Annotated in this window: 113 protein-coding genes and 2 pseudogenes (2 of these 115 running past the window's edge); 57 read left to right on the forward strand and 58 right to left on the reverse strand. The window is 61.8% G+C overall.

Going from position 1 to position 112019, the window contains the following annotated elements:
- Positions 1-1432: the 5' portion of a UdgX family uracil-DNA binding protein gene (locus tag D4A92_RS20120; protein WP_203016865.1), read on the reverse strand. It extends 29 nt beyond the left edge of the window; 1432 of the gene's 1461 nt are visible here — the first part of the coding sequence; its start codon is at positions 1430-1432; its stop codon lies beyond the left edge, outside the window.
- A complete protein-coding gene (locus D4A92_RS20125; RefSeq protein WP_006725557.1) occupies positions 1432-2661 on the reverse strand; it encodes a putative DNA modification/repair radical SAM protein in 1230 nt (409 codons plus the stop codon). Before D4A92_RS20125 ends, D4A92_RS20120 begins: the two co-directional genes overlap by 1 nt.
- Before the next feature lie 267 nt (positions 2662-2928).
- Here D4A92_RS20125 and greA point away from each other — a divergent pair, with 267 nt between their 5' ends.
- Genes greA through D4A92_RS20140 form a run of 3 tightly spaced genes read left to right on the forward strand, consistent with a single transcriptional unit; the run spans position 2929 to position 5485 of the window.
- Positions 2929-3405 carry a transcription elongation factor GreA gene (greA, locus tag D4A92_RS20130; RefSeq protein ID WP_203016868.1) on the forward strand — a complete coding sequence of 159 codons (477 nt, stop codon included), beginning with the start codon at positions 2929-2931 and terminating at the stop codon, positions 3403-3405.
- Positions 3406-3427: 22 nt separating this feature from the next.
- Entirely contained in the window at positions 3428-4525 is a 1098-nt protein-coding gene (locus tag D4A92_RS20135; protein WP_203016870.1) for a glycosyltransferase family 4 protein, read from the forward strand.
- Positions 4526-4528: 3 nt separating this feature from the next.
- Entirely contained in the window at positions 4529-5485 is a 957-nt protein-coding gene (locus D4A92_RS20140; protein WP_203016872.1) for a glycosyltransferase, read from the forward strand.
- Positions 5486-5494: 9 nt separating this feature from the next.
- Here D4A92_RS20140 and D4A92_RS20145 read toward each other — a convergent pair whose 3' ends face one another.
- Positions 5495-5962 carry an Lrp/AsnC family transcriptional regulator gene (locus D4A92_RS20145; RefSeq protein WP_006725561.1) on the reverse strand — a complete coding sequence of 156 codons (468 nt, stop codon included), beginning with the start codon at positions 5960-5962 and terminating at the stop codon, positions 5495-5497.
- Between the two features lie 238 nt (positions 5963-6200).
- Here D4A92_RS20145 and trxB point away from each other — a divergent pair, with 238 nt between their 5' ends.
- From trxB to D4A92_RS20165, 4 genes are all read left to right on the forward strand, one after another.
- Positions 6201-7178: a thioredoxin-disulfide reductase gene (gene trxB, locus D4A92_RS20150; protein WP_203016874.1), complete on the forward strand. Its 978-nt coding sequence runs from the start codon at positions 6201-6203 to the stop codon at positions 7176-7178.
- Between the two features lie 20 nt (positions 7179-7198).
- On the forward strand, positions 7199-8095 hold the full coding sequence (locus D4A92_RS20155) for a LysR family transcriptional regulator VtlR (protein WP_054151539.1): 897 nt from the start codon (positions 7199-7201) through the stop codon (positions 8093-8095).
- Positions 8096-8459: 364 nt separating this feature from the next.
- Complete coding sequence (locus tag D4A92_RS20160) at positions 8460-8753, forward strand: ArsR/SmtB family transcription factor (RefSeq protein WP_054151538.1); 294 nt, start codon at positions 8460-8462, stop codon at positions 8751-8753.
- Between the two features lie 59 nt (positions 8754-8812).
- Entirely contained in the window at positions 8813-9913 is a 1101-nt protein-coding gene (locus tag D4A92_RS20165) for an alkene reductase (protein WP_203016876.1), read from the forward strand.
- Positions 9914-10091: 178 nt separating this feature from the next.
- Here the strand turns inward: D4A92_RS20165 and D4A92_RS20170 are convergent, their stop codons facing one another.
- Positions 10092-10361 (reverse strand): DUF2188 domain-containing protein, encoded by a 270-nt coding sequence (locus D4A92_RS20170; RefSeq protein ID WP_203016877.1) that lies wholly within the window; start codon positions 10359-10361, stop codon positions 10092-10094.
- Positions 10362-10445: 84 nt separating this feature from the next.
- Between D4A92_RS20170 and D4A92_RS20175 the strand changes: the two are divergent.
- The 3 genes and pseudogenes from D4A92_RS20175 to D4A92_RS20185 form a co-directional block, all read left to right on the forward strand.
- Positions 10446-10610: pseudogene (locus D4A92_RS20175) on the forward strand (hypothetical protein); the annotation flags it as partial.
- Positions 10611-10779: 169 nt separating this feature from the next.
- The gene (locus tag D4A92_RS20180) at positions 10780-11985 is read left to right on the forward strand and encodes an OpgC family protein (RefSeq protein ID WP_203016882.1); all 1206 of its coding nucleotides are present in this window, start codon (positions 10780-10782) and stop codon (positions 11983-11985) included.
- 166 nt (positions 11986-12151) lie between these two features.
- Positions 12152-13381, forward strand: coding sequence for a PQQ-dependent sugar dehydrogenase (locus tag D4A92_RS20185; RefSeq protein ID WP_203016884.1), 1230 nt, complete (start codon positions 12152-12154; stop codon positions 13379-13381).
- Positions 13382-13410: 29 nt separating this feature from the next.
- Here D4A92_RS20185 and D4A92_RS20190 read toward each other — a convergent pair whose 3' ends face one another.
- The 3 genes from D4A92_RS20190 to D4A92_RS20200 all read right to left on the reverse strand — a co-directional run bounded on the left by D4A92_RS20190 (position 13411) and on the right by D4A92_RS20200 (position 15392).
- Complete coding sequence (locus tag D4A92_RS20190) at positions 13411-13842, reverse strand: type II toxin-antitoxin system VapC family toxin (protein ID WP_203016886.1); 432 nt, start codon at positions 13840-13842, stop codon at positions 13411-13413.
- On the reverse strand, positions 13814-14086 hold the full coding sequence (locus tag D4A92_RS20195; RefSeq protein WP_203016888.1) for a type II toxin-antitoxin system Phd/YefM family antitoxin: 273 nt from the start codon (positions 14084-14086) through the stop codon (positions 13814-13816). Before D4A92_RS20195 ends, D4A92_RS20190 begins: the two co-directional genes overlap by 29 nt.
- Positions 14087-14189: 103 nt before the next feature.
- Complete coding sequence (locus tag D4A92_RS20200) at positions 14190-15392, reverse strand: pyridoxal phosphate-dependent aminotransferase (RefSeq protein WP_203016890.1); 1203 nt, start codon at positions 15390-15392, stop codon at positions 14190-14192.
- Positions 15393-15655: 263 nt separating this feature from the next.
- Between D4A92_RS20200 and D4A92_RS20205 the strand changes: the two genes are divergently transcribed.
- The 4 genes from D4A92_RS20205 (at position 15656) to D4A92_RS20220 (ending at position 18715) form a co-directional block, all read left to right on the forward strand.
- Positions 15656-16051, forward strand: coding sequence for a hypothetical protein (locus D4A92_RS20205; protein ID WP_203016892.1), 396 nt, complete (start codon positions 15656-15658; stop codon positions 16049-16051).
- Positions 16052-16198: 147 nt separating this feature from the next.
- A complete protein-coding gene (locus D4A92_RS20210; protein ID WP_203016894.1) occupies positions 16199-17347 on the forward strand; it encodes a PQQ-dependent sugar dehydrogenase in 1149 nt (382 codons plus the stop codon).
- 536 nt (positions 17348-17883) lie between these two features.
- Positions 17884-18099, forward strand: a complete 216-nt coding sequence (locus D4A92_RS20215; protein ID WP_006725577.1) for a cold-shock protein — start codon at positions 17884-17886, stop codon at positions 18097-18099.
- 154 nt (positions 18100-18253) lie between these two features.
- On the forward strand, positions 18254-18715 hold the full coding sequence (locus D4A92_RS20220; protein ID WP_203016895.1) for a BA14K family protein: 462 nt from the start codon (positions 18254-18256) through the stop codon (positions 18713-18715).
- A gap of 49 nt (positions 18716-18764) precedes the next feature.
- Here the strand turns inward: D4A92_RS20220 and D4A92_RS20225 are convergent, their stop codons facing one another.
- Together D4A92_RS20225 and D4A92_RS20230 are read right to left on the reverse strand one after the other, a co-directional pair.
- Positions 18765-19409: an MBL fold metallo-hydrolase gene (locus tag D4A92_RS20225; protein ID WP_203020067.1), complete on the reverse strand. Its 645-nt coding sequence runs from the start codon at positions 19407-19409 to the stop codon at positions 18765-18767.
- A gap of 89 nt (positions 19410-19498) precedes the next feature.
- Positions 19499-19663, reverse strand: coding sequence for a hypothetical protein (locus D4A92_RS20230; RefSeq protein ID WP_203016896.1), 165 nt, complete (start codon positions 19661-19663; stop codon positions 19499-19501).
- Positions 19664-19968: 305 nt separating this feature from the next.
- Between D4A92_RS20230 and D4A92_RS20235 the strand changes: the two genes are divergently transcribed.
- The 3 genes from D4A92_RS20235 to D4A92_RS20245 are packed head-to-tail and all read left to right on the forward strand — an operon-like array spanning position 19969 to position 22622.
- Positions 19969-20493, forward strand: coding sequence for a MarR family winged helix-turn-helix transcriptional regulator (locus D4A92_RS20235; RefSeq protein ID WP_203016897.1), 525 nt, complete (start codon positions 19969-19971; stop codon positions 20491-20493).
- Positions 20480-21196, forward strand: coding sequence for a response regulator (locus D4A92_RS20240; protein ID WP_203016898.1), 717 nt, complete (start codon positions 20480-20482; stop codon positions 21194-21196). The genes D4A92_RS20235 and D4A92_RS20240 overlap by 14 nt, the downstream gene beginning before the upstream one ends.
- A 43-nt stretch (positions 21197-21239) precedes the next feature.
- Positions 21240-22622, forward strand: coding sequence for an ATP-binding protein (locus tag D4A92_RS20245; RefSeq protein WP_203016899.1), 1383 nt, complete (start codon positions 21240-21242; stop codon positions 22620-22622).
- Between the two features lie 40 nt (positions 22623-22662).
- On the opposite strand, the gene D4A92_RS20250 is transcribed toward D4A92_RS20245, so the two are convergent.
- The 4 genes from D4A92_RS20250 to D4A92_RS20265 form a co-directional block, all read right to left on the reverse strand.
- Complete coding sequence (locus D4A92_RS20250) at positions 22663-23007, reverse strand: tRNA-binding protein (RefSeq protein ID WP_203016900.1); 345 nt, start codon at positions 23005-23007, stop codon at positions 22663-22665.
- Complete coding sequence (proC, locus tag D4A92_RS20255) at positions 23004-23822, reverse strand: pyrroline-5-carboxylate reductase (protein ID WP_203016901.1); 819 nt, start codon at positions 23820-23822, stop codon at positions 23004-23006. Before proC ends, D4A92_RS20250 begins: the two co-directional genes overlap by 4 nt.
- Before the next feature lie 2 nt (positions 23823-23824).
- The gene (locus D4A92_RS20260; RefSeq protein ID WP_006725585.1) at positions 23825-24325 is read right to left on the reverse strand and encodes a YbjN domain-containing protein; all 501 of its coding nucleotides are present in this window, start codon (positions 24323-24325) and stop codon (positions 23825-23827) included.
- A 441-nt stretch (positions 24326-24766) separates the two neighbouring features.
- On the reverse strand, positions 24767-25027 hold the full coding sequence (locus tag D4A92_RS20265) for an accessory factor UbiK family protein (protein WP_006725586.1): 261 nt from the start codon (positions 25025-25027) through the stop codon (positions 24767-24769).
- 190 nt (positions 25028-25217) lie between these two features.
- Between D4A92_RS20265 and lgt the strand changes: the two genes are divergently transcribed.
- The 7 genes from lgt (at position 25218) to D4A92_RS20300 (ending at position 32273) form a co-directional block, all read left to right on the forward strand.
- Positions 25218-26066, forward strand: a complete 849-nt coding sequence (gene lgt / locus D4A92_RS20270) for a prolipoprotein diacylglyceryl transferase (protein ID WP_203016903.1) — start codon at positions 25218-25220, stop codon at positions 26064-26066.
- A gap of 9 nt (positions 26067-26075) precedes the next feature.
- The gene (locus D4A92_RS20275; RefSeq protein WP_203016904.1) at positions 26076-27176 is read left to right on the forward strand and encodes a class I SAM-dependent methyltransferase; all 1101 of its coding nucleotides are present in this window, start codon (positions 26076-26078) and stop codon (positions 27174-27176) included.
- 132 nt (positions 27177-27308) lie between these two features.
- Complete coding sequence (pgeF, locus tag D4A92_RS20280; RefSeq protein WP_203016906.1) at positions 27309-28103, forward strand: peptidoglycan editing factor PgeF; 795 nt, start codon at positions 27309-27311, stop codon at positions 28101-28103.
- A 1-nt stretch (position 28104) separates the two neighbouring features.
- Positions 28105-29256 carry a M24 family metallopeptidase gene (locus tag D4A92_RS20285; RefSeq protein ID WP_203016907.1) on the forward strand — a complete coding sequence of 384 codons (1152 nt, stop codon included), beginning with the start codon at positions 28105-28107 and terminating at the stop codon, positions 29254-29256.
- Between the two features lie 143 nt (positions 29257-29399).
- On the forward strand, positions 29400-30188 hold the full coding sequence (locus D4A92_RS20290; protein WP_203016908.1) for a hypothetical protein: 789 nt from the start codon (positions 29400-29402) through the stop codon (positions 30186-30188).
- Positions 30189-30340: 152 nt separating this feature from the next.
- Positions 30341-31273 (forward strand): ribose-phosphate pyrophosphokinase, encoded by a 933-nt coding sequence (locus D4A92_RS20295; RefSeq protein ID WP_006725592.1) that lies wholly within the window; start codon positions 30341-30343, stop codon positions 31271-31273.
- 145 nt (positions 31274-31418) lie between these two features.
- Complete coding sequence (locus D4A92_RS20300) at positions 31419-32273, forward strand: hypothetical protein (RefSeq protein ID WP_203016909.1); 855 nt, start codon at positions 31419-31421, stop codon at positions 32271-32273.
- Here D4A92_RS20300 and D4A92_RS20305 read toward each other — a convergent pair whose 3' ends face one another.
- From D4A92_RS20305 to D4A92_RS20325, 5 genes are all read right to left on the reverse strand, one after another.
- A complete protein-coding gene (locus D4A92_RS20305; protein ID WP_203016910.1) occupies positions 32274-32666 on the reverse strand; it encodes a DUF779 domain-containing protein in 393 nt (130 codons plus the stop codon).
- A gap of 108 nt (positions 32667-32774) precedes the next feature.
- Positions 32775-34289 (reverse strand): aldehyde dehydrogenase, encoded by a 1515-nt coding sequence (adh, locus tag D4A92_RS20310; RefSeq protein ID WP_203016911.1) that lies wholly within the window; start codon positions 34287-34289, stop codon positions 32775-32777.
- A 136-nt stretch (positions 34290-34425) separates the two neighbouring features.
- On the reverse strand, positions 34426-35382 hold the full coding sequence (locus D4A92_RS20315) for a helix-turn-helix domain-containing protein (protein WP_203016912.1): 957 nt from the start codon (positions 35380-35382) through the stop codon (positions 34426-34428).
- Positions 35383-35528: 146 nt separating this feature from the next.
- Positions 35529-37616, reverse strand: a complete 2088-nt coding sequence (locus D4A92_RS20320; RefSeq protein ID WP_203020069.1) for a putative bifunctional diguanylate cyclase/phosphodiesterase — start codon at positions 37614-37616, stop codon at positions 35529-35531.
- Between the two features lie 85 nt (positions 37617-37701).
- Positions 37702-37911, reverse strand: a complete 210-nt coding sequence (locus D4A92_RS20325; RefSeq protein WP_203016914.1) for a hypothetical protein — start codon at positions 37909-37911, stop codon at positions 37702-37704.
- On the opposite strand from D4A92_RS20325, the gene D4A92_RS20330 reads away from it, so the two are divergent.
- The 5 genes from D4A92_RS20330 to prmB all read left to right on the forward strand — a co-directional run bounded on the left by D4A92_RS20330 (position 37910) and on the right by prmB (position 43666).
- On the forward strand, positions 37910-38515 hold the full coding sequence (locus tag D4A92_RS20330) for a 50S ribosomal protein L25/general stress protein Ctc (protein WP_203016916.1): 606 nt from the start codon (positions 37910-37912) through the stop codon (positions 38513-38515). The two genes, D4A92_RS20325 and D4A92_RS20330, sit on opposite strands and share 2 nt — an antisense overlap.
- Positions 38516-38723: 208 nt before the next feature.
- Positions 38724-41102: an EAL domain-containing protein gene (locus D4A92_RS20335; protein WP_203016918.1), complete on the forward strand. Its 2379-nt coding sequence runs from the start codon at positions 38724-38726 to the stop codon at positions 41100-41102.
- A gap of 24 nt (positions 41103-41126) precedes the next feature.
- Positions 41127-41867, forward strand: a complete 741-nt coding sequence (locus D4A92_RS20340; protein ID WP_203016920.1) for a substrate-binding periplasmic protein — start codon at positions 41127-41129, stop codon at positions 41865-41867.
- 79 nt (positions 41868-41946) lie between these two features.
- The gene (gene pth / locus D4A92_RS20345) at positions 41947-42672 is read left to right on the forward strand and encodes an aminoacyl-tRNA hydrolase (protein ID WP_203016922.1); all 726 of its coding nucleotides are present in this window, start codon (positions 41947-41949) and stop codon (positions 42670-42672) included.
- Between the two features lie 64 nt (positions 42673-42736).
- Positions 42737-43666: a 50S ribosomal protein L3 N(5)-glutamine methyltransferase gene (prmB, locus tag D4A92_RS20350; RefSeq protein WP_203016924.1), complete on the forward strand. Its 930-nt coding sequence runs from the start codon at positions 42737-42739 to the stop codon at positions 43664-43666.
- A gap of 33 nt (positions 43667-43699) precedes the next feature.
- Here the strand turns inward: prmB and D4A92_RS20355 are convergent, their stop codons facing one another.
- Positions 43700-44263 (reverse strand): TetR/AcrR family transcriptional regulator, encoded by a 564-nt coding sequence (locus D4A92_RS20355; RefSeq protein WP_203020071.1) that lies wholly within the window; start codon positions 44261-44263, stop codon positions 43700-43702.
- Between the two features lie 190 nt (positions 44264-44453).
- On the opposite strand from D4A92_RS20355, the gene D4A92_RS20360 reads away from it, so the two are divergent.
- On the forward strand, positions 44454-44858 hold the full coding sequence (locus D4A92_RS20360; protein ID WP_203016926.1) for a RidA family protein: 405 nt from the start codon (positions 44454-44456) through the stop codon (positions 44856-44858).
- A gap of 13 nt (positions 44859-44871) precedes the next feature.
- On the opposite strand, the gene D4A92_RS20365 is transcribed toward D4A92_RS20360, so the two are convergent.
- Both D4A92_RS20365 and clpS read right to left on the reverse strand, forming a co-directional pair.
- The gene (locus tag D4A92_RS20365) at positions 44872-45291 is read right to left on the reverse strand and encodes a hypothetical protein (RefSeq protein WP_203016927.1); all 420 of its coding nucleotides are present in this window, start codon (positions 45289-45291) and stop codon (positions 44872-44874) included.
- 5 nt (positions 45292-45296) lie between these two features.
- Complete coding sequence (clpS, locus tag D4A92_RS20370) at positions 45297-45605, reverse strand: ATP-dependent Clp protease adapter ClpS (protein ID WP_203016928.1); 309 nt, start codon at positions 45603-45605, stop codon at positions 45297-45299.
- 112 nt (positions 45606-45717) lie between these two features.
- Here clpS and ychF point away from each other — a divergent pair, with 112 nt between their 5' ends.
- Positions 45718-46821, forward strand: a complete 1104-nt coding sequence (gene ychF / locus D4A92_RS20375; protein ID WP_203016929.1) for a redox-regulated ATPase YchF — start codon at positions 45718-45720, stop codon at positions 46819-46821.
- A gap of 71 nt (positions 46822-46892) precedes the next feature.
- Here ychF and D4A92_RS20380 read toward each other — a convergent pair whose 3' ends face one another.
- Both D4A92_RS20380 and D4A92_RS20385 read right to left on the reverse strand, forming a co-directional pair.
- Complete coding sequence (locus tag D4A92_RS20380) at positions 46893-47099, reverse strand: YgaP family membrane protein (protein ID WP_203016930.1); 207 nt, start codon at positions 47097-47099, stop codon at positions 46893-46895.
- Between the two features lie 89 nt (positions 47100-47188).
- Positions 47189-47851 carry a Crp/Fnr family transcriptional regulator gene (locus D4A92_RS20385; RefSeq protein WP_203016931.1) on the reverse strand — a complete coding sequence of 221 codons (663 nt, stop codon included), beginning with the start codon at positions 47849-47851 and terminating at the stop codon, positions 47189-47191.
- Positions 47852-47918: 67 nt separating this feature from the next.
- Between D4A92_RS20385 and D4A92_RS20390 the strand changes: the two genes are divergently transcribed.
- From D4A92_RS20390 to D4A92_RS20410, 5 genes are read left to right on the forward strand one after another with little or no spacing between them, the layout of a single operon-like run.
- Positions 47919-48389: a MaoC family dehydratase gene (locus D4A92_RS20390; RefSeq protein WP_203016932.1), complete on the forward strand. Its 471-nt coding sequence runs from the start codon at positions 47919-47921 to the stop codon at positions 48387-48389.
- Entirely contained in the window at positions 48386-48874 is a 489-nt protein-coding gene (locus D4A92_RS20395) for a MaoC/PaaZ C-terminal domain-containing protein (protein ID WP_203016933.1), read from the forward strand. The genes D4A92_RS20390 and D4A92_RS20395 overlap by 4 nt, the downstream gene beginning before the upstream one ends.
- Positions 48871-49347 carry a glutathione peroxidase gene (locus tag D4A92_RS20400; protein ID WP_203016934.1) on the forward strand — a complete coding sequence of 159 codons (477 nt, stop codon included), beginning with the start codon at positions 48871-48873 and terminating at the stop codon, positions 49345-49347. Before D4A92_RS20395 ends, D4A92_RS20400 begins: the two co-directional genes overlap by 4 nt.
- 4 nt (positions 49348-49351) lie before the next feature.
- On the forward strand, positions 49352-50179 hold the full coding sequence (locus D4A92_RS20405; RefSeq protein WP_203016935.1) for an AraC family transcriptional regulator: 828 nt from the start codon (positions 49352-49354) through the stop codon (positions 50177-50179).
- Positions 50180-50216: 37 nt separating this feature from the next.
- Positions 50217-50825 carry a LysE family translocator gene (locus D4A92_RS20410; RefSeq protein ID WP_203016936.1) on the forward strand — a complete coding sequence of 203 codons (609 nt, stop codon included), beginning with the start codon at positions 50217-50219 and terminating at the stop codon, positions 50823-50825.
- Between the two features lie 54 nt (positions 50826-50879).
- On the opposite strand, the gene D4A92_RS20415 is transcribed toward D4A92_RS20410, so the two are convergent.
- The 11 genes from D4A92_RS20415 to D4A92_RS20465 all read right to left on the reverse strand — a co-directional run bounded on the left by D4A92_RS20415 (position 50880) and on the right by D4A92_RS20465 (position 64962).
- On the reverse strand, positions 50880-51422 hold the full coding sequence (locus D4A92_RS20415; RefSeq protein WP_006725613.1) for an adenine phosphoribosyltransferase: 543 nt from the start codon (positions 51420-51422) through the stop codon (positions 50880-50882).
- A gap of 117 nt (positions 51423-51539) precedes the next feature.
- Positions 51540-52415 carry a cytochrome c1 gene (locus D4A92_RS20420; protein WP_203016937.1) on the reverse strand — a complete coding sequence of 292 codons (876 nt, stop codon included), beginning with the start codon at positions 52413-52415 and terminating at the stop codon, positions 51540-51542.
- Positions 52416-52436: 21 nt separating this feature from the next.
- Positions 52437-53705 carry a cytochrome b gene (locus D4A92_RS20425; RefSeq protein ID WP_203016938.1) on the reverse strand — a complete coding sequence of 423 codons (1269 nt, stop codon included), beginning with the start codon at positions 53703-53705 and terminating at the stop codon, positions 52437-52439.
- Positions 53706-53719: 14 nt separating this feature from the next.
- A complete protein-coding gene (gene petA / locus D4A92_RS20430) occupies positions 53720-54298 on the reverse strand; it encodes a ubiquinol-cytochrome c reductase iron-sulfur subunit (RefSeq protein WP_203016939.1) in 579 nt (192 codons plus the stop codon).
- A gap of 272 nt (positions 54299-54570) precedes the next feature.
- On the reverse strand, positions 54571-56442 hold the full coding sequence (locus D4A92_RS20435; RefSeq protein ID WP_203016940.1) for an ABC transporter ATP-binding protein: 1872 nt from the start codon (positions 56440-56442) through the stop codon (positions 54571-54573).
- A 104-nt stretch (positions 56443-56546) separates the two neighbouring features.
- Positions 56547-57566 carry a hypothetical protein gene (locus D4A92_RS20440; RefSeq protein ID WP_203016942.1) on the reverse strand — a complete coding sequence of 340 codons (1020 nt, stop codon included), beginning with the start codon at positions 57564-57566 and terminating at the stop codon, positions 56547-56549.
- Positions 57567-57686: 120 nt separating this feature from the next.
- Positions 57687-58109: a DMT family transporter gene (locus D4A92_RS20445; RefSeq protein ID WP_203016944.1), complete on the reverse strand. Its 423-nt coding sequence runs from the start codon at positions 58107-58109 to the stop codon at positions 57687-57689.
- Positions 58110-58574 carry a DMT family transporter gene (locus D4A92_RS20450; RefSeq protein ID WP_069043685.1) on the reverse strand — a complete coding sequence of 155 codons (465 nt, stop codon included), beginning with the start codon at positions 58572-58574 and terminating at the stop codon, positions 58110-58112.
- Between the two features lie 213 nt (positions 58575-58787).
- Complete coding sequence (locus D4A92_RS20455; protein ID WP_203016945.1) at positions 58788-60710, reverse strand: methyl-accepting chemotaxis protein; 1923 nt, start codon at positions 60708-60710, stop codon at positions 58788-58790.
- Between the two features lie 196 nt (positions 60711-60906).
- On the reverse strand, positions 60907-62829 hold the full coding sequence (locus D4A92_RS20460) for a HAMP domain-containing methyl-accepting chemotaxis protein (RefSeq protein WP_203016946.1): 1923 nt from the start codon (positions 62827-62829) through the stop codon (positions 60907-60909).
- Between the two features lie 264 nt (positions 62830-63093).
- Positions 63094-64962 carry an ABC transporter ATP-binding protein gene (locus D4A92_RS20465; RefSeq protein ID WP_203016947.1) on the reverse strand — a complete coding sequence of 623 codons (1869 nt, stop codon included), beginning with the start codon at positions 64960-64962 and terminating at the stop codon, positions 63094-63096.
- Between the two features lie 365 nt (positions 64963-65327).
- Here D4A92_RS20465 and D4A92_RS20470 point away from each other — a divergent pair, with 365 nt between their 5' ends.
- Both D4A92_RS20470 and D4A92_RS20475 read left to right on the forward strand, forming a co-directional pair.
- Positions 65328-65786 carry a tRNA (cytidine(34)-2'-O)-methyltransferase gene (locus D4A92_RS20470; RefSeq protein WP_203016949.1) on the forward strand — a complete coding sequence of 153 codons (459 nt, stop codon included), beginning with the start codon at positions 65328-65330 and terminating at the stop codon, positions 65784-65786.
- Between the two features lie 152 nt (positions 65787-65938).
- Complete coding sequence (locus D4A92_RS20475) at positions 65939-67249, forward strand: cell envelope biogenesis protein OmpA (RefSeq protein ID WP_203016951.1); 1311 nt, start codon at positions 65939-65941, stop codon at positions 67247-67249.
- A gap of 76 nt (positions 67250-67325) precedes the next feature.
- On the opposite strand, the gene D4A92_RS20480 is transcribed toward D4A92_RS20475, so the two are convergent.
- Both D4A92_RS20480 and D4A92_RS20485 read right to left on the reverse strand, forming a co-directional pair.
- Positions 67326-68279 carry a flagellar hook associated protein gene (locus tag D4A92_RS20480; RefSeq protein WP_203016953.1) on the reverse strand — a complete coding sequence of 318 codons (954 nt, stop codon included), beginning with the start codon at positions 68277-68279 and terminating at the stop codon, positions 67326-67328.
- Positions 68280-68440: 161 nt separating this feature from the next.
- A complete protein-coding gene (locus D4A92_RS20485; protein WP_054151479.1) occupies positions 68441-68701 on the reverse strand; it encodes a hypothetical protein in 261 nt (86 codons plus the stop codon).
- A gap of 139 nt (positions 68702-68840) precedes the next feature.
- Here D4A92_RS20485 and hemF point away from each other — a divergent pair, with 139 nt between their 5' ends.
- The 3 genes from hemF (at position 68841) to D4A92_RS20500 (ending at position 70515) form a co-directional block, all read left to right on the forward strand.
- A complete protein-coding gene (hemF, locus tag D4A92_RS20490) occupies positions 68841-69755 on the forward strand; it encodes an oxygen-dependent coproporphyrinogen oxidase (RefSeq protein WP_006725628.1) in 915 nt (304 codons plus the stop codon).
- Positions 69756-69927: 172 nt separating this feature from the next.
- Complete coding sequence (locus D4A92_RS20495) at positions 69928-70203, forward strand: hypothetical protein (protein ID WP_203016955.1); 276 nt, start codon at positions 69928-69930, stop codon at positions 70201-70203.
- 123 nt (positions 70204-70326) lie between these two features.
- The gene (locus D4A92_RS20500; protein ID WP_006725630.1) at positions 70327-70515 is read left to right on the forward strand and encodes a DUF1059 domain-containing protein; all 189 of its coding nucleotides are present in this window, start codon (positions 70327-70329) and stop codon (positions 70513-70515) included.
- Positions 70516-70589: 74 nt separating this feature from the next.
- On the opposite strand, the gene D4A92_RS20505 is transcribed toward D4A92_RS20500, so the two are convergent.
- The 4 genes from D4A92_RS20505 to D4A92_RS20520 all read right to left on the reverse strand — a co-directional run bounded on the left by D4A92_RS20505 (position 70590) and on the right by D4A92_RS20520 (position 73758).
- Positions 70590-71078: a fasciclin domain-containing protein gene (locus tag D4A92_RS20505; RefSeq protein ID WP_203016957.1), complete on the reverse strand. Its 489-nt coding sequence runs from the start codon at positions 71076-71078 to the stop codon at positions 70590-70592.
- A gap of 174 nt (positions 71079-71252) precedes the next feature.
- Positions 71253-72509, reverse strand: a complete 1257-nt coding sequence (locus tag D4A92_RS20510) for a CCA tRNA nucleotidyltransferase (RefSeq protein ID WP_203016959.1) — start codon at positions 72507-72509, stop codon at positions 71253-71255.
- On the reverse strand, positions 72506-73138 hold the full coding sequence (locus D4A92_RS20515; protein WP_203016961.1) for a CoA pyrophosphatase: 633 nt from the start codon (positions 73136-73138) through the stop codon (positions 72506-72508). Before D4A92_RS20515 ends, D4A92_RS20510 begins: the two co-directional genes overlap by 4 nt.
- Entirely contained in the window at positions 73135-73758 is a 624-nt protein-coding gene (locus D4A92_RS20520; protein WP_203016963.1) for a DUF1285 domain-containing protein, read from the reverse strand. Before D4A92_RS20520 ends, D4A92_RS20515 begins: the two co-directional genes overlap by 4 nt.
- A gap of 160 nt (positions 73759-73918) precedes the next feature.
- On the opposite strand from D4A92_RS20520, the gene D4A92_RS20525 reads away from it, so the two are divergent.
- From D4A92_RS20525 to D4A92_RS20540, 4 genes are read left to right on the forward strand one after another with little or no spacing between them, the layout of a single operon-like run.
- Entirely contained in the window at positions 73919-74932 is a 1014-nt protein-coding gene (locus D4A92_RS20525) for an AAA family ATPase (RefSeq protein ID WP_203016965.1), read from the forward strand.
- 16 nt (positions 74933-74948) lie between these two features.
- Positions 74949-75866: a DUF58 domain-containing protein gene (locus tag D4A92_RS20530; RefSeq protein WP_203016967.1), complete on the forward strand. Its 918-nt coding sequence runs from the start codon at positions 74949-74951 to the stop codon at positions 75864-75866.
- A complete protein-coding gene (locus D4A92_RS20535) occupies positions 75866-78688 on the forward strand; it encodes a DUF4159 domain-containing protein (RefSeq protein WP_203016968.1) in 2823 nt (940 codons plus the stop codon). Before D4A92_RS20530 ends, D4A92_RS20535 begins: the two co-directional genes overlap by 1 nt.
- Before the next feature lie 4 nt (positions 78689-78692).
- On the forward strand, positions 78693-80762 hold the full coding sequence (locus D4A92_RS20540; RefSeq protein WP_203016969.1) for a hypothetical protein: 2070 nt from the start codon (positions 78693-78695) through the stop codon (positions 80760-80762).
- Between the two features lie 27 nt (positions 80763-80789).
- Here the strand turns inward: D4A92_RS20540 and D4A92_RS20545 are convergent, their stop codons facing one another.
- The 3 genes from D4A92_RS20545 to D4A92_RS20555 all read right to left on the reverse strand — a co-directional run bounded on the left by D4A92_RS20545 (position 80790) and on the right by D4A92_RS20555 (position 83099).
- Positions 80790-81302 (reverse strand): GNAT family N-acetyltransferase, encoded by a 513-nt coding sequence (locus D4A92_RS20545; protein ID WP_203016970.1) that lies wholly within the window; start codon positions 81300-81302, stop codon positions 80790-80792.
- 76 nt (positions 81303-81378) lie between these two features.
- Positions 81379-81909 (reverse strand): hypothetical protein, encoded by a 531-nt coding sequence (locus D4A92_RS20550; protein ID WP_203016971.1) that lies wholly within the window; start codon positions 81907-81909, stop codon positions 81379-81381.
- Between the two features lie 14 nt (positions 81910-81923).
- Positions 81924-83099: a zinc-dependent alcohol dehydrogenase gene (locus D4A92_RS20555; RefSeq protein ID WP_203016972.1), complete on the reverse strand. Its 1176-nt coding sequence runs from the start codon at positions 83097-83099 to the stop codon at positions 81924-81926.
- A 120-nt stretch (positions 83100-83219) separates the two neighbouring features.
- Between D4A92_RS20555 and D4A92_RS20560 the strand changes: the two genes are divergently transcribed.
- Complete coding sequence (locus D4A92_RS20560; protein WP_203016973.1) at positions 83220-83675, forward strand: GNAT family N-acetyltransferase; 456 nt, start codon at positions 83220-83222, stop codon at positions 83673-83675.
- Here D4A92_RS20560 and D4A92_RS20565 read toward each other — a convergent pair.
- Positions 83660-84220, reverse strand: a complete 561-nt coding sequence (locus D4A92_RS20565) for a GNAT family N-acetyltransferase (protein ID WP_203016974.1) — start codon at positions 84218-84220, stop codon at positions 83660-83662. The two genes, D4A92_RS20560 and D4A92_RS20565, sit on opposite strands and share 16 nt — an antisense overlap.
- A gap of 248 nt (positions 84221-84468) precedes the next feature.
- Here D4A92_RS20565 and D4A92_RS20570 point away from each other — a divergent pair, with 248 nt between their 5' ends.
- Positions 84469-85452, forward strand: a complete 984-nt coding sequence (locus D4A92_RS20570) for a glutathione S-transferase family protein (RefSeq protein ID WP_203016975.1) — start codon at positions 84469-84471, stop codon at positions 85450-85452.
- A gap of 2 nt (positions 85453-85454) precedes the next feature.
- On the opposite strand, the gene D4A92_RS20575 is transcribed toward D4A92_RS20570, so the two are convergent.
- Positions 85455-85961, reverse strand: coding sequence for an NUDIX domain-containing protein (locus D4A92_RS20575; RefSeq protein ID WP_203016976.1), 507 nt, complete (start codon positions 85959-85961; stop codon positions 85455-85457).
- 41 nt (positions 85962-86002) lie between these two features.
- Between D4A92_RS20575 and D4A92_RS20580 the strand changes: the two genes are divergently transcribed.
- Positions 86003-86911, forward strand: a complete 909-nt coding sequence (locus tag D4A92_RS20580) for a metallophosphoesterase family protein (protein ID WP_203016978.1) — start codon at positions 86003-86005, stop codon at positions 86909-86911.
- Between the two features lie 4 nt (positions 86912-86915).
- On the opposite strand, the gene D4A92_RS20585 is transcribed toward D4A92_RS20580, so the two are convergent.
- The 6 genes and pseudogenes from D4A92_RS20585 to D4A92_RS20610 form a co-directional block, all read right to left on the reverse strand.
- On the reverse strand, positions 86916-87692 hold the full coding sequence (locus tag D4A92_RS20585) for an alpha/beta fold hydrolase (RefSeq protein ID WP_203016979.1): 777 nt from the start codon (positions 87690-87692) through the stop codon (positions 86916-86918).
- Between the two features lie 4 nt (positions 87693-87696).
- On the reverse strand, positions 87697-89412 hold the full coding sequence (gene leuA / locus D4A92_RS20590; protein WP_203016981.1) for a 2-isopropylmalate synthase: 1716 nt from the start codon (positions 89410-89412) through the stop codon (positions 87697-87699).
- A gap of 326 nt (positions 89413-89738) precedes the next feature.
- Positions 89739-89987: a type II toxin-antitoxin system BrnA family antitoxin gene (brnA, locus tag D4A92_RS20595; protein WP_246753985.1), complete on the reverse strand. Its 249-nt coding sequence runs from the start codon at positions 89985-89987 to the stop codon at positions 89739-89741.
- Between the two features lie 37 nt (positions 89988-90024).
- Positions 90025-90789 (reverse strand): pentapeptide repeat-containing protein, encoded by a 765-nt coding sequence (locus D4A92_RS20600; protein WP_203016982.1) that lies wholly within the window; start codon positions 90787-90789, stop codon positions 90025-90027.
- 575 nt (positions 90790-91364) lie between these two features.
- Positions 91365-92351, reverse strand: a pseudogene (locus D4A92_RS20605) (IS1595 family transposase); the annotation flags it as partial.
- A gap of 298 nt (positions 92352-92649) precedes the next feature.
- Complete coding sequence (locus D4A92_RS20610; RefSeq protein ID WP_203016984.1) at positions 92650-93828, reverse strand: benzoate/H(+) symporter BenE family transporter; 1179 nt, start codon at positions 93826-93828, stop codon at positions 92650-92652.
- A 292-nt stretch (positions 93829-94120) separates the two neighbouring features.
- Here D4A92_RS20610 and D4A92_RS20615 point away from each other — a divergent pair, with 292 nt between their 5' ends.
- The 4 genes from D4A92_RS20615 to D4A92_RS20630 all read left to right on the forward strand — a co-directional run bounded on the left by D4A92_RS20615 (position 94121) and on the right by D4A92_RS20630 (position 97725).
- Positions 94121-95218, forward strand: a complete 1098-nt coding sequence (locus D4A92_RS20615) for a carboxynorspermidine decarboxylase (protein ID WP_203016985.1) — start codon at positions 94121-94123, stop codon at positions 95216-95218.
- Between the two features lie 50 nt (positions 95219-95268).
- Positions 95269-96507: a saccharopine dehydrogenase family protein gene (locus D4A92_RS20620; protein WP_203016986.1), complete on the forward strand. Its 1239-nt coding sequence runs from the start codon at positions 95269-95271 to the stop codon at positions 96505-96507.
- Between the two features lie 288 nt (positions 96508-96795).
- Positions 96796-97299, forward strand: a complete 504-nt coding sequence (locus D4A92_RS20625; RefSeq protein WP_203016987.1) for a hypothetical protein — start codon at positions 96796-96798, stop codon at positions 97297-97299.
- Between the two features lie 81 nt (positions 97300-97380).
- A complete protein-coding gene (locus D4A92_RS20630; RefSeq protein WP_203016988.1) occupies positions 97381-97725 on the forward strand; it encodes a hypothetical protein in 345 nt (114 codons plus the stop codon).
- Between the two features lie 71 nt (positions 97726-97796).
- On the opposite strand, the gene D4A92_RS20635 is transcribed toward D4A92_RS20630, so the two are convergent.
- Positions 97797-98381, reverse strand: a complete 585-nt coding sequence (locus tag D4A92_RS20635) for an ATP-dependent Clp protease proteolytic subunit (protein WP_203016989.1) — start codon at positions 98379-98381, stop codon at positions 97797-97799.
- A 186-nt stretch (positions 98382-98567) separates the two neighbouring features.
- Between D4A92_RS20635 and D4A92_RS20640 the strand changes: the two genes are divergently transcribed.
- Positions 98568-99911: an HD-GYP domain-containing protein gene (locus D4A92_RS20640; protein WP_203016990.1), complete on the forward strand. Its 1344-nt coding sequence runs from the start codon at positions 98568-98570 to the stop codon at positions 99909-99911.
- A gap of 3 nt (positions 99912-99914) precedes the next feature.
- Here the strand turns inward: D4A92_RS20640 and D4A92_RS20645 are convergent, their stop codons facing one another.
- A complete protein-coding gene (locus tag D4A92_RS20645; RefSeq protein WP_203016991.1) occupies positions 99915-100346 on the reverse strand; it encodes an Lrp/AsnC family transcriptional regulator in 432 nt (143 codons plus the stop codon).
- 145 nt (positions 100347-100491) lie between these two features.
- Here D4A92_RS20645 and D4A92_RS20650 point away from each other — a divergent pair, with 145 nt between their 5' ends.
- Together D4A92_RS20650 and D4A92_RS20655 are read left to right on the forward strand one after the other, a co-directional pair.
- Complete coding sequence (locus D4A92_RS20650; protein ID WP_203016993.1) at positions 100492-101595, forward strand: saccharopine dehydrogenase family protein; 1104 nt, start codon at positions 100492-100494, stop codon at positions 101593-101595.
- A 249-nt stretch (positions 101596-101844) separates the two neighbouring features.
- The gene (locus D4A92_RS20655; RefSeq protein ID WP_203016995.1) at positions 101845-103215 is read left to right on the forward strand and encodes a putative bifunctional diguanylate cyclase/phosphodiesterase; all 1371 of its coding nucleotides are present in this window, start codon (positions 101845-101847) and stop codon (positions 103213-103215) included.
- Between the two features lie 17 nt (positions 103216-103232).
- On the opposite strand, the gene D4A92_RS20660 is transcribed toward D4A92_RS20655, so the two are convergent.
- Together D4A92_RS20660 and D4A92_RS20665 are read right to left on the reverse strand one after the other, a co-directional pair.
- Positions 103233-104672 (reverse strand): coniferyl aldehyde dehydrogenase, encoded by a 1440-nt coding sequence (locus tag D4A92_RS20660; protein ID WP_203016997.1) that lies wholly within the window; start codon positions 104670-104672, stop codon positions 103233-103235.
- Positions 104673-105300: 628 nt separating this feature from the next.
- Entirely contained in the window at positions 105301-105555 is a 255-nt protein-coding gene (locus D4A92_RS20665) for a GlsB/YeaQ/YmgE family stress response membrane protein (protein ID WP_203017000.1), read from the reverse strand.
- 535 nt (positions 105556-106090) lie between these two features.
- On the opposite strand from D4A92_RS20665, the gene D4A92_RS20670 reads away from it, so the two are divergent.
- Positions 106091-106534 carry a hypothetical protein gene (locus D4A92_RS20670; RefSeq protein WP_203017002.1) on the forward strand — a complete coding sequence of 148 codons (444 nt, stop codon included), beginning with the start codon at positions 106091-106093 and terminating at the stop codon, positions 106532-106534.
- Between the two features lie 375 nt (positions 106535-106909).
- On the opposite strand, the gene D4A92_RS20675 is transcribed toward D4A92_RS20670, so the two are convergent.
- Positions 106910-109471: a GcvT family protein gene (locus tag D4A92_RS20675; RefSeq protein WP_203017004.1), complete on the reverse strand. Its 2562-nt coding sequence runs from the start codon at positions 109469-109471 to the stop codon at positions 106910-106912.
- 229 nt (positions 109472-109700) lie between these two features.
- Positions 109701-110132, reverse strand: a complete 432-nt coding sequence (locus tag D4A92_RS20680) for a pyridoxamine 5'-phosphate oxidase family protein (RefSeq protein WP_203017006.1) — start codon at positions 110130-110132, stop codon at positions 109701-109703.
- A 237-nt stretch (positions 110133-110369) separates the two neighbouring features.
- Between D4A92_RS20680 and D4A92_RS20685 the strand changes: the two genes are divergently transcribed.
- Positions 110370-110903 carry a DUF992 domain-containing protein gene (locus D4A92_RS20685; protein WP_203017009.1) on the forward strand — a complete coding sequence of 178 codons (534 nt, stop codon included), beginning with the start codon at positions 110370-110372 and terminating at the stop codon, positions 110901-110903.
- A 93-nt stretch (positions 110904-110996) separates the two neighbouring features.
- On the opposite strand, the gene D4A92_RS20690 is transcribed toward D4A92_RS20685, so the two are convergent.
- On the reverse strand, positions 110997-112019 hold the 3' portion of the coding sequence (locus tag D4A92_RS20690) for a protein adenylyltransferase SelO (RefSeq protein ID WP_203017011.1). The gene runs 474 nt beyond the window's last position; 1023 of the gene's 1497 nt are visible here — the last part of the coding sequence; the start codon falls outside the window, past its right edge; its stop codon occupies positions 110997-110999.

Below are 112019 nucleotides of genomic sequence, written 5' to 3' on the forward strand. Positions count from 1 at the left end.
GCTTGACGTCTGCAAGGTCCGATCGGAAGGCCGCAAGGCTTCGTGCCTTCAGATCCGGATCCGGCATCCTGAGGATCGCCGACGGATGCGTCGTCACGAGCAGCATGCGGTTGTCCTGCATCGGGATCGGCATGCCTCGCACCTCGGCGATCGGCCGGCTTTCGCCCGTCAGGGACAGATAGGCGGTCGCCCCCAGCGCAACGACGATGCGCGGCCGGATGATCTCGATCTCCTTGGCCACCCACCAGCGGCAATGCGCGACTTCTCCGGCATCGGGCCGCATATGGATACGTCGCTTGCCGCGCCGCTCGTATTTGAAATGTTTAACTGCATTTGTGACGTAAACCTGCGACCGGTTGATCCCTGCCGCCGCCACGGCCTCATCGAAGACCTGGCCGGCCGGGCCGATGAATGGCTTGCCCGCCAGATCCTCGGTGTCGCCCGGCTGCTCGCCGACGAACATGATCTCCGAATCCTTCGGCCCCTCGCCGAACACCGTCTGTGTCGCATGGCAATGCAGAGGGCAACGCGTGCAACCGGCTGCCTCCTGGCGCACCCGTTCGAGCGGCGGCAGATCAACCGATGCCCCCTCGTCTTCTCGTCCCCGCCACTGCGCCTGCAGTCGCTCGTGAAAGGCCGGCGGCTGGCTTGCCTCGCGCGCTGCCATTTCCTGAACCCGCCGCTCGGCTCCCGCAATCAAGTCCGGAATGAGCGAGGCCTCCGGCATGTTCTTCCAGTATTTCTTCGGCATTTCCGACTGCATGGCCCTGATCTTCACCCGCGCCGGATTGAAGATATTGGCGAAATAGGTCCGCCACAGCTCGTCGGTCTCGTCTTCCGCTTCAGGTCGGGCGGCTGGCTCGCGCGAGGTCTTCAACTCCTGCCCGTTCCAGGCGGCAGAGCCCTTTGGCGTCGCGATCAGCCAGTCCATATCGGTGAAGCGCCGCTGGAAGAAGCCGGCGGTGCGCGCGACGATGAAATGCTCCGGCTCGAACCAGGCCACGAAGCGCCGCCGTTTCGCCTGGACAGCTTCCACCTCGCGGAACCGCACGAATGCCTTCATCTTGTGGCTGTCGCGCCGGACATTCTTGATCAGGCGAACGAGGTCGGCGACATCGGGATCCGATCGCACCTGCAGCAGCGCCCTTTCCGCCTGCAGCCGCCAAAGGATGCGATAGAGAAGTGGAAATCGATCCGGATCCGAATGGCAGATCGCCGCCTCCGCCGCCTCGATGAAGCCCTTCGGCACGACGGTCCCGGAGGGTGCCTCGACAGGAGTTTTCTCTGGAAGCAACGCGCCGAACAGATCGCCCCCCTCGCCCGAAAGCTGCCAGCGAACCTGATCGGGTGTCACCCGACCAGCCAGGAGCGAACGTGCAGCATCGCGCCACTCGTCGAACGCTCCTCGCCCTTCGAGCGTCACGGTTCGCATCAGAAGAGCGACAGCTGCTCGGCCGGCGGCGCAAACACCGCCCGCAGATCGGTCCGATCAAGGCTGCGATTGGGCGACCATCCCTCGGCGACGATGAAGGACCGTACCTTCTTCAGCGACACACCGAGACGCGTCAGGTCCTCAAGCCGCACGCGCCGGTGACGGCGGGCCGAGAGCAAGCCGTTCACAGTCTTCGTCCCGAAGCCCGGTACGCGCAGCAGCGTCTCCCGATCCGCCTTGTTGACATCAACCGGAAACCGATCGCGGTTCGCCAGCGCCCAGGCAAGCTTCGGATCCAGCTCCAGATCAAGCATGCCGCCCTGCCCGATCGACGAAATCTCCTCGACCGAGAAACCATAGAAGCGGTAAAGCCAGTCCGCCTGATAGAGTCGATGCTCGCGCATCAGGGGCGGCTTGATCAGCGGCAGGTTTTTCGAGCTGTCGGGGATCGGACTGAAGGCGGAATAGTAGACACGCTTCAACCCATAACTGCTGTAAAGCCGTGCGCTCGAGCCGAGGATCGTCGCGTCATTGGCGCCGTCGGCACCGACGATCATCTGGGTGCTTTGCCCGCCGGGCACGAACCTCTTGCGCCGTCCGGTGTGCGTCGGTTCGCGCGCCTCGTCGATCTTCAGCCTCAGATCCGCCATCGAGCGGCGGATGTTGACCGGACGCTTTTCGGGCGCATAGCGCTCCAGCCCGTGATCGGTCGGCAGCTCGATATTGATCGACAGGCGATCGGCATAAAGCCCCGCCTCCTCGACCAGATGCGCGGATGCCTCAGGGATGGTCTTCAGATGGATGTAGCCGCGAAAATCGTGCTTGGTGCGCAGGTCCCTGGCGATCTTCACCATCTCGGCCATGGTATCATCCGAGGATTTGATGATCCCGGAGGAGAGAAACAGCCCCTCGATGTAATTGCGACGGTAGAATTCGATCGTCAGCCAGACGACCTCGTCCGGCGTGAACCGCGCCCGCTCGACATTGCTCGAGGAACGATTGATGCAATAGGCACAGTCGTAGATGCAGAAATTGGTGAGCAGGATCTTCAGGAGCGAGATACAGCGTCCATCCGGCGCATAGGCATGGCAGATGCCCGAGCCCTCCGTGGAGCCGAGCCCGCCCGATGCCGACGAGTCGCGCTTCGTCGTCCCGCTCGATGCGCAGGAGGCATCATATTTGGCAGCGTCGGACAGGATGGCGAGACGTTCTTTGAGCGACTTCTTCATAAGAATGTTCTCTATATGTTCTCATGACAATGGTCAAGAATACCACCTGCGACATTGCGTCCGCCTATCGTTCTTCACTCTGATTTTACTACGCTTTTTCAGTCTCGGACAGGCTTTCGGAGCCGCTCGACGAAAACTCTGGAAATTGCGCGAAGCATTCTGCTATAGTCCCTATCAATGTGATTTGTGACTGGTTCCGCAGCTTTGCTTCGGAACCTGTTTTCTTTTGTGCCCGCGCTCGCGGCCATGAAGACGAAGGAAGAGGAAATGGTAGACAAGGTACCGATGACGCAGAACGGTTTCGAGAAGCTCAGCGAAGAGCTGCGCTGGCGTCAGCAGGAAGAGCGTCCGCGCATCATCGAGGCAATTGCCGAGGCGCGCGCTCATGGCGACCTTTCCGAAAATGCGGAATATCACGCAGCCAAGGAAGCGCAGAGCCACAACGAGGGTCGTGTTGGCGAACTCGAGGATCTGATCGCGCGCGCCGAGGTCATCGATCTCTCGAAAATGTCCGGTTCGAAGATCAAGTTCGGCGCCACCGTCAAGCTGGTCGATGAAGACACCGAGGAAGAGAAGACCTACCAGATCGTCGGCGACCAGGAAGCCGACGTGAAAGCCGGACGTATCTCGATCTCCTCGCCGATCGCACGCGCTCTGATCGGCAAGGAAGTCGGCGACAACATCGAAGTTGTCGCCCCAGGCGGCTCGAAGGCCTACGAGATCCTCGCGGTCAAGTGGGGCTGATCCAGTCCGGAAGGGCCCCTCTGTGGCGCATTCTCTCGACGACATCACGGTGATTGCGCCGCATTTCAAGCGGCGCCTCTCCGGTGTGACCTCGACCGTCATCCAGCTCGTGCCGGAACAGAAGCGCCAGGGTCTCGGCATCCTGACGCTCGGCCCAGGCCTTCCCGGTCATCTGCCCAGCATGCGCTGGGCCGAGCTGCCCGGCCTCTGGAAGAGGCCGAAAGCCGCCCCTGCACGCGTCTGGCATGCCCGCCGCAACAACGAAATGCTGGCGGGCCTGATCCTGCGCGATCTCTTCCGCATGCCGCTGAAACTGCTTTTCACGTCTGCGGCCCAAAGACATCACAGCCGCTACACCCGCTGGCTCATCTCGAAGATGGACGGCGTGGTAGCGACGAATGGGAAGTCCGGCTCCTTTCTCAAGGTCCCGCATCGTGTCATCCGCCACGGCGTGGACTTGCAGCTTTTTCATCCCTCCGACGAGATCGACACGAGCCTCCCGGAAGATTTGAAGGGTCGGCATTTCGTCGGCTGCTTCGGCCGGGTCCGCCATCAAAAGGGCACGGATCTCTTCGTCCGGGCGATGATCGAACTCCTCCCGGATAATCCCGAATGGACAGCTGTGATCTCCGGCCGGGTCACCGCCGAGCATACGGCCTTTGCAGACAAGCTGAAGGCCGACATCGCCGCCGCCGGGCTCACCGATCGCATCCGCTTCCTTGGCGAAGTCGATGACATCAAGCCCTGGTATCGCCGCCTGACGCTTTATGTCGCCCCCTCGCGCAATGAGGGCTTCGGCCTCACGCCGCTCGAGGCCATGGCCTCCGGCACCGCCGTGGTCGCAAGCGACGCCGGCGCCTATGCAGAGATGATCGTCGAGGGCGAAACGGGTTCGGTCGTGCCGGCCGACGACTATGAACGCCTGCGCGACGCGATCTCGACCTTTCTCGAGCCGCAAAAGGCCATGCAGGCCGGTCGGCGCGGACGCGCGCATGTCGAGGCGGCGTTCGGACTGGAACGGGAAGCGGACCAGTTGGCCGAAGTCTATGCGGGTCTGCTCGGCACTGCCCTGCCCAATGCGAGCGCAAGCTCCAAGCCTGCAACGTCCGGAACCGTTTGACCGATGGCCGACCGCGATCTCCTCGACATCCTCATCGTCAACAAGGACAACAGCTTCGGGCTGACGCGCGACACGTCTTTGCTGATCGAAGCGCTGGCCTCCGTCGGCCGCTCCGAGGATGTGGCGACCAAGGGTATTCGAGCACGAAACATCGTCGACCGGCTGCTTCGCCGCAAACAGGCAAAGACCATCATCCACGTCGAACGCGCCTTTCCCCGCTGGTACAGCGCCGCCCGACACAATCTGCTTTGTCCCAACCAGGAACGCTTCCCGCGGCGGCACATTGGCCGGCTGAAGGGTATCGACCTCGTTCTGGCCAAGAGCCGCCATGCCGAAGAGATCTTCCGTGATCTGGGCGTAACCACTGTTTATGTCGGCTTCACGTCCGAAGACCGGCTCGACGACAGCGTCGCGAAGAACTGGAACAGCTTCTTTCATCTGGCCGGCGGCAGCACGCTGAAAGGCACGGAAGACGTCATCGAATTATGGTCCCGCCATCCCGAATGGCCGGAACTGGTCCTGGTCCAGCGCGATCCGCATCCGAAGGCCGCCGGGGTCCCGAATATCCGAGTGGTCAGTGGCTACATCACCGACGCCGAACTGAGAAAATTGCAGAACAGCTGCGGCCTCCATCTTTGCCCCTCCCGCTCGGAAGGCTGGGGGCATCATCTCGTCGAAGCCCTCTCCGTCGGCGCGGTGACCGTCACTACCGATGGCCCGCCGATGAACGAGCACGTAACCGCCGATTGCGGCATCCTCGTGCCCTATGCGCGGACGGAACCCAGGCATCTGGGCACCAATTATTGCGTTGATCCCGAAGCGATGGAGACGGTCATCAACAATCTGCTGAGCATGGACGTCGCGCAAAAGCAGGCGCTGGGGGCTGCTGCGCGCCAACGTTTCGTCGAGATCGACACCGGCTTCCGCACCAGACTGGCGGAAGCGCTAAAATCGTTCTGAGCTCGTTGCTCAGATCTCCACCAGACCGACCTTCTTCACTTGCCGGATCGTCAGCATGGTGCGCACCGTGTCGACATGTTCGTTCGCCGTCAGCACTTCAATGACGAAGTCCTGGAAGCGTGTCAGGTTTTCCGCCACGCAATGCAGCAGGAAATCGCTGTCACCGTTGACCATCCAGGCCTGCCGGACGATCGGCCAGCTGTCGGTCGCCGCCGCAAAGGCCTTGAGGTTCGCCTCCGACTGGTGCTTCAACCCCACCATGCAGAAGGCAACGAGATCATAGCCCAGCCGGCTGGCATTCAGAACGGCGTGATAGCTTTCGATCACGCCGGCCTCCTCAAGCTTGCGCACCCGGCGCAGGCAGGGCGGTGCCGATATGCCGACACGTTCGGAGAGTTCCACATTGGTCATGCGCCCGTCCCGCTGCAATTCTTTCAGAATGCGCAGGTCGATGGCGTCGAGTTCTACCTTGAGCACGGTCGATCCTTTTGAAGATGTGTGCGATATCTACTCCTTCAGACGTAATTGGCAAGAATCCTCCGCGTTCACGCACAATTATTGCGTGGACGCGCAAAGCTCTGTTGCTAATGACGGGCCATGCCTTGAATTGCTTGTCGCTTCGATCCTAAATGGGCGACAGTTGCGCAACGGTCGGGCTTGCCTGCGCTTGATACCCCCGATCGAAGACGAAGACCGCGCATTGAAAGGAAGCGACATGACTGCCCGCCACACCAAGGTGCTGATCATCGGCTCAGGCCCTGCCGGCTACACCGCTGCGATCTATGCCGCCCGCGCCATGCTGAAGCCGGTTCTGATCGCCGGCATGGAACAGGGTGGTCAGTTGATGATCACCACGGATGTGGAGAATTACCCGGGCTTTGCCGATCCGATCCAGGGCCCCTGGCTCATGGAGCAGATGCTCAATCAGGCCATCCATGTCGGCACCGAGATCGTCAGCGATCTCGTGACCGAAGTGGACACCAGCCATCGTCCGTTCACGGTGAAGACCGACAGCGGTCAGGTCTGGACAGCAGATACGCTGATCATCTGCACCGGCGCCAAGGCCAAGTGGCTCGGCATCGAGAGCGAGCAGCATTTCCAGGGCTTTGGCGTGTCCGCCTGCGCGACCTGCGACGGCTTCTTCTATCGCAACAAGGACGTCATCGTCGTCGGTGGCGGCAACTCGGCCGTCGAGGAAGCCCTCTACCTCTCGCATATCTGCAAGTCGGTCACCGTCGTGCATCGCCGTGACAGCTTCCGCTCTGAAAAGATCCTGCAGGAACGCCTCTTTGCCAAGGAGAACATCCGCGTCCTCTGGAACACGACCGTCGAGGAAATCACCGGCGCTCCGGCGAAGCCCCCGATGCCGCCGTCTGTCTCCGGCGTCAGGCTCAAGGATGCACTGACCGGTGCCGTCACCGACATGCCGATCGACGGCGTCTTCGTCGCCATCGGCCATGCGCCGGCCGTCGAGCTATTCAAGGACAAGCTGAAGCTGAAGTCGAACGGCTATCTCTGGACCGCGCCGGATTCGACAGCGACCGACGTGCCCGGCATCTTTGCCGCCGGTGACGTTACCGACGACGTCTACCGCCAGGCGATCACCGCCGCCGGCATGGGCTGCATGGCAGCGCTCGAGGCCGAACGTTTCCTCTCGGCCCTGCCCGTCGAGACACAACAAGCCGCGGAATAGCCGCCATGAGAGGGGGCGGCATGCCGCTGGACTGGGACAAACTGCGCATTTTTCATGCGGCCGCCGAAGCTGGGTCCTTCACCCATGCGGCCGACAAGCTGCACCTGTCCCAGTCGGCGATCAGCCGCCAGGTCTCCTCCTTGGAGCAGGACATCGGCGTCAAGCTTTTCCACCGCCATGCCCGCGGCCTGATCCTGACCGAACAGGGTGAGCTGCTCTATCGCACCGCTCATGACGTTCTCCTGAAGCTGCAGACGGTCAAGATGCAGCTGACCGAGACGACCGAAAAGCCGTCCGGCAAGCTGCGGGTCACGACCACCGTCGGCCTCGGCCAGGGCTGGCTGACCGACAAGGTGCAGGAATTCCTGCAGCTCTACCCAGACATGTCGATCCAGTTGCTCCTCGACAACGAGGAACTGGACGTCAACATGCGCCATGCCGACTGCGCCATTCGGCTTCGCCAGCCACAGCAGTCGGACCTCATCCAGCGCAAGCTGTTCACGGTGCATATGCACGTCTATGCGGCACCGTCCTACATCAACCGCTACGGCGAGCCGCAGTCGATTGAGGATCTCGACAACCACCGGATTATCACCTTCGGCGAACCGGCACCGAATTACCTGTTGGACGTCAACTGGCTGGAAGTCGCCGGCCGTTCCTCCGACAATCCGCGCATGCCGCATCTGCAGATCAACAGCCTGACCTCGATCAAGCGTGCCTGCCTGCTCGGCATAGGCATCGCCATGCTTCCGGATTACATCGTCGGCCGCGATCCCGGTCTGCTGCAGCTGGTCACCAGTGCCGACGTGCCCTCCTTCGACACCTATTTCTGCTATCCCGACGAAATCAAGAACGCCGCAAAGCTCAAGGCTTTCAGGGATTTCATCGTCGCCAAGGCCCGCAACTGGAACTTCTAAGGCAGCCGTTCGGCTGGCTTTTTAGTAGGTTGTGCACACAGACTTGCGCATCATGCATGCCTGACATGCATAAAAAAGCATTGTTCACTGCACAAAAAACCACCATATCGCACACAGCTGATGCACATGGTGGCTTTTTCCTCCCAGTTCCACCGCAGCAGCTGTTCCCCTCTGGAGGTTTTTGACCTTCACAATTCAAAGGGCCCTGGTTTTTCCGGTGGCCCTCTTTTTTTGTTATTTTGTTGGAACAATAGATCCCTCGAACCGTTTCAGCGTCTGGCGGAACTGACGCCGGACACTCTCAGTGCCCGACACCAGAGATCGCTCCGCCGCAGACTGGAATTGTTGACGATTTGGAGGGGACATGTTCCTGGAGGACGTGATGAAGGCGCTGGCTCACCCGGCGCGCATGGAAATGCTGATTTGGCTGAAAGATCCCAAAGAGTATTTCGGGGTTCCGAAAGAGGACGCGACCGACGGCATAAGCGCCGGTCAGTTCGAGCGGTCAGGCCTTTCTCAATCCGCAGTTTCAGCCCATCTGGCAACACTTCAGCGAGCGGGCCTCATCAGTTCCAAGCGTGTCGGTCAGCGGGTTCTCTATCGCCGCAATGAAGATGCCATCGCGGAGTTCGTCAAGACCTTGAATGGAACACTCTGAGGCACCACATCGGGATCCCCAATGAACCTTCCCATCATTGGAAACTCCCGAGAGGTTTCATGTCCAAGCTTTTTGAACCGACATCCGTCGGCACCATCCCCGTTTCGAACCGCATCGCTATGGCGCCGCTGACCCGCAACCGGTCGCCGGGCGCAGTGCCGAACGATCTCAACGTCGAGTACTACCGCCAGCGTGCGACTGCCGGCCTGATCATCAGCGAAGGCACGGCGATCACCCACCAGGCGCAGGGCTATGCCGACGTTCCCGGTCTCTACAAGTCCGAAGCCATCGAAGGTTGGAAGAAGGTCACCGACGCCGTGCATGCAGCCGGCGGCAAGATCGTCACGCAGCTCTGGCATGTCGGCCGGATCTCGCACACCAGCCTGCAGCCCGAGGGCGGCGCCCCGGTCGCCCCCTCCGCCATCGCGGCACAGTCCAAGACCTATATCCTCAATCCCGATGGCTCCGGCGCTTTCGTCGAGACGTCCGAGCCGCGTGCTCTGGAAACGGCTGAACTGGCCGGCATCGTCGAGGACTACCGCAAGGCGGCGCGCGCTGCCATTGAAGGCGGCTTCGATGGCGTGGAAATCCACGCTGCCAACGGCTATCTGCTCGAGCAGTTCATGCGCTCGAACAGCAACCAGCGCACAGATCAATACGGCGGCTCGATCGAGAACCGCATCCGCCTGACGCTGGAAGTCGTCGAGGCCGTGACCAAGGAAATCGGCGCCGAAAAGACCGGCATCCGCATCTCCCCGACCACCCCGGCAAACGATGTCTCCGACCCCGATCCGAAGGCCGTCTACACGGCACTCGTCGAGGCGCTGGCAAAATTCAATCTCGCCTTCGTGCATGTGATTGAAGGCGCGACCGGTGGTCCGCGCGACGTCCTGCCCTTCGACTGGAAGGCACTGAAGTCCGCCTATCGCGACGCTGGCGGCAAGGGTGCCTGGATCGCCAACAACGGCTATGACCGCGCGTCTGCGATCGAAGCCGTCGAGAGCGGCTATGCCGACCTCGTCGCCTTCGGCCGCCCTTTCATCGCCAATCCCGATCTCGTCCGCCGTCTGAAGGAAGATGCAGCCCTCAACCCGCTGGATCAGGCCACGCTCTACGGCGGCGGCGCGGAAGGCTACACGACGTATCCGGCCCTTGCCTGACACGAAAAGGGGGCGTCCGGATATACCGGCCGCCCCTCACTGCCTGGAGCATCATCAGCGCCTCGACCAGTGAGCTTTGTGGCTGCGCGATGCTTTGAAAGGCGCCATCGGCGCCGGGCCCAAGACGTGAACGAACGATCTCAAGCGGCTGAAATGGCTCAGGCGATGATCCCGTGCTTCAGGCTCGCGGTTGCTGTTGCTCGACGAAGGTGTCGACGATCTCCACCTCGGGACGGTCGCCGCCATCGCTGTATTCCTCGCGCCATCGTCCCGTCTCGTCCTGATAGCTGATCGTGACCGGCTCGTCGCCGACCTGTTGCTCCAGCATGACGATGCGTGCGGCTTCGAGGGCCTGGTCATGGGTCGGGAACGCCTCCGAATAGGCGCCACCGAGCCGATAGGCCCAACCGCCATCATGAGGAACGATCTCGTAGATGATCTTCACCATGGCCTTCTCCTCCTAGGCTAAGAAGGAGTATTCCATCAAAAGAGCCTCGGCGCAAACGGACGAGCGATCGGACGGCCAAGGACGATGACGCCGGTGCAGACCACCATGGTCGCCATGACCCGGGTCGCGGCAGCGATCAATCTCAACGATGGAGACGAATGCGATCCTACGCAGACCCATTTCGTCCTCTTCGCCACCTTCAGCATGCGCCCCTGCCTAGGTCTTTTGAACACGCATGATTCGCCTTAACTGCGGCTTCCGCCCACGAATCCGTGAGCAAACCGGCTCGGAACTTTTGTTGAAAACCACCGTTCCCTCCGCACGGATCGGCCCTGTTGGGCCTCCCGCCGCATTCTCAACACGATGCGGATGATGATCGCCGCCGCGGGTGACCGGGGGGCCAACTCGGGAGTCGAACGTGAAGAGATTGGATGTGATCGACGGCATGCGGGGCTATTTCCTCGTCTTCATGCTGATCAACCACCTGGTGTTCACGGGGGGCCTTTGGCTCGTTCAAGTTAACCACCGCAACCTTGCCTTCGTCGAGGACGCGCAAGGCTTCGTCTTCCTCTCGGGCCTGCTGACCGGCATGGTCTACAGTCGCAAGATGATGAAGGACGGTTATGTCGTCGGCCGCGACAAGATCTGGTCGCGCGCCCTGGAGCTTTATCGCTATGCCATGGCGATCGTCCTGATCGTCCTCGCACTCCAACTGGTGATGCCTGGCGCGGTCTCGGCCTGGAAGAACTGGCTCGGTGACGCAAGCCTGCTTGATCCAAGCTCGCTCGCGCCGATCGCCACGTTCCTCGTTCAGCCGACCTTCATGGACATCCTCCCGCAATACATTGTCTACATGATATTCGCGCCTGTCGTGATCTGGCTTTGCATCCGCGGCCACTGGCTCGGCGTCGCAGTCGGTTCGCTGCTGATCTGGCTTGCGGCCCAGCTAGGCCTGCACCGTATTGTCACCTACCCACTCGACGCCTGGCTCGCCGGCGCGCCGGACCAGCAGGGCCTGCGTGTCTCCTTCAACCTTCTGGGCTGGCAGATCGTATTCTTCGCCGGCATCATCGCCGGCACCCTGACCTCGATGAAGAAGATCGAGTGGCAGAAGGTCTTCGACCCCAACCGCACCACGCTTGCCTGGACGGCTCTTGCGATCACCCTCTTCTTCCTGCCGCTTCGCCTGGCGACTGCGCACGGCTTCATGCCGGGCTTCGTCCTCGAGAAATTCGGCCTGATGGAAATCCGCGCCGACTTTGGCCCGGTCTACCTCATCAACTTCGCGGCTGTGGCCTATGGCATGGCCTGGATCCTGGTCGCCGGCCCACGTCACGAGAATGCAGTGATCCGCAAGATCGCCTCGACGCTGACAAGCCTTTTCACGCTGAACTTCTTGCAGCTTCTCGGCCGGCATTCACTGCAGATCTATGTCTGGCACGTGTTGATCGTCTATGCGGTCTACTACATCGACGCCCGCACACCGGAACTGTCGCAGCTGACGAAGACGGCCATCACGATCGGCGCGCTCGCCATCCTCGCCTTGCCGGCCTTGTGGCGAGACCGCGAAAAGATCTTCGCCAATGCGCCTTACGTCGGCAGCTGGATCAAAACTCCGGCATGAGGAGAAACCATCGGAGCGGGCCCTAGTGCCCGCTCTTTCTTTGAGATCAGTCCTCTCCGCACTCACCACCCGATAAAGCGAACTTGATCTGGCGTGCTCTACCGAGCTGGAGCTTTCAGACCACTTAGGCGTTGTACGGGTCCAATCATTCGACCAGGAGGAATTGATGAAGCGTCTACCCCACATTCTCGCCGGAACCATGCTGAGCGTCAGCCTTGTCTCCGCGCCCGCTCTTGCCCAGCAGGCGGGAACGCCCGTCGAGACCCAGGCACCCAACGCGCCCGACCAGCAGCCGGCCTTTTCCGGTCAGACGAGAGCGCCGCAGCCTCCGGAATCCGTCAGCATCCAGACCGAAGTCGTGGCCGAAGGCTTGCCGCATCTCTGGGCGATGGAATTCCTCCCCGATGGCCGCATGCTTGTCACCGCCAAGCAGGGCGCCATGCACATCATCGGCACCGACGGTACGGCCGGCCCCGAGATTGCAAACGTTCCGGAAGTCCTCGCCGACGGTCAGGGCGGCTTGCTCGACGTTGCCCTGGCACCCGACTTTGAAAGCTCGGGCATGATCTTCTTCTCCTTCGCCGAACCACGGGATGACGACGGCAACGGCACATCGGTTGCTTCCGCACGCCTCGTCGCGGACGACCAGGGCGGCGGCGCTCTGGAAGACGTCAATGTGATCTTCCGCCAGACCCCCGGCTATGACGGCAACAAGCACTTCGGCTCGCGCCTCGCCTTCGGTCCGGAAGGTGAACTCTACGTGACGGTCGGCGAGCGCTCCGACGCCGAACCTCGCGTTCAGGCCCAGGATCTGCAGAGCGGTCTTGGCAAGATCTTCCGCATCAGCCAGACGGGTGAAGCTGTCGAAGGCAACCCCTTCATTGGCCAAAATGGCGCCCAGCCGGAAATCTGGTCGCTCGGCCACCGCAACCTGCAGTCCGCCACGATTGACGGTCAGGGCCGCCTGTGGACCGTCGAACACGGCCCGAAGGGTGGCGACGAACTGAACCTGCCCGAGGCCGGTAAGAACTATGGCTGGCCGGAAGTGACCTATGGCGTCGAATATAGTGGCGCTGCAGTGGGCGAAGGCATCACGCAGATGGCCGACACCGAGCAGCCGGTCTATTATTGGGACCCCGTAATCGCGCCCTCGGGCATGGCGTACTACGATGCCGATGCCATCCCCGAATGGAAGGGAGCCTTCCTCGTCGGCGGCCTGGTAAGCCAGGGCGTGGTCATCCTCCACATGGAGAACGACCGGGTAAAGCATGAGGAACGCGTCGATCTTGGCGCCCGCATTCGCGATGTGAGAGTAGGCCCCGACGGCGCCGTCTACGCCGTCACCGAACAGCGCGGCGGCGGCAACTCGACCATCGTGAAGCTTACCAAGGGCTGATCAACCCATTCCGCCTCTGGCTCTCGCAGTCAGGGGCGGAATGCCAAGGGGTGATCGACAAGGGCACGGTCAACGGTCACCAGTAACAGGCCTTCGACATGACACTGGGCGAGAAGCAGCCGGTCGAAGGGGTCCCGGGTAGGCGGTTCAGGATCGAGAGAGTGAAGGACGTGGGCGACTTCGATATCGAGGATCTCCAAACCACCCGATTTGACGTTTGCCGGCACGTCCGCCAGGGCCATGCCGACATCCAATTTGCCGAGCCTGCTTTTGATCGCTATTTCCCAAAGAGTGGCAACGCTGACGAAGCCTATAGTGTCCCCGACACCGAAGTACTTGCTGATAGCCGGAAATTGCAGATCGAAATCCCGCCTCAGAAGGCCGAGGAAAATATGGGTATCCAGCAACAAGCGCTGCACTAGGGAAGCGGCCTCAGGAGAAGTCTTCTGGAAGCGGATCATCAAAGTCCTCAGCGATATAGGGAACGGCATTCTCAACGCCTATCGAACGCAGATGCGCCTGCATTGCCTCCCAATCGATTCCTCTCTTCTTCTGCTCCGACTTTCCCGCGCTCCCCTCCACATGCGGCACCAGATCCAAAACCGGCTTGCCGTCCCGCGTCACGGTCACGACTTCGCCCCGCTCGACGGCATCGGCAAGCGCTTCCAGATCGCGTGTAGCTTCCTGCAGACTGACGGTTTTCATGAGCGCCAGAATACCACAAGCGCTCACCCCCCTCAACAAAGCCAGAAAATGCGAAAAGGGCCCGCCTCCCGGCGAGCCCTTTCAAGACACATGTAGCTTACACTTACTTCAGCGAAGCGCAGAAGCGCTGGATGCGGCTGCAGGCCTCTTCCAGCTTGGCATTCGAGGTCGCGTAGGAGACGCGGAAGTTCGGGCCAAGGCCGAAGGACGAGCCGTGCACGGTCGCAACACCTTCGGTCGCCAGCAGTTCCATGACGAAGTCTTCGTCCGTCTCAATGACCTTGCCCGACGGCGAGGTCTTGCCGATGAGCGCGGCACAGGACGGGTATACGTAGAAGGCGCCTTCCGGCTTCGGGCAAACGATACCGGAGGCCTGGTTGAGCATCGAAACAACGAGGTCACGGCGCTCTTCAAAGGCCTTCTTCGATTCCGTGATGAAATCCTGCGGACCATTCAGCGCCTCGACGGCGGCCCACTGGGCAACCGAGCAGGCACCGGACGTCTGCTGGCCCTGGATCATGTCCATGGCCTTGATCAGCGGCAGCGGGCCGGCGGCATAGCCGATACGCCAGCCGGTCATGGCATAGGCCTTCGACACTCCGTTCATCGTCAGCGTACGCTCATAGAGCGCGGGTTCCACCTGGGCCGGCGTGTAGTAGACGAAGTCGCCGAAGACGAGATGCTCGTACATGTCGTCGGTCAGGACCCATACATGCGGATGCTTCATCAGCACGTCGGTCAGCGCCTTCAGCTCGTCCTTGCTATAGGCGGCACCCGACGGGTTCGACGGCGAATTGAACATGAACCACTTGGTCTTCGGCGTGATCGCCTTGTCCAGCTGTTCGGCGGTCAGCTTGAAATTGTTCTCAAGCGTCGTCTCGACGAAGACGGGCGTGCCGCCGCACAGCGCGATCATTTCCGGATAGGACACCCAGAACGGCGCCGGGATGACGACTTCATCACCCGGATTGATTGTCGCCATGAAGGCGTTGAAAAGAATCTGCTTTCCGCCGGTGCCGACGATGACCTGCTCCGGCTTGTAGTCGAGACCGTTCTCGCGCTTGAACTTGTCGGCAATTGCCTTGCGCAGCTCCGGAATGCCGGCGACCGGCGTGTACTTCGTCTCGCCGCGAGCAATCGCCGCCACGGCCGCATCCTTGATATTCTGTGGCGTGTCGAAGTCGGGCTCGCCAACGGAGAGCGAAATGACGTCTTTCCCCTGCGCTTTGAGTTCCCGGGCCATCTGCGTGACGGCGATGGTCGCGGAAGGCTTGATGCGGGAAAGGGCGTCGGCAAGGAAAGCCATTGTGCAGGTCCTGAGCTGATTGAACATCGACCCCGCTCCCCGGGGCCTCAGGTCCAAGCTCTATGGCGAAAGAGCCCCGGCCTTTCAAGCCAAAAGCACGGATGACGCAAGAGATTTGCGTCACCATTCCAATGCGTCTGTGGGCACGATTTCCCAAGCACCGCCGAAATCACAATTCGAGTTGGGAAACGCCACAATTTCGTCGCCATGGCGACGCGATCGCACGGTTTCATGCGGTCAGGACAAGAAAGAAGGTGCCTGTCATGGATTATGAACTGGAAACATGTACGCCACCCTCAAGGCGAAGCCGTTCACTGGCCTGGCTCGCCGCTGCCAGCGGCTTGGCTTTGGCTCTCTTCATGTTCGGAAGCCCGGGTGCCGCCTCGCCACCCAGCGGGGACAAGCTCATCGTGGCACCGCAGACCTCCACCATCTCGGCAGATCGCCTGACCACCGGCAGCATCGTCCCGGCCTCCCCCGTCCGACTGGTCGATGTCCCGGCCTCCGCGATGAAGCACCTGCCCCTTCCGCAAAAGGAGCGTCATGTGCTGATCGTCCTCCTCTTCGCCTGCTTCACGGTCATGGCAGCCGGAGGCTTCGCCCTTTGGCGGCGGGGATGGCGGGAGATCGTTCAAGGCGAAAGCAGCGATCAGCGTTAAGCGCAGGTCGAATCCGGGACACTGACGACGGCAGCCGCGCGCTTCGCCTTCAAAACTCCGTCATGAAGCCCGCGCCGGCTGTGAAACGCCTTGCCAGCTGCATTTCAGTCCCCATCTTCTCGACGAGCAATCGATGGCTGTGAGGAGATGACGATGCTGAACCCCTTCGACAAGATCGGACGACTGTGCGTATCCGTTCTAGCCTTGTCGGTTGCGACATCCGCGTCGGCCGAAGAGCCCCGGGAGATCCGGGCCGGCGACGTCACCATCGAGGTCACCAGCATCGCCGAGGGCCTAGAAAACCCCTGGTCGGTTGAAGTGCTGCCGGATGGGGCCTTCATCGTCACCGAGCGGCCAGGCCGCATGCGCATCATCCGTGATGGTGAAGTCGGGCGGCCCTTGGGCGGCCTGCCGAGGATCGCGGCCGTCGGCCAGGGTGGCCTGCTCGACCTCGCCCTCTCTCCCGACTTTGCCGAAAGCCGACGTCTCTTCTTTACCGCCGCCGCCCCCGGTCCGGGTGGCCAGGGTACGGCCGTCTTCTCCGCCCGCCTGAGCGCGAACGAACGACGCCTTGAGGATGTCCGTCGGATCTTTCTCATGAACAAGCTGACTGGCGCCGGCCAGCATTTCGGATCCCGGATCGCTGTCGCCGCTGATGGCAGCCTGTTTTTCGGCATCGGCGACCGCGGCGATCCCGATCGCGCTCAGGACCCTGCGGATCACGCCGGCAAGATCCTCCGCATCAATGCAGACGGCACGCCATCCTCCGCCAATCCGGCGGGCCAGGCTCTTCCCGAAGTCTGGTCCAGCGGCCACCGCAATCCCCAAGGCATCGTCATCGATCCCGCCGATAACAAGCTTTACACCGTCGAACATGGGGCGCGAGGTGGTGACGAGATCAACGCACCCGAAGCGGGCAACAACTATGGCTGGCCCGTGATCTCCTATGGCAAGCACTATTCCGGCGCCGAAATCGGCATCGGTCAGTCCGCCGATGGCTACGAACAGCCGCTGCACTACTGGGACCCTTCGATCGCGCCAGGAGCGCTTGCGATCTACCGGGGCGCCATGTTCCCGGAATGGGAGGGCGACTTCCTGGTCGCCGCCTTGAAATATCAGCTGATCGCCCGCATCGAGCGCAACGATGACGGCTCGATTGGCAAAGAAGAACGCATTCTGCAAGGCGACTACGGCCGCATCCGTGACGTGAAGGTCGCGCCAGACGGCTCCATCCTGCTGGTGACCGACGAAGAGGATGGGCAGCTTCTGCGCCTCACGCGCGCTGGCCAGACTTGACAGACGCTGCGCACCTGTCATCAGCCAAAATTTGCCCCATATTCGGGGCCAATTTGCCTGACAAGCTTGGCCCCGCGGAATGCGAGACCATTGAACACGAAAAATTTTCACCCGCAAATTTCCGTGTTCGAGAGGGGTTTTGCCTCAATCTCCATCGCAAGCGATGCAAATTTTCTTCGAAATGGCGTGACGACGCCTTTCGACGGTAACGAATCACTCCATTCACACTGAAAACAAAGGAATCTCGCCCCATACAGGGTTAAAACTTTCGCTTGCCAATTTCCGACAAACCAAGCAATCTTCGCGCGTTCGGGCAATTTTGCGAGCATGGGAAGACCTATAAATGAGTGCGCGCCGGGGACGCTATAACAACCCCGGGCAGCCTAACTTGAGAGGATGGAAACATCGTCGGGCGTTAGACTGCGGTAACAGGGCCCCTTTCCTCTAATTTCGACAAATGCCTGTCGCTCACCCGCTTGCGGGTACATTGCAATGCTGCCCCGCCGAATATGGGCAGAGAGAAAAGGACCTGACGCATGGCCGAGACTGGCACTGTAAAGTTTTTTAACACCGACAAGGGCTTTGGCTTCATCAAGCCCGACAATGGCGGCGCGGACATCTTCGTCCACATCTCCGCCGTTCAGGCATCGGGCCTGTCGGGCCTGACCGAAAACCAAAAGGTCAGCTTCGACACCGAACCCGATCGCCGTGGCAAGGGCCCTAAGGCCGTAAACCTGCAGATCTCCGGCTGATTTCACCCGGTTTTCTACGAATTGCGGCCCGGCATTTATGCCGGGTTTTTTCGTTCAGCCTCCGTTCAGGCAAGGCCTCATAGATTGCGATCATCGCCGATGGCCCGAACAGCCACATCGGCCAGATAGTTTCCGAAGGTCGAGGAACGACGTCATGATGAAATTCGCGCAAAATGCACTTCTCGCGGCTGCAGTCACACTGACGCCGATCGCTGCGGCAAGCCAGGCCGAAGCCGGCGACCGGCATTATCGTCACCGCAGCGACGATGCCCTTGCACTGGGCGTCATCGGTCTCGCAACCGGCATGATCGTCGGCTCGGCGATCGCAAGCCCGCCGCCGCAACGCCGTATCTACATCGATCGCCCAGTCTCAGTCTATGACGAGCCAGGCTACTATGTCGATGATTATCCGCCTCCGCCGCCGCGCCACACCTATCGCCCCCGCCCGGTCTATCAGCAGTTGCGCCCGGTGGTTCAGTCCTATGGCATCGAGCCCTGGACCGGCGCCTGGTATGACTATTGTGCGCAGCGCTATCGCAGCTTCAACCCGCGCACAGGCACCTTCGTCGGCTATGACGGCAGAACTCATTTCTGCACGGCCCGCAAAGGACCGTAACCGCACCGCAGAATGACAAAAGCGCCGGTCACACGGCGCTTTTTCTCGTTCAGAGGCCCTGGATGAAGGGATTGGCTCGGCGCTCGTCGCCGATGCGGCTGCCAGGCCCATGGCCGCAGATGAAGCCGACGTCGTCCCCGAGAGGCAGGACCTTGTCACGAATCGAGTTCATTAGCGTCTGGTGGTCACCACCCGGCAGATCGGTTCGCCCGACAGAGCCGCTGAACAGGACATCGCCGAGATGAGCAAACTTCTGGTCGCGGTTGAAGTAGATGACATGCCCTGGGGCGTGACCTGGGCAGTGGTAGACCTCGAAGGTATGATCGCCGAAGCTGACCGTATCGCCGTCTTCGAGCCACTGGTCGGGAAGCACGCTGCGCAACCCCGAAATGCCGTAGCTCGCCGCCTGGGTCTCGATGCGCTGCAAAAGCGGCAGATCGTCCTTGTGCGGCCCGATGATGGTAAGCCCGGTTTTTTCCTTAAGCTCGGCTGCACCGCCGGCGTGATCCAGGTGCCCGTGCGTGAGCCAGATCGCCTTGAGCGTCAGGCCATTCTCAGCGATCACCTGCATGATGACATCGACATCGCCGCCCGGATCGACGATCACGCCCTCGCGTGTTTCGTCGTCAAATAGGATCGTGCAGTTCTGCTGAAAGGGGGTTACCGGGATGATTCCCGCCTGTATCTGTCCCATAGGCTCGCTGTCCTTCTGATCGTGATCGACATGGGCCTTACCATGCCAGACCATCGAGAGAAACCACGGCGACTTTCGAAGAAATAGACTTAGCGGGACAGGCCGTAGACCTGCGAGACGGGAGATGCCGGAAGCAGGGAAGCCTGGGCGACGAGGAAGCTGGCTACCATCAGCTTGGCCGTGAACACGAGGATCGCAACGGGGCGCAGGCTGGAGCTTGCGGAAATCTGGGCAGTGCGGTCACGGTTCATCATGGCGCGAATCCTCTCTCCTTCGGCAAAGCCTCGCCGAAGCGGCTTGTCCGGAACTTGTGATTGATCAGTGCAGTGGTAACGAGCATGCCGGCCATAGGTTTCCAGGTGAAAGTCTAACCTGTGCGATCAGCGTAAATTTGTTGGAAATTTGCTACACTTGCGCATAGTTTTGCCGGCAATCCCCGTCAAGGAGACGAGGATGAACGGTCGATCACATTGTGATGTCCGACGTTCGGAAAAGCGTCGCCCTGGGCGATGAGGGCAATAACCGGCGGTGGCGCTCGCGTCTGCGCCGGAGGAAAGGAATGACGAGCGTGGCCCGACAGTCTGCGACGAAGACTGCCAAAAAGATCCTGCCGGAGATGCCGGTGGTCGATGACAAGTCGATCGACTTCGAAACCATCGAAAGCCTGTTTTTCGCCTATCGCGATTTCGTGTCCGATCCGGATGCCATCCTTGCCAAGCTCGGTTACGGACGCGCCCATCACCGCGTCGTGCATTTCGTCAGCCGCCGTCCAGGCATGACCGTTGCCGACTTGCTCGGCATCCTGCAAATCACGAAGCAAAGTCTTGCCCGGGTTCTGAAGGAACTGATCGACAGCGGTTATATCAGGCAGATGGCGGGTCCCGCCGACCGCCGCCAGCGCCGACTTTATCCGACGCTTGCCGGGCGCGAACTCTCGCTGGCGCTCTCCGAACCGCAGTCGCGCCGCATCGCCCACGCCATGCACGGCATGAGCGCAGACGAGCGCGCGACCGTGCGCCGTTTCCTCGACGGCATGCAAAGACAGACCGTGACCCAGCCTCTCGAAACGGATGGAGCAGACTGACGTGTCGAAGAAGATCGAGCTGACCGACGACGCCCCGCATCTCCTGGTGGTTGACGACGACACGCGTATTCGCGACCTCTTGCATCGGTTCCTCACGGAAAAAGGCTTCCGCGTCTCCGTCGCAGCCGATGCCGCAGAGGCACGCCGCAAGCTTGAAGGCCTGAGCTTCGATCTTCTCGTCCTCGACGTGATGATGCCGGGCGAATCCGGTCTTTCTCTCACCCAGAGCCTGTCCGACGAGAAGCGCGTGCCGGTCATTCTGCTGACCGCCCGCTCCGAGGCCGATAGCCGCATTGCCGGTCTGGAGGCCGGTGCGGACGACTATCTTGCCAAACCTTTCGATCCGCGCGAACTGGTGCTCAGGATCAACAATATTCTCAAGCGCAACATGAACCCCGATGCGCCGAAGATCGAGCAGGTGATGTTCGGTCCCTACACCTTCTCGGTGCTGCGCAAGGAACTACGCAAAGGCGCGGAAGTCATCCGTCTGACCGACCGCGAACAGGAAATCATGTATCTCTTCGCCACGCGAGCCGGCGACACGATCCCGCGCCACGAACTCGTCGGCAACGACGCGGAGGTCGGCGAGCGCACGATCGACGTCCAGATCAATCGGCTGCGGCGCAAGATCGAGGATGATCCCGCCAACCCCGTCTGGCTGCAGACGGTGCGCGGCATCGGTTATCGCCTCAGCATGGACTGAGGCTGCGGCAAGGGCGCGTGATGCGCCGAGGAAGTGTAAGCACATGACGCTGTTCGATCAGATCCGGCGGGATCAGGACCGTAGCCCGGCGACCGGCCTGAAGGGCTTCTTCCGCTGGCTGCGTCATCGGCTGCCGACTGGCATCTACGCCCGATCCCTGCTGATCATCATCCTGCCGATGCTGATCCTGCAGACGGTCGTCGCCTTCGTTTTCATGGAACGTCACTGGCAGCTCGTCACCGAGCGGCTTTCGGAAGCCGTGACACGAGACATCGCAGCTGTCATCGAACTTCTGCAGCGCTATCCTGACGACGAGGACTTCGCCACGATCGCCGATGTCGCCGCCAGCAAGTTGAGCCTGATGATCTCGCTCGAACCGGGAACCGAACTGCCCTCCCCGCGACCAAGCCCCTTCTTCTCAATTCTCGATCAGATCCTGTCCGACGAGATCGCCGAGCAGATCCGTCGCCCCTTCTGGATCGACACGGTCGGAACCTCGCGCCTCGTCGAGATCCGCATCGTCATCGACGGCAGGACCTTGCGGATCTTCGCCCCGCGCAATTCCGCCTATGCTTCCAACACCCATATCTTCCTGGTCTGGATGGTTTCGACCGCGCTCGTGCTGATCGCCATTTCCATCCTCTTCCTGCGCGGCCAGATCCGCCCGATCATGGCCTTGGCCAATGCCGCCGAAAGCTTTGGCAAGGGGCAACGTCCGCCGGAAGACTTCTCGCCGCGTGGAGCCGACGAAGTGCGACGCGCCGGCCTCGCTTTCATCCTGATGCGTGAGCGTATCGAACGGCAAATGGAACAGCGTACCGCCATGCTGGCGGGCGTCAGCCATGACCTTCGCACCATCCTCACGCGTTTCCGCTTGCAGCTGGCGCTCGCCGGTGACGGGCCGGAGATCGACAACCTCAACCAGGATATCGATGACATGCAGAGCATGCTCGAAGGCTATCTCGATTTCGCCAAGGGAGAGGTCGAGGAAGATGTCGGCACACTCGATCTTGGCGACCTCTTCGAACGCGTCGCCGCCGACTTCAGCCTGCACAACCGCGCTTTCTCCTGGACGCTGGAGGGCGAGCCTCTGGTCCATGTGCGCCCCAATGCCTTCTCGCGCCTGGTGACCAACCTCGCCTCCAATGCGCGACGCTACGCACACAGGCTCGACATCGACGCCCGCCACACGGCGAAATGGCTGATCATCGTTTTCGACGACGACGGCCCGGGCATTCCCAAGGAATCGCGCGACGATGTCTTCAAACCCTTCTATCGGCTCGATGAAGCACGAAACCTGGATGCTTCCGGGACCGGGCTCGGTCTTGCAATCGCCCGCGACATCGCCCGCAGCCACGGCGGCAACGTGACGCTCGAAGACAGCCCGCTCGGTGGCCTGCGCGCCATCATCCGCGTTCCCGTCTGAGGTCATTTCGGCCAGTAAAACGGGGCCCGAGGGCCCCTGGTCACATCATCTTCTTGCCGTTCGGTACAGGCTGCTCGACGGCCGCCAGCACGATGGCGCCATTCTCGTCCTCGAATCCGAGCGTCAGAACCTCCGAGCGAAACGGCCCGATCTGGCGGGGCGGAAAATTGACGACCCCAAGCACCTGGCGCCCCATCAGCATCTCCGGCGTGTAATGCACGGTGATCTGCGCCGAAGACTTCTTGATACCGATCTCGGGACCGAAATCGATCTTCAGCTTGAAGGCCGGCTTGCGCGCTTCCGGGAAGTTCTCGACCTCAACGATCGTGCCGACGCGAATGTCGACCTTCTCGAAATCGGCAAAGGTGATCTCGGAACCGCTCACTGGGCGAGCTCCTCGGCCCTCTTGCGCGCCGCCTCGATCGCCTGATCGAACAGCGGCTGCATCGCATCATCAGCCATCAGCACAGAGAGGGCAGCAGCCGTCGTCCCACCAGGCGATGTCACGTTCTTGCGCAATTGCGAGGCAGGGTCGGGGGACTGGTGCAACAATTCACCAGCCCCCGCGACCGTTTCTCGTGCGAGGCGCATGGCGAGGTCCGCCGGCAGGCCCGCTTTCCGGCCTGCCTCTGCCATGCATTCGACGAGGTAAAAGACATAGGCCGGTCCGCTACCAGAAACGGCGGTCACGGCATTGATGTCGGCTTCGCTCGAGACCCATTCGACCGGGCCGGACACCTGAAGAAGACGATGAACGACGTCGCGCTGCTCTTCGGAGACGGCAGCATTGGCAAAGGCACCAGTGACGCCACGGCCGACCATGGCCGGCGTATTTGGCATGGCGCGCACCATGGCCGCCTTACCGAGATGGCCTTCCATCGAGGCGATGGTCTTGCCGGCTGCAACGGAAACCACCGTCGTCTTCGGCCCGACAACAGACGTGAGGCCCGGCAGGACCGCGTCCATGACCTGCGGCTTCAGGGCGAGAAAGAGAATATCAGCCTGCAGACCCACGGGCGGCGTGACAAAGTGCTGGGCACCGGCATCGTTGATCGCCGCCATCATCTTGTCGGAGGGACCCGGATCGAGCACCGTCACGGCACTGCCCTGCACACCGCTCTTCAGCCAACCGGCCAGCATCGCGCCGCCCATATTGCCGGCTCCGACGAGGACGATCTGTCCGAATGCGGCATCCGTCATTCTCAGGCTTCTCCGACCGTCTCGAACAGGACGGCATCCATGGCGCTCTTGGCGTCCATGCCGGACCAGACCACGAACTGGAAGGCCTGATAGTAGGCTTCACAGGCATCGACAGCGGAGGAGAGAAGCACCTCGACCTGGCGATTGGTCGGCTCGGCACCACCGGCAAGCAGAAGAGACTGGCGGAAGATCACAACGTCTTCGTTCCGCCACAGGTCGAAATGGCCCATCAGCACCTGCCCGTTGACGTAGGACAGAAGCTTGATGACTTCGTTCAGGCGGTTTTCAGGGATCTTCAGATCGAAGGCGGAAGCCAGATGCAGCGCCTCGAACTCCTCCATCCAGGAGAAGGAGACATGGTAATCGGCCCAGCGCCCCTCGACAGTCATTGCGATTTCGTCTTCGCCCGAACGCTCGAACGACCAGTCATTGGTCGCCGCGACAAACTCGATCATGTCGACCGGGTTGGATTGGCGTTCGACTTCGATTTCCATGAGGCTCATGCATCACCTTCTTGACCGGAATGAATACGGGCACCCGGCGAACCGCCGGGCCACTCGGACACCTGAACCGGAAACTACTGAAAACGATTCCGAAGGACCCCAGGGTAGAACACGCACCCTGTCCGAAACTTACGCGGCCCCCGCTCAGAATCATCGTTGAAAATCAGTGTATAATCGTCAGGGGCCAGCACCAGCCCCCTTCGCCATATTTGACTGTGTGACCTGTGGATGGCGCTTTCAGAATCGCCTTTGCATCACCCCATAAGCGACTCTGCCGATTGGCTTTTTCGCAGCTGTCCACAAGCTGCAATTTTTTCGTGGGTTCCGGTCCACGCAACACCCGTCAAGGTGCTGAAAATGCAAAAAGACCCATAGCCACAGGCAATGGGTCTTCCTAAGCCTTGCGGCGTCTCGCGAAGCTAGATCGAAACGGGAGAGCCGTTACTTCGGCTGGGTCGAGAGCTGAGCCTCGAGAGCCTCGATGCGCTTCTGCAGCGCGTCGTTCTCTTCGCGCGCCTTCAGCGCCATCTCGCGCACCACGTCGAACTCTTCGCGTTTGACGAGATCCATGTTGTTCAGCCAGCGCTCGGCCTGGGCGTGGAACGCCGTTTCGAGTTCCTTGCGCACGCCCTGGGCGGCGCCGGCGGCGTCCGTCATCAACTTGGCGAAATCATCGAGAATACGGTTGGGGCCGGTCGACATGGAAAACTCCTCTCAAGCAGACTGCGGACTGGAAAATCGGTACCTGCAGATGAGGTAGGACCAGACAGGCCGGCACGCAAGACGCGAAGGACAGATAAAGGTGGTTGACGGTGTCGCAGCCGCCTCGATTCCATCTTGACCGTGCCTATTCGCAACGCCATTTTCCAGCAGCATTAACGAAAGTACTCCATTGTTGTCAGTTCTGGACCTTTTCGCCGCCGTATCCTTTCCCGCGATCGATCCGGTCGCCTTTTCGATCGGCCCGCTGGCGGTCCATTGGTATGGCCTCGCCTATGTTGCCGGCATACTCCTCGGCTGGTTGATCGCCCGCGATCTCCTGAAGCGCCCGCATCTGTGGCCGAACGGCCAGGCACCCGCCAGCTTACAACAGATCGACGACTTCATCCTGTGGGTCGCGATCGGCGTCGTTGCCGGCGGTCGTCTGGGCTACATCTTCTTCTATGACTTCGCCTCGGTTGCCGCCAATCCGATGCGCGCTATCGAAGTCTGGAACGGCGGCATGTCCTTCCATGGCGGCTTCATCGGCGCGACGCTCGCCATGGTCTACTTCGCCCGGAAACATCAGATCCGCCTGTGGAGCCTCTTCGACCTGGTCGCCAGCGTCGTGCCGCTCGGCCTGCTGTTCGGGCGCATCGCAAACTTCATCAACGGCGAACTTTGGGGCCGGCCCGCCGATGTGCCGTGGGCGATGGCCTTTCCAACCGGAGGCCCCTTCCCCCGCCATCCGAGCCAGCTTTATGAAGCAGCGCTCGAAGGTCTGGTCCTGCTCATCCTGCTGCAGATCCTCGCCCGCGCATTCGGCGCCCTGCGCGCCCCCGGTCGCATCACCGGCATATTCGTTGCCGGCTACGCGTCGGCCCGTATCTTCGTCGAATTCTTCCGCGAGCCCGACGTGCAGCTCGGCTATCTCTATGGCGGCTGGCTGACCATGGGCATGGTGCTGTCGCTACCGATGGTCGTGATCGGGATCTGGATTTTCGTGCGGTCGGGGCGTCAGACCACCGCGACCCAAGGCTGAGGAGCCAAGATGGCCACACCGCTCGCCGAAAAGATCAAGTCGCTGATCTCTGCCAATGGTCCGATCAGCATCACGGACTATTTCGCCCTCTGCCTCGCCGACCCCGAACACGGCTACTATCGCACCCGCCATCCGTTCGGCCGTGCCGGCGATTTCGTCACGGCACCCGAGATTAGCCAGCTCTTCGGCGAAATGCTCGGCATCTTCATGATCAACACCTGGCAGCGCCACGGCGAACCGCGCGACGTGCGCCTCGTCGAAATCGGCCCTGGCCGCGGCACGATGATGGCCGACATGCTGAGGGTGATATCCCGTGCGGCACCCGAGCTCTACGAAACGGCGACCGTCCACCTCGTCGAAACAAGCGCACTCCTGAAACTCACCCAGATGGAAACGCTCTCCAGCCACGGCGACAAGGTCTCCTGGCACGAAAGCTTCGACGGCGTGCCTGAAGGGTTTACCCTGCTCGCAGCCAACGAACTCTTCGATGCCATCCCGATCCGCCAGTTCGTCAAGACCGCAGAGGGTTTTCGCGAACGCATGGTCGGTATCGACGACAATGACGAGCTGTGCTTCACGCTCGGCGTCGCAACGCTCGACCCGTCTATGCTGCCGCAGGGCGCCGATACGGCTGCCGATGGCGAAATCTTCGAAGTGGCCCCTGTCCGCCAGTCGGTGATGCTGACGATCTGCGAGCGCCTGAAGAGCAGCCACGGCACCGCGCTGATCATCGACTACGGCCACATGGTCACCAATTTCGGCGACACACTCCAGGCCGTGCGCGCCCATGAATATGATCCGCCGCTCGCCCATCCGGGGCTCGCTGATCTCACCAGCCATGTCGACTTCGAAAACCTCGCCCGCACCGCCCTTGCCGCCGGCGTGCATCTGAACGGCTGCATGCATCAGGGCGACTTCCTCGTCGGGCTCGGCATCGAGCAGCGCGCCGCCTCGCTTGGCCGCGACAAGGACGAGAAGATGCAAGCCGAAATCGTCGAGGCCGTGCACCGTCTCGCCGGCGCCGGCAATGGCTACATGGGCGAGTTGTTCAAGGTCATGGCGGTCTCCATGCCCGTCGTCCACTTGTTGCCATTCAAGTCCAAGCATTGACAGGACGGGGTGCGATCTGCACGATCGCGCCCGTTCCAAACGGCTCGAATTTGAAGAAAGCCGATTGAATCCAATCGTTTCGCAGTATCCGCATTGCATACGCGTGATTTGCCAAGGCTCAGGAGACAAATCATGAGCACAGCCGACCAGCCACGCCCCATCACCGCAGAAAGCCTCGACGCCACGACTGCAGCCGGCATCCGCCACGGCTTCTTCACGCGTGACGGCGGCGTGTCGGAAGGCATCTACCGCGGCCTCAATGTCGGTCTCGGCTCGAATGACGACCCCGACAGGGTGCGCGAAAATCGCCGCCGGGTCAGCGCCTGGTTCGGCCTGCCGCCCGAACGGCTGGCCACCGCCCATCAGGTCCACTCCCCCGACGTCGTTGTGGTGGGTGCCAATTATGATGGCAGCCGGCCAGAGGCTGATGCCCAGGTCACGGCGAGCTCGGGCGTGGTGCTCGGCGTCTTGACCGCCGATTGCGGCCCGATCCTCTTCGCCGACCCTGAAAATCGAGTGATCGGTGCGGCCCATGCAGGCTGGAAGGGCGCACTGGGCGGCGTTCTCGAAAACACCGTGGACGCCATGATCGCGCTCGGCGCTCGCCGCGAGGCGATCCGAGCGACCCTCGGCCCTTCGATTTCCCAAAAGAATTACGAGGTCGGTCCGGAATTCGTCGACCGATTCCTTGCCACCAATCCGGCATTCGAGGCCTTCTTCACCCCTTCTTCCAAGCCCGGCCACGCGATGTTCGACCTGCCCGGCCTGACCATCATGCGCCTAAGCCAAGCTGGCGTCATCGCTGACAGCACCGGCCACTGCACCTATGCGGCGCCTGAGACGTTCTATTCCTATCGCCGGACGACCCATGCGGGCGAACCCGACTATGGGCGGCAGATATCCGCGATCGCGATCATGGAGAAATAAGATGGCCCTGCACTTCACCGAAAGCGAATTCTCCGCTCGTCGCACCCGCCTGATGGCCCGCATGGCCGAAGAAAAGCTCGACGCCCTGCTGCTCTTCGCCCAGGAGAGCATGTATTGGCTGACCGGTTACGACACCTTCGGCTACTGCTTCTTCCAGACCTTGGTCGTCAAGGCAGACGGCAGCCTGACGCTGCTCACCCGGACCCCCGACCTGCGTCAGGCCAAGCAGACCTCGGCGATCGAAAACATCGTCGTCTGGGTCGACCGGATGAATGCCGACCCAGCCGTCGATCTGCGCAATCTCCTGAGCGATCTCGATCTTCTCGGCATGCGCGTCGGCGTCGAATACGACACCCATGGCATGACCGGTCGCGTCGCACGGCTCGTCGACAACCAGCTCACCAATTTCTGCGAAGCCGTGGATGCCTCCTACCTCGTCAGCAATCTCCGCCTGGTCAAGTCACCGGCCGAGATCGCCAAGGTGACCGAGGCTGCAGAACTGGCCGACCTCGCCTTCGACGCCGCCCTGCCCCTGATCGGACCCGGTGCCGACGAAGCGGAGATCCTCGCCGCCATGCAGTCGGCAGTGCTGGCCGGCGGCGGCGACTATCCGGCCAATCCCTTCGTCATCGGATCGGCCGCCGACGCGCTTCTCTGCCGCTACAAGTCGGGCCGCCGAAAGCTCTCTGCCAACGACCAGGTGACGCTCGAATGGGCCGGTGTCGCCTCCCATTATCACGCTCCCATGCTGCGCACCGTCCTGATCGGCGACGTTACCTCCCGTCACCGCGAACTCTTTACGGCGGCGATCGAGGGTATGCGGGCGATCGAGCAGGTGCTGCGCCCCGGCCACACCTTCGGCGAGGTCTTCGACGCCCATGCCAAGGTCATGGACGACCGCGGCCTGACCCGGCATCGCTTCAATGCCTGCGGCTATTCGGTCGGCGCACGTTTCGCGCCGTCCTGGATGGAGCACCAGATGTTCCATGCGGGCAACCCGCTGGAGATCGCAGCCGACATGACCGTCTTCGTGCACATGATCATCATGGACAGTGACAAGGAAGCGGCGATGACCATCGGACACACCTACCTGACGACGGAAGCCGGCCCGCGCGCTCTCTCGCGCCATCCGCTCGACCTGATCAGCGTCTGACGAAAGCTCGTCGGACGCCTTTGTCGAGGGGTGGCACGGTTTTGCCTGTCTGTTCAGGGAATTGACAGCCTGATCATGCTAGTCACATTAATTGTGACAGGATCGAAGCGGAAGGACCCGCCGTGGTGAGATGTTCTCGCAGGATGACCACGAAGCTGGCCGGCATCCTCGGCTTGCTGGCGCTGATCTCGGGCTGCAACAGCACGGATGTGCTGACGCCCCCGGAGAATGTCGGCAATGGCAGTCTGCCGCAGACCTATTCCCAGGAGCTTGCAGCCCCGGCAGGCGGCACTCAGCCGGTTCAAAGTGCACCGCTCGGCCAGCCCGGCGTCTATACAGAGCCAGTACGCGGCCCGCAGAATTCGCTGGAGGCCCAGGCCGCGGCCCTGGCACAGGGCGGCCGCAATCCGGCAGCCTCCGCACCGCTTGATGGCGCAGGCAATCAGACTTTCCCCAGCGCCCCGCAACAACAGCAGGCCACCACCCTCCAGGCGTCGCAACCCGCGCAGCCCGCCCCGCAAGCCACGCAGTCTCAGCAGGCCGCCCTGCCGCCTGCGGCCCAATCGACCGGCAGCATCCGCTTCCTGCCGATCATCGGCGCCCCGGTCCAGGCCGTCACGCCGCTCTCTCGCCAGCTCGGCGCAGAGGCGCGCGCCCGTGGCCTGACGATCAAGAGTGCCAGCGACGCTTCGAGCGAGCACATCCTCAAAGGCTACTTCTCCGCCTTCTCCGATGGCGGGAATGTCACGATCACCTATGTCTGGGATGTCCTCGATGGCAGCGGCGGACGGCTGCATCGGATCCAGGGCCAGGAGGTGGTGCCCTCGGGCGCACAGGACCCCTGGGCCGGCGTGCCGGCCTCGGTCATGCAGCAGATCGCGACCAAAAGCATGGCCGAATATGTATCATGGCGGAACACTCGCGCGGGTTGACGCCCAAGCGACATCCGCTCTGTAAAACCGCAAATCATGCGCCCCTTTTGGCGCATCAACCGAAAATATGGGCCTTGCCGTCCAAACCTCTTGCATTCAGGGGGAACGGCGCTAAAAAGCCCGCATCTCAGCATGGTAACAGGCGGGCCAAGATGAAGGTTTTCGCAGGTAATTCGAACCGGCAACTGGCCGAAACGATCTGCTCCTATCTCAACGTACCACTCGGCAAGGCCAGCGTCCGCCGTTTCGCAGACCAGGAAATCTTCGTAGAGATCCAGGAAAACGTGCGCGGCGAAGACGTCTTTGTCGTTCAATCGACGTCCTTCCCGACGAACGACCACTTGATGGAACTGCTGATCATGATCGACGCCTTCCGTCGATCCTCGGCACGCCGCATCACGGCCGTTCTTCCCTATTTCGGCTATGCACGTCAGGACCGCAAACCTGGTCCGCGCACGCCGATCTCGGCAAAGCTGGTCGCAAACCTGATCACCGAGGCTGGTGCAGACCGCGTTCTGACGCTCGACCTGCATGCCGGTCAGATCCAGGGCTTCTTCGACATTCCGACGGACAACCTTTATGCCGTGCCGCTCCTGGCGCGCGACATCAAGGAAAAGTACGACACCAACAACGTCATGGTCGTTTCGCCTGACGTCGGCGGCGTTGTGCGCGCCCGTTCACTCGCCAAGCGCCTCGACTGTCTGCTGGCTATCGTCGACAAGCGCCGTGATCGTCCAGGTGAATCCGAAGTGATGAACGTCATCGGTGAGGTTGCCGGCAAGGACTGCATCCTGATAGACGACATCGTCGATTCCGGCGGCACGCTTTGCAACGCAGCCGAAGCGCTGCTGAAGAACGGCGCGACCAGCGTCACCGCCTATATCACCCATGGCGTGCTCTCCGGTGGTGCCGTGACCCGCGTTGCCTCCTCCAAGCTGCGCGAACTCGTGATCACCGACTCGATCCAACCGACAACGGCCGTCCAGTCGGCGCACAACATTCGCGTGCTCTCGACGGCAACGCTGCTCGGCGAAGCAATCAACCGCACGAGCCAGGAAGAGTCGGTCTCCAGTCTGTTCGACTGAGACCGATCCTTAACAGTTAAGATTAAGACCGACAAAGCGATGTGAGCGGTGTCACAGCCACTTGCACGCGGTCTTTGCTTTGCATACAGCTTCGCCCGCAATACTTCCTTTCGGACCCGGCACCCCGGCTTTTGCGCGTGAGTTGATGTCACTCTCGGTTGAACAACTTCTGGCCAATCCAGATCTGCACGAAACGGTCCAGGACCAGTCCAGGGCCTTGCTGCGCGTCAATGAGGAAAGCCCGAGGCTTGCCGCCGTGTTCGGCACCCAACAACGTTGGCTACTGGGTCATCTGGCGATGAGCCACTATTTCCAGGAGGTCGCCCGCGGCAATCCGGAACCCGTCATTCTCATGGCCCGCTACCTGGAGCAGGTGAAGACGCTGGACATATCATCGGTCAACACCGCAGACGCCTTCATCAAGGAGATGCTGGTCTACGGCATTGCCCAGCACGGCCAGGCGCCCGACCGCCGCAACCGTCCCTTCGTGCCGGCACCGATCACGATCGCGGCCACACGACGCTGGGTCTTCATTCACCTGACCAGTCTTGATCGGCTGGACGGCGGCAACAGGCTGGATGCCTTCGAGGCGGACGAGGCGATCCTCGCCCGGCTGCATCCGGAGATCACAAGCCGCGCCATGGTCTCGCAGGAAATCCGCACACCGCCTCAGACCTGGTCGCTGTTCACCTGGCTGAACAATGGCGGCATCGTCATGGATTGGCTGATGCTGGGCGTTCCCCCGGTCGATCCGGCAGTCGAACGCGTGCCCACACAGGTGCGCTCCGTGCCGGAACTTGCGGAAAACTTCCGGCTCTCCCGCACGCATCTGACGCGCAAGCTGCGCGAAGCAGAAGCCATCGGCAGTGTCGGCTGGGAAGGCAATCGCGGTCGCTCGATCATGTGGATTTCCCGCGACTTCCTCCAGGAATATCTCGCCACGCAGGCCGTCAAGCTTGCGGTCATCGATGCCGCCTGCGAGGCCGTCGGCCTGCGCTGATCAAGTGGTGCCGGAAGAACGGGCCATCTCCGGCAGCGGGCACACCTCGCCACCGTCAAACAGCCGAGAGCGCGTCAGAAAACGCCGCTCACGGCCATTGTCGAGCGAGAACATGCCCCCTCGCCCCGGCACCACGTCGATGATCAACTGCGTATGCGCCCAGACCGCATACTGACTGCCGCTGATATAGAACGGCACTCCGCCGATCTCGCCGAGCTTCACATCCGTTTCGCCGACCCGGTAGTCGCTCACCGGATAACACATCGGCGAAGACCCGTCGCAACATCCACCGGACTGGTGGAAGAGGATCTCGGGATGATCCTGTTTGATTTCGGCGAGAAACGCGAGTGCGGCGTCGGTTGCGGCGACGCGCGGCTGGTCTCCATTGGTCATGATCTGCCCTCCTCCTGTTGTCAGAACGAAAGAACCCCTCCTCCTGGTCGAGAGCAGGAAGAGGGGGTATCGGGGCGGCATTGGCGGACACCGCCCCTGGGGAGGGCCTCAGAAAAACCCGAGTGCCTTCGGGCTGTAGGACACCAGCATGTTCTTGGTCTGCTGGTAATGGTCGAGCATCATCTTGTGTGTCTCGCGACCGATGCCCGACTGCTTGTAGCCGCCGAAGGCCGCATGGGCCGGATAGGCATGATAGCAATTGGTCCACACGCGACCGGCCTGGATGTTACGGCCGAAGTTGTAGCAGGTATTCGCATCGCGGCTCCACACGCCAGCACCGAGGCCGTACAGCGTGTCATTGGCGATTTCGAGCGCTTCCGCCTCGTCCTTGAAGGTCGTGACCGACACGACAGGCCCGAAGATCTCCTCCTGGAAGACGCGCATCTTGTTATGGCCCTTGAACACCGTCGGCTTGACGTAGTAGCCGCCGGCCAGTTCGCCCGAGAGATTGTTGCGCTCGCCGCCGATCAGCACTTCGGCGCCCTCCTGGCGACCGATATCCATATAGGACAGGATCTTTTCCAGCTGCTCGGAGGATGCCTGCGCGCCGATCATCGTTGACATGTCGAGCGGATCGCCTTGGCGGATCGCGGCCACGCGCTTCAGCGCCTTCTCCATGAAGCGGTCATAGATCTTTTCATGCACCAGCGCGCGGCTCGGGCAGGTGCAGACCTCGCCCTGGTTGAGCGCAAACATCGCAAAGCCTTCGAGCGCCTTGTCGAGATAGTCATCGTCCTCCCGCATGACATCCTCGAAGAAGAGGTTTGGCGACTTGCCGCCCAGTTCCAGCGTCACCGGGATCAGATTCTGCGATGCGTATTGCATGATGAGGCGACCGGTCGAGGTCTCGCCGGTGAAGGCGATCTTGGCGATGCGCGGGCTGGTGGCGAGCGGCTTGCCGGCTTCGAGGCCAAAACCATTGACGATGTTGAGCACGCCCGGCGGCAGGAGATCGCCGACCAGTTCAATCCAGACGAGGATCGAAGCCGGGGTCTGTTCGGCCGGCTTCAGCACGACGCAGTTTCCGGCCGCCAGTGCCGGCGCCATCTTCCAGGCCGCCATCAGGATCGGGAAGTTCCACGGAATGATCTGACCGACGACGCCGAGCGGTTCATGGAAGTGATAGGCGATCGTGTCGTGGTCGACCTCGCCGATCGTGCCTTCCTGGGCGCGGATGCAGGAGGCGAAATAGCGGAAGTGGTCGATGGCGAGCGGAATGTCGGCCGCCATGGTCTCGCGCAGCGGCTTGCCATTGTCCCAGGTCTCGGCGCGGGCGAGCAGTTCGAGATTGTCCTCCATCCGCTGGGCGATCTTCATCAGGATGTTGGAGCGTTCGGTCGAGGACGTCCGACCCCATTTGTCCTTGGCGGCATGGGCCGCATCAAGCGCGAGGTTGATATCGTGCTCATCGGACCGGGCGATGTCGCAGAGCTTGCCGCCGGTGACCGGCGTGGTGTTTTCGAAGTAGCGACCATTGACCGGCTCACGGAATTCGCCGCCGATGAAGTTACCGTATTTCAGCTTGAACGGCGAAGCCGCAATCGTCTGGACCTGAATGTTCATCTGTCATCCTCCCTGTGAAAGGACCCCTCCTCGGGTCCCGATGGCAGGATGATTGCTGCGTTCCGGTGCAGGAGATAGTGGCGCGAAACAGTGCTGCAGCGCACTGTGTTTCAGGAATGCGACACATATCGGCCCGTCAGTGAAGCTGGAAGCGCTTCATCTTCCGATGCAGGGTCGCGCGGCTGATGCCGAGCATCTGGGCAGCCTGGGAGACATTGCCATTGGTGCGTGACAGAACCCGGCGCAGTGCCGCGCGCTCGGCATCCTCGAGGTCGCTGGTCGCTTCGCCGCGCGTCTCGCGCAGCGCATCGGCAGCCGGAAGCCCCTGCGCGATCAGCCCGTCATCGAGCTTCAGGGCAAGACGCGCCGCCTTGGTCGCGCCGAGGATCAGGTCGTCCCCATCGACCGCAATCAATGCGGACAAGGAGTTCGCCTGGGGCACAATGACGATGCGCGCGCCGGCAAATGCCTGGCGGAAGAGATTGCTTTCGACCCGGGCTGCGGCATCGCGCACAGCCTGGGAAAGCACGGCGAGCGTCATGTCGGAGACATCGTTGCGGCAGGTGGAAACATCGAGTGCTGCCGTCAGCCGGCCGAGATGGTCGCGGATCGGTGCCGTCGCACAGGAGAGCTCGATATTTGCGCTCATGAAATGCTGGTCACGGTGGATAACGACGGCGCGCTCGTCGGCCAGCGCCGTGCCGATCCCGTTTGTCCCGACACTCGCCTCGCTCCATAGCGTCTGCTGCCACAGCCCCAGCGCCTGGAACTCGACGTCGTCACCGGGCGCACCACGCCGGTCGACCACGATGCCGTTCTGATCGGCGAGAATGATGCAACAGCCGGATTTTCCGACCAGCTGATAGAGCCGGTCCACCTCGTCGGCGGAGCTACCGATCAGCCGTTCCATGCGCTCGCGCGCTTCGCGATACATCGCCTCGTCGACCAGCACCGGCTTGCGCGCCTCTTCGGGTTGCAGGTGGTAAAGGTTGAGGCAACGGCTCCACGAGGCAGCAACCGGCGAGGTCACAGCGGCGGATGCCTTCTGCGCCGTCGAATACACGAGTTCGGAATGTCTGAGATCCTGACGCATCTGCTCCTCCCAAAGCACGGGCTGCAGTATGCGCCTTCCGGCTCCAGAGGCAATCGCTCATATAACCGGCAAATGATCAGCCAACTTTTCGTCGCCCGGAATGGCGCAAATCTGCGACACTTTCAAAACACGTTTATTTCGAACGCTCAGGCCGCCATATCGGCAGCGCTGCCGGGCTTGAGAGCTTCTTCCCCGCTCGGCACCGATGACATCTCGGGATTGACGATATCCTGCAGTTCCGAGAGCGGCTGCGGTTTGCCATAGAGGAAGCCCTGAACCTGCTGACATCCCTCCTCCTGGAGGAAGCGCAGATGCTCCGCATTCTCGACGCCTTCTGCCAGCACGGGAATGTCGAGGCTCTGGGCCAGAATGAGCGTCGAGCGGACGATAGCGGCCGACTGGCGGTTCTCCACCACGCTGTCGATGAAGCCTCGGTCGATCTTGATCTTGTCGAAGGGGAAGAGCTGCAGCGTCGAAAGCGAAGAATACCCCGTGCCGTAGTCATCCATGGCGATGTTGACACCAATCGCCTTCAGCTGGCGGATGATATGCAGTGCATGCTGCTGGTCATCAATGATCCCGGACTCGGTGATCTCCAGTTCGAGGCGCGCCGGATCGAGACCCGACTCATTGAGGATTTCGCGCACGCGCTCGGGCAGTGCTGAATTGGCCAGCTGCTTGGGCGCGACATTCACGGCGATCTTGAGCGGATTGCGCCACTGCACGGCTTCCAGGCAGGCCTGACGCAGCACCCAGTCACCGAGCTCACCGATGAAACCGGTCCGCTCCGCGATCGGAATGAATTCGGACGGCGGAACCATGCCGCGTGTAGGATGAGACCAGCGCAACAGAACCTCGAAACCGACCACCTCGCCGGTCTGCGTGTCGTTCTGCTTCTGGAAATAGAGGTGAAACTCGTTGCGCAGGAAGCCGGCCCGCATGTCCATGGCGAGCGCGCTCCGCTCGCGTGCGGCCTGGTCCATCGATTGGTCGTAGAAGCAGACATTGTTCGAGCCGGTCGACTTTGCGCGGTACATGGCAATATCCGCCTGGGCCATAAGATCGTCGATGTCATCGGCGCCGTCTGGAAAGGTTGTCACCCCGATGCTTGTCCCGACGGAGAGTGTCAGTCCCTTCCATTGGATCGGCGACACCAGTTCGGAGATGATGCTCCGTGCAAAGGACTCGGCAGCACCTGCGGTGAACAACCGGGGACTGACCGCAATGAATTCATCTCCGCCGATGCGGGCCACGAATTCACCCGGTTTCAGGCTGGCCGACATGCGCTCGGCAACCACACGCAACACGTGGTCACCTGCCGCGTGGCCGTGCACGTCATTGATCTCCTTGAAACGGTCGAGATCGAAGGAGAAGATGTAGATGCGATCATTGCGCGCAGCCGGCCGATCCATGAGGTCCCCGAGACGCTCCAGGAACGCCATGCGGTTCGGCAGGCCAGTGAGCGCGTCATGCAGCGACAGCTGGCGATAGCGCTCGACCGCCGAGCGGTTCGATTGGCGGTCGATGACATAGGTCATCGCACCGATCGCCAAGATCAGCAGCGTGACGAAGATCAGCACGACCGTCATCACGCTTTCGGGCAGCATGTTCGCCGGCAAAGAGGCGCCAAGGTTAGGCTCGACTGTCAATGCTGTCATGCCGATGAAGTGCGTCGACGCAATTGCCAGCACGAGTGCGACGCCACCGCCATAACGGCAGAATCGCGTGACCGGCCGGGCCACGCGATTGGTGGCAAGGGCTCCGAACAGTCCGGCTGCCACCAGAGAGGCCCAGACGTAGTTCATGTTCCAATGCAGATCCGCCTGAACCTGATAGCCAGACATGCCGACATAATGCATCGATGCAATGCCAGCACCGACGATCGCTCCACCGGCTTCAATGAGGAGGCTGCGCGTGGTCACTGCGGCAATGAAGAGACCCATGCCCGTGATCACGATGGCGAGCACCAGCGAAAGCAGCGTCGCGGTCGGCTCATAGCCTGCGAGAGCGTCTGCTTCGTAGCCCATCATGGCAACGAAATGCGTCGTCCAGATGGATGAACCGCCGATGATGGACGTAAGGGCAATCCAGCTCGCACGCGCCGGACCCCGTGTGCTGCGAACGCGGCTGAAAAGGCGCATTGTGAGAAGTGATCCCAACACACAGATAAGGACTGCTGCGACCAGTGAAACCGGGTCGTGATCGACGGCGATGCAGGATAGAACGGCGAGCATGGGCGAAAACCAGTTCGAATTGACGGTCAAATCTATCAATGGTCAATTTCCAAATGCTCACCGCGCATGGTTATCAAGTTGTGTTTCAGACCGTGTTGGCGAGCAGTCGGATCACAAGCGCGTCATACGGCTGTTTCTCCCGCAAAACCTTGCTATTGCGCCACATCTGGTCTATAGGCGCCCGATCCGCACAGACACCCTTGGAGGCAATGTGGATGGGACCGGCAACGGTCTCCGGTTCTGGCATTGCATAACAGCCGCCAGGGCTCTCCAGTAACTTGAAAGGTAAAGCCATGAGCCACGCTTCTTACGAGCTCAAGGCCGTAGCACGCGAACGGGTAGGTAAGGGGTCCTCCCGCGAACTTCGCCGCAACGGTCTCATCCCGGCTGTCATCTATGGTGACAAGCAGGCCCCGATTGCGATCTCGATCAATACGAACGAGATCACCAAGCGCATCCATGCCGGCGGTTTCATGACCACGATCGCCACCATCGATCTCGATGGCAAGAAGATCAGCGTTCTGCCGAAGGACTACCAGCTCGACCGCGTTCGTGACTTCACGATGCATGTCGACTTCCTGCGCGTCTCGGCAAACAGCCAGGTCTCGGTTCAGGTTCCGGTTCACTTCGTCAACGAAGAGAAGTCGGCCATCAAGACCGGCGCCGTTCTCAACATCGTTCGTCACGAAGTTGAACTGCACTGCCCGGCTTCCGACATTCCGGAAGCGATCACGGTTGACCTCGCCGGCCTGAAGGTTGGCGACGCGATCCACATCTCGGCCGTCAAGCTGCCGAAGGGCGTGACCCCGGTCATCGCTGACCGCGACTTCACGATCGCAACGATCGTCGCTCCGGCGGCTGGCGTTGCAGAAGAAGAAGAAGGTTCGGCTGAAGCCTGATCGATCTGATCCATTTGATGGATGGAGCCCACCCTTTGCGGGGTGGGCTTTTTTGTTGCTTTCGCGCTGCAGTAGCAGAGACTCGAATCCTACTATTTCTCTTTAGGCAAGTTTAAAGTATTTCGTGAAACGCTCCCTCTCAATTACTGCGTGAGGGAGCATTGAGCAGCATGCCGCATCATCCCGCGCCGCTTGAGGCGGACCGCTGATGACCCGTTCGGTGGAGAGCCGCTTCCTGGCGATCGTGGGAACGACGATTTTTATCCTCGTCGTACCGCTCTTCGCGTTGTTTCTGTCTTTGGCGACAGAACGCGCCTCCAACGAATTGCAGCAGAACCTCGATATCCTGCTCGCCGCCAATGCCCAGGCGCTGGCCAAGCCGCTCTGGGACTTCGACCAGGAAAGCGTCGAACAGATTACCGCGACCATCGTCTCGAACGGCCCCGTCAGCCGCGTCAACGTCAAGGACGTCTCGGGCGGCATTGCCGTCTCCATGCCGGCTCTGCCGAAATGGCCGAAAAACGGCCTGGAATCGATCACCCGCGAGATCTTCTACCGCGCGGTCGAAGGTCCCAAGCTGGTCGGCACCATCACCATCTATTACAGCCGGATCGACATCTTCTCCTCGCTGCGCCAGGCAGAGGTGATGCTGATCGGCATCTTCATGCTGGCAGTCATCGGCGTCGTCGGCGCAGCCATCATCGGCAATCGTCTGATGGTGATGAAACCGCTCCTGAAGCTCACCGCCGCCATCGAGGCGACCCGCCGTCTGGGCTCCCGCCACCATGTAGACTGGCAGTCCAACGACGAGATCGGCCGTCTGGCGCGCAGCTTCAACGCCATGCAGATCAAGCTCGAGCAGGAAGAAGGCGAGTTGCGTCTCGCCCACCGCCGCGCGACCGATATCTACAACACCACGCCGGCCATGCTGTTTTCGCTCGATGAAGAAGATCGCATCACCGGCGTCAGCGACTACTGGCTGCTCGCCACCGGCTACCAACGCCAGCAGATCGTCGGCCGCCGCTTCATCGAACTGGTGCCGCCGGAAGCGCGCGCCGCCTATCTGGAGCGCAAGAAGACACGCTCGATCGCCGACGTGCTGGAAGCGACGACCCAATTCGTCTGCGCCGACGGCATCGTGATGGACGTTCTCATTGCCGAAGCGAACCGCAAGATCGAGGGCGCCGAGGAAGACCTCTCCCTTTCGGTCATGACCGACGTCACCGCGCTCAAGCAGTCCGAAGAGCGCAACCACCGCCAGGCCATCACGGACCATCTGACCGGCCTTCGCAATCGTCAGGGCTTTGAAACGGCCCTCGACAGCGAGATCGCCGCCACCGACGCTGCGGGCGAAGAGCTCGCCTGCATTTTCGTCGATCTCGATCGCTTCAAGTGGATCAACGACAATCTCGGCCACCAGGCCGGCGACCTCGTGCTGTGCCTCTTTGTCGAGCGCATGCAGGAACAGCTTCCGAAGGGCGCAATCGCAGCAAGGCTTGGTGGCGACGAGTTTGCCATCCTGTTGCGCGGTGTCGCGATCGAAGACGTGGCGACCGGGATCAGCCGTGCGCTCTGTGACATCTTTGTCGACCCCATGTCGATCGAGGGCTCCACCGTGCGCTTGAGCGCCAGCATCGGCATCGCCCTTTATCCGCGCCATGCGGCCAATGCCGCCGAGCTGCTGCAGAAGTCCGACATGGCCATGTACAGCAAGAAGCGCGACGGCAAGAACGGCGCACAGCTCTACGATCCGCAGATCCAGGATCACACCCGCCGTCGGGCGGAGATCGAGCGCGATATCGAGGAAGGTCTGAAGGAAGACTGGTTCGATGCCTTCTTCCAGCCGATCGTCGAGGTCGAGAGTGGCCGGACAGTCGGCTACGAGGCGCTCATGCGCCTCGTTCACCCCCAGCGCGGGATCGTGCCTCCGGCCGAAATGATCTGCGTCGCAGAAGAAACCGGCGCGATCAGCCGCCTAGGCGGCCATGTGCTTGAGAAGGCGCTTTCCAATCTCGCCCGCCTGAGCGCGGCCACCGGCAACCACGACGCCTATCTCGCCGTCAACTTCTCGCCGCTGCAGTTCGACGCCTCGCTGCCGGTACGGCTGGCAGCCCTTACTGCCCATTTCGGCATTGAACCGCGCCGGATTGTCATCGAGATCACCGAAGCGACGCTGCTGCACGACAATCCGCAGATCCGCACCATCCTCGATGAATTCAGCCGCTACGGCTATCGTCTGGCGCTCGACGATTTCGGCACGGGCTATTCCTCGCTCAGCTATCTCAACCGCTTCCCCGTCGACATCGTGAAGATCGACCAGTCCTTCATCCGATCGCTGACCGAAGACGAACCCGAACTCCGCCACAAGAGCCGCATGCTCGTCGAAGGCATCACAGCCATCTCTCACAAGATGGAATGCACGGTCGTTGCCGAGGGCATCGAGACGGACGAACAGCGCCGCATCCTGGAAGAATTCGGCGTCGACTACGGCCAGGGCTATCACTTCGCCCGCCCGCAGCCGCTGCCGAAGCTGATCGAACTCGCCCTGTCCGCCCCGACCAACCTGCCAAAGGTGTCCGCAGGCTGACATCATCAGAAAGAGGGAACCGCAATGAAAGTCTATACAATCATGCTTTCACTTGCGGCGGCCCCGGTCGCCGCCGCAGACATCGTCCATTTTACCACGGAAGATTACCCGCCCTACAATTTCAGGGTGGGAAGCGAAATCCGCGGAGCCGGTTACGACCAGGTTCTTCTGATGATGAAGGACATCAACGTTCGTTACACCATCGAAATGATGCCCTGGGCCCGCGCGATCGCGCTTGCCGAGAGCGAACCGATGCACTGCGTCTTCACCACCGCCCATATCCCGGAGCGGGACACGCGCTTCAAATGGGTGGAGCCGATTGCGGTTGGCCGCAACTTCATGGTCTCCCACCAGAACTCCGGCATAAAGGTCGCCAACATCGAAGAGGCCAAGCTCCACATCGTCGGCACCCAGCGCAACGACTACACCCAGACCTTGCTGGAGAATGAGGGCTTTCCGAAGATCGACCTCGCCACCGACCTGAAGCTCACGCTGAAGAAGCTCGAGAGCAAACGGATCGACCTGATGCCGATCTCCGAGCAGCATTACATCGAGCTGCAGGAAAAGGGCGTCGACCTAGAAGCCCAGTTCGTGTTCTCCGAGCAGAAGTTCGCCATCGCCTGTAACGTCAATTTCCCTGAGGATCTGCTGGCCCGGATGCAGGGCGCGCTCGACAAGCTGATCGCCGATGGTACCCAGACCGAGATCTTCGACACCTACGATCTGCGCTATTCGAATTTCGGCCAGGTCGCCGCCAAACCCTGACCGGGGCCGACATCAGCCTTGACTTTCGCGCCGTTTCGCTGTCGGGAAAGGCAAAGGAATTCAAGACGGAGCCTCGGCGATGATCATCCTGGCCGGCCTCGGCAATCCCGGTGCGCAGTATCAGAAGAACCGGCACAATATTGGCTTCATGGCGGTCGACGCGATCCAGCGTCGGCATGCCTTCTCGCCATGGGCTAAGAAATTCAAGGCCGAGATTTCGGAAGGCACGCTCGCCGGCGAGAAGGTCATGCTGATCAAGCCGCAGACCTTCATGAACCTGTCTGGCGAAAGCGTCGGCGAAGCCATGCGCTTCTACAAGCTCGGCCCCGAAGACGTTGTCGCGATCTATGACGAACTCGACCTCCTGCCCGGCAAGGCGCGCATCAAGACCGGCGGCGGCCATGGCGGCCACAACGGCATCAAGTCGATCGACGCCCATTGCGGCCTGAACTACCGGCGCCTGCGCCTCGGCATCGGCCATCCCGGCGACAAGTCCAAGGTCCACAACCACGTTCTCGGCGATTTCGCCAAGGTGGACGCCGAATGGCTCGATCCGCTGCTCGAGGCGCTCGCCGACAACGCCGAGATGCTGGTGCGCGGTGAAGATTCGCAACTGATGAACAAGCTGGCACTGGCCACCGGGGCTAAGGCCGAGGACGAGAAGCCCGCGAAAGCACCGAAGGCTCCAAAACCGGCTCAGTCCCACATCCATCAGGCCCGCAATTTCAACCAGCCGAAGAAGCTTCCCGAAACTGGCCCGATGGCCGACATGCTGAAGAAGCTGTTCGGCCCCAAGGGTGACTGACCACATAACAAGCGCCCTGCCCCGCCCCTTTAGCCGATAGCTGCGCAAACGACCGGATAACGCCATGAGCCACGACATCATCACCGACCTCGTCACCCTGCGCGACTACTGGCGTTATGCCATTTCCCGCTTCAATGCCGCTGAACTGAGCTACGGCCACGGTACCCACAATGCCGTCGATGATGCAGCCTTCCTCGTGCTCGACAGCCTCGACCTGCCGATCGACACGCTCGACCCCTTCCTTGACGCCAAGCTTTTAGCCCCAGAACGTCGCCTGCTCGCCGAGCGCATCGAGACGCGTGTTACGACTCGCAAGCCCTCTGCCTATCTCACCGGCCGCTCCTACATCCAGGGCCTGCGCTTCTTCGTCGACGAACGCGTGATCGTGCCGCGCTCGCATATCGGCGAGATCCTGTTCAACGAATATGGCGGCGAGTTCGGCTCGACCTTCCTGCCCGATCCTTTCGCGGTGGAAAGCGTCGTCGACATCTGCACCGGCTCCGGCTGCCTGGCGATCCTCGCCACGCGTTTCTTCCCGCTGGCATCAGTCGATGCTGTCGATCTCTCCGCCGATGCGCTTGAGGTCGCCGAAAAGAACCGCCAGGCCTATGGCCTCGAAGACCAGCTGACGCTGCACCAGGGCGATCTCTTTACCCCGCTCGCCGGCCGCAAGTTCGACCTGATCATCACCAACCCGCCCTATGTCGACCACGAGGCCATGGACGCCTTCCCGGCCGAATACCGCGCCGAACCCGCCATGGCCCATGACGGCGGCGAAGACGGCCTCGACCTCGTGCGCACTCTGCTTACTGAAGCGCCACAGCATCTGAACCCGGGCGGCGGCATGCTCTGCGAAATCGGCCGTGGCCGGGATATCCTCGAAGCCGAGTTTCCGGATCTGGACTTCCTCTGGGTCGAGACGACGGAAGAGGAAGACGCGGTGTTCTGGATCTCAGCGGAAGCACTGGGCGTGAAGGCGAAGAAGGGCAAGTGAGGTAACCGCCTCACCTGTGTTTCACGATGCCCCTCACCGAGCCAGAAGCCCTTCGACCAATGCCCGAAACGCCTCCTGCGCTTTTGGCAAGACCTTTTCTGGCTCTGCGCTTGCGGCAATCCACATGGCGGCATTGAGTGCTGCGCCGCTGATCAGCCGGGCGGCCGCTTCGGCGTCGACCGGCTTCAAGACGCCCTGCCCCATCAATGCTTCGATCGCCTCGCGCGTCACCTGCAGACAGGAATTCTGGCTCGGCCATTGCGAGGGGTCTCCGAGCACCGCCGGCCCGTCGAGCAACACGATCCGCTGCACCTCCGGATCAAGCGCCATCTCGATATAGGCTGCCCCCTCAGCGAACAGCGCATCCCACCCCTCGCCGGCCGCCGCGGCATGCCGCTTCGCCCTCCCTGCCATTTCGGTGTCGATCTGGTCGACTACGGCGGCGAACAGCCCGCGCTTGTCGCCGAAGTTATGATAGAGAGCGCCCCGCGTTAGCCCAACCTCTGCGGTGAGCGCATCCATGGAGGCATCCGCAAAGCCCTTGTCCGCAAAGGCCTTACGCGCAGCCGCGATCAGCTTGACGCGATTCTCCGCCATGCTTTCCGATCGTGCGCGCTTCACGCCATTCTCCTGATTTCACATACATTACGTATATGGATTTGACATACGACCCGTATGCGAATAAACCTACATACGCAACGTATATGAAATCTCTAGCCTGCAGCCAAGCGGCATTTCACCGACCCACCCGTGGGCGGAACGATGTCGCATGCCCGAAAGGATAGCCATGACCAAGCCTGAACCCGTCTTCCCCGCAAACCGCCACGCCTTGTACGAAGAGCACGGCTACTCCGCCGCGATCCGCACCGGCGACCTGCTCTTCGTCTCCGGCCAGGTCGGCAGCCGCGATGATGGCACACCCGAACCGGACTTCGAGGCCCAGGTCCGCCGCGCCTTTGCCAATCTCGAAGCGACACTCTCCGCCGCCGGCTGCTCACTTGCCGACCTTGTCGACGTCACCAGCTTCCACACCGATCCGGAAAACCAGTTCGAGACGATCATGAAGGTCAAGGCAGAAGTCTTTCCCGCCCCGCCCTATCCGAACTGGACGGCGGTCGGCGTGACCTGGCTCGCCGGCTTCGATTTCGAGATTAAGGTGATCGCGCGGATTCCCGAAGAAACGGCATTCTGACGAGCGCCGTTGCTCAGCGCTCGGCGCGCCGTTTGGCAATAGCGGACTCCAGGGTATCCCCCGCATGGGTCTGGAACCATGCGAGCATGCCAGCGACACCCGCCGCCTCGGCCGCGCCGGCCTTCGCTCCACAGAGTTCAGCGCAAGCCTCCGCCATCGCCTTGAGTATCCGGGCGGTCTCGGGCACATAGGCGAGATCGTCATCAGCTTCGTGTCGCTGACGAATGATCGCGTAGCGCATGGTCTCCGGATAGGTCCATGCGCTCGCCAGCACATCCTGCACGCTGACGGCCTGACCATTGACGACAGTCGTCGCGGAACGATCACTCTCGCGGCAACCGGAAGCCTCGACCTTCTCGCAGAAGTCGATGGCTGCATTCATCATCTGCCGGACCATCATCCAGTCGGTTGCCTTCAGATGCTGATCTGCCATACACCTCACTCCTCCGGCTCTGCCGTGAACAAAAGCGGCATGCCCGCCTCCTTGGCGAGATCCATGGCTTCCGTCACCTTCGTCTCGGCGATCTCCCGCGTGCAGACGACAACCACCGCCGAGCCAAACTTGTGCGCCGTCATCATCACCCGGTAGCCGCTCTCCTCGCTCATCCGGAACACGACCTTCAAGACGATCGTCACGAATTCGCGTGGCGTATAGTCGTCATTGTGCAGAAGCACCTTGTAGAGCCGCGGCTTCTCCACCTTGGGCTTCGTCACCGTCTTCGGCGTCAGTACCGTATCCTTCGCCATAGGTTCCTTCCGGATCTAGAGGCCGCATCAGGCCCGCAACACTTGACCATGCCCTTCCTATACCCCATAGGCGTGGGCAACGAAAATCCATCCCGAGCAGGTATATAGAGCCATGGGCTTCAAATGCGGTATCGTCGGGCTGCCGAATGTCGGCAAGTCCACTCTTTTCAACGCGCTGACCAAGACGGCGGCAGCCCAGGCAGCCAACTACCCCTTCTGCACGATCGAGCCGAACACCGGTGAAGTGGCCGTTCCCGATCCGCGCATGAAGAAGCTGGCAGACATTGCCGGCTCCAAGGAAATCATCCCGACCCGCATCTCCTTTGTCGACATCGCCGGCCTCGTGCGCGGCGCGTCGAAGGGCGAAGGCCTCGGCAACAAGTTCCTCGCCAACATCCGCGAAGTCGATGCCGTCGTCCACGTGCTGCGCTGCTTCGAAGATGATGACATCACCCATGTCGAAGGCAAGATCGACCCGGTTGGCGATGCCGACACGATCGAGACCGAGCTGATGCTCGCTGACCTCGAAAGCCTGGAACGCCGCGTCGAGCAGACCCGCAAGCGCGCCGCCTCCAAGGACAAGGAATCGACGGCTCAGCTGCCGATCATGGAGCAGGTGGTGAAGCTGCTCAACGAAGGCAAGCCTGCCCGTCTTCTCCTGAAGACGCTCGCCCCCGACGAGATCGAGATCCTCAAGGGTCTGAACCTTCTGACCTCGCATCCGGTCCTCTATGTCTGCAACGTCGCCGAGGGTGACGCTGCAACCGGCAACAAGCACACCGAAACCGTCGCCAAGATGGCAACGGAACAGGGTGCGGAATGCGTCATCATCTCGGCTGCGATCGAAGCCGAAGTGGCCCAGCTGCCGGAAGAGGAATCGGTCGAATTCCTCTCCGCACTCGGTCTCGACGAAGCAGGCCTCGACCGCCTGATCCGCGCCGGTTACCATCTGCTGGACCTGATCACCTACTTCACCGTCGGCCCGAAGGAATGCCGTGCCTGGACCATCGTCCGTGGCACCAAGGCCCCTGCCGCTGCCGGCGTCATCCACACCGATTTCGAACGCGGCTTCATCCGCGCCTTCACCATCGCCTATGACGACTACATCGCCTTCAAGGGCGAAGTGGGCGCCAAGGAAGCCGGCAAGGGCCGCGATGAAGGCAAGGAATATGTCGTCCAGGATGGCGACGTCATCCACTTCCGCTTCAACACTTGAAGCGGAACAATCAGAACGACGAAAGGCCGCGATCGCTCGCGGCCTTTTTTGTTGGATCAGGGAGGTGGGCGTCAGACCCGCTTCACCGGGCAGGTAGAGAGCCCCATGATCGAATAGAGCGGGCAGCTGGACATCAGACCAGTCGCAAGCGGCACGATCCCGATCAGGGTGAAATAACGCCACGACGCATCCGGATAGAGGAAGAAGAGCGACAGCAGCACGAGGCCTGCTACGATCCTGAGGATGCGGTCGAGACCACCGACATTCTTGGCAAACATGATTTTCCCTCCGTTTGTTTTGACGATGGGATCAGACTAGCGCGGCCTTGCCACCGCGTCGGTGACTTAGTCACGGGCTTTGCAAAGTCTTAACCGTCCGCAGCCCGCGCCATGCGGGCAAGCTCGGCGCGATTGATGATACGGATCTGCCCGCGCTCATTGGCGACCACGCCCTTGGAGACGAGCGCCTCCAGCCGCCGAGACACCACTTCGCGTGCTGTGCCGATGATGACGGCGAGTTCCTGATGCGTGAGGGCAACATGCCCCTCCTCGTCGGCCCGTTCGATCAGCGCAAGGGCCAGCCGCTGCTTCACCTTCACAAAGGCCACCTGTTCCAGCACGAACATCAGATCGCCCAGCCGGTCGGCAAAGGCGCGGAACACGAAATGGCGAAACGCCACCGAATCCGCCATCAGGGTCTCGAAAATGGCAGGCGGCACCATGACCGCCACGAGGTCGCTCTCGGCCACCGCCTCTCCCGAATAGGGCGCACCGCCCAGCACACCGAGCGTGGTTTGCACACAGGTCTCGCCCGGCGTTACGGAATAGAGCAGCAACTCCCGCCCGTTGCGGCCCGTGAGATAGACACCGATGCGGCCGGACAGGAGGATGACAAAGCTCTGCGCGGCATCCCCCGGCCGGAACAGCGTTGTGCGCGCAGGCACATGCATCGGCTTCAGTGTCTCAAGCGCCCGCCGCGCATCCGGATCGAGCTCCGCCAGAAAGCTCGCCTGTTCCGCCCAGCCCGCCATGGACCACCTCCCAATTCCCGCTTATGAACCATAGATAGCACCGAACAGGGAAGGGAGAAGACGACGCATGCAGGATGACAGGCTTCACTACGAGGACTTCACGGAGGGCCGAAGCTTTGCGCTCGGGCCCCGACTTGTGACCGCCGAAGAGATCATCGAATTCGCCCGCGAATTCGATCCGCAGCCGATGCATCTCTCCGAGGAAGCTGGCAAGGCAAGCATCCTTGGCGGCCTCTCCGCCTCCGGCTGGCACACCTCGAGCCTCTTCATGCGCCTGATGATTGACGCGTATGTGTTGAAAGCCGCCTCCGAAGGCGCACCCGGCATCGAATTCATGCAGTGGCGCAAGCCCGTGCTGGCTGGCGACACGCTCTCCGGCCACTCCGTCGTGGAAGAGGCCCGCCTCATGCGCTCGCGGCCACATCTCGGCATCGTCACCTTCGGCCACGAGTTGAAAAACCAGCGCGGCGAAACCGTACTGAAGGCCCGCAACGCCGTCATGGTCCGCCGCCGCGCAGTGACAGAGGTGACGGCATGAGAATGCTCGACCTCTACAGTGCCGGCACCCGTCTCGAACTCGGTTCCGTAACCTTCACCGCCGACGACATTGTCCGCTTCGCCGAGAAATTCGATCCGCAGCCCTTTCATGTCGATGCGGAAGCAGCGAAGTCTTACGTCTTCGGCGCGCTCTGCGCGTCGGGCTGGCATACCTGCGCCAACTGGATGAAGAGCTTCATGGCTTTCTGGGGAGGCGAGACCAGGCGTCTGAAGGCCGAGGGCATCGCACCGCCGAAGCTCGGCCCCTCGCCGGGCTTTACCGAACTGCAATGGCTAAAGCCCGTCTATGCCGGCGACACGATCACCTTCTTCATGACCCCGCTTGAAAGCCGCACCGTCCAGGGGCGCCATCGCTATATTCTCAACTCCGCGCTGTCCGAAGGCATCAACCAGAACGGCGAGACGGTCTTGCGCTTCAAGAGCAATCTGATTGAATTCTTCCCCGATGAGGAGCAAGCGCCATGAGCGTGCACGACTTCACCATGACCGCCATCGACGGCACGGCGCGCAGCCTGAAGGACTACGCCGGCAAGGTCCTGCTGATCGTCAACACCGCAAGCGCCTGCGGGCTGACGCCCCAGTACGAAGGCCTCGAAGCGCTCTACAAGGCCCATCCCGATCTCATCGTGCTCGGGTTCCCTTGCAACCAGTTCGCCGGTCAGGAACCCGGAACGGAGAAGGAGATCGCCCTCTTCTGCGAAACCCAGTTCGCCGTCACCTTCCCGCTGTTCACCAAAATCGAGGTCAATGGACAAGGCGCGCACCCGCTTTATGCCTTTCTCAAATCGCAGACGCTTGGGACCGAACAGGGCCAGGACATCGGCTGGAACTTCGCCAAGTTTCTCATCGGTCGCGATGGCAAGCCGGTCGCCCGCTACTCCCCCCGCACGGCACCCGCCGATCTCGAGGCGGACATCGCCGCTGCCCTCGCCGGCTGACGCCATGGCCGGCTTCCGCTTCCAACGGACACCCCTTGCCGGCCTGGAAGCGGTCTCGGCCACCAGCGCCCACGTCTTCCCCAAACACACCCATGACACCTATGGCATCGGCTTCCTCTCCGCGGGAGGCCAGATCTCGGCCTCCGGTCGCGGCCAGGTGGAAGCCGAAGCCGGGCACCTGATCACCGTCAATCCCGGCGAAGTGCATGACGGCGCCCCCATCGGCCGAACCGCTCGCAGCTGGCACATGCTCTATCTGACGCCGGACCTCATCTCCGACAGCCTGTCCGATCTCGTCTCCACCTCGACCGATCTCGAATTCGAACGTCCGGTCTTCGCCGACCCAGTCATCCGCAGCCTGCTCTTGGCCGTCCATCACCGGCTTGAAGATGATGATCTGTCGACGGATAGGGGCGCACTGCAGGAGGCACTCGTCCACCTCTGCGGCAGGACACTAACCCGCAGCGCCACCGCACCCTTGCCCCTCCCCTTATCGCTCAGGCGTGTCCGCCAGCGTCTCGACAATGATCCGGCACAAGCAGCCGACCTCCAGCTTCTGGCTCGCGAGGCCGGCCTCAGCCGCTTCCAGCTGATCCGCGCCTTCCAGCGCCACACCGGCCTGACACCCCATGCCTATCACATGCAGCGGCGGGCGCTTCTCAGCCGCCGCCTGCTTGCCGACGGCCTCTCACCGGCAGATGTTGCCGCCGCTTGCGGCTATGTCGACCAGAGCCACATGCACCGCGAATTCCGCCGCCGCTTCGGCCTGACACCCGGCGCCTACCGCAGCGCCTGGCTGAACTGCAATCCTGTACAAGACCGGTTGGCCTGACACCCGCATGCTCTCCTCGCCAATGCAGGAGAGATTGATGAGCCTTGATTTCCTACTGACCACTCTGATCATCGTCGCCACGCCGGGTACCGGCGCGCTCTACACGCTCGCAGCCGCCCTCGGCGGCGGACGCCGCAGTGCCCTGATTGCTGCCTTCGGCTGCACGCTCGGCATCATCCCGCACATGCTCGCGGCAGCCCTTGGCCTCGCCGCCCTCGTCGCGGCAGAACCGCGCCTCTTCGAACTGATCCGCTTTGCCGGCATCGCCTATCTTGTCTGGATGGCCATTGGCCTCTGGAGAAGCGGTCTTGCAACGGATACCGCAGCGGAACCGCGCCGGGAAGCCTGGCGCATCATCCGCAAGGCGGTGCTGATCAACCTCCTGAACCCAAAGCTGTCTGTTTTCTTCCTGGCCTTCCTGCCGCAGTTCGTGCAAGCGACAGATCCCTCTCCGCTGAAGACAATGGCAGGTTTGAGCCTCGTCTTCATGGCGGCAACCTTCGCCGTCTTCGCGCTCTACGGCATGGCCGCCGCAACGATGCGCCAGGGGCTTGTCACGCGACCGCACAGGATGCGCCTCGTCAACCGAATTCTATCGGGCGGATTTCTGTTGATGGCGGGAAAACTGGCGCTGGCGCAACGCTGATACACTGGCATATTGGCCACCCGGGACGATTGGTCCCCGGTCGCGACGAGCGGCTCAGTGCCCCTCGAATTCCACCAGTGTGCGAACCTCGACGCCGAGCGCCTCAAGCTTCTTGCGGCCACCAAGCTCCGGCAGGTCGATGACGAAGCAGGCCGACACGACATCGGCACCGATCTGCCGTAGCAACTGAACAGCGCCGACGGCAGTCCCGCCGGTCGCAATCAGGTCATCCACCAGGATGACCTTCTCGCCCGGCTTCACCGCATCCATATGGATTTCCATCTCGTCGACGCCGTATTCCAGGCTGTAGGCGATCCGGACGGTCTCGTGCGGCAGCTTGCCCTTCTTGCGGATCGGCACGAAGCCGGCCGAGAGCTGGTGCGCGACCGCGCCCCCGAGAATGAAGCCACGTGCCTCCATGCCGGCAATCTTGTCGACCTTCAGCCCCACATAGGGCTGCACCAGCTCATCAACGGCGCGACGAAACGCCCGCGCGTCGCCGAGCAGCGTGGTGATGTCGCGAAAGATGATCCCGGGCTTGGGATAGTCGGGAATGGAGCGGATGGCTGCGGCGAGTTCGTGGGCGATCTTGGTCATATGGCATCCGGAGATTGACGGGAGGGGTTTTCGAGGGACCTTACCAAGATTGGCATGGCCCCCCAATAAAAAAGGCGGCCCGAAGACCGCCTTTCCGTGAACGTGATCCAGGAAGGATCAGTGTTCCTTGGTCGAATAGACCGACTTCTTCGTCAGGTAGATCAGCGCGGTGAAGATCGCGAGGAACACCATGACCATGAAGCCCATGCGCTTGCGGTCTTCGAGATGCGGCTCGGCGGCCCACATCAGGAAGGCCGAGACGTCGAGCGAATACTGCTCCATCGTTTCCGGCGCACCGTCGTCATAGCTCACCTGGCCGTCAGAGATCGGCTGCGCCATCGCAAGCGACTGGCCGGCGATGAAGTAAGGGTTGAAGTAGGTGCCTTCGGCAACTTCAACACCCTCTGGCGGATCCTGATAGCCGGTCAGCAGCGCGTGGATGTAATCCGGGCCACCCTGCTGATACTGCGTGAAGATGTCGAATACGAAGGTCGGGAAGCCACGGGTCACGGCGCGGGCTTTGGCGATCAGCGAGAAGTCCGGCGGAGCCGCACCACCCATGGCCGCCGCAGCCGCTTCCTTGTTCGGGAAGGGCGACGGGAAGTGATCGGAGGCAACGGCCGGCCGCATAAACATTTCACCGTCGGCGTTCGGACCGTCCTCGACTTCGTAGTTTGCCGCAAACGCCCTTACCTGCGCTTCCGAGTAGCCGAGGTCTTCCAGCGTGCGGAAGGCAACCAGGTTCATCGAGTGACAGGCGGCGCAGACTTCGGTGTAGACCTTGAGGCCGCGCTGAAGCTGGCCCTTGTCATACTTGCCGAAGGGGCCGGCAAAGGACCAGTCCATCTGCTCGGGCTTCAGGATCGGATAGTGACCGGTCTGCGCTGCATGATGCGTCATCTCGGCCAGATCGCCGCCTTCTGCCGCGATGGCCTGGCCGGAAAAACCGGCCATGGCTGCGATCAGAGCGATGCTCGTGACAAGCTTTTTCATTGTTATCGTCCTCTCACGTGCTCAGGCTTGTGCGGCGGCGGACTTGCCGCTCTTTTCGAGAACCGCTTCTGTGATCGAGTTCGGGATGCGCCGTGGCGTCTCGAACAGTCCGAGCAGCGGCATGATCACGAGGAAGAAGCCGAAGTAATAGGCGGTACCGGCCTGCGACAGGATGACGTAGATGCCTTCCGCCGGCATGGCACCGAGCCAGCCGAGGAGCAGCGAGTTTGCCACGAAGAGCCAGAAGAACAGCTTGTACCACGGGCGGTAGACGGCCGAACGGACCTTCGACGTGTCGAGCCAGGGCAGGAAGAACAGCACGATGATCGCACCGAACATCACGAGGACGCCACCGAGCTTCGAGTCGATGAAGAGAACGTCGAACGTGATCGCGCGCAGCATCGCGTAGAACGGCAGGAAGTACCATTCCGGAACGATGTGCGCCGGGGTCTTCAGCGAGTCGGCCGGGATGTAGTTGTCGGCGTGGCCAAGATAGTTCGGCAGGTAGAAGATGAAGTAAGCGAAGACCAGAAGGAAGACCGACAGGCCGAGCGCATCCTTCAGCGTCGCATAGGGCGTGAAGGGAACGGTATCGGTCTTCGACTTCACTTCTACGCCGGTCGGGTTGGTCTGACCGGTAACGTGCAGCGCCCAGACGTGCAGGATGACCACACCGGCGATCATGAACGGCAGCAGGTAATGCAGCGCGAAGAAGCGGTTCAGCGTCGGATTGTCGACCGCAAAGCCGCCAAGCAGGAACTGCTGGATGGTTTCGCCGATAAACGGGAAGGCGGTGAAGAAGCCGGTGATGACGGTCGCACCCCAGAAGGACATCTGGCCCCAGGGCAGAACGTAACCCATGAAGGCGGTTGCCATCATCAGGAGGAAGATCACCACGCCGAGGATCCAGAGGATTTCGCGCGGCGCCTTGTAGGAACCGTAGTAGAGACCACGGGCGATATGCAGGTAGACGGCGATGAAGAAGAACGACGCGCCGTTGGCATGCATGTAGCGCAAGAGCCAGCCGTTGTTGACGTCGCGCATGATCTTCTCGACCGAGTTGAAGGCGACGGTCGTCTCAGCAGCATAGTGCATGGCAAGCACGACGCCGGTCAGGATCTGCACGAGCAGCATGACGGTCAGCATGCCACCGAAAGTGTAGGCATAGTTCAGGTTGCGGGGAACCGGATAGGCGACAAAGCTGTCATACATCAGACGCGGCAGCGGCAGGCGCGCGTCAATCCACTTCTCGACGCCGGTGGACGGCTGGTAACTCGAATGGCCACTCATTGTGTCTTATCCCCTCAGCCGATCTTGATGACAGTGTCGGATGTGAATGCGAAGGTCGGCACCGGCAGGTTCGTCGGCGCAGGACCCTTGCGGATACGGCCCGCCGTATCGTAGTGCGAGCCGTGGCAGGGACAGAACCACCCGCCGAAATCACCGGCCTGGCCGAGCGGCACGCAGCCCAGATGGGTGCACGAGCCGATCATGACGATCCAGTTTTCCTTGCCTTCGCCGGCCGAGCGCGCGAGGTCGGTCGCTTCGGCTGTCGCATCGACGTTTTCGTTGCGGGCAACCGGGTCCTTCAGGTCAGCAAGCGCAACGGCGTTGGCTTCCTCGACTTCCTGTTCCGTACGGTTGCGGATGAAGACCGGCTTGCCGCGCCACTTGACAGTCAGCGACATGCCCGGCTCAAGCGCAGACACGTCCACTTCGATCGAAGCGAGCGCGAGCGTCGATGCATCCGGACGCATCTGGTCAATGAACGGCCAGGCGAACGAAGCCGCACCAACCGCGCCGGCAATGCCGGTCACCATGTAGAGAAAGTCGCGGCGCGTAGGCTCGCCCGCATGTTCTGTCGTTGTCTCGTGTTCGCTCACGGTCACTTTTTCCTCTCGCAATCCTGCGACACACCGCATTTGCCCCCGCAGCGGGAATCACAATCCGGCCACTGTGCAGCCACAGATTCCCCGCCAGATTGGCGCGTTCTAAGCCCGATAATCTATTCTGTCCAGTCTTCGTCGGACAAGGAGCCACGTTGTCGCGGATTTCCAGGATACCATCCCCAAAAGCTTGATTTAACGCAAGTGTGAGCGACAGTTTATCAAGCAATGCAGCGCGTAAAACGTCCAGGAAAACACGACAGCAGGCATCAAGCCGTGACCAGCTGGTCCCGCGTATCGAGGAAACCACCGGATTGCCGCGCCCAGAGCTCGGAATAGAGCCCACCATGCGCCACCAGTTCTTGGTGGGTGCCCTGCTCGATGATCCGGCCCTTGTCCATCACAACAAGACGGTCGAGTGCGGCAATGGTGGACAAACGGTGGGCGATCGCCAGCACCGTTTTGCCTTGCATCAGCCGGTCGAGATTGGATTGGATCGCCGCCTCCACTTCCGAATCCAGCGCAGACGTTGCCTCATCGAGCACGAGGATCGGCGCGTCCTTCAGCATCACGCGGGCGATCGCGATGCGCTGCCGCTGGCCACCCGAAAGCTTCACCCCCCGCTCGCCGACATGGGCGTCGAAGCCCTTGCGACCCCGCTGGTCTTCCAGCCGTTGGATAAAGTCGAGTGCTTCGGCGCGCTCGGCGGCCTTCAACAGCATCTCGTCGCTTGCATCCTCGCGACCGAAGAGAATGTTGTCGCGGATCGAGCGGTGCAGAAGCGCCGTGTCCTGCGTGACCATCCCGATCTGGGACCGCAGGCTTTCCTGCGTGACGGTCGAGATATCCTGTCCGTCGATCAGGATACGGCCATCTTCCAGGTCGTAGAAACGCAACAGAAGATTGACCAGCGTCGACTTGCCCGCGCCTGAGCGCCCGACGATGCCAACCTTCTCGCCGGGCTCAATGGTCAGCGTCAGATTGTCGATCGCACCGGTCTTGCGGCCATAATGAAACGTCACGTCTTCGAATCGGATCTCCGGCGACTTCACCTGAAGCTTCGCCGCATCCGGCTTGTCGGTGAGCCCGATGGGTTTTGCCACCAGTTCGGCCGAATTCTGGATCGTGCCTATATTGCGCATGATGCCGTTGAGCTGCGTCATCATCCGACCGAGCAGCATATTGAGGCGCAGAACGAGGCCGAGCGTGAACGCGACGCCACCTGCGGTCACCGCCCCGGCAAACCAGAGATCAACGGACAGAAGCGCCACCATCAGGATCATGAAGCCGGACAGGATGGAAAGCGAAGCCCGCACGCCGGTGAGCAGCCGCGCGAAGGGGCGCAGCGTATCCTGGAACCGGTCGAAACCGGCGCGGATATAATGGTCGTTCTGCCGCTCGCGGGCAAAAAGCTTCAGCGTCTGGATGTTCGAATAGCTGTCGACCAGACGGCCATTCAGCATCGATGACGCCTCCGCCGTCTCTCTTGCATGATGGCGGATCTTCGGCACGAAATACCGGGCCAGCACCAGGAAGATCGCGACCCAGGCGCCGATGATCGCCGCTAGCCGCCAGTCAAGTTGCGCAACCAGCGCCATGGTCGAAATGGTATAGATCACCATGAACCAGACAACCTGCAGCAGCGACGTCAGCAAATCCCCCGTCGATTGCCCCGCCGACCAGACCTTGGTGACGATGCGCCCGGCAAAATCGTTCTGGAAGAAGGAGAGCGACTGACGCGCGACATGCGCATGTGCCTGCCAGCGCACCAGGTTGAAGAAGTTGAGGACGATCACCTGTTCTTCGACCAGCGCACCGATGGTCACGACGATAAAGCGCCCGATGAGCACGATCAGGGCCATCACCAGAAGCTCGCCGCCATGCGCTGCGATCAACCCGTCCCAGCCGGCATCCTTCGGCACAGTGTCGAGCAGATCGACAAGCCGTCCGACGAACCAGAACAGGCCGGCTTCGAGCATGGCCACGGCACCGCCGAAGATCGCCATCAGGAAGAAGGCCATCTTCGCCTGGCTGACATAGAACCAGACGAAGCCCCAGATCTTTTCCGGTGGACGCAGATTGTCCGATCGGGCGAAGGGATCGAGCCAGTTTTCGAAGAGGCGGGCGACAGCTTGAAACATGAAAAGCGATATAGGCCGATTGCCCAGGAGGGCAAAGCCTCAAACATGATCGCGACCATTACATTTTGGTCAGAGACCAACGACACGTACGATGTGCCGTAACGTCAGCCGCGGTGACGGCGGCCGTAAAGCGCCTCGTAGCGGCGCAAGGTCGAGGCATCCAATGAGACCCCCGTGAACACGGGCACCAGGCTCTCGGTAAGTTCGGCACGCTGAAGCGATTGCCGCGCAGCACCATAGAGCTGGGCCACCGGCACCGGTCGATCCGTTCGTGCGCAACCGAACCGACAGGCGAGCTTCGGCATCGACTTGATCGACTTGCGCGCGATAGCCTCGGCATCTGCAACAACCCGGGAGACTTTTTCGCCGAGTTGAGCGAGATAGGTTTCGCTGCTTGCCCCGATCAGCAAGCCCAGCTCGTCGGGTGCGGTCCAGTAGGCCGCATCGTTTTTGGCAATCAGTCGATGGGTGAAGCGCGCCAGCGTGTTCTTCATGTAGTCACTGACCTTGACAAGACCGCTGCGGCTTAAGGGCTCCAGTCCCTCGATCCGGCACAGCATCAGGCTCAGCCCCTCCTCGGGCATACCCTCCTTGAATACATCGTCCAGACGCTGCACGAGGGCAGAATAACCCGGCAATCCGAAGCTGAGTTGTGCGGTCAAATGGTCCTGCCCCGCCACTTCGACCGGTTCGGCAGTGACGAGCTTGCAGACGGCCTGCAGCGCATCGAGACAAGTCTCGAGCTGGACATCCAATGCCGCCATCGGGTCCTCGCCATCGTCAGAAGATCCTGCGACCGTCACCGTGCCCCCCTCCAGCAACTTCCGCAGATCCTCCAGCGCTCCCACCGCCTGCTCGCTCGTCGTTTTGAGCGCTGACACCATCGGGCGCCGGGGAAGGAAACGCTGCGCGAGGATCGAGAGAGCCGCCTGGCCGACTGGCTTCGGCAGCGCGAGAAAATCGGCGCGAAGCGCCTTGTCCCGCCCCGTCATCACCGCGTGGACGAGCTCGAAGTTGTCAGGACTGAGGTCGAGATGGTTCTTGCTGAGGAACTCGAAAGCCTTGCGGCCAAGAATGTCGGCTTCCCTGACATGGGGCAAGAGGCGATGGGGCGGCGGGCGCATGCGAGGCACCTCCGATGGGTGTTCCTATCCGGTCAGGCTACGCGCCAAACAAAAACCGATCCTTTCGGAAAACACTAAAATGCCTTGAGCCTCGCCACGCGCCTATGGAGTGGTAATCCTCTAGCGCGTGTAGCGGGTGAGATAGATGCCCAGGAGGATCAATGCCACACCGGCCGGCTGGCCGATGTGGAACTCGGCGGTACCGCGTGCGAGATCGATGAGAAGGCCTGTGATCATCTGCCCGCCGATGATCAAGAGGCCCGAGCGGGCGGCCCCGATGCGCGGAAAGACATAGGAGCTGATGACCACGAAGCAGGCACCGATCACGCCGCCCGTGAGATAGAAGACCGGGACATCGGCGAGCAGCGGCAGCCCGATGCGGTGGAAGAGAAGCACATAGACGGTCAACAGCAGGAAGCCGATCCAGTGGTTCCAGGCCGACGCCGTAAACGCTCCACGGTCCATGGTGAGCCGGCCGTTGATCGACCGGCTCATGCCGACGGCAGCACCGCCTGCGAGTGCGATGAGAACAGCGCCCAGCATTCACGCCCCCTTCGAGAAGATGAGCAGTGCGCTGCCGCCGATAACGCATGCCGTGGCCAGGAAATCGAACCGGTTGAGCCTGCGCTTCGGCGTGCCGAACAGCCCGAACTGATCGGAAAGGAGCCCGAACAGGATCTGACCGACGAGCAACAAGGATAGGCCGCCGGCCAGTGCCAGCTCCGAATTGACCGCGATCGAACTCAAGGCCACCGCAAAGGCACCCGGCGCACCGCCAAGATAGGACCAGAGGGGCGCCTTGCCATTGGCCGGAATGCGCCCCGCCCGGCGCGCGACGGCACCGTTGGCGACCAGCAGGAGAAAGGCGACGACGCCACCAACGCCGTGGACCACCCAGGATGCGGTAAACGGCGTCGTCAAAGCCGCAAGGCCGCTGTTGATGGTCACCATGACGGCGAGCAGGGCCCCGGCAAGGACCGCCCAGATCCAGTCGATATGTTTCAGCATGTTGCTCCTGAGTGGAACGCGAGGGCGCGCGTGAAGGTGTCGGCCCCGTCTGTTTGAAGTCACCGCATAGCGGCCCCGCCATCCCGCCGACAAGCCAATTCGGCAAATGAACCGATCAGCCGCATGAATGTCCGGCACAACACCGCCCCGACAAACGCGAAACGGGGCATCCCTGCCCCGTTCCTTGGTCTCCGGATCTGATATTCAGGGATCTCAGAACTCCGACCACTCCGCAGCAACAGCGGCATTGCCCTTGAAGGCGCTGGCAAGCTTGCGACCAAGAGCGCGCGCCGGCGACGCCTGCGGCTGGCTGCCGCCTTGTGCGGGGGCAATCCGCGGCGCGACAATGTGCGACGTTTCTTCGCCAAGGCGGAACTGGCCGAGCAACTGCGTCAGCGACGTCGCCTGCTGTGCCAGGCCATGGCAGGCAGCGGTCGACTGCTCGACCATGGACGCGTTCTTCTGCGTCCCCTGATCCATCTGGTTCACCGCCGCGTTGATCTCGGCGAGACCAGTCGACTGCTCGCGTGCAGACGTAACGATCGCGGCGACATTCTGGTTGATCTCCTGCACCTGTCGGACAATGGCTTCGAGCGCCTGACCGGTCTCACCGACCAGCGTGACCCCGCTCCGGACCTGCTCGCCAGACGCCGTGATCAGACCCTTGATTTCCTTCGCCGCATGGGCCGAACGCTGGGCGAGCTCACGGACTTCCTGGGCAACGACGGCAAAGCCCTTGCCGGCGTCTCCGGCACGCGCAGCTTCGACACCCGCGTTCAGCGCCAGAAGATTGGTCTGGAACGCGATCTCGTCGATCACACCGATGATGTTGGAGATTTCGCTCGACGACTTTTCGATCGCATGCATTGCATCGACCGCGCGACGAACCACGTCACCCGACTGTTCGGCTCCGACCCGTGTCCGCGATACCAGTGCCCCAGCCTCCTCCGCGCGCACGGCGCTGTCCTTGACCGCAGTCGTCACCTGCTCCAGCGCTGCTGCGGTTTCCTCGACAGAGGCTGCCTGCTGCTCGGTGCGCTTGGACAGGTCGTCGGCTGCTGCCAGCATTTCGCTCGCTCCGGCGTCGATTGCCTGGGCATTCTCGCCGACGGCGCGCATGGCATCGCGGAGCCGTTCGACGGAGTGGTTGAAGTTGACACGCAGCGGATCAAGGTGATCGGCAAAGCGTTCGCCGATTTCAACCGCGAGGTCACCATCGGAAAGCTTCTGCAGTCCACCGGCCAGACGATCGACGGCAAACTGCACCTCGGCCGCTTCGCGCGCCTTCTGTGCTTCGCGCGTCTGACGCTCCGTCTCGCTCATCGAACGGTTTTCCTCGGCCTGGCGCTCCAGGGCCGCACGCTCGATCGCATTGTCACGGAAGACGGAAACGGCCGCCGCCATCTCGCCGATCTCGTCCCGACGGTTCGCAAACGGAACCTCCGTTTCGGTGTCGCCACCGGCAAGCGTCCGCATCGAACCTGTGATCGCTGAGATGGGACGCGCAACCCGCAGGATCGACACGACAGCAGCGCCGAGCGCCATCAGCGCGGCCAGCACGAAAGCCGCCAGCGACAGGCGCATGGCAAGCGTCGCAGACGCATCGGCATCATGACGAACCTGCACGCCGGCAGCCCGGTTGATGTCCTTGATGTCCCCCAGGCTCTGTTCCGCGGCGCTGCCGAGCGGCACCATCTGGGCCAGCGTGTCCTTCGCCTGGTAGAGCTTCGAGGCCATCGCCTGTTCGACGAAGCTCTGGCCGAGGCCGTTAAACTCGACGACGGTCGCCTTGAAACCTTCGAAACGCTGCCGGACATCTGGGAGAACGATCGCAGCGTCGAACTCGGCGATCGCGGCATCCAGCCGCTCACGCGCGGCGGCGAGGTCTTCGACCAACGTCTTCTTCTCGGCCGAGGTGGCGGCCGTCAGGATCATCAGGTTGAGACGGCGAACATCGCCGAGAACGGAATCGATCTCGGCAATCATCATGGAACGATCGAGACGGCCGCCCAGCGCTTCCATCTGACCACTCATGTCGGTCACGGAGCGGACGGCAATAGCACCCTGCCCGAGCGATACGATCACCATCAGCCCGAAGAGAAGCGGCAGCAGCAGTTTGATCTTGAGATTTTTCACGACTGAAATCCTGGATTGAAACGGAATGAGACGACCGGGGAAAAATGCCGGCAGACTTCCATGCCAATCCGAATTCTAACAAAGCCTTACGCGCCGAAGGGCAGTTCTCGCCTCATCCACAATCCGGTGCGCAGGCGTCGACAAAAAAAGAGGGGCATTTCTGCCCCTCTACTTCGCATCGTCTAATATGCAGTGCTCAGAACTCGGACCACTCGGCCGCCACGGCCGTGTTGCCCTTGAAGGCATTGGCGATCTTGCGACCCAGCGCCCGAGCAGGCGAAGGCTGCGGCTGGGCGGCCGGCGTTGCCGGGGCGACCCGCGGCGAAGCGCGATAGCCGTTCTCGTCCGTCTTGAACTGCGCCATCAGCTGCATCAGCTGACCGGCCTGCTGAGCCAGACCATGGCTTGCCGCCGTAGACTGCTCCACCATGGCCGCGTTCTTCTGCGTGCCCTGGTCCATCTGGTTGACGGCCATGTTGATTTCCTGGAGGCCAGTCGACTGCTCGCGGGTGGAGGTGACGATCGCCAGAACATTCTGGTTGATCTCCTGCACCTCGCGCACGATGGTCTCCAGCGCCTTGCCGGTTTCATCCACGAGGCTGACACCGTTGCGGACCTGTTCGCCCGAGGTGGTGATCAGGGCCTTGATCTCCTTCGCCGCATTGGCCGAACGCTGCGCAAGCTCGCGCACTTCCTGGGCAACGACTGCAAAGCCCTTGCCGGCTTCCCCGGCGCGAGCCGCTTCGACGCCGGCATTCAGCGCCAGAAGGTTGGTCTGGAACGCGATGTCGTCGATCACGCCGATGATGTTCGAGATTTCCGAAGAGGATTTCTCGATTGCCTGCATGGCAGCGACCGCACGGCGAACGACTTCGCCCGAATGCTCGGCCCCTTCCCGCGTGCGGCTGACCAGCTGGCCGGCCTCGTCGGCGCGCACAGCGCTGTCCTTGACTGCGGTCGTCACCTGCTCGAGTGCTGCTGCCGTCTCTTCGACGGACGCTGCCTGCTGCTCGGTCCGCTTCGAAAGATCGTCGGCGGCAGCCAGCATCTCGTTGGCGCCGGCATCGATCGTCCGGGCGTTTTCGCTAACGGCGCGCATGGCCTCCTTCAGGCGGGAGACGGACTGGTTGAAATTCAAACGCAGCGGATCGAGATGATCGGCGAAACGTTCGTTGATCTGCGCGACGAGATCGCCATCCGACAGACGCTGCAGACCCGAAGCGAGCTGGTCGACGGCAAACTGCACTTCGGCCGCTTCCCGTGCCTTCTGGGCCTCGCGCGCCTGACGCTCGGTTTCGCTGAGCGAACGGTTTTCTTCGGCCTGACGCTCGAGCGCTGCACGCTCGATGGCATTGTCGCGGAACACGCTAACGGCAGCCGCCATCTCGCCGATTTCATCCTGACGACCGGCAAACGGGATCTCGGTCTGCGTGTCGCCGGAAGCAAGGGTACGCATCGACCCGGTGATCGCCGAAATCGGGCGAACGATCCGGGCAAAGCTGAAGAAGGCGGCACCGACGGCAATCAGCGCGCTGATCAGAACGGCGATGATCGTGGTGTTGACCGCAGTGTTGGAGACGTCGTCCGCTTTGACAATTGCGGCGTCGCTGAGCTGCACATTGGACTTGATCATCTCGTCCATGAGCTGGACGAGCGTGCGAGCATTCGCCGCCATGGTGCCATTGAAGACGGCCTTAGCCGCTGCCTGATTGCCGGTACGCTTCAATTCGACCATCTGCAAGGCGAGTCGATCATACTCCGCGAGCGCAGCCTTCATGCTGTCGAAGCGAGCGCGAGTAGCAGGCATGGTGATCATCGGCTCATAGGCGGCGAATGCCGCATCACGTTCCGCCACAGCGGTCTGAGTGGCAGACACGATCGAATCCAGCTCTGCCGGTTCCGCATTCAACAGCATGGCATAGTCGCGGCGGACCTCGGCGAATGTCGCATTCATCCGTGCGACAGCAAGCGTTCTGGGCAGGCGTTCGCGCCCGATGACGTTCACCTGCTCCTTGACGTCGCCAATGAAGTTAATCGCCAGAATGCCCTGGCCGATACCGAAGGTGAGCACAACTGCGAAAAGCAGCGGCAGCACCACTTTGATCTTGAGATTGGACATGAATGGTCTCCAGGGGAGGAAAAATACATTCCCAACCGGGCGTGGGAGGTCGCCAGGTGTGAGGACAAGACATCGTCCGTATAGGTCGGGATGAAACCGTTCTAAGATGTAAACAATGAATAATTTACTTAGATTGCACGCAACCTTTGATGACCACAATTGGCTGGAAATTCGCGAAATAGCTGCAGCCCAAAAAAGGTCGGCGGCAGATTGCTCCGCCGCCGCCAGTTTTCCAATAATCGTTTTAGCCGTGACGGCAGCGCGTCACTCAGCCGCCGTTTCCCGGACCTCGTTCGGCCCGTCGGCCTGATCGGCTAGGAAACCACCGGACTGGCGGGTCCACAGATCGGCATAGATGCCGCCATTCGCCACCAACTGCTGATGCGTTCCCTCTTCGACGATCCGGCCCTTGTCGAGCACAATCAGCCGGTCCATCTGCGTCAGCGTCGAAAGCCGATGGGCGATCGCAATCACCGTCTTGTCCTCGATCAGCTTGAACAGGCTTTCCTGGATCGCTGCTTCGACTTCCGAATCGAGTGCCGAGGTCGCCTCATCGAGCACCAGGATCGGCGCGTCCTTCAGGAAGACGCGGGCGATCGCGATACGTTGCCGCTGGCCCCCCGAGAGTTTGACACCGCGCTCACCGACATGCGCGTCGAGCCCGCTGCGGCCCTGCATGTCGGAAAGCCCCTGGATGAACTCCCAGGCATTGGCCCGTTTCGCCGCTTCGATCACTTCGGCATCGGTCGCTTCCGGCCGGCCATAGGCGATGTTATCCCGGATCGAGCGGTGCAGAAGCGACGTATCCTGGGTCACAACGCCGACGAGTGCCCGTAGACTGTCCTGGCTCACCGCCGAGATATCCTGGCCATCGACAAGGATCCTGCCCTTCTCCAAATCGTAGAAGCGCAGAAGCAGGTTCATCAGCGTCGTCTTGCCGGCACCCGAGCGCCCAACCAGGCCGACCTTCTCGCCCGCCTTGATGGTCAGCGAGAAGTCCTCGATCACGCCCTTCTGCTTGCCATAGTGGAAGCGCACGCCATCATAGACGATCTCGCCCCTCGGTGCGGCGAGCGCCTTGGCGGCCGGCTTGTCGACGATATCGTGGGCCTTGGTCATCATGCCCATCCCGTCATAGACGGTGCCGATGTTCTCGAAGAGCGCTGCCACCTCCCACATGATCCACTGCGACATGCCGTTGATGCGCATGGAAAGACCGATGGCGACCGCAATCGCACCGACGGTCACCGTGCCGTTCAGCCAGAACCAGATGCCCAAGGCCGCCACGAAGAACTGGACGATGGCATTGTTGATGTCGACACAGATATTGAGCAACGAGATCTGCCGCATCTGCCGGTGCACCGTGCCGAGAAAGGCGTCCATGCCCTCCTTGGCATAGGTCTCTTCCCGGCCGGCATGCGAGAACAGCTTCACCGTCGCGATATTGGTATAGCTGTCGACGATCCGCCCCGTCATCATCGAGCGGGCATCCGCCTGCTCGCTGGAGGACTTGCGAAGCTTCGGAATGAAGTGCCTGAGGATCAGCGCATAGATCACCAGCCAGAGGACGAGCGGCACACCGAGCCGCCAGTCGACCGAGGCCACCAGCGCCAGCATCGAGACGAAGAAGGTCGTCGCATAGATGAAGACGTCGATGATCTTCATCACGCTTTCGCGGACGGACAGCGCCGTCTGCATCACCTTGGTCGAGACACGACCGGCGAACTCGTTGGCGAAGAAGGTCATCGAGTGCCGGAGCAGGAAGCGGTGCATCTGCCAGCGCGCGATCATCGGGAAGTTGCCGGCCAGCACCTGGTGCATGGTGATCGTGTGCATGACGCCGAGCACCGGCAGGCCAATCAGCAGCAGGCCCGCCATCCAGGCAAGCGTGCCGCCTTCCGTCTGCAGGAAGGTCGAACGTTCGGCAGTCGACAGCCAGTCCACGATATTGCCGAGGAACTGGTACAGGAACACTTCGGCAACCGCGATCAGGCCGGAACACAGGCCGAGCAACGCCAGCCACCAGCCGGCGGGCTTGGTGTAGTGCCAGCAGAAGGCGACAAGGCCCTTGGGCGGCAGGACCGGATCACCGGCCGGGTACGGATTCAGGCGGTTTTCGAACCACGAGAACATGAAACGTCTCCAGAAATGGCGCGCGCGCGACACCGGACAAAGGTGCAAAACACGCGAATATTCAATGATTGGGGCCACTTATGGCCGCAGGATGAATCAGTTTGGGAAAAGAGGCGGAGGTGACGCCCTCAGGCGGCAACAGCCATAAATCGGGGCTGGCGCGAAATACCGAATAGATCCATCGATGGCCCTCCCGCTTTAGTGTTGAGTAGGGCTTTCTTCTATCGGCGGACAGGGGAATTTTCCAGCCGGCTTTCGCGGCGATCGAGACATTCTGCCGCAACTGTTGCACACCGATCACAGACGGCAACAAGCAAGGCTGCGTCCGCCTTGAGCGACGTGCCCCGATCGCATAAGACCGGCCCATGACCGACTTGCGCATCGCCCTCTACCAGCCAGACATTCCCGGCAACACCGGAACCATCCTCCGGCTCGCCGCCTGTCTCGGCATGAAGGTCGACATCATCGAGCCTGCCGGTTTCGTGCTCTCAGACAAGAACCTGAAGCGCGCCGGCATGGATTATCTCGCAAGCGTCGCCATGACCCGCCACGTCAACTGGGAGCGCTTCGACACCTGGCGTCTGTCGGAAGGCCGCCGCCTCGTGCTTGCCTCGACCAAAGCCGCCCTGCCCTATACGCGCTTCGACTATGCCGGAAATGACATCCTGCTCTTCGGGCGAGAAAGCGCCGGTGTCCCCGATCAGGTGCATGACCGGGCCGATCACCGCGTTATCATCCCCATGATCGAGGGCCAGCGTTCGATCAATGTCGCGATGTCGGCAGCCATGATCGCCGGGGAAGCGCTGCGCCAGACCGGTTTCTGACTCCGGATCGGCAGGAACCAGACATAGATCAAGGCGCCCACAGTCGCCCTCGCCTAGGATAGCGAGACGGTCGCGATGCGCCGCTTCAACGGCAATTGCTAATTCAACCGTATCGCGCTATGCTGCATTGCAGCAAAAAGGGAGATGGAGTCATGTTCGAGACAGCATTCGCCCTGGGTCTGACCCAGTTCGCCCGATCCTTGAGCTTCCCCGAGCGCTTGAGCCAGCGCCCGGTCCGCAACGCCGCCCTGGAGCCCTGGCGGCTCCGCAACACGGGCATGGACGCGCTCTACTATGACGTCAAGGCCCTCACGGCCGACGAGACCTTCTACATCAGTGACAGTCTCGCCTCTGAAGGCCTGATCATGATCGTTCCGCCCACAGGCGCCGGAATGCTGACACTCTGCGACAGCGTCGAGGAATTCCGCCTGCGCGGTGGGCGCGAGGTGCGCGCCATGGCAGTCGCCGGCATCGGCGGTTCGGCGATCGGTGCCGCCGCCTTCGCGCGCAACGTGGCCGACGCGATCGACGCCCCCGTGGCCGCCGTGGTGTCGGGCTACGGCCTTGGCGACATCGTCAATGAGGCCATCGGCGGTGCCTTCCTCTTCGGCTGGCTCGGCCACATCAGAAGCAACCTCGAGGTGATCGACGACGTCGTCGGTCGGCCGAAGCTCGGTGCCTATGGCAAGCGCAGCGAGGATACCGATACCAGTCGCCGCACCGGCCTTGATGCCGATACGGTATCGACCCTGCTTGCAGATCCCACGCTGTCATTCACCCTGATCGCCGGCCATTCTCGCGGCAACCGCGTGATTGCCGACGCACTATACGCCTTGAAGACCAGTGATCCGGGCCGGATCGAAACGCTCGCCAATACGGCGCGCATCGTCACCTTCGGCGGCCGGATCAAGATGCCGGAAGCTTTCACCGAGGTCATCGACGTCGTCGGCGAACTCGACTGGTTCGGCGAACTGAATTCGCGCCCGAAGATTGCGACCGACATCAGGGTCCCCTTCTGCGGCCATTCGACCAATACCGACGTACCGACAGCCTTGAAGGTCACCAAAATCATCAGCGATATCCTGCGCGGTGAAGCGCCCGCTCCAGAAGCACCTGCCGAGGCTTCGATCGCAGCGACTGAGACGGTCGCAGCCCCCGTCGAAGACACCGTCGCACAACCGGTTACCGTGGAAACAGAACCGGTCGAGCCGGAAGCCCTTCCGGTGCTTGCCGTGGAGGCGCCGCTTCCAGCCGTGATCGACGTTGAAACACCAGAACCGGACGAGCCCTTGCCGGAGCCTTCGGCATCACCGGAGGCGGCAGATCCGACGGTGGAGCCTGTTGCGACAGCGGCGCCCCCGGAAAAGGACACGGACTTGCCGAAGAAAGCCGGAAAAGCCGCGACCCCGATCATGGTCCCGCTGCCGCGCGGCAAGGCAAAGCGTCCCCGCGCAAAACGCTGAGCAGCGGCCAGCAGCAGAGAACAGCGAAAGGCCCGCGCGAAGCGGGCCTTTTCGATTCACAAACAAAAGCTTGAGCTCAGAGCTTCAACCACGACGTCATCGATACATTCGCGATGTTCAGCACCGAGGACTGCAACTGATCCTGCACCTTCTCCGCCGTCAGCCGCACCCGCTGCTCATTGAGTTCCGTGTCGACCAACCGGCTGACGCCGAGTTCGGATGACCCCTGCAAGCCCTGCAGAAGCACACCGCCGCCCGTCACCTGGCTGCGCGTCGTGCTCACCTCGGCACTGGCGCTCACCATATCGATTAGGACCCGATTGAGGGTCGAGATCATCCCGTCGATCTCGTCGCCGGTCGTCCGGCTATCGATCCTGATCTCGCGGGCCCCGGCCTCCACCGGTTCGCGCGATTGGGCATCCATCAGATAGTAATTGTAAGGCACGCCGCCGAGGCTGGTGCCCGCATAGGCTCGAGTCAGAACGCCGTCGCCCGCATCCTCGCGCGAGACAAGTGTCGATTTGGCGGTGTCGAAATCGACCATATTGATGGAGAGGCCGCCATCATTGCCCGTGGTCACGGAGGCGAGCAGCGAGGTGACCTTCGGCCGCCCTCCGGCCTCGACCATCAGCCAGTTGTCTCCGTTGAACGTGCTGTCAGCAACGACCGCACCGAGCTCGGCCTTCATCTGCGAGATGTCGGCATTGATCCCATTGCGATCGGCCCCGACGGCCTTGGCGAGCACGAGCTTCTGCTGGATGCGCGCGACGATATCCGTCGCCTGTTCCAGACCGAGCGCTGCCGTATCCGATACGGCTGCCGCAATCTCGTTGGCTTCCTGCACGCTGCCGGCCGAAAGGCTTCCGGGCCGCATGGTGGTCGAAATCGACCAATAGCTGGACGCATCCGTCTCAGTCTCGGCGACAGGTGCTGTCACCGCGCGCGGCGTCACGCGATCGAGCGCGGACGCGGCAGCGCTCGCCATCGAAGCCGCACCGGCAACGGATGGGTTGAGCCAGACTGTACTCATGGGAAAACCTTATGTCGCATATCATGTCGATCCGAAGCCGGCATCATTCCGGCTATGTACAGACGAACCTAGCGACGAGGTTTTGTGATTGGCTTTCAAAGAAAGTTAGAATTCTAGCGAATTGAGAATTTGCCGTTGGATCGCACCTGGGCGGGGCGCCGTCAGTCGGCAGAAGGCAGCCGGCGCATTGTGAACTCGATCTGGTCTTCGTCGAGCTGCCGCCAGCTTTCAACTTCGGTCCAGTAAGCCGCCTTCGGAAAGGCGTCGAACCACTCGCGCGCCTTGGCTCGAGCCTCTTCGCGTGTCAGGCAATAGGTTTCGCGCACGAACTGCCCACCGAGACGCCCGGCCGTTCCGGCGCGGTGATCGGCAATACGTTTCCTGAGACCTGTAAATGGCGGCGGGCCAGGTATCTTCGTCATGAAATCCCTCGCATGGACAAGAGATTAATCCACGCAAAACCGGAAGGCGAGTCGATTTTACGGGGACACCCCCGCCCCCATATGGCCGCCTGCGATTTCACCTGATATTCGTTTGCCTGAAGAAGTTGAGGGGGACGACATGGAGCGACCGGTTCTGCCGAAAGGCCTGCCCGAGGATATCGAGGAGAAGAAGGACGCGGCACGCGCCTGGTTCGAAAGTCTGCGCGATGCGATCTGCGCCTCGTTCGAAACCCTGGAGAACGAACTCACCGGGCCGATGTCCGATCGCGAGCCTGGCCGATTCCAGGCCAAGGACTGGCTGCGTGAAGAGGGCAAGGGCGGCGGCGGCCGCATGTCGATGATGTATGGCCGCGTCTTCGAGAAGGTCGGCGTGCACACCTCGACGGTGCATGGCGAGTTCTCGCCCGAATTCCGCAAGCAGATGCCGGGCGCCGAGGAAGACCCGCGCTTCTGGGCGTCTGGCATTTCGCTGATCGCGCATCCCGTGAACCCGCATGTCCCAACGGTGCACATGAACACCCGCATGGTGGTCACATCGAGCCAGTGGTTCGGTGGCGGCGCCGACCTGACGCCGGTGCTCGACCGCCGGCGCAGCCAGGATGATCCCGACACCCGCCTCTTCCACCGTGCCATGGAGGTCACCTGCGAACGCCATCCCGCCGTGGCCGACTACCCCGCCTACAAGAAGTGGTGCGACGAATACTTCTTCCTGCCCCACCGCAACGAGGCGCGCGGCATCGGCGGCATTTTCTTCGACTGGCTGACGGCAGACGAGGACAAGGGGGGCTGGAACGCCAACTTCGCCTTTGTCCAGGATGTCGGCCGTGCCTTCAATCTCGTCTATCCGAAGATCGTCCGGGGCAATTTCAACAATCCCTGGACGGATGAGGACCGCGAGGAACAGCTTGTCCGTCGCGGCCGCTATGTGGAGTTCAACCTGCTCTACGACCGCGGCACGATCTTCGGCCTGAAGACCGGCGGCAATGTCGAATCAATCCTCTCCTCGCTCCCGCCGCTCGTGCGATATCCCTGATCGCTTGGGGTTACCGCTGACACGGTTATCCACAAGTCAATTCACGAAAAAGAATGAGCGGTGATTCCCGTCGCTTACGACAAAGTGTGTCGAGAACTTGACGGTTTTCATTGCGCTCACGCCGGACGGGAGGCATTCTGCGGCCTCACGCAGTATCGAGGAGGAGATTGCGATGCCCCCATCCAGCTCAGTATCCGTATCCCGCGTCAGTGACCCCGCCGATCGTGCGCTCAAGGCACCAGAATTGATCGATCGGCTGGCGGAGCAAATGCGTCAGTCGAGTGATGTCGACTTGCCCCATTCTTATTTCGTTGAGCAGGTGCGCCTCGGTCTGGCCGGCAAAGATCTCGCCGACCGGCTCGCCGCAAACGACATCGAAACCGGCAGCCATCGGGGCAAACGCCAGCCCGCGCGCTCCGTTTTCCATGCCTGGGCCATGCCCGATTGATCAGACAGAATCCACCGCGTCGATACTTTGGCCCGCCCTGTGCGGGCCATTTTTTTGGCATCCGCCGAACAATCGTGGCATTCTGCGGTTTCGAGAGTTGAGGAGACGAAGGAGGAGACGATCATGAAACGCTTCGAATGCGGAACTCTGGTCCCCGGCTGCGACTGGCACACGCGGGCCGAGGAAGAGGCTGAAGTCGTGAGAAGGGCCGTGGAACACTTGAAGGTCACCCATGGCGAGGAGATCATCCGTCCGTCCATGGTGGATCACATCAAGGAACGGATTCGCAACGATCAGTCCCAGACGGCCTGAAGCCGCGCGCGACTGCCCAAACGGCAACGGAGCCCGGCATGCGGGCTCCGTGTCCAGAAAGAAGCTTGCGTGTCTCAGCTGCTCGGCAGCATGACCTTGTCGATCACATGAATGACGCCGTTATCCGTGCGGATATCGGCAGACACCACGTTTGCGCCGTCAACGGTTACACCCGAACCCGACTTGGACACCGCGAGCGTGCGATCACCGCCGCTCTTGATCGTGCGGACATGGATCGTGCGGCCCGGCAGCATGGTCGAGGTCAGTTCGCGACCGACGACATGATAGCTCAGGATCGCGGCGAGCTGGTCCTTGTTCTCGGGCTTGAGCAGGTTCTCGACCGTGCCGGCCGGCAGTGCAGCAAAGGCTTCGTCGGTCGGCGCGAAGACGGTCAGCGGACCGCCGCCCGAAAGCGCATCAACGAGACCGGCCGCCTCTGCCGCGGCAAGCAGCGTCTTGAAGCTGCCGGCCTGCTGGGCGGTCTCGACGATATTGGCGGAATTCGCCGAAGGAGCGGCGAAGGTCATGCCTGCGGCAAGAAATGCGGCTGCGATGCGTGTCATGGAAATCCCTCCTCTGAAGGCCAGATCGGCGTCATGCCGATCGTGTAAAGCCGGAAGGGATACGCTGCCGAACTCCCGCTCGGATCGCAGCAGGTGGGACACTCTTTGTTGAGTGGTTCCTCATGAACCGAAGCCAACAGCATGCGTATTGGCTTCTCTTGATATCTTGAAACGTCAGACCTTCGCCAGGGTGTCCAGCCGGACGAGAAGATCCTCGCGGCTGAGATTGAACTGCGATGCGATCCAGCCCTCCTCAAGCTTGCCGAGAATTTCCCCGACCTTCGGTCCTGCAGGAATACCGGCGGCAAGCACGTCGGAGCCCTTGATCGGCAGCACTGGCCGCACGAAGCCCTCGGCACGCTTTAACAGGGCAAACAGCCGCGCACTCCGCGCCATCGCCTTCTGGTCGCCCTCGGCCCGCGCACGGGCCGAGGCAAGCTCGAGCTTCAGCACGAAAATCATGCCGTCCTTGCCGAAGCGATAGAGATCGCGGTCGAAGGCGACGTCGGTCACCGTTTCCTGTGGCTTCGGCGACCGCGCGAACCGGTCGAGCGCCATTGCCTCGGCATTCGACATCCGCAACCGCTCGGACAGCGTCACGAGCCGCGCTGCATCCTTCGGTACGATCGCGCAAAGACGCAACAGTGCATCCGGCTCCCAGCCGAGCGCCTGTTCGGCCGCTATGAGGCCGGGAATCGCATCGATTCCCCATTTCTCCGTTTCGGGCAGGATTTCGGTCAGCACGCCCGATTGGCGCATCCAGAGCAGCGCCCGCCCCGGATCGCGCGCCGATAAGAGCTTCTTGATCTCGCTCCAGACGCGCTCGGCAGACAGGGATTTCAGCTGGCTGCGCGCCCTCGCACAAGCCTTCAGACCATCCGTATCCGGACGCCCGCTGCCGTAATGGGCAAAGAAGCGGAAGAAGCGCAAGACGCGCAGGTAGTCTTCGGCAATCCGCTGCTCGGCATCGCCGATGAAGCGCACGGTTTTCGTTTCGATGTCCTTCAGGCCACCGACGAGATCGATCACCTCGCCATCGATACCGACATAAAGGGCGTTGATGGTGAGGTCGCGCCGGTCGGCATCCTCCTGCCAGCTCGCGCCGAAGGCGACCTGGGCATGGCGACCATTGGTCTCGACGTCACGCCGGAGCGTCGTCACCTCATAGCCCTTGCCGTCGACAACAAGCGTCACGGTCCCATGCTCGATCCCGGTCGGTACCGCCTTGATGCCTTTCGCCGCCGCCCGTCCGCTCACCTCTTCCGGCATCAGCGTCGTGGCAAGGTCGATATCCCCGACCGGCAGTCCCATCAGACTGTTGCGCACAGCGCCACCGACCACCCGTGTCTCCGCGCCGCCGCTATTCAGCAGCGTCATCAGCTTTTGTAGGGCGGGCTCCTGGAACCAGTCGCGATCGGCCAGATTGGTCATGCGTAGAGCCTTTCGTAGAGCGTCCGGATGATGCCGGCCGTAATGCCCCAGATATGCCGTTCCCGATAGGGCATCACATAGAAATGCCTGACGGAGCCCTGCCACATCCGGCTGTCCTGCCGATGATTGGACGGGTTCATCAGGAAGGAAAGCGGCACCTCGAAGACGCTGTCCACCTCGTCGGGATTGAGCGTCAACGCAAAACCGGGTTGCACGACGGAAAGCACCGGCTGAATGCGGAAACCGGTGCCTGAGAGATATTGCGGCAGCCGGCCGACCGTCTCGACAAAACGACGATCGAGGCCGATCTCTTCCTCCGCCTCGCGCAGCGCCGCTTCTTCCGGCGAGGTATCCGTCGCATCGATGCCACCGCCCGGAAAGGCGATCTGGCCTGCATGTTGCCGGAGCTTGCTGGTGCGCTGGGTGAGGATGATCCGCGCCTCGTCCGGATCGTCGATCACGCCGATCAGCACCGCCGCATCCTTCAGCTTCAACTGCTCGTATTGCAGGATGGTGTCGGGGTTCAGCGCATGGTCGCCATGGTCGCGCCAGGCATGTTCGAGCGGCGCACCCATCTGCTCCAGCGCCCGACGACGAAAATCCTCTGCAGTAAACGTCATCAGGCTCATCGCGACAGTCGATCGAGTTCTTCGGCGGGCATCACAGGAAACACGGCGCCGCGCGAGCGCACGGCAAACATCGCCTTGCCCCCGATCTCCACCACCTCTCCGCGCTCGACGAGATCATACATGACCGCTCGCGAGACAAGCGCCTCCAGACGGCCACGGACGGACAGGTAAGGCTTGAGTTCATGGTTCTTGCCGACGATCTCGAACCGCAGCTTATGCTCGGGCCCCGCCTCAACCACATCGCCGACATTCGTGCGGAATGTCAGCACCGACTCACCCGCCTCTTCCGTCACGCTCATCTCGACCGCGACGAAATGGGCGTCCTCGACGCGGATGCCGACCTTTTCCACAGGCGTGACGAGATAGGTCTTGCCATCCTCGTCCTTGCGCAGAACCGTCGAAAACAGACGAACCAGAGGCTCCCGACCGATCGGCGTGCCCATGTAAAACCAGGTCCCGTCGGCCCTGATTTCCATGTCGAGATCCCCGCAGAACGGCGGTTCCCAGCGCTCCACCGGCGGCAGCGACGCCTTTCCGCCCGATGTTTGCGCTGACGCGCGCGAAATCAGTGCGGCGAGCCCCGCCGCATCTGTCGTCGCCTTTAGCGTATCGCCTGCCATCTTTGCGTCCCGGTTTTGTCTTTAGCCTATAACAGTCACGAGATAGTCATTCGAAACGTCCTTGTCAGCCGTCCTCTCGCCAATAAGTTAGTTTCAGTAACATGCACCTTACGCGTCCGTTCGATTCGCCGGACACGTCCAAAACCAATTGGAGCAGACCATGGGCATGATGCCAAATCCCGATGTTGCACTGGACGAGAAGGCGATCGTTGCCGAGGCCGAGAAGGCTCTCGCGGATATCGCAGCGATCCGCCAGGAAGTCGCCAAGGTCATCTTCGGTCAGGAAAAGGTCGTCGAAAACACCCTTCTCGCCATTCTCTCCGGTGGCCATGCTCTTCTGGTCGGTGTCCCCGGTCTTGCCAAGACCAAGCTGGTGACGACGATCGGCTCGGCCCTTGGCCTCGATGCCAACCGTATCCAGTTTACGCCGGACCTGATGCCGTCGGACATTATCGGCACTGAGGTCATGGACCAGGACGAAACGGGGCGTCGCTCCTTCCGCTTCGTCAAGGGTCCGGTCTTTGCCCAGCTGCTGATGGCCGACGAGATCAACCGTGCGAGCCCGCGCACCCAGTCTGCCCTTCTGCAGTCCATGCAGGAATATCATGTCACCGTCGCCGGCCAGCCCTATCAGCTGCCCGCCCCCTTCCACGTGCTCGCGACCCAGAACCCGCTGGAGCAGGAAGGCACTTACCCGCTGCCGGAAGCCCAGCTCGACCGCTTCCTTCTGCAGGTCGACGTTCTTTATCCGGAGCTTGCCGCAGAACGGCAGATCCTGCTGGAAACGACTGGCGTCGGTGACCGCCGCGCCAGCGCAGTCATCAACAGCACCCGCCTGCTGGAGATCCAGAAACTGATCCGCCAGATGCCGGTCTCTGACACCGTGGTCGACGCCATTCTGACGCTCGTCCGCTCAGCGCGTCCGGGCCACGGCAACGAGACGACAGACAAGAACATCGCCTGGGGCCCAGGGCCCCGCGCCGGCCAGGCCCTGATGCTCTGCGCCCGCGCCCGCGCCCTTTACGAAGGTCGCCTCGCGCCCTCCATCGACGACGTCTACGCACTCGCCGAACCCGTGCTTGAACACCGCATGGCACTGACCTTTGCGGCGCGTGCTGAAGGCATGACCGTCCGCGACGTCATCGCGGGCCTCGTTTCCGACCTGCGCAAGTAAGGGAGGCCTTAACCGCGTGGCATCCATCGGCCAGATCGTCGAGCAGACAGCCGGCAGCGAGGTGTTGAAGCGCGCGCGCCAGCGGGCCGTGCTCGTGCCCGACTGCATGGTCGAGGCCCGCCGCATCGCCAATACGGTGATCGCCGGCTGGCATGGCCGCCGCAAGCGCGGCATTGGCGAAAACTTCTGGCAGTTCCGTCCCTATGCCGATGGCGAGAGCTTCTCGCGCATCGACTGGCGCCGCTCGGCACGCGACGACCACATGTATATCCGTGACCGCGAGTGGGAAGCGGCCCACACGGTCTGGCTCTGGGCCGACATGTCGCCGTCGATGATGTACAAGTCGACGCTGGCCTCCGTCTCCAAGGAAAGCCGCGCCCTCGTCCTGATGCTGGCCCTCGCCGAAATCCTGGCACGTTCCGGCGAACGCATTGGTTGCCCTGGCATCATGGAGCCGATTTCCGCCCGCAACGCCGCCGAGCGACTGGCGACCGCCATCATGCACGCGCCGCTGACCGAAGGCCTGCCCGACACCCGCATGATCCGCGGCGCAAGCGACATCGTGCTGATCGGCGATTTTCTCGACGATGCCGACCGGGTGATGGAGCGCATCACGCCGCTCGCCCGCCGCGGCCTGCGCGGCCATGTGCTCGAGGTGGCCGATCCGGCGGAAGAGACCTTCCCCTATACCGGCCGCACCGAATTCACCGATCCCGAAACCGGCGAAAAGCTGACCTCCGGCCGCGCCGAGACGCTGCGTGACGATTATCAGCAGGCTTATCTCGCTCGCCGAGGATCGATGTCGGATCAGCTCCGCCGCATGGGCTGGAGCTTCACCCACAACCGCACCGATCGCCTCGCCTCGGAGGCCCTCGTCGCCGTCCACATGCACCTGTCGGGCATGCCGCCCGCAGCGGTCAGGAGTGCGGGCTGATGTTCGGTATGCCACTCGCCTTCGGCGCTCCCGCCATGCTCGGCGCCCTGCTCGCGCTGCCCCTGATCTGGTGGCTCCTAAAGCTCACCCCGCCGCGCCCGAAGGCGGAAGTCTTTCCGCCGCTGAAGATCCTGGCCGGCGTGTTGAAGCGCGAGGAAACGCCCTCGAAAAGCCCCTGGTGGCTGACGCTTCTGCGCATGCTGATGGCCGCGATCGTCATCTTCGCACTCGCCGATCCCGTGCTCAACCCGCGCAACGCCACACTTTCCGGCGACGGCCCGCTGCTGCTCGTCGTCGACAATGGCTGGGCAACCGTTGGCGACTGGGATCGCCGTGTCGAAACCGCGACCACCCTGATCGGCGATGCCGCTGACCGCAGCCTGCCCGTCTCGATCGTCTTCACCGCCGACGCGACCCATGACGCGATCCCCGGGACACCCGCCGTCGCCCTTGAAAAACTCGCCGCCGCCACCGCACGTCCGCTCCGCCCCGATCGGACAAGGACCATCGAGGCCCTGCGCACCACCTTCTCCTCGGAACGCCCCGGCACGCTGACCTATGTCTCCGATGGCATTGCGCGTGACGCCGAAGACCCGTTCCTCTCGGATCTCGCCAGCTTGTCTCCAGCGGAGTTCCGCATCGTTGAAGGCGATGGCGCAACAAGCGTCGCCATCACCGGCGCCAACAACGGCTCGGATGCGCTCACCGTCACGCTCTCGCGCCTGAATGCCGCCGAACCTCGCAGCCTGATCGTCGATGCGCAGGACCGCCAGGGTCGTGTCATCGCCTCCGGCCAGGTGGATTTCGCCCCCGGCACATCAGAAGCTTCCGGCGAGATCGCCGCCCCCTTCGAGCTGCGCAATGATTTCGCCCGCCTCTCGATTGCAGGCATCGCTTCCGCTGGCGCCACCTACCTGCTCGACGACGGCTTCCGCCGCCGCAAGGTCGCACTTGTTTCCGGTGACAGTGGAGACGGCTTCCAGCCGCTGCTTTCGCCGCTCTATTACATCGAGCGCGCGCTCGGCCCCTATGCCGATGTGGTCAAGCCCGGCCAAACCGACCTCGCCGTCGCCATCCCCGAGATCCTCAACCAGAATCCGTCTGCCCTGGTGCTCGCGGATGTCGGCCGCCTGCCTGCCGACGTCTATGATCCGCTGCAAGCGTGGATCAACCGCGGCGGCACGCTCATCCGTTTTGCCGGCCCGCGTTTGGCCGCAGCCCCCGCCGACGACCCGCTGGTACCCGTGATCCTGCGCCAGGGCGAACGCGCGCTGGGCGGCGCCCTCTCCTGGGCCGAGCCTCAGCCGCTCGCCGATTTCCCGACCTTCGGCCCGTTTGCCGGCATGCCGCGCCCCGAAGGCATTCTCGTAAAGCGCCAGGTGCTCGCCGAACCGACCCCGGATCTCGCCGCCCGCACCTGGGCAAGCCTCGCCGACGGCACGCCACTCGTCACCGTCGAGGACAACGGCGCCGGCCGCATCGTGCTCTTCCATGTCAGTGCCGAGGCCACCTGGTCCGACCTGCCGATCTCGGGCACCTTCGTCGAAATGCTCCGCCGTATCGTCCAGCTCACCCGGGTTGGCGCGGCCGAAGCGCAAGCCGACCAGTCCACTGCCGCCTCGCTGCCGCCCTTCCGCCTGCTCAACGAGCGTGGTGCGCTGACAACCGAAGCCGGGACCGCCAAGCCGCTCTCGCTCGGCCCGGAACGTCCCGAAGCCGCCACCTTCGACAACCCGCCCGGCCTCTACGGCACGGAAGACGGCTTCACCGCCCTAAACCTCTTGCCATCCGACGCCACACTCCGCCCGCTCCCCTCGCCAGCAGGCCTCACCCTCGCCCGCGACCCGATGGCCGGCACGGCTGCCACGCCGCTGAAGCCGAGCCTGTTGACTCTCGCCTTCCTGCTTCTCGTTATCGACAGCCTGATCGTGCTCTTCATGGGCGGCGCCTTCTCGCGTATGCCGAAGCGCGCTCCGGCCGCTGCCGCCTCGATCCTGGCCCTCGCTTTCGCCTTCGGTATCGCCACCACCCCCGGTCAGGCGCTGGCTCAGTCGGCCGATGCCAAGCCTGGAGACGAACAGATCCTGGAGCACCTCGACAACACCCATCTCGCCTATGTCATCACGGGCGACGCGGAGGTCGACCGCTTGTCCGAACAAGGGCTCGCGGGCCTCACGGACTTCCTCACCTATCGCACGACGCTCGAACCCGCGCCGCCTGTTGGCGTCGACATCTCGAAGGATGAACTCTCCTTCTACCCGATCATTTTCTGGCCGATTTCCGCCTCCGCGCCCATGCCCTCGGCCGCCGCGATCAGTCGCATCGACGCCTATATGAGATCAGGCGGCACCGTGCTCTTCGATACGCGTGACCAGGGCTCGACACTGGGCAACGAAGTTGGCTCCTCTCCGAACGGCGAACGCCTGCAGGCGATCCTCGCCAATATCGATATCCCGCCGCTCGAGCCGGTGCCTTCCGATCACGTGCTGACGCGTGCCTTCTACCTGCTGCAGGGCTTTCCCGGCCGCTACAGCGGCAGCCCGCTCTGGGTCGAGGCCCGTCAGGAGGCGCTCTCCAGCAACAGCGGCGTTGCCTCCTCCGGCGATGGCGTGAGCCCGATCATGATCACCGGCAACGATCTCATGGGCGCCTGGGCGGTCGATGCGAATGGCGCAAGCGTGCTTCCCGTCGTCCCCGCCGACGAGATGCAGCGCGAAATGTCCTTCCGCTCGGGCGTCAACATCATGATGTATATGCTGACCGGCAACTACAAGGCAGACCAGGTCCACGTGCCTGCTTTGCTCGAACGACTGGGGCAGTGAGGCCATGACGCTCGAATTCGCCCCCTTCATCCCCTGGATCGCCATTGCCACACTTGCCGTGCTCGCCGTGGTGCTCTCCGCCCTCGGCTTCCTGCGCGGCGTCCGCGGCACGGCCATCCGGCTTGCCGCCTCGATCGCCGTATTGGCAGCACTCGCAAACCCGCTCCTGCTCCAGGAAGAGCGCGATCCGCTGACCACGGTCGTGCCTGTTATCGTCGACCGCAGCCAGAGCCAGCAGATCGCCGGCCGCGCCGAGGAAACCGATCAGGCGCTTCAGGGCATCCGCGACCGCCTCGGCCGTTTCCCCAATATCGAACCGCGCATCGTCGAGGTGACCGATCCCGGCGACAGCGACGCCCCCTCCACCAAGCTCTTCGAAGCGCTGGCTGCGGCAACGACGGATGTTCCCCCCGCCCGTGTCGGTGGCGCAATCTTCGTCACCGACGGCCAGGTGCATGATATCCCGGCCGAAAACCAGGCGCTCCCCTTCGACGCACCGGTGCATTCCCTGATCACGGGCAAGGCCGACGAATTCGACCGCCGCATCGAGGTCCTGCGCGCACCGCGATTCGGCATCGTCGACGAGGAACAGGAACTCACCTTCCGCGTCTTCGACGATGGTGAGGCCTCCAACCAGCCGGCCGACGTTTCGGTCAGAATGAACGGCGAAGACCTCGGCACCGTGCCAGCTGTCCCCGGCGCCGAGACCTCCTTTGCCTTCCGCGTCCCCCGCGGCGGCAACAATGTCCTGGAATTCTCGGTCGCAGCGACACCGGGCGAAGTCACCGACGTCAACAATCGCGCTATCCACCTGATCGAGGGCATCCGCCAGAACCTGCGCGTGTTACTCGTCTCGGGCGAACCCCATGCCGGCGAGCGTGCCTGGCGCAACCTCTTGAAGTCAGACGCCTCGGTCGACCTCGTCCACTTCACCATCCTGCGTCCGCCGGAAAAGCAGGACGGCACGCCGATCAATGAGCTCTCGCTGATCGCCTTCCCGACCCGCGAGCTCTTCGTCGAAAAAATCAACGATTTCGACCTGATCATCTTCGACCGCTACCAGCATCGCGGCGTATTGCCGATTCTCTATTACGACTACATCGCCGAATATGTGAGGAATGGCGGCGCGCTGCTGATCGCAGCTGGCCCCGAACATGCCGGCCAGGATTCGATCGCCCTCACGCCGCTCGAGTCAGTGCTTCCGGCCACGCCAACCGGCGATGTCCATCAGGCCGGCTTCTATCCGCGCCTGTCGGAACAGGGCAAGCGGCACCCCGTCACCCGTGGCCTTGATGGCTCGGCCGTCGAGCCGCCGCAATGGGGGCGCTGGTTCCGCAGCGTCGATGTCGGACGTACCGACGGCGAAACCGTCATGACCGGCGACGGCGACCGTCCTCTGCTGGTGCTGAACCGCGCCAATGAGGGCCGCGTTGCCATGCTGCTTTCCGACCAGGGCTGGCTCTGGGCCCGCGGCTTTGAAGGCGGCGGCCCGCATGTCTCGCTCTATCGCCGCATCGCCCACTGGCTGATGAAGGAGCCGGAACTCGAGGAAGAAGCGCTCAAAGCCCGCGCCACCGGCCGCACGTTGGAGGTGACCCGCCAGACCATAGGCGACGCCCCCGGCCCCGCGACGATCACCACGCCCTCGGGTGAGACGATCGCGCTGAACTTGAACGAAATACAGCCCGGCCTCTATCGCGGCGAGAGCCGCATGACAGAGACCGGCCTCTTCACCATCACCAATGGTGACTTCTCGACCCTCGTGCATGTCGGCGCCGTCGATGCGCCCGAATTCCGCGCGATGATCTCGACGACCGACACGCTCGCCCCGATCAGCCAGGAAACCCGTGGCCTCACCGCCCGCCTCGACGATGGCGATGAGACCGTGCGCATCCCCGACATCCTGCCCGTGCGCGGCGAAGTCCGCGTCGCCGACGATCGCCGCATGCTGATCAAGCTGACCGACGAAACCGTGCTCAAGGGCGTCAACACGCTGCCCCTGTTTGCAGGATTTGCCGGTCTCGGCATCCTGCTGTTGGCGGTATCCGCCATGTGGTGGCGCGAGGGCCGGTAAGGCGCTTCAGATGAAGAAAGTGCCGCGTCAGTCGGAAACCCGGGGATAGTGTCGATAGACGAGGTCCTCTGGCGCTGGCCGTTCTGCGCTGGGGTCAAGGACCGCACCGAGCCGAAGGGCAAGCCCAGCCGACCGCGTATTTTCGGGATAGACATAACTCACCAGGCTCGGCAGTTTGCGAATGTCCCGCGCCCAGGAAAGCATCGCCTCCGCAGCTTCCCGCGCATAGCCGCGCCCTTCGAACTCCGGATAGACGAACCAGCCGAGCTCGAACTCCGGGAACAGCGGCCCCGCATTGATCCCCACCTGACCGACGCATGCGCCACTGGCCAGATCCTCGATCATCAGCGCCCCGCAGCCAAACAGATCCCACTGCGCATGATCGCTGCAGAACATGCCCCAGGCTGCAGCCTCAGAAAACGGCCCGCCCATGAACTGCGCCCGCTCCGACGCCATCAGCTGCCGGTACGCCGGCCAGTCATCGAAGCGCATCGGACGCAAGGTGAGACGTGAGGTTGTGAGCGTGGGTATGGGCTGCATTCTCTGGTATGGGCTCGTACTGTTCGACTAAACAGTGAGCCTATAAGGTTCTTCCCGCCGACGCTACGCGCTCCCCTCACCCCATCAACGCCTTGGCCTTCTCCTTGGCCAGCCCGCGCGATGCCGCGACACCCTTCGGAAACCCGCTTCGGTCACCGAAATCCCGCACCTCGCCACGACGCATGTGCCGCCCTGTCGAAGCCCCTGCAGCAATGAAATCGAGCAGGGTCACGCCCGCGACCATCACAAGCGCGATCGCCACATTGTCCTGCTTGGGATTATCGGGGTGCATCGCGGATCCCAGTGCAACGATGTCGAGCCCGTCGCCGGCAATGCGGCTGGCAAGCCCCACCTCCTTGTCGACAGAGAGCGTCATCATGCCCGAGCCGATCTCGCGCAGGCCATAGGCCCTGACCGCCACCTCCTGACCCTCCATGCCGAGTGCCCGTGTGATCCGGTGCGCGCCGAACAGCTGGACGACACCGAGCCCGATGCTGAACCAGCCGAGATTGCGAGCCAGCCGGTCGGACGATGAAAACGAGCTCGGTCCTGTTTCGAGAACCTTTGGATCGCTCTTCGAACGCTTGAGTGTGCTGAGAAAATTCATGACGATACCTCCGGTTAGGGCTTGAGCACGACCTTGATGCAGCTGTCCTGCTTGTCGCGAAACACCTTGTACATCTCCGGCCCGTCCTCGAGCCCGACGGTGTGGGTGATGACGAAGGATGGATCGAGTTCGCCCTCTTCGATGCGGCGCAGGAGATCGTCCGTCCAGCGTTTGACATGCGTCTGCCCCATGCGGAAGGTCAGTCCCTTGTTCATCGCCATGCCCATCGGGACCTTGTCGACGAGCCCGCTATAGACGCCGGGAATCGAGATGATCCCGCCCGGCCGGCAGACATAGATCATCTCGCGCAGCACATGCGGCCGATCGTTTTCCATCAGCATCATCTGCTTGGCCCGGTCCATCAGACTGTCAGGGTGGCTCACCGAGACATGGCTCTCCATGCCGACGGCGTCGATGCATTTCTCCGGCCCCTTGCCCCTGGTGAGTTCGTCAATCCGGTCGATGACGCTCTCCTCCTTGAAGTTGACAGGAATTGCGCCGCCAGCTTCCGCCATGGAAAGCCGCTCCGGCAGATAATCGATCGCCACGACCTGGGCTGCGCCCAGGAGAACGGCGCTGCGGATTGCCATCTGTCCGACAGGCCCGCAGCCCCAGACGACCACGGTGTCGGTAGGCTCGATCTCGCATTGCACGGCGGCCTGCCAGCCGGTTGGTAGAATGTCGCTGAGGAAGAGCGCCTGCTCGTCGCTCATGCCGTCGGGCACCTTGATATGCGTGCTGTCGGCAAAGGGGACGCGCAGATATTCGGCCTGGCCACCCGGATAACCACCGGTCAGGTGCGAATAGCCGAACAGCCCCGCGGTGGTCCGCCCGAAGGCTTTTTCCGCGAGTTCCTTCTTCCGGTTCGAGCGCTCACAGACCGAGAAATTACCGCGCTGACACTGCTCGCACTCGCCGCAGGTGATGGTGAAGGGAATGACCACACGGTCCCCCTTCTTCAGCTTGCCGTTCATGCCCGAGCCGACCTCGACCACCTCGCCCATGGTTTCATGGCCCATGATGTCGCCCGGCATCATCACGGGCACGAAATTGTGGAAGAGATGCAGGTCCGAGCCGCAGATCGCACAGCTTGTCACCTTGATGATCGCATCGCGCGGATCCTCGATTTCCGGGTCCGACACCCGATCACATCGGATATCTTCCTTGCCGTGCCATACCAGTGCGCGCATCCGGGCCTCCTCATTGCCATCTGTTGATGCCTGCCCAACACGCGCTGCACCGAAGGGTTCCGCAGGAATTTCGAGGACTCGCTCTCGACAATTCCGGGGCAAAGCGGAACACTGCAAGACATGACGATACCCCTCACCCTCTCGGACACCGTTCCCGAAGCCGCCCGCGATTCCATCCTCGCCAGTATCAAGGCGCACAACGAAACGCTGCTTGGCGCAACGGATCGAAAAGACATCTACATCCCGATCACCGCCGATGACGGCACGGTCGACGGTGGCCTCGTCGGCTACACCGGCCGGGGCTGGCTGTTTGTGGAATTGCTCGCAGTTCCCGAGCGCCTGCGCGGTCAGGGCATGGCCGGGGCGCTACTGGCACGAGCTGAGGAGGAAGCGAGGGCCCGCGGCTGCATCGGCGCTTACATCGACACGATCAACCCGGTCGCCTGCCGCGCCTATGAGCGTGCCGGCTACCATGTTTTCGGCCGCATCGAGGATTTCGCCAAGGGCTACGATATCTGCTGGCTGATCAAGCGCTTCGGCGAAGCGCTTGAGGACACGTCTCACGCCGAAGCATAGGCGCGATCCGGGGCCTCGTCGGCCGCCGCAGGCATCTTCGCCCCGCAGTCCCGCCAGGCGATCACACCCTTCAACCGGTCATGCACGTCGTCGGCCAAAGGCACGACCAACACCCGGTTTGGATCGACGGGACCGGGAAAGTCGAGCGCTTGGTAGGCAACCTTCTCGAAGCCGAGCGGCATGTAATAGGGCGGATCACCGATCAGGATGACACCTTCCGAGCCCTTCCGCCGCGCCGCCTCGATCGCGATCCGCACGAGTTCGCGGCCAATGCCCCGGTTCTTATGCGACGGGCGCACGGCAAGCGGTCCGAGCAGATGCCCTTGAACGCCGCCGGCGAGAACCGGCGTCATCCGGACGGATGCGATCGTCTCGCCATTGTCGGTGCAGATGAAGGAAAGTGACCGGTCATGTGGCCCCTGCTCGCGGATGCGCGCTGCCGCACGGGTGTGCCGGCCAGGACCAAAAGCTTCTTCGTTGATGAGTTCAATGACAGCGTCGTGCGACGCATCCTCGGTGAGGTAGACAAGGCCGGAGTGAAACATGGATGACCGAAACCAATAGACAGACAGCAATAGGGTTCACGCGCACGAAATTCGTGCGTTCGAGAGCTTCAGCGTCGTCGTGGGTTCCGTGCGATGGTCATCGGGGCCTTCAAATTTTCAGTTTTGTTCCGATAGCAGCAAATTTTCTCGCCGTCCAACGGAAAACGCACTGTTCAACCCATCGCCCCTCGCAATTGCAGCCAGCAGCCGTATTTTGCCTGACAAGTGAAAAACAGAAGGAAATGATCATGGGCAGACTAGTGGATGGCGTCTGGCAGGACGTCTGGTACGACACGAAATCGACCTCAGGGCATTTCAAGCGAGCCGATTCGAGCTTTCGCAACTGGGTAACCGCAGACGGCTCGGCCGGCCCGTCGGGCAAGGGCGGCTTCAAGGCGGAGGCCGGTCGATACCACCTCTATGTCTCCTATGCCTGCCCCTGGGCGCATCGCACCCTGATCTTCCGCAAGCTGAAAGGTCTCGAAGACCTAATTTCAGTCTCGGTCGTCGATCCCTTGATGCTGAAGAATGGCTGGGAATTTCATGACCGTGATGGCGCGACGCCTGACCATATCTTCGGCTCGGACTATCTCTGGCAGGTATATGTCAAGGCTGACCCGGAATTCTCAGGTCGCGTTACGGTCCCGGTGCTCTGGGACAAGCATCAGGGCACGATCGTCTCGAACGAGTCCTCCGAGATCATCCGCATGCTCAATTCGGCCTTCGACGTCCTGACCGGCTCGACCCTCGACATGCACCCCGAAGATCTGCATGCGGAGATCGACGAGGTGAACGCCCGCATTTACGACACCGTCAACAACGGCGTCTACAAGGCCGGTTTTGCCACCACTCAGGATGCCTATGAAAGCGCCGTCTATCCGCTGTTCGAGACGCTCGACTGGCTGGAAAAGCGGCTGACGGATCAGCGCTACCTCTTCGGCAGGCGCATGACGGAAGCCGACTGGCGGCTCTTCACCACGCTGGTGCGCTTCGACCCCGTCTATGTCGGCCACTTCAAGTGCAACATCCGCCGCATCGCGGACTATCCGGCGCTCTCGGCCTATCTACGCGACCTCTACCAGACGCCGGGCATCGCCGAGACGGTCGAGATGCGCCACATCAAGCATCACTATTATCGCAGCCACACGATGATCAATCCGACGGGCGTCGTCCCGGTCGGCCCGGACGAGAATCTGATGGCGCCCCACGGCCGCGAAAGGCTTGGCGCCTGAGCCTACCAGTGATGCGCGGGGGCGATTTCCCCGCGCAGTTCCGCGATCCGCAGCTGTGTAGCCTGGGTCACGCCCTCCGGCAGTGCGTCGAGGGCGAAAAAGCCCGCCTCGGCGATCTCCCGATCCGCCGGACGGGCCGAGGTCTGGCGCACGTTGACGCGGTAGAGCAGGACGTGATCGCGCCGGCTGACGCGCGCGTTGAAGTACACATGAAAGAGCGCGGGTTCGTTGACCGCTTCAAGATTGCCCTCTTCCCGCATTTCCTTCAAAAGCGCCTCCATCGCGGTTTCGCCGCGCTCCACCCCGCCACCCGGCATATGCCAGCCTGGCACATAGGTGTGCCGGACGAGGAAGATCCGTCCTGCCTCGTCGAAACAGGCCGCGCGAACGCCGAGCGTCATCCCGCGATTGACGGCGAAATAGACATGCAGAAGGCGAATGAGGAACCTCTTGGGCCATCCGAGCCTTTCGCTATCGGCGCCCCGCCCGGTGCCTCCTGCTGGCTTCATTTTCCTTGCCCCTCGGTTTCAGCGCCGCTAAGAGAAGCGCCATGTTCAAGCTCGCCCACATCTCCGACGTGCATCTCGGCCCGCTGCCGAACCTGACGATCCGGGAATTGGCCTCGAAGCGGATTACGGGCTATGTGAACTGGCATCGCAACCGCCGCAAGCATCTTTTCCCCAATGCGCTGCAAATGGTTCTGGACGGGCTGCGTGCCGAAAATCCCGATCATCTGGCGATCACGGGCGATCTGGTGAACCTCGCCTCGAAGCTCGAGGTGAAGCTTGTTGCGGAATGGCTGAGTGAAGCGGGCGCGCCGCTCGACACGTCCGTTGTTCCGGGCAATCACGACGCCTATGTGCCCGGCGCGCACGAGCGCTCGGTCCAGGCCTGGTACGACTACATGCGCGGTGACGACGACCCGCTGATCTTCCAGGACGACCACAAACTCTTTCCCTATATCCGCCGCCGCGGCCCCGTCGCGCTGATCGGCTGCTCGACCTCGATTGCCACGCCGCCGTTTTCCGCCCAAGGCTATTTCAGCGGCCGCCAGGCCCGCGAGACGGCCGCCCTCCTGAAGGCCGCCGGCGAGGAAGGCCTGTTCCGCGTGGTGATGATCCATCACCCGCCGATCCGCGGAGCCGCCGCCCAGCACAAGCGCATGATCGGCATCCGCCGCTTTGCCGCCGCGATCCGCACCGGCGGCGCCGAACTCGTGCTGCACGGCCACACCCATTTGAATACGCTCTACTGGCTGACAGGCCGCGAGAAGAAGGTCCCCGTCGTCGGCATCGCCTCGGCAAGCCAGGGGCCTGGCGCCAAGAAACCGGCCGCCGGCTACAATCTCTTCTCCATCGATGGCGAAGCCGGAAACTGGCAGCTCGACTGGCAGCGTTACAAGATCGAGCGCGAGGATGCGCCGCTGAAGCTCGACCACAGCGAAAGACTGCTCGGCTAACCCCCTAGCCTTCAGCCATCGCCGCCCGGATGGCCGCGGCCACCCGTTCAGGCGCCTCGTCGATCAGCATGTGGCCGGCACCTTCGATCAGAGCAACCTCGGCCCCCTGCCAGATGTTCTTGGCCTGCGCGACCGGCAAAATCGGGTCGGCCGTTCCCCAGAGCAACCGCGTTGGAATGCCGAGATCGGCGAACGAGGAAAGCGGCAACGTCCCCTGCCCGGTCCGTTCGTCGGCTTCCACGAGGAAGGATTGGAGGATCTGCATCAGTCGATCCGCTGCCCCGGCAATCCGTCGAGCCGCCGCGAGCCGTTCGAGACCCGCTGCCTCAAACGCAACGCCTTGGGCAGCCATCGCGGCCAACCCGCCAGCCAACTCGTCGGGTTCGACGGCCAGGCCATAACGCCGCAAGGCCTGATGATCGATCTCGGGACCAAAGCCGCCAGGTGCCACAAGTGTCAGGGATGCCACCCGATCCCGCGCCCTGAGCGCGATCAAACTGGCAATCGCTCCGCCCATGGAATGGCCACAGAGATGGAAAAACGACAATCCGCGTTTGTCGAGATCATCGAGAATGGCCTTGGCCATGACGCCGGCATGCCCGACACCCACTGCATCGAGCGAGTGTCCATGCCCTGGCAGGTCATAGACGAGAAGTGGCAGATCCGGATCAAGCCGCGCGATGACCGGCGCCCACGCAGACCCAATGCCGCCAAACCCATGCAGCAGCACGAGCGGAGCCTTCGCCGAGGACAAATGTCGAACCTCGGCGAAGAGCGTCATGGCATCAGGCCTTCTTCTGCTCGTCCAACACACGGTTGGCGGCAGAGACGATCGCTTCCAGCGAGGCCGTCACGATATTCGTGTTGATGCCGGCACCGAAGAGCTTGCCGCCTGCGTGGGCCATCTCGACATAGGCGATGGCCGCCGCATTCGAGCCATGCTGCAGCGAATGCTCCGAATAATCCTGCACCGAGAGATCGATGCCGAGATAGGTCGACAGCGCATTGACGAAGCCGTCGATCGGTCCCGTTCCCTTGCCCTCGATCCGCTTTGTCTCGCCATTGTCGGTAATCTCGGCGGCAACCACCCGAATACCCTTCTGGTCAGTCCCGGCTGGATAGGTGTGGTGATCGACGAACTTGATGCGCGCGCCGGTCTGATCGACATAACGTTCGATGAAGCGGTCGTAGATCTTCTTCGAAGGCAGTTCCTTGCCCTCCTCGTCGGTGATCCGCTGGATATCCTCACGGAACTCGATCTGCAGGTTGCGCGGCAGGTTGATGCCGTAGTCTTCCTGCAGGATATAGGCGATGCCGCCCTTGCCCGACTGCGAGTTGATGCGGATGATGGCCTCATAGGTGCGGCCGACATCCTGCGGATCGATCGGCAGATAAGGCACTTCCCAAACCGGCGAGTTTGCCTGGCGGATCGCCTTCATGCCCTTGTTGATCGCGTCCTGATGCGAGCCGGAGAAGGCCGTATAGACCAGTTCGCCGACATAAGGGTGGCGCTCAGGGATCACCATCTCGTTGGAATATTCGTAGACGGCCTTGATCCGCTCGATATCGGAGCAGTCCAGCTCCGGATCGACGCCCTGCGTATACATGTTCAGCGCCAGGGTGACGATGTCGACATTGCCGGTGCGCTCGCCATTGCCGAACAGCGTGCCCTCGACACGGTCGGCGCCCGCCATCAGACCGAGCTCGGTGGCAGCAATCCCAGTTCCGCGGTCGTTGTGCGGATGCAGCGAGATCAGCACATTCTCGCGGTTGTCGATGTTGCGGCACATCCACTCGATCTGGTCGGCATAGATGTTGGGCGTCGACATCTCGACGGTCGATGGCAGGTTGAGGATCAGCTTGTTCTCCGCCGTCGGCTTTACCTCGGCGATGACGGCGTTGCAGATCTCCAGCGCCACTTCCAGCTCGGTGCCGGTAAAGCTCTCAGGCGAATATTCGAAGCGATAGCCGCCACCGGCCTTGGCCGCCATGTCCATGATCATCTTCGCCGCATCGACGGCAATCTGCTTGATGCCGGCGACATCCTTGCCGAACACGACGCGGCGCTGCAGCTCGGACGTGGAATTGTAGAAATGGATGATCGGGTTCTTGGCACCTTCCAGCGCTTCGAAGGTCCGCGTGATCAGCTCCGGCCGGCACTGCACCAGCACCTGCAAAGACACATCGGCGGGAACGCCGCCCTCTTCGACGCACCAGCGGGCGAAGTCGAAATCGGTCTGCGAGGCCGACGGGAAACCGATCTCGATTTCCTTGAAGCCCATGTCGAGCAACAGCTGGAACATGCGGGCCTTGCGGTCATGCCCCATCGGGTTGACCAGCGACTGGTTGCCGTCGCGCAGGTCGACCGAGCACCAGATCGGCGCCTTGTCGATCACTTTCGACGGCCATGTGCGGTCGGCAATATCGATCTGCGGATAGGGGCGGTACTTCTGCGAAGCGTCCGGCATGCCCTGCTTCACGGTATGGGTCTTCAAAATCATTGTCTTGGTCTCTTCTCGTCCCTGGCGGCTGCCGTGGCTGATAACAAATCAGCGGAGCTTTGGCACGTCCGAACAGGCCCTATTCAAAGGATGGATTGCATTACAAAGGGGATTTCGAGGAGCAATCGCCAAACGGCTGACCCGGCCGCCGGGCGCTCCTCAATGGACCCGGCAACCGCGGATAAGGCCGAGAAGAAGAAGCGAGTTTGGCGCCGGCGCGACGAAGCCGGCCGCAGCGCGGGCCGTCATCTCAGTCGCAGCAATGGTCGTGCCGTTGGTCTTCATGGGATCAGGAATAACGCGATGAATTGAATCGCGCAAGGGTGTTATTCGGCGGCGGATGGTCTTGCCGCGTCCAGCTTTTCGCGAAGCCATTCTTCAAGCAGGGAATCGACGGATACACCCAGCTCACGAGCCTGTCGCTCGAGCCTGAGCTTCGTGCCCTGCTTGACGGTGACGGTCAGTGTGACGGGCTCAAGATTGGGACGCGTGGCCGTACTCCAGTCGACGTATTCACTGATATCCTCGCCGTCATCGAACTTCCGATCGAATCGTTCAACAGTTTTGATGGTCACAACAGATAGCCTCGAAAGTAATTGAACGTTTAGATCACTACCACTTCGGCCCCCTTCCCATCAGCTTGGTCAAGAAATTTGCCAAAATGGCAAGATAAAGCACTACAAATACCCTGAAGCCGAGTTCAACCATCTCTCTATATTCAATAGCTGGGTCGTACTCTGCTTTTAACGCAGTGCCAATAGCAAGATTAATTGACGTGTAAAGATAAGAAAAATAGTATTTTATATATACATAAAGACCAGACTCGCCGTTTACAGAGGAATTCTCATCAAGAAACACAATTACGGAGGGGCATATAATGAATATCAGGAAAAAACCAACAACAAAAAGGCGAAAAATAGACGTTACGTCTCCAAATACAACGGATCCAGCTGAAGAGACAATCAACCTAAAAAAAGCGCGCGCACGAGATAGAAAACTATACTTTTTATAGTACGGATCTTCTGCAATTATCATCTTCCTCCAGAATTTTCGTTTTTCTATGTTATGACCAATCAGAAATTGGGGCGCCTCCCTCCATCGCGCAATTCTGTGCGCCTCCGCCGCGCAATTCAGCAACATAACGTCATTGGCAGAATGCTTGTCTGTCATCGCTGCAGACAATTGGTCATACGGAATAACGCACCGCAAAAACTCAGCATGCTCAATTGTAGAGTCTTTAAGAACAATCCCAGTAGTAGTACATATTTCAAAGTGACACCCGACAAACTCACAATGAACAAACTCTGAGTCCTTCATGTAACAGCCAGAAAATATGCAGTCTACAAAACGACAATGATAAAACTTTGCATTTTTCATAAGGCTTATCCCGTTCGCACAGGTTCACACCACCAATTGAGAATTAGGCCCCACTGAAATTCAGGGGAGGCCTCTACCACTGGTAGCGAAACAAGATCGAAGGTCTGCTATTCGAGATGCCGCTTTCTTTGCAGAAAGTGCAAAGAAGTCCTTCGGCCCCCAGCCTCACCAGGGACATGGACAGATTCGCTGCGGTGCGTCGATTAGAGAGGTGGTTAGGCCGAGGCTTTGGCTCTTCCGTCCACAGGCGACTTCAATCGCGGTGACGTGAGTTTGGAGCCGACCGGGATGTGGCGCAGATATCCGGCGGCGATGTCGCTCGGTGCCAGGCTCGGCGGATGGATATAGCGGCGGGTGTTTCGCTCCTCGCCTAGTCTCCGTGGCGGCAATGCTGGGCGCTTCGGCTTGCGCCGAAAATACTTGTGCCGTTCCTCGTCACGTCGGATGTCATCCAGAGCGTCGAAGATGTCCATCCCGTTCTCGAAGGCGTAGTCCTGAGCGCGTCTCAGCCGTTTGGGATCGACCATCTTCAGCACTTGCGTGCGGTGCTCTTGTTTCCACTTGCGTGTGTCCCCGACGATCCCCCGCCAGGTGATGGGACCCATCTTCTGGCCAAGACCAAGCAGGGTGTCGATGGATGTCTGGAAGCTTCGGCGTCGGTTCCATCGGAAGACGAATTCGTTGCAGTAGATGTCGACGTGCTTCTCACGAAGGCCGTGGTACGTCCCCATGGCCCAGCGCTTGAAGTTGGAGAAGATGCGATGAACCCACTTCAGCACGATGTGGGCTGGCAGCGCGTTCTTGGCGCTGAGGTTATGCGCCTTGTGTTTCCGCTCGGGCGGCCGTTCGTATGCGCTGTAGCCGTCGGTGATGATCTGCGTGCCTGGCGCGGTGTTGTTTTTGATAAAGCGTTGCAGCGTCTCACGATCAGCGACCTCGACACGCTGCAATCGCATGCGGCCTGGATAGTGTTTATCGACGATCTCGACCGCGCCGACGAGGACCATCTTCCCTATGCGGCTACGGCCTTGTCCTCCCGTGACGGGGTCCGTCTTCTTGCGGTACGGCACGTTGGTCTCGTCCATCTCGACGACGCCGCTCAACGGCCGCCGTTCTGGATTCACCATGGCGCGACGGAGCTTGTGGAGAAGGAGCCACGAGGCCTTGTAGCTGACGATGCCGAGCTTGGCCTGAAGTTGGAGGGCTGACATACCGTTTGAATGTGTCGCCATGAGATAGGCCGCCAGGAACCATTTGCGCAACGGCAGATGTGTTCCGTGCATGACCGTTCCCGCGATCAGCGAAGTCTGATGACGGCAGCCGGTCCTCGTCCGTTCACCCTTGGCATCCTCCCAAACGCCCTGACATTCCCAGACCCACGGCCGTGCCTCAAGCCGCCAGGCACGGTTGCCGCCACACTTCGGGCATTTGAAGCCGCTTCGCCACCGTTTCTTGGCCAGGTATTCCGCACACGCGTAGTCGTCGGCGAAGTCCGAGGTGAACTTCTCCAGCGAGGGAGGCCGATCCTCGGCCCAACGGGTTGGAAACAGGCTTTCGCTCATCCTGCCCATATAGCCGAGCAGGGGAGACACGTCATGCGTGAGCGCTAGATGTGGTTAACACCTGTACGAACGGGATAAGCCTTTTTTTCATACCACAGTCTGCGAAAAGAAAATGCTCAAATACGGAGTTATCTATGCATATCTTATCTAATATTTTTCCTACAACTTTCTGGGTACGGTAGGATGAGTTGCTCCCCAAATTTCCCGACAGTTCCGTTGCATGAGTAATCCGGAGCGCAGACTTGAGCATAACTTCCCCTCTATTTTATAAATAGTTTAATCGTAATCAAATCAGTTTTCAACCCCGCCGTGCAATCCGCACCAGCCCCAGCATCGCCACCCCGGCAATCAGCCCCCAAAACGCCCCCGAGATCCCGAGGATCGAAATCCCCGACGCCGTCACCAGGAAGGTCACGGCCGCCGCCTCCCGTGTCTCGGGCACCTGGAACGCCGCAACCGAAGACCCCGAAAACGCCCCGATCAGCGCCAGGCCCGCGACCGATTGAATGAGGATCGGCGGCGCAAGCGACACGAAGCCGGTCACGGCACCGGCCGCCAAGCCCAGCAGCACATAGCCAATGCCGGCGATGATTGCCGCCCAATAGCGCCTGGCAGGATCCGCATGCGCATCCTCGCCCGCGCACATTGCCGCCGTGATCGCCGCGAGATTGACCGCGTGCCCGCCAAACGGCGCCGACAGCGCGGAGAAGAGACCCGTCACGGCAAACATCGGTCCCGGGTTCGGCTCGTATTTGTTGACCTTGAGGATCGCGATGCCCGGAATGTTCTGCGAGGCCATGGTGACGATGAAGAGCGGCAGCGCGATCGAGATCAGCGCCGGCAGCGTGAATTGCGGCACGACGAACTCCACTGGCGGCGCGAGGGACGCCGCCCAACTCGCCATGGCACCCTCCGGCAGGTCAACGCCGAAGACGATGACAACCACGAAGGTCAGCAACGCAGCCGGCACGGCATAAAGCCGCTTGAAGGCCGCGACGACAGCCCAGACGACGAGGATCGGCAGACCGAGAGCCGCATCGAAGGCCACCGCCTTGAACGGCGCAAAGCAGAGATTGAGGATCACGCCAGCCAGCATGGCATTGGCAATCGGTGCCGGGATCGCAGCCACAGCCCGGCCGAAGGGCCGGATGAGCCCCGCGAGCACGATCAGCGCCGCACAGACGAGGAACGCCCCAACCGCCGCTGGAAACCCGCCCAGCGGAATGCCCGCCGTCGCCATGAGTGCAGCACCCGGCGTCGACCAGGCAACCGAGACCGGCAGCTTCGTCCAGACACTCAAGACGATCCCGCAGATCCCCATGGCAACCGACAGCGCCATCAGCCCGGAGGCCGCCTCATAATCCGTCGCACCCACCCCCTTTAGCCCCTGCAGCACGACGGCAAAGGAACTGGCAAAGCCGACAAAGGCGACGAGCACGCCCATGAAGGCGGCCTGGGGGGAGAAGTCTTTCAGCATGGCAGGATCCGAACGGGACAAGGAAGGGCGAAAGCTGCAAGCATTCGACGTCCGTCGCTTGAAATGCAAGCCGCATGACGCCACCTGCGGTACGCCCGCAGGCAAGCTGTCAACTCCGCCGAACCGTGTCATGCAGGTTTCACCTTGTTCGGGCATCCCGGTGGCACGACTCGTGAAAAGCCGAGCTTCCGCTTGCCTTTTTACCCCCATTTGCCTAAGGGACCCCTCCGACGCATTCGGGGCGTCCCGTTCACTTCCGCCAGATATGGCTGGGTTCACGAAGGATAGAGCCTTGATCCAGACTCCCTATTACCTGATCGACAAGTCGAAGCTGCTTCAGAACATGGAGAAGATCGCGACCTTACGCGAACTCTCCGGCGCAAAGGCGCTTCTGGCGCTCAAATGTTTCGCCACCTGGTCCGTCTTCGATTTCATGCGCGATTATATGGACGGCACGACCTCGTCGTCGCTCAATGAAGTCCGGCTCGGCCATGAGCGCTTCGGCAAGGAAACCCACGCCTATTCCGTGGCCTATGCCGATTACGAGATCGACGAGGTCGTGTCGCACGCCGACAAGATCATCTTCAACTCGATCGGCCAGCTGACCCGCTTCGAGCAGCAGTCTTCGGGGATCATCCGCGGCCTGCGCCTCAATCCCGGCGTCTCCTCTTCGAGCTTCGACCTCGCCGACCCCGCCCGCCCCTTCTCGCGGCTGGGCGAATGGGATCTGAAAAAGGTCGAGCCGGTCATGGACCTGATCTCCGGCTTCATGATCCACAACAACTGCGAAAACGGCGATTTCGACCTTTTCGACAAAATGCTCGGCGACATCGAACAGAAGTTCGGCCCGCTGCTCAAGAAGGCCGACTGGGTCTCGCTTGGCGGCGGCATTCATTTCACCGGCGAGAACTATCCGCTGGAGAAGTTCGCGGAGCGCCTGAAGCGCTTCTCCGGCGAGTTCGGCGTCCAGGTCTATCTGGAGCCCGGCGAAGCCTCGATCACCAAGTCGACCACACTCGAAGTCACCGTGCTCGACAAGCTTTACAACGGCAAGGATCTTGTCGTGGTGGATTCATCCATCGAAGCGCATCTCCTCGATCTCCTGATCTACCGGGAAAGCGCGAAGGTCCACCCCAACCAGGGACCGCACCGGTACCAGGTCTGCGGCAAGTCCTGCCTCGCGGGCGATATCTTCGGCGAGTTCAATTTCGAAAAGGAACTGAACATCGGCGACCGCATCTCGCTGCAGGACACCGCCGGCTACACGATGGTCAAGAAAAACTGGTTTAACGGCGTGCAAATGCCGGCAATCGCCATCCGCGAACTGGATGGCAGCCTCAGGACGGTCCGTGAGTTCGACTACACGGACTACGAAACAAGCCTGTCTTGAAATCCTTCAAGCCCAGGTTCTGACGATTGGACATAGGAGTTGGTCCCATTATGAAGAAGAACGTGCTCATCATCGGCGCCGGCGGCGTCGCGCAGGTGGTTGCCCACAAGTGTGCGCAGAACAATGACGTGCTCGGCGACATCCATATCGCTTCGCGCACCAAGGCGAAGTGTGACGCCATCATCGCTTCGGTTCACGAGAAGAAGGCGATGAAGCAGCCGGGCGTTCTCGAAGCCCATGCGCTCGATGCGCTGGACATCGAAGCCACCAAGGCGCTCATCCAGAAGCTCGGCACCGGGATCGTCATCAATGTCGGCACCGCCTTCCTCAACATGTCGGTGCTGCGCGCCTGCATGGATACCGGCGTCGCCTATATCGACACCGCGATCCATGAAGAGCCGAACAAGATCTGCGAGACCCCGCCGTGGTACGGAAACTACGAGTGGAAGCGTGCGGAAGAATGCGCTGAAAAGGGCATCACCGCCATCCTCGGCGCCGGCTTCGATCCGGGCGTCGTCAACGCCTATGCGCGTCTCGCCAAGGACGAATATCTCGACAAGGTGACCGACGTCGACATCGTCGACATCAATGCCGGCAGCCACGGCAAGTATTTCGCCACCAATTTCGACCCGGAAATCAACTTCCGCGAGTTCACCGGCGTTGTCTATTCGTGGCAGGGCGGCGAATGGAAGGTCAACAAGATGTTCGAAATCGGCAAGGACTACGACCTGCCGGTCGTCGGCACCCGCCGCGCCTATCTCTGCGGCCATGACGAAGTGCACTCATTGGCCAAGAACATGGACGGCGCCGACGTGCGCTTCTGGATGGGCTTTGGCGATCACTACATCAACGTCTTCACCGTGTTGAAGTCGATCGGCCTCCTCTCCGAACAGCCAGTCAAGCTGGCCGACGGTTCCGAAGTCGTGCCGCTCAAGGTCGTCAAGGCCTGCCTGCCCGACCCGGCTTCGCTTGCCCCCAATTACGAAGGCAAGACCTGCATCGGCGACTACGTCAAGGGCTTCAAGGACGGCAAGGAAAAGACCGTCTTCCTCTACAACGTCGCCGACCATAAAGAGGCCTATAACGAAGTGGGCAGCCAGGGCATCTCCTACACCGCCGGCGTCCCCCCGGTCGCAGCCGCCATGCTCGTCGCCACGGGCGAATGGGACGTGAAGAAGATGGCCAACGTCGAAGAACTGCCGCCCAAGCCCTTCATCAACCTCCTGAACAAGATCGGCCTGCCGACCCGCATTCAGGATGAGAACGGCGATCGGGCCGTGGAGTTCTAAGAGCGCCGGTAGCGCTTGATGATTGAGGGAATGCGGACCCCGCCGGAGAAATTCGGCGGGGTTTTCTTATGCCCACAAGCCCACCGTCGTCATCCTCGGGCGCAGTCCCGAGGATCTACAGCCGTCCGCGGCAGACGGTATGGTCAAGAATGCGGATGCCATGGCAGATGCTCGGCACAAGCCGAGCATGACGAAACAAGTCTTCTGCCTAGTCTCCCATATCCACCCCTCCCCCGCCATGCTACGAGGCCGCAACACACCACCCCACACCTGCCGAGACACCCGCCCATGCCCCCTGCCCTCTACGCCGACCTCACCGCCGCCCTCCGCCCCCTGCTTGCCGAACTCCACCAAACCCCCGATCTCTTCCAGACCTGGGACGCCCATCTGGAGCTTGTCGCGGCCGGCGGGCTCGTGGTGGTGAAATCGAAGCGGGCGAAGGGGCTGGTCGATAGCCTGTTCTGGGGCCGAGCGCCGGGCTCAAGCGAGAACAGGCAACTGCCGGAAGCGACCGCCTTTGCCGCCATCGACCGCTTCCTCGGTCTCGGCGCCCATCTGGCGCTTTCGGATGCGCTGCCGGAAGGTGCGGTGCTCGACGAAGCCTTTCCCCATTGCGCGGTGAAAATCTCCTATCGCAAGAAGGGCGCGCCGAAAGCTCTGTCACTGTCGATGATCTTCATCGGCTTCAACGACGAGGCGGATGCGATCGCCTATGCGGAGCGCGCAGAGGGCAACTTGCCGCTGGTCATGACCCGGCCGCTGATGGCTGACCGGCTGCACGAGTGGCGCTGAAAGCAGGCTCATCTGCCTGAGACGACGGAACTTTCAGGCTTCCTGCGACTTTCTCCGCCACGACATCAAAGGAGCCTCATCATGTCCGCCAAGTTCCTGCGCGCAGCGCTTGTGACCACGCTCGCCCTCGCCGGCCTTCCGCTCGCCGCCCCCTTTGCCGCCCCGGCTTCGGCGCAAGGGATCGAGTTGCGCATCGGCCCGGATGGTGTGCGCCCGATTATTCGCGAGCGCGAAGCCGAGCGTGACCGCCGCGACCGTAATCGTGGCTGCAGCCCGCGTGAAGCTCAGCGTGCGGCCGCCCAAGAGGGTCTGCGCCGCGCCGAAGTGGTCCGCGTCACGGATCGCAGCATCACGGTACGCGGCTTTACCCGTCGCGGGCCTGAACAGCTGCGCTTCGCCAATCGTCGCGGTTGCCCGCTGATCTGATCGAAAAGCCTCAAAGGAAAAAGCCGCCGGATCGCTCCGGCGGCTTTTTTGGTATTCGCGGCGAAAACCGATCAGCCGATGTCGGCGTGGCTCTCGATGATCTTGCCGACCAGGCCATAGGTGACGGCGTCTTCGGCCGACAGCCAGTAGTCGCGGTCGATGTCCTTGGCGATCTTCTCTTCCGACTGGCCGGTGGCCTTGGCGTAAATCTTGATCAGGCGCTCGTTCATCTTGATGATTTCGCGGGCCTGGATCTCGATATCCGAGGCCATGCCGCGGGTGCCGCCAGACGGCTGGTGCATCAGGAAGCGGGTGTTCGGAAGGGCCAGACGGCGTTCCTTCGGAACCGCGACGAAAATCAGCGAGCCGGCAGAGGCGGCCCAACCGGTCGCGATGATCCAGACCTTCGGCTTGATGAAGCGGATCATGTCGTGGATCGCATCACCGGCTTCCACATGACCGCCCGGCGAGCAGACGAACACGCGGATGTCTTCATCGGAAGCGGCAGCGAGCGCGACGAGCTGCGTGCAGACCTTCTGCGCCAGCTCCATGGTGATACCGCCATAGATGAAGATCGAACGCGACTTGAAGAGGTTCGCTTCCGTTTCCTTGCCGATCGGCAGTTCCTTGCTCTTGTCGTCTTCGTCTTCGTTCATCACAGGGGACAGTCCTCGTTGGTTTGGCTTATCCGCACATAGTGCGTCTCATGGCTTAAGACAATGCGGGAAAAAGACAAGCACGGAAGCGATGAACAGGAGGTTGACACACATGCTTGGCCGACCCGTGTTCAACACCCGTTCTTAATATTAGCGGGATAATCTGCCCCTGACGAAGGAGCCCCCATGACCGAGACCATCCGCCTGGCAGAACTGATCGAGGCCCTCAGCCATGCGCTCGACATGACGGAGGGCCAGCCCGCCGGCCATTGCGTCCGCTGCTGCTTCATCGGCACGCGCATTGGCAAGGCGCTCGGGCTTGGCGAGGAGGCGCTGCGCGATCTCTATTACACGCTGCTCTTGAAGGATCTCGGCTGCTCGTCCAATGCCGCCCGCATCTGCGAGCTCTATCTGGCCGATGACCTGAAATTCAAACACGACTTCAAGTTGGTCGACGGCTCCTTCCCGCAGATCCTGAAATTCGTGCTCTCCCACACCGGCATGGAAGCGGGCCTTGCCGAGCGCTTCCGCGGCATCCTCAATGTGTTCAAGAATGGTGGCCAGTTCACAACCAGCCTGATCCAGACACGATGCCAGCGCGGGGCCGAAATCGCCCGGCAGATGCGCTTTTCCGAAGAAGTGGCCCGCGGCATTCTCGATCTCGACGAACATGTCGATGGCGGCGGCCAGCCACAGGGGCTGAAAGGATCGGAAATCCACCTCTTTGCCCGTATCGCACTGATGGCGCAGGTGATCGACGTCTTCTTCGTCCACCAAGGCCCGGAAGCCGCCCTCGTCGAGGTGAAGAAGCGCGCCGGCGGCTGGTTCGATCCGGAACTCGTCAGGGTCTTCGAGGCATTGGCCTCGCCGGTCTTCTTCGCCGAGCTCGGCTCGGAGAATCTGGAAGCCTATGTGCTGGCGCTCGAACCGGGCCGCCAGGCGGTGATGGCCGACGAGTGCTATCTCGATGATATCGCTGCCGGCTTTGCCCGCGTCATCGACGCCAAAAGCCCCTACACCTCAGGCCACAGCGACCGCGTCGCCCTGTTTACCGACATGATCGCCGAGGAAATGGGCATGGCATTGCCGGAACGACGCCGCTTGAAGCGCGCCGCCCTGCTGCACGACATCGGCAAGCTCGGCGTCTCCAACAGCGTACTCGACAAGCCGGGCCGGCTGGAAGGCGAAGAGTGGCAGCAGATGCAGCGCCACGCGGAATTTTCCGAGACCATCCTGTCGCGCATCGCAGCCTTTGCCGATCTCGCCTTGATCGGCGGCGCCCATCACGAAAAGCTCGACGGCTCAGGCTATCCGCGCGGCCTGAAGGGCGACGAGATTTCCTTCGAGACCCGCATCGTCGCCACCGCCGATGTCTTCGATGCGCTCACCGCCGACCGCCCCTACCGGGCCGCGATGCCTGTCGAAAAGGCACTCGCCATCCTCTGGGAAGGCGCCGGCCGCCACCACGATGAAACCTGCATCGCAGCACTCGAACGGGCACTGGCAAGGGCGGAACTCAAGGCGGCGTAATCTTTACCGCGATATCCGCGTCGACAGGATGATCGACGACAGCGTCCGCTCTACGCCGGACAATTCGCCGATCCGGTCGATCAACCGGTCGAGCTCGGAAATCGACGGGGCGGCGACAATGGCGATCAGGTCGTAGGGGCCGTTGACCGAATAGAGTGCGGTCACTTCGCGGATCGCATTTAGCTCTCCGGTCACCGCGGTCAGCGCCTTCGGCGCGATGGTGATCATCACATGCGCCCGGATCAGCCCGCTCTCATAGGCATCGGAGAGCCGCACCTGATAGCTGGCAATCACCCCTTGCGCTTCCAGCCGCTCAAGCCGGGCCTGAACCGTGGTGCGGGAAAGATTGAGCCGCCGCGCGAGTTCCGCCACCGGCATTCGCGCATTCTCCGAAAGCAGGGAGAGCAACTCCCGATCCTTGTCCGTGATCTGCATTTCGCCCACTTTATCCGTCGATACGTGAAGACTGATACTGCAATCTGATCAGATCGTCACTTGGAATCGACAGCCTCCGCCCGCACACTGCTTTGACAAATGACATCTCGTCCGAATTGCGGACATCAGGCATGCGAGGGGCAACATGAAGAACATCACCATCATCGGCGCGGGCAAGATCGGCGGCGCAATTGCCCGGATGCTCGCCGAAACCGGCGACTACACGGTCACAGTCGCGGACCGCAGCGCCGAACAGCTGACAAAGCTCGACGCGCATCCCGCCGTAAAGACACTCGAACTCGACATATCAGACGCAAACGCTCTCGACGCGGCCCTTTCCGGCCAGTTCGCCGTGCTCTCCGCCGCTCCTTTCCACCTGACCGGCGCGATCGCCGAAAGTGCCGCCCGCACCGCGACCCACTATCTCGACCTCACCGAAGATGTGGCAACGACCCGCAAGGTCGAAGAGCTCGCCCGCGGCGCACGCTCCGCCTTCATTCCCCAGTGTGGCCTCGCCCCCGGCTTCATCTCGATTGTCGCGAACGACCTGACAAAACATTTCGACACGCTGGACACGGTGCGCATGCGCGTCGGCGCCCTGCCGCAATATCCGTCCAACGCGCTGAACTACAATCTCACCTGGTCGACCGACGGCCTGATCAACGAATATATCGAGCCCTGCGAGGCGATCGTCGAGGGCAAGCTAATCACCGTGCCGGCCATGGAAGAGCGCGAGGAATTCTCCCTCGACGGCGTCACCTACGAGGCCTTCAACACCTCGGGCGGCCTCGGCACGCTGGCCAAGACGCTGGAAGGCCGGGTGCGCACCATGAACTACCGCACGATCCGCTATCCCGGCCACCAGGCGATCATCAAGGCACTTCTGAACGACTTCAACCTGAAGAACCGCCGCGACGTTTTGAAGGACCTCTTCGAAAACGCCCTGCCCGCCACCATGCAGGATGTGGTCGTCGTTTTCGTCACCGTCTGCGGCTGGAAGGATGGTCGCTACCTGCAGGAAACCTATGCCAACAAGGTCTATGCCGGTGTGGTCGCGGGCAAGAAGATGAGCGCCATCCAGATCACCACGGCCGCCGGCATCTGCACCGTGCTCGATCTGCTGGCCGACGGCACCCTGCCCCAGGCCGGTTTTGTCCGCCAGGAAGAGATCGATCTTCCCGCCTTCCTCGCCAATCGCTTCGGCCGCGTCTACGATCCCGAGGTCATGAAGGTCGCCAAGGCCGGCTGAAAGTCGAACTGTTAATTCTCCGGGGGGAGGATGGACCGTCAAGGTCCAAAGGGGCGGTTCATCGCGAGATGAGCCGCCCCGAATATTGTTCGGCCCGAAAAGCTTCGCGACGAACAGAAAAACTTGATCATCGAGATACATGGTTTCTTTAGCGGGCTAAGTTAGGGTATCCTGAATTTCAGCCTCCGAAAGCACTTGGATCACCGTGCCAGAGAGGCCTAACCGGGCCCTGAAGGGACGATTTTGCGGATGATGTTCGGCAAGGGCAATCAGGAGGACAAGGCGGATCGTGTCATCCGGGTCTATCAGGCCGTGACACTTGCCGTGGCGGGCGTCGCGCTGTTCTGGACGGTGATCTTCCTGGTCCGGGGCTATCCGTTGCTGGCCTTCGCCGAATTCTTTCCGGTGATCGCCGCCCTTGTCTGCTTCGCGCTCGTCACCCGCCGACGGCTCGATCTCTTTCTTCTCGTTGCGCAGATCAGCTTTCTCTTTTTCGTCATCGGCTTCTGCCTGATGTTCGACGTGCCGCAGAATGGCGCACCGCGCGTCACCCATCTCTTCCTGCCGGTGCTCGGCATGCTCGCCTACATCAATTATCTGCGCCGCCCGTCCCGCCTGCAGCTGTCGGTGATCGCTGCAAGTCTGATCGCATTTGTCGTCCTGCATGCCGCCGATCTGCGGCTCCCCTTTGCCCAGCCGGTTCCCCCGGACCTGCACCGCATCGGCGTCTGGCTCAATCCCACCATGGCCGCCCTCATCTTCTGCACTGCCATCTACGCCCTGCAGCAACGGCTCTCGGCGCCGCGCGGCATCGCCCGCGATCTGGTGGCAGCCCTCCGGCATGGCGAGCTCAGCCTCGCCTACCAGCCACAGGTCGATGGGAAGGGGGAGATCACCGGCGCCGAAGCCCTGCTGCGCTGGCATCATCCAGCGAAGGGCCCGATACCACCCTCCACCTTCATCCCGGCTGCCGAGGAAGTTGGGCTAATGCCGCTCGTCGGCAGTTTCGTGCTCGAAGAGGCGCTGGCGACTCTTTCCCGCTGGCAGGCCGATCCGAAGCTCGGGGACCTCACCCTTTCGGTCAATGTCAGTGCCAGCCAGTTCAACGAGGGCGATTTCGAAACAACGCTGCGGAACTTGCTCACCCGCCACCGCATCGATGCCACACGGCTGAGGCTCGAACTTACCGAAAGCGTCTTGATCGCCGGGCTCGAACCCGTGGCGGAAAAGATGGCATCCCTGAAGAAGCTCGGCCTCACCTTCTCGCTCGACGATTTCGGCACCGGATTTTCCTCGCTTGCCTATCTGCGTCGCCTGCCGGTGAGCGAGCTCAAGATCGACCGAAGCTTTGTCACGGCAGCCGCCGAAAACGACCGCGACGCCGCCCTCGTCCGCTCGATCAGGGCGATTGCCACCGATCTCGGCCTCGAAACCGTCGCCGAAGGGGTGGAAACCCCGGCGCAGCTCGCCTTTCTCAAGACGACCGGCTGCCGGGTCTTCCAGGGCTATCTCTTCGGCCGCCCCATGCCGCTTGCCGATTTCGAGCTCTCGGTGCTCGCCCCGACGCCGAAGCCGGTGCTGGCCCCGGAACGGCCGTCGCCCCGCCTTGCTGCCGGCTGACCCGCAAACCTGACCACTCAGCCGAAGCGGCCGAGCAGTTTCAGCATCCACTCCGCCATGCGACCATAAGGCGGATAGAGGAATTTCACGCCCGAGATCGTCGATTGCTTCAGTACCGGCTTTTCCTTGCTGAGCGCGAGGAACCCCGCTTCGCCATGATAGGCGCCGTAGCCGGAGGCACCGACGCCGCCAAAGGGCAGATCGTCCTGGGCGAGATGCAGGATCGTGTCGTTGATCGTCACGCCACCGGCAATCGTACCCGTGAGGACACGCTCCTGCGCCGCCTTGTCGTCGCCGAACCAGTAGAGCGCCAGTGGCCGGTCGCGCCGGTTGATATAGGCAATCGCCTCGTCCAGCGTGTCATAGGGCACGATCGGCAGGATCGGCCCGAAGATCTCTTCCGACATCACCGCGGTCTCATCAGGCGCACCGATCACGGCCACCGGCGAGAATACCCGTCGCTCGCCGTCATGCGGACCACCTAGCTCGACCACCTCCGCACCTCGGTCGCGCGCCTCCTCGACCAGCCGGGTGAGCCGCGAAAAATGCCTTGGGCTGATGATCGAGGTGTAATCGGCATTGGCAGGAAGCCCGGGATATTGCCTGTTAACCTCTGCCTTAACGGCAGCGAGGAAGTCCTGGACCCGCTCGCGCGGCACCAGCGCATAATCGGGCGCCACACAGGTCTGGCCGGAATTCAAAAGCTTGCCCCAGACGAGGCGCGGCACGGCCTTGTCGAACTGCACGGAAGCGTCGAGAATAGCGGGCGACTTGCCGCCGAGCTCGAGGGTGACAGGCGTCAGGTTGTTGGCGGCTGCTTCCGCAACCTTGCGGCCGACGGCGGTTGATCCGGTGAAGATCAGGTGGTCGAAGGGTGCAGCGGTAAAGGCGGTCGCCACCTCAGGCCCGCCGGTGACGACGGCCACCTCGTCCTCGGCGAATGTCTCGGCAACGGCCTTGGCCAGCACTTCGGAAAAGGCCGGCGTCAGCTCGGACGGTTTCAGCATCGCCCGATTGCCGGCAGCAAGCGCGCCGGTCAGCGGCGAGAGCATCAGGTTGAGTGGATAGTTCCAGGGGGCAACGATGCCGACCACGCCGAGCGGCTGTCGCAGAATGACCGCCGAGGCAGGCTTGCCCGTCCAGGCGAGCGACACGCGGCGCGACCGCATCCAGCGCTTCAGATGCTTACGCGCGTGGCGGATCGCGGCGCGCACCGGCACGATGTCGGTGAGCGTGGTAACGACGGCCGGCCGATTGCCGAAGTCCTCAGAGATTGCCACGGCGAAACGCTCCTGCCAGGCTTCAACCATCCGATCGAGCCGCGCCAGGCGATCGTCGCGGATGGCATGGCTTGGGGTCACGTCAGCGGCCCAGGCGGCTTTTTGGGCGGCAAGCAGGGATGCGATGCGCGCGGCCGGATCTGCGATCTCTGCTTTCGGCGATACCTGTCCGTCCATGGCCGTTTCCTTCTCATTGTTCTTCTTGTTCAATGTGGGCAGTTTACGGTGGTTTGTTCAAGGGAGAACGAATTGTTTTTGGGCCCCTCTCCGCTTGTGGGAGAGGGGCCCAAAATCGAGGTTTAGCCCGATCAGGGCTAAACCTCAGATTTTGTTGGTGAGGGGATTGGTGATGGTGGCACGACGAACGGACCCCCTCACTTGCGAAATCTGAAGTTTAGGCGGCTTGCGCTCGCCTAAGCCTTCGATTTCGCTTTCTCCCCCACCAAGGGGGAGATGGGTTCCGCCCATGCGTCTCGACAGCCTCATGCTGAGGTGCCCACGTGAAGCGCGGGCCTCGAAGCATCCCTCTTTCTCACTATATAGGTGGCCTCGCCCTTCGAGGCCCGATGAGGTCGGGCACCTCAGGATGAGGGTTCCAGCGAGCCCGGAAATTGTGCCTGCAACAGCACGCCACCCTGGCGCGTCTGAGATCGCATCGTCAGGTGTATCCGAGGGCGGGACAGCTCCAAGTCTACGAGAGAAAAAAGGGCGGGGATGAAACATCATCTCCGCCCTTGTTTTCATTGGGGAATGCCTTGAGCTCATCCCCCTTGCACTGCGAAGATCGAGGGGGTTTAGACGCTATTTATCGTCGAACCATTCTGCCGACGGCGATCAGCATGCACGCGCCGATAAAACCGATGATCAGATAGGCGATTGCCCCGGCAAAGGCCACGTTGAACACGGCGGCCAGGATGAAGTTGAGCGCGATGGCGCCCACGATTCCCAGCAGAATGTTCATCACGAGCCCCATATTGCTACGCATGAACCGCTCCGCCAGCCAACCAGCGAGACCGCCGATCACGATTGCGCCGAGAATACCCACGCCGTTCAGATCCATCGTCTTATCTCCATCATCGTTTGAATGATGGAACAATGAATTCTGCCGGCAAATGTTCCTTTCTGGTCACCGCCTGTCTATTATTCGCTTGCGAGACGAGGTGCCGCCGCCCATGGCGCCAGACCGCCCGCACCACGACATCTCCCCTGCACAGGCCGGAAGGATCATGGCCCGCCGAATGGTGTAGCTGGGTGATAGCGAAGCCGGTCGCGAGCGCACCCGCCAACCTGTTGTAGCAAGCGGGCGGCGCCTAAGGCGTCTCTCCTCTCGCGGGCAGACGGCGAATAGGTAAACGACAGGGTGGGACTCACTTCTGTGGCAAGACACGGGACAGTTTCTGAGGTCTTACCGGGACCAGTTCCTCGGCTTCAACCGACAGGCTGAAGTTGTCTTTTTTACCCCCTGGATTAGCCTCTCGGACAAAAATGACCTCACGGACTGGATTAACTACGAGCGTGCGGCATGGCCTGTCTGGCAGTGCGCCATCGCCGAGGTCAACCAGGGCCTTGAAGGGGAAAGCAGCCGACCGATTAGGATGATTCCGGCATCCCTGGCGCTTGCTGCATTGCTGGAAGACTTTCACCGAAATCCGGATCAACCAGGATTCGAACAGCTCAATAAGCGCGAACTTACTGATGCGCTCTTCTCCGACACAGTGCATCTGACACCACTGGGAAGCTATTTCATGGCTGCAGTGACTGCGAGTGCCCTATACGGCCGGTTGCCGGCTGAGGCACACCCGAATGGCCTTCCGATTAAACAGGCGACAACATTACAGCACTTTGCGGCGAACTTCATTGCCGACTACCGCCGTTCCGAACCGGCATCTACCGGCGCCTGTGGTAATCGCATCGGCTGGGCCTTCGCCGCCCATTACACTGGCTACATCGAAAAAACATTCTATCGCGAAGAAATGGGCTATATTCGCGCAAAGCTTCAGCGCCTGGTGGATCTGCTTCGCTTCGTGCGAGCAATCTGACAACCGATTGCGACCAGGATCGCGCCAGTGACGGCAGGTGCCTCATACTTCCCGAGCCATCTCGACTGGACACGAGGTGGCATTCCTCAAAAATGTAGAGAAGTCGGAAGCTGATTGCTTTATCTCGCCGCGATAGAGCGTGCTGCGCCCCACCGCCCGCCTGGCCGAACAGGCGAAGCAGTCCGCCAAGGCGATTGAGAGAGCAGAGTTCCTTGACGTTGGCACAGTGCTGTCGGCGTTTTGCGAAGAGCGGAAAACCTATGTCTCAGCTCAGCATCTCGATGTCCAGAGCCGGTTTGAGAAGGAAAACTCGTCAAAACCCCGCCGGCCTTTCGACCGACGGGTCCATAACCCCCAGCGCTAACCGCCCTGCCCTTAGCTGCGCGGCTTCAAGTTCTCCGGATCGTACAGCGGCTTATATCCCACTGCGGCCACCTCGACCGGGAAGCTCTCGGCGAAGTATTCCACGTTCAGCTTCCGCCCCACTTCGCAATACTCCGCCGGCAGATAGGCGAGTGCGATGTTCTTGCCGATCGTCGGACCATAGGCCACCGACGTCGTGTAGGAGCGCCGTCCGAGGCTGTCGACGAGCACCTCGCCGGTGGCGGGGTCGACGACCGGCATGGAGCCGACGGGGTAGCGGGCGACGCCCTTTGAGTCGACATTGTCGGTCATCACGAGCGTGCAGAGCATGGCCGGCTGCTGGGCTCGGGCCTTGTATTCGAGATGCTTGGCCTTGCCGCGGAAATCGGCTTCCTTGACCTTCGGACGCGCCAGATCCGCCTCGATCAGGTTGTACTGCGTCAGCAGATCGGCGTTCTGCAGGCGCAGGCTCTTTTCCATGCGGCGCGAGTTTGCATAGGTCTCGACGCCGAAGGCCATGACGCCGGTGGCGCGCAGCGCATCCCAGACGACAAGGCCGTCTTCGTATTTCATGTGCAGTTCCCAGCCCTGCTCGCCGACATAGGAGATGCGGAAGGCAGTGACGGATTTGCCGGCGATTTCGATCTGCTTGATCGCGGCGAAGGGGAAGTTTTCGGGGTCCAGACCAGCCGGATCGGTGACTGCCTTTTTCAGCGTATCGCGGGCGTTCGGGCCCCAGATGCCGATGGTGATGTATTTTTCCGACGTATCGGTGATGGTGACGTCGAGGCCCCGATCTTGGGCGACACGCTTCATGTAGTGGAAGTCGCGCGGGCCGGCATCGGCGCCGTTCACCAGGCGGCAGCGGTCGGCGAGGCGGAAGACGGTGAAGTCGGCGCGCACCATGCCCTCGTCGTCGAGGAAGTGGGTATAGATGCCCTTGCCGATATTCGCGTCACCGCCGATCTTCGCGGCGCAGAGCCATTCGAGCAGCTCGACATGATCAGGGCCTTCGATGTCGACCATGTGGAAATGAGAAAGATTGACGATGCCGCAATCCTCGCTCATCGCCAGATGTTCGGCATTCGAAACACGCCAGAAGTGTCTGTTATCCCATTCGTTTTCACGAACCGGAACGCGGTCGCCATACTTTTCAAGAAGGTGCTCGTTGGCAGCATAGCCATGCGCACGCTCCCAGCCGCCGAGTTCCATAAAATAGCCGCCGAGCTCGACTTCGCGTTCATACATCGGCGAGCGCTTCGCGCCGCGACCGGATGCATAGGGTTCGCGGGTGTGGACCGCCGGGAAGTAAATCTTCTGGGCGGCCTCGTAGCAGCGGCCGGCGATGAAGTCTTCGGTCAGCTGGTGCGGATAGAAGCGGGCGTAATCGATCGAGTTGTGGTCGATCTCAGTGCGGCCATCGGTCATCCAGTCGGCAATCAGCTTGCCGTAGCCGGGGCCGTCCTTGACCCAGATGGCGACGCAGTACCAGAGGCCGCGCACCTTCTGGCTTTCGCCGCAGGACGGGCCGCCAGCAGCGGAGACCTGCAGGAGGCCGTTGAACGAATGGCTCTCGTTATAGCCGAGCTCGCCAAGAATCGGGGTGAGTTCCATGGCGCGCTCGAGCGGCTCGATGATCTGCTCCATGTCGAGGTCGCGCTGCGAGGGCGAGAGGCGTGCCTCGTGCTTTTCGAGGAGCTCGCGCGGATGGCACATGCGCGGATTGTGCTGCTCGTAATAGCCCCATTCGATCTGGCCGCCCTCTGATGTCTTCGGGTCGCCGGTATCGCGCATATAGGCGGAATTGCCTTGGTCGCGCAGCAGCGGATAGCCGATATCCTTGCCGGTGCCTTCGAACTCGTTATACGGACCGAAGAAGGTCAGCGGATGGTCGACCGGCATGACGGGCAGGTCTTCGCCGACCATTTCGGCAATCAGGCGGCCCCAGAGGCCGGCGCAGACGACGACGTGATCGGCCATGATCGTACCGCGATGGGTGACGACGCCCTTGATGCGACCATTCTCGACGATCAGCGACTGGGCCGGCGTATTGCCGAACATCTGAAGTTTGCCGGACTTTTCAGCCGCATCGACGAGCTTGCCGGCAACGGTCTGCGAGCGCGGAATGACGAGGCCGGCGTCGGGATCGAACATGCCGCCCATGACCTGATCTTCCTCGATCAGCGGAAAGAGCGACTTGATCTCGGCAGGCGAGACATAATGCGCGCGTGTGCCGAAGGCGCGGGCCGATGAGAGCTTGCGCTTGATCTCTTCCATCCAGGTGTCGTCACCGGTACGGGCGACTTCGAGACCGCCGATGCGGGCGTAGTGGCCCATCTTCTCGAAGAAATCGATGGAATACTGCGTCGTCCAGACCGAGAGATAGTCGTGGCTCGTGGTGTAACAGAAGTCCGAGGCATGGGCAGTTGAGCCGATATCGGTCGGAATGCCCGACTTGTCGATGCCGACGATATCGTCCCAACCGCGCTCGATGAGATGATGGGCGATCGACGCGCCGACGATGCCGCCTAGACCGATGATGACGACTTTCGCCTTGGTCGGAAACTCTGCCATAGCCTTGTGAACCCTGATGTCTGGGAGTGGATGATGTGGCACCGATCTTAAGAGGCGGGCAAAGACAATTGCAGCCTGTCTGCGACATTCTGCAAGAGACCCACGACCCGTTTGCACCGCAAAATCCGTCTGATCGCGGCGCGATGGGCGGAAGGGATGTCGCATCGGGAACGAGAATGGGCGCCGACAACAGTCGACGCCCATTTAATGTGTTTGCCGCAGGTGAAAATCAGACGCGGATCACGCCATTGTCCTCGCCATCCCAATACTGGATGGTCTCGGCATGCACCTTGATCATGATGATGCCGGGTGTGTCCATGCCCTCGGGGAACCAGCGATCGAGATCCTTGGTCCAATGGGCTTCGAAGACGGCCTTATCGGCAATAAGGCTGGCGCGACCTTCGACGGCGACGAAGATGCCAGGCTTTCCGAGCAGGCTGGGCGGGGCGGTGAATGTGAGCGACACGGTCGGATCGGCCGTCAGTTCGCGGATCTTGCGGGTGTCGGTATAGGAGAAGAAGTAGCTGTCGCCGTCATAGTCGACATCGCCGTTATTGCTCATCGGTCGGCTGGCGATGGCGCCGAATTCGGACTTGGTGATCATCATGCAGAAGTCGATCTTCTGCATCTTCTTGGCGAGTTCGGGAAGGGTGAGCGTCATGGGGGCCTCCGGCTTGAGTGTCCGGGACAAGCGCCGAACGGCGCAAATGTTCCGGCAAGGAAAGCCCGGCGCGGCGCCGGTTCTCCTTAGGCCGATAAGCCGGTGGATCGCCACCTTGCCGCCTATCTTCAGCCTCAGTTGGATCAATCTTTGCCGATAGGCGTTGTTCCACGCTGTCCGAGAAGCCGAAAACGGCCACCCTCCCCGCGGGCAGCAGAACATGGAAGGAGAAATCCCATGAAGAAATTCGTTACGCTCACCCTCGCCGCCCTCCCCGTCCTCACCTCGGCCGGCATCACCACCGCCGCAGACATGACCGGCGCGGCCCCTGCCCCCGTCGTCATCGAAAGCGACCGTGTCGGCGGTGTTCGCATCGGCTACCTGGATTGCCAGATCGGCGGCGGCTTCGGCTATGTCCTCGGCTCGGCCAAGACCGCCGATTGCGCCTTCACCTCCGTGATCGACGGCGAGCCGCTCGACACCTATTCCGGCTCAATCAAGAAGTTCGGCGTCGACCTCGGCTTCACCACCCAGAGCCGCGTGGTCTGGGCCGTCTTCGCCCCGACCGCCGGTTACCACAAGGGCTCGCTCGGCGGCCTTTATGGCGGTGCGACTGCGGAAGCGACCGTCGGGGCCGGCATCGGTGCCAATGTGCTGTTCGGCGGCACTTCCGGCTCGATCCACCTGCAGCCCGTCAGCATCTCCGGCCAGATCGGCCTGAACATCGCGGCCACCGGCACCTCGATGACCTTGCAGCCGTCGGCAATCTGATCGGTCGCATTCGTCGGTCAATAGAAAAGGCGCCTCGGAAGGGGCGCCTTTTTTTTTCCGTGCTGCGTCTCACTCACCGACGCGAAGGGTAACTTAGGTTCCGCAGAAGGTTCGCGTGACCCGCTCGTCTGGCGTCGGGGGCACGCGCAGGTCAGCGATGTCGGGATCCTCCACGTAAGGATTGGCAAGCGCCTCGACCAGCCGGTGGAAGAAGGAGAAATCGCCGTAGACGGCAGCGGCAATGGCCTCCTCGATCCGGTGATTGCGGGCGATCAGCGCCGGATTGACCGCTTCCATCGCTGTCTGGCGCTCGGCGGCTGTGCGATCATCATCGATGCGGGCCCGCCAACGGGTGAGCCAGTCGGACAGGCCGGGTGGCGGCACGGCGAAGAGGTCGGTGAACGTTTCGACGGCCGCCCCGCCGGCGACCTTCGACAGGATGCGAAAGGTCAGCGTGAAATCGGCCTCGCCCTGGTGCATCAGTTCAAGGAGCTCGGTGATCAGCAGTCGATCGTCCGGGTCCTCGCCCGTGAGACCGAGCTTGGCCTTGAAGAGTTCAAGCCACGCCTCCTGGAAGACGTCGCCGAAGGCTTTCAAGACACCGTTCGCCGCCTCGATCGCCTTCTCCTCATCCGCATCGAGGAGCGGCAGCAGGCACTCGGCAAGCCTTGCGATATTCCACTGGCCGATGCCGGGCTGGTTGGCATAGGCATAACGGCCGCGCTGATCGATCGAAGAAAAGACCTTGCGCGGATCATACTCATCGAGAAAGGCGCAAGGGCCGAAATCGATGGTCTCGCCCGAGATCGCCATGTTGTCGGTGTTCATCACCCCGTGAATGAAGCCGATCGAGAGCCAGCGCGCGATCAGCCTCGCCTGACGTTCGGCAACCTGGGTGAGCATCGCGAGATAAGGGCTCTCCGTCTCGCGCGCCTCGGGATAATGGCGATCAATCACGTGGTCTGCGAGCGTCTGAACCGCCTGTTCGTCGCCTTGGGCGGCAAAGAACTGGAAGGTTCCCACGCGGACATGGCTTGCGGCAACACGGGTGAAAACCGCACCTGGCAGCATGGTCTCGCGGACGACCCGTTCACCCGTCGAAACGGCGGCGAGCGC

Source organism: Rhizobium rosettiformans (assembly GCF_016806065.1).
GTDB lineage: Bacteria > Pseudomonadota > Alphaproteobacteria > Rhizobiales > Rhizobiaceae > Allorhizobium.

Bases quoted from the DNA above. Each gene is read 5' to 3' on its own strand.
- D4A92_RS20210 (WP_203016894.1), top strand. From the start codon at position 16,199: ATGACGATGCTGAACCCCTTCGACAAGATCGGACGACTGTGCGTATCC.
- D4A92_RS20285 (WP_203016907.1), top strand. From the start codon at position 28,105: ATGGCCCTGCACTTCACCGAAAGCGAATTCTCCGCTCGTCGCACCCGC.
- D4A92_RS20425 (WP_203016938.1), bottom strand. From the start codon at position 53,705: ATGAGTGGCCATTCGAGTTACCAGCCGTCCACCGGCGTCGAGAAGTGG.
- hemF (WP_006725628.1), top strand. From the start codon at position 68,841: ATGGAGCGACCGGTTCTGCCGAAAGGCCTGCCCGAGGATATCGAGGAG.
- D4A92_RS20340 (WP_203016920.1), top strand. From the start codon at position 41,127: ATGAAAGTCTATACAATCATGCTTTCACTTGCGGCGGCCCCGGTCGCC.
- leuA (WP_203016981.1), bottom strand. From the start codon at position 89,412: ATGATTTTGAAGACCCATACCGTGAAGCAGGGCATGCCGGACGCTTCG.
- D4A92_RS20360 (WP_203016926.1), top strand. From the start codon at position 44,454: ATGACCAAGCCTGAACCCGTCTTCCCCGCAAACCGCCACGCCTTGTAC.
- D4A92_RS20450 (WP_069043685.1), bottom strand. From the start codon at position 58,574: ATGCTGAAACATATCGACTGGATCTGGGCGGTCCTTGCCGGGGCCCTG.
- D4A92_RS20570 (WP_203016975.1), top strand. From the start codon at position 84,469: ATGGGCAGACTAGTGGATGGCGTCTGGCAGGACGTCTGGTACGACACG.
- pth (WP_203016922.1), top strand. From the start codon at position 41,947: ATGATCATCCTGGCCGGCCTCGGCAATCCCGGTGCGCAGTATCAGAAG.
- adh (WP_203016911.1), bottom strand. From the start codon at position 34,289: ATGAACATTCAGGTCCAGACGATTGCGGCTTCGCCGTTCAAGCTGAAA.
- D4A92_RS20565 (WP_203016974.1), bottom strand. From the start codon at position 84,220: ATGTTTCACTCCGGCCTTGTCTACCTCACCGAGGATGCGTCGCACGAC.
- D4A92_RS20540 (WP_203016969.1), top strand. From the start codon at position 78,693: ATGACGCTCGAATTCGCCCCCTTCATCCCCTGGATCGCCATTGCCACA.
- D4A92_RS20665 (WP_203017000.1), bottom strand. From the start codon at position 105,555: ATGGATCTGAACGGCGTGGGTATTCTCGGCGCAATCGTGATCGGCGGT.
- D4A92_RS20195 (WP_203016888.1), bottom strand. From the start codon at position 14,086: ATGAAAACCGTCAGTCTGCAGGAAGCTACACGCGATCTGGAAGCGCTT.
- D4A92_RS20305 (WP_203016910.1), bottom strand. From the start codon at position 32,666: ATGACCAATGGAGACCAGCCGCGCGTCGCCGCAACCGACGCCGCACTC.
- D4A92_RS20675 (WP_203017004.1), bottom strand. From the start codon at position 109,471: ATGGCAGAGTTTCCGACCAAGGCGAAAGTCGTCATCATCGGTCTAGGC.
- D4A92_RS20170 (WP_203016877.1), bottom strand. From the start codon at position 10,361: ATGGTGAAGATCATCTACGAGATCGTTCCTCATGATGGCGGTTGGGCC.
- greA (WP_203016868.1), top strand. From the start codon at position 2,929: ATGGTAGACAAGGTACCGATGACGCAGAACGGTTTCGAGAAGCTCAGC.
- D4A92_RS20415 (WP_006725613.1), bottom strand. From the start codon at position 51,422: ATGACCAAGATCGCCCACGAACTCGCCGCAGCCATCCGCTCCATTCCC.
- prmB (WP_203016924.1), top strand. From the start codon at position 42,737: ATGAGCCACGACATCATCACCGACCTCGTCACCCTGCGCGACTACTGG.
- D4A92_RS20230 (WP_203016896.1), bottom strand. From the start codon at position 19,663: ATGATGAACCGTGACCGCACTGCCCAGATTTCCGCAAGCTCCAGCCTG.
- D4A92_RS20645 (WP_203016991.1), bottom strand. From the start codon at position 100,346: ATGCAGATCACGGACAAGGATCGGGAGTTGCTCTCCCTGCTTTCGGAG.
- D4A92_RS20670 (WP_203017002.1), top strand. From the start codon at position 106,091: ATGATTCCGGCATCCCTGGCGCTTGCTGCATTGCTGGAAGACTTTCAC.
- D4A92_RS20515 (WP_203016961.1), bottom strand. From the start codon at position 73,138: ATGAGCCTGATGACGTTTACTGCAGAGGATTTTCGTCGTCGGGCGCTG.
- D4A92_RS20625 (WP_203016987.1), top strand. From the start codon at position 96,796: ATGCCCCCTGCCCTCTACGCCGACCTCACCGCCGCCCTCCGCCCCCTG.
- ychF (WP_203016929.1), top strand. From the start codon at position 45,718: ATGGGCTTCAAATGCGGTATCGTCGGGCTGCCGAATGTCGGCAAGTCC.
- D4A92_RS20505 (WP_203016957.1), bottom strand. From the start codon at position 71,078: ATGACACGCATCGCAGCCGCATTTCTTGCCGCAGGCATGACCTTCGCC.
- D4A92_RS20355 (WP_203020071.1), bottom strand. From the start codon at position 44,263: ATGGCGGAGAATCGCGTCAAGCTGATCGCGGCTGCGCGTAAGGCCTTT.
- D4A92_RS20125 (WP_006725557.1), bottom strand. From the start codon at position 2,661: ATGAAGAAGTCGCTCAAAGAACGTCTCGCCATCCTGTCCGACGCTGCC.
- D4A92_RS20140 (WP_203016872.1), top strand. From the start codon at position 4,529: ATGGCCGACCGCGATCTCCTCGACATCCTCATCGTCAACAAGGACAAC.
- D4A92_RS20205 (WP_203016892.1), top strand. From the start codon at position 15,656: ATGGATTATGAACTGGAAACATGTACGCCACCCTCAAGGCGAAGCCGT.
- D4A92_RS20660 (WP_203016997.1), bottom strand. From the start codon at position 104,672: ATGGACGGACAGGTATCGCCGAAAGCAGAGATCGCAGATCCGGCCGCG.
- D4A92_RS20300 (WP_203016909.1), top strand. From the start codon at position 31,419: ATGTCACTCTCGGTTGAACAACTTCTGGCCAATCCAGATCTGCACGAA.
- D4A92_RS20185 (WP_203016884.1), top strand. From the start codon at position 12,152: ATGAAGCGTCTACCCCACATTCTCGCCGGAACCATGCTGAGCGTCAGC.
- D4A92_RS20260 (WP_006725585.1), bottom strand. From the start codon at position 24,325: ATGAGCCTCATGGAAATCGAAGTCGAACGCCAATCCAACCCGGTCGAC.
- D4A92_RS20295 (WP_006725592.1), top strand. From the start codon at position 30,341: ATGAAGGTTTTCGCAGGTAATTCGAACCGGCAACTGGCCGAAACGATC.
- pgeF (WP_203016906.1), top strand. From the start codon at position 27,309: ATGAGCACAGCCGACCAGCCACGCCCCATCACCGCAGAAAGCCTCGAC.
- D4A92_RS20620 (WP_203016986.1), top strand. From the start codon at position 95,269: ATGAAGAAGAACGTGCTCATCATCGGCGCCGGCGGCGTCGCGCAGGTG.
- D4A92_RS20365 (WP_203016927.1), bottom strand. From the start codon at position 45,291: ATGGCAGATCAGCATCTGAAGGCAACCGACTGGATGATGGTCCGGCAG.
- D4A92_RS20155 (WP_054151539.1), top strand. From the start codon at position 7,199: ATGCCGCTGGACTGGGACAAACTGCGCATTTTTCATGCGGCCGCCGAA.
- D4A92_RS20335 (WP_203016918.1), top strand. From the start codon at position 38,724: ATGACCCGTTCGGTGGAGAGCCGCTTCCTGGCGATCGTGGGAACGACG.
- D4A92_RS20575 (WP_203016976.1), bottom strand. From the start codon at position 85,961: ATGAAGCCAGCAGGAGGCACCGGGCGGGGCGCCGATAGCGAAAGGCTC.
- D4A92_RS20225 (WP_203020067.1), bottom strand. From the start codon at position 19,409: ATGGGACAGATACAGGCGGGAATCATCCCGGTAACCCCCTTTCAGCAG.
- D4A92_RS20560 (WP_203016973.1), top strand. From the start codon at position 83,220: ATGACGATACCCCTCACCCTCTCGGACACCGTTCCCGAAGCCGCCCGC.
- D4A92_RS20325 (WP_203016914.1), bottom strand. From the start codon at position 37,911: ATGGCTTTACCTTTCAAGTTACTGGAGAGCCCTGGCGGCTGTTATGCA.
- D4A92_RS20385 (WP_203016931.1), bottom strand. From the start codon at position 47,851: ATGGCGGGCTGGGCGGAACAGGCGAGCTTTCTGGCGGAGCTCGATCCG.
- D4A92_RS20160 (WP_054151538.1), top strand. From the start codon at position 8,460: ATGTTCCTGGAGGACGTGATGAAGGCGCTGGCTCACCCGGCGCGCATG.
- D4A92_RS20275 (WP_203016904.1), top strand. From the start codon at position 26,076: ATGGCCACACCGCTCGCCGAAAAGATCAAGTCGCTGATCTCTGCCAAT.
- D4A92_RS20395 (WP_203016933.1), top strand. From the start codon at position 48,386: ATGAGAATGCTCGACCTCTACAGTGCCGGCACCCGTCTCGAACTCGGT.
- D4A92_RS20240 (WP_203016898.1), top strand. From the start codon at position 20,480: ATGGAGCAGACTGACGTGTCGAAGAAGATCGAGCTGACCGACGACGCC.
- D4A92_RS20630 (WP_203016988.1), top strand. From the start codon at position 97,381: ATGTCCGCCAAGTTCCTGCGCGCAGCGCTTGTGACCACGCTCGCCCTC.
- D4A92_RS20555 (WP_203016972.1), bottom strand. From the start codon at position 83,099: ATGCGCGCACTGGTATGGCACGGCAAGGAAGATATCCGATGTGATCGG.
- D4A92_RS20215 (WP_006725577.1), top strand. From the start codon at position 17,884: ATGGCCGAGACTGGCACTGTAAAGTTTTTTAACACCGACAAGGGCTTT.
- D4A92_RS20190 (WP_203016886.1), bottom strand. From the start codon at position 13,842: ATGATCCGCTTCCAGAAGACTTCTCCTGAGGCCGCTTCCCTAGTGCAG.
- D4A92_RS20550 (WP_203016971.1), bottom strand. From the start codon at position 81,909: ATGAATTTTCTCAGCACACTCAAGCGTTCGAAGAGCGATCCAAAGGTT.
- D4A92_RS20290 (WP_203016908.1), top strand. From the start codon at position 29,400: ATGACCACGAAGCTGGCCGGCATCCTCGGCTTGCTGGCGCTGATCTCG.
- D4A92_RS20635 (WP_203016989.1), bottom strand. From the start codon at position 98,381: ATGAACGAAGACGAAGACGACAAGAGCAAGGAACTGCCGATCGGCAAG.
- proC (WP_203016901.1), bottom strand. From the start codon at position 23,822: ATGACGGATGCCGCATTCGGACAGATCGTCCTCGTCGGAGCCGGCAAT.
- D4A92_RS20320 (WP_203020069.1), bottom strand. From the start codon at position 37,616: ATGCTCGCCGTTCTATCCTGCATCGCCGTCGATCACGACCCGGTTTCA.
- D4A92_RS20480 (WP_203016953.1), bottom strand. From the start codon at position 68,279: ATGAGTACAGTCTGGCTCAACCCATCCGTTGCCGGTGCGGCTTCGATG.
- D4A92_RS20330 (WP_203016916.1), top strand. From the start codon at position 37,910: ATGAGCCACGCTTCTTACGAGCTCAAGGCCGTAGCACGCGAACGGGTA.
- D4A92_RS20680 (WP_203017006.1), bottom strand. From the start codon at position 110,132: ATGACGCTCACCCTTCCCGAACTCGCCAAGAAGATGCAGAAGATCGAC.
- D4A92_RS20410 (WP_203016936.1), top strand. From the start codon at position 50,217: ATGAGCCTTGATTTCCTACTGACCACTCTGATCATCGTCGCCACGCCG.
- D4A92_RS20655 (WP_203016995.1), top strand. From the start codon at position 101,845: ATGATGTTCGGCAAGGGCAATCAGGAGGACAAGGCGGATCGTGTCATC.
- D4A92_RS20535 (WP_203016968.1), top strand. From the start codon at position 75,866: ATGTTCGGTATGCCACTCGCCTTCGGCGCTCCCGCCATGCTCGGCGCC.
- D4A92_RS20525 (WP_203016965.1), top strand. From the start codon at position 73,919: ATGGGCATGATGCCAAATCCCGATGTTGCACTGGACGAGAAGGCGATC.
- D4A92_RS20435 (WP_203016940.1), bottom strand. From the start codon at position 56,442: ATGTTTCAAGCTGTCGCCCGCCTCTTCGAAAACTGGCTCGATCCCTTC.
- D4A92_RS20465 (WP_203016947.1), bottom strand. From the start codon at position 64,962: ATGTTCTCGTGGTTCGAAAACCGCCTGAATCCGTACCCGGCCGGTGAT.
- D4A92_RS20245 (WP_203016899.1), top strand. From the start codon at position 21,240: ATGACGCTGTTCGATCAGATCCGGCGGGATCAGGACCGTAGCCCGGCG.
- D4A92_RS20420 (WP_203016937.1), bottom strand. From the start codon at position 52,415: ATGAAAAAGCTTGTCACGAGCATCGCTCTGATCGCAGCCATGGCCGGT.
- clpS (WP_203016928.1), bottom strand. From the start codon at position 45,605: ATGGCGAAGGATACGGTACTGACGCCGAAGACGGTGACGAAGCCCAAG.
- D4A92_RS20405 (WP_203016935.1), top strand. From the start codon at position 49,352: ATGGCCGGCTTCCGCTTCCAACGGACACCCCTTGCCGGCCTGGAAGCG.
- D4A92_RS20235 (WP_203016897.1), top strand. From the start codon at position 19,969: ATGACGAGCGTGGCCCGACAGTCTGCGACGAAGACTGCCAAAAAGATC.
- D4A92_RS20265 (WP_006725586.1), bottom strand. From the start codon at position 25,027: ATGTCGACCGGCCCCAACCGTATTCTCGATGATTTCGCCAAGTTGATG.
- D4A92_RS20580 (WP_203016978.1), top strand. From the start codon at position 86,003: ATGTTCAAGCTCGCCCACATCTCCGACGTGCATCTCGGCCCGCTGCCG.
- D4A92_RS20585 (WP_203016979.1), bottom strand. From the start codon at position 87,692: ATGACGCTCTTCGCCGAGGTTCGACATTTGTCCTCGGCGAAGGCTCCG.
- D4A92_RS20500 (WP_006725630.1), top strand. From the start codon at position 70,327: ATGAAACGCTTCGAATGCGGAACTCTGGTCCCCGGCTGCGACTGGCAC.
- D4A92_RS20445 (WP_203016944.1), bottom strand. From the start codon at position 58,109: ATGCTGGGCGCTGTTCTCATCGCACTCGCAGGCGGTGCTGCCGTCGGC.
- D4A92_RS20520 (WP_203016963.1), bottom strand. From the start codon at position 73,758: ATGGCAGGCGATACGCTAAAGGCGACGACAGATGCGGCGGGGCTCGCC.
- D4A92_RS20440 (WP_203016942.1), bottom strand. From the start codon at position 57,566: ATGCGCCCGCCGCCCCATCGCCTCTTGCCCCATGTCAGGGAAGCCGAC.
- D4A92_RS20460 (WP_203016946.1), bottom strand. From the start codon at position 62,829: ATGTCCAATCTCAAGATCAAAGTGGTGCTGCCGCTGCTTTTCGCAGTT.
- trxB (WP_203016874.1), top strand. From the start codon at position 6,201: ATGACTGCCCGCCACACCAAGGTGCTGATCATCGGCTCAGGCCCTGCC.
- D4A92_RS20400 (WP_203016934.1), top strand. From the start codon at position 48,871: ATGAGCGTGCACGACTTCACCATGACCGCCATCGACGGCACGGCGCGC.
- D4A92_RS20600 (WP_203016982.1), bottom strand. From the start codon at position 90,789: ATGAAAAATGCAAAGTTTTATCATTGTCGTTTTGTAGACTGCATATTT.
- D4A92_RS20475 (WP_203016951.1), top strand. From the start codon at position 65,939: ATGTTCGAGACAGCATTCGCCCTGGGTCTGACCCAGTTCGCCCGATCC.
- D4A92_RS20485 (WP_054151479.1), bottom strand. From the start codon at position 68,701: ATGACGAAGATACCTGGCCCGCCGCCATTTACAGGTCTCAGGAAACGT.
- D4A92_RS20495 (WP_203016955.1), top strand. From the start codon at position 69,928: ATGCCCCCATCCAGCTCAGTATCCGTATCCCGCGTCAGTGACCCCGCC.
- D4A92_RS20200 (WP_203016890.1), bottom strand. From the start codon at position 15,392: ATGGCTTTCCTTGCCGACGCCCTTTCCCGCATCAAGCCTTCCGCGACC.
- D4A92_RS20650 (WP_203016993.1), top strand. From the start codon at position 100,492: ATGAAGAACATCACCATCATCGGCGCGGGCAAGATCGGCGGCGCAATT.
- D4A92_RS20610 (WP_203016984.1), bottom strand. From the start codon at position 93,828: ATGCTGAAAGACTTCTCCCCCCAGGCCGCCTTCATGGGCGTGCTCGTC.
- D4A92_RS20470 (WP_203016949.1), top strand. From the start codon at position 65,328: ATGACCGACTTGCGCATCGCCCTCTACCAGCCAGACATTCCCGGCAAC.
- D4A92_RS20685 (WP_203017009.1), top strand. From the start codon at position 110,370: ATGAAGAAATTCGTTACGCTCACCCTCGCCGCCCTCCCCGTCCTCACC.
- D4A92_RS20390 (WP_203016932.1), top strand. From the start codon at position 47,919: ATGCAGGATGACAGGCTTCACTACGAGGACTTCACGGAGGGCCGAAGC.
- D4A92_RS20315 (WP_203016912.1), bottom strand. From the start codon at position 35,382: ATGCGTCAGGATCTCAGACATTCCGAACTCGTGTATTCGACGGCGCAG.
- D4A92_RS20165 (WP_203016876.1), top strand. From the start codon at position 8,813: ATGTCCAAGCTTTTTGAACCGACATCCGTCGGCACCATCCCCGTTTCG.
- D4A92_RS20220 (WP_203016895.1), top strand. From the start codon at position 18,254: ATGATGAAATTCGCGCAAAATGCACTTCTCGCGGCTGCAGTCACACTG.
- D4A92_RS20380 (WP_203016930.1), bottom strand. From the start codon at position 47,099: ATGTTTGCCAAGAATGTCGGTGGTCTCGACCGCATCCTCAGGATCGTA.
- D4A92_RS20510 (WP_203016959.1), bottom strand. From the start codon at position 72,509: ATGACCAATCTGGCCGATCGCGACTGGTTCCAGGAGCCCGCCCTACAA.
- D4A92_RS20545 (WP_203016970.1), bottom strand. From the start codon at position 81,302: ATGCAGCCCATACCCACGCTCACAACCTCACGTCTCACCTTGCGTCCG.
- D4A92_RS20640 (WP_203016990.1), top strand. From the start codon at position 98,568: ATGACCGAGACCATCCGCCTGGCAGAACTGATCGAGGCCCTCAGCCAT.